General features: G+C 72.1%; 87 protein-coding genes, 1 tRNA gene and 2 pseudogenes (1 of these 90 cut by a window edge). 53 read left to right on the top strand and 37 right to left on the bottom strand.

Annotated elements, in window-relative coordinates:
* The 4 genes and pseudogenes from hpaD to ACIBP6_RS21370 all read left to right on the top strand — a co-directional run.
* On the top strand, window positions 1-569 hold the final stretch of the coding sequence (hpaD, locus tag ACIBP6_RS21355; protein WP_397054586.1) for a 3,4-dihydroxyphenylacetate 2,3-dioxygenase. It extends 592 nt beyond the left edge of the window; the window shows 569 of its 1,161 coding nt (coding positions 593-1,161); its start codon lies off the left edge, out of view; the stop codon is at window positions 567-569.
* A gap of 36 nt (window positions 570-605) precedes the next feature.
* Window positions 606-1,391, top strand: a complete 786-nt coding sequence (gene hpaH / locus ACIBP6_RS21360) for a 2-oxo-hept-4-ene-1,7-dioate hydratase (RefSeq protein WP_397054588.1) — start codon at window positions 606-608, stop codon at window positions 1,389-1,391.
* On the top strand, window positions 1,376-2,179 hold the full coding sequence (locus tag ACIBP6_RS21365) for an HpcH/HpaI aldolase/citrate lyase family protein (RefSeq protein WP_397054590.1): 804 nt from the start codon (window positions 1,376-1,378) through the stop codon (window positions 2,177-2,179). Before hpaH ends, ACIBP6_RS21365 begins: the two co-directional genes overlap by 16 nt.
* Window positions 2,180-2,674: 495 nt before the next feature.
* Window positions 2,675-2,937 (top strand): annotated as a pseudogene (locus ACIBP6_RS21370) (DUF4142 domain-containing protein); the annotation flags it as partial.
* On the opposite strand, the gene ACIBP6_RS21375 reads toward ACIBP6_RS21370, so the two are convergent.
* Window positions 2,876-3,367, bottom strand: coding sequence for a hypothetical protein (locus ACIBP6_RS21375; protein ID WP_397054592.1), 492 nt, complete (start codon window positions 3,365-3,367; stop codon window positions 2,876-2,878). The pseudogene ACIBP6_RS21370 and the gene ACIBP6_RS21375 sit on opposite strands and share 62 nt — an antisense overlap.
* Window positions 3,368-3,543: 176 nt before the next feature.
* On the opposite strand from ACIBP6_RS21375, the gene ACIBP6_RS21380 reads away from it, so the two are divergent.
* The 8 genes from ACIBP6_RS21380 (at window position 3,544) to ACIBP6_RS21415 (ending at window position 12,366) form a co-directional block, all read left to right on the top strand.
* Window positions 3,544-4,737 (top strand): ABC transporter substrate-binding protein, encoded by a 1,194-nt coding sequence (locus tag ACIBP6_RS21380; RefSeq protein ID WP_397054594.1) that lies wholly within the window; start codon window positions 3,544-3,546, stop codon window positions 4,735-4,737.
* A 3-nt stretch (window positions 4,738-4,740) separates the two neighbouring features.
* Window positions 4,741-5,496: an ABC transporter ATP-binding protein gene (locus ACIBP6_RS21385; protein WP_132608649.1), complete on the top strand. Its 756-nt coding sequence runs from the start codon at window positions 4,741-4,743 to the stop codon at window positions 5,494-5,496.
* Window positions 5,493-6,152 (top strand): ABC transporter ATP-binding protein, encoded by a 660-nt coding sequence (locus ACIBP6_RS21390; RefSeq protein WP_397054596.1) that lies wholly within the window; start codon window positions 5,493-5,495, stop codon window positions 6,150-6,152. The genes ACIBP6_RS21385 and ACIBP6_RS21390 overlap by 4 nt, the downstream gene beginning before the upstream one ends.
* Window positions 6,149-7,009: a branched-chain amino acid ABC transporter permease gene (locus ACIBP6_RS21395; protein WP_397054598.1), complete on the top strand. Its 861-nt coding sequence runs from the start codon at window positions 6,149-6,151 to the stop codon at window positions 7,007-7,009. Before ACIBP6_RS21390 ends, ACIBP6_RS21395 begins: the two co-directional genes overlap by 4 nt.
* Window positions 7,006-7,968 carry a branched-chain amino acid ABC transporter permease gene (locus ACIBP6_RS21400; RefSeq protein WP_397054600.1) on the top strand — a complete coding sequence of 321 codons (963 nt, stop codon included), beginning with the start codon at window positions 7,006-7,008 and terminating at the stop codon, window positions 7,966-7,968. The genes ACIBP6_RS21395 and ACIBP6_RS21400 overlap by 4 nt, the downstream gene beginning before the upstream one ends.
* 235 nt (window positions 7,969-8,203) lie before the next feature.
* On the top strand, window positions 8,204-8,551 hold the full coding sequence (locus ACIBP6_RS21405) for a hypothetical protein (protein ID WP_397054602.1): 348 nt from the start codon (window positions 8,204-8,206) through the stop codon (window positions 8,549-8,551).
* A 60-nt stretch (window positions 8,552-8,611) separates the two neighbouring features.
* Window positions 8,612-11,365: an ATP-binding protein gene (locus ACIBP6_RS21410; RefSeq protein ID WP_397054604.1), complete on the top strand. Its 2,754-nt coding sequence runs from the start codon at window positions 8,612-8,614 to the stop codon at window positions 11,363-11,365.
* Between the two features lie 50 nt (window positions 11,366-11,415).
* The gene (locus tag ACIBP6_RS21415) at window positions 11,416-12,366 is read left to right on the top strand and encodes an alpha/beta hydrolase family protein (RefSeq protein WP_397054606.1); all 951 of its coding nucleotides are present in this window, start codon (window positions 11,416-11,418) and stop codon (window positions 12,364-12,366) included.
* Window positions 12,367-12,427: 61 nt separating this feature from the next.
* On the opposite strand, the gene ACIBP6_RS21420 is transcribed toward ACIBP6_RS21415, so the two are convergent.
* Window positions 12,428-13,156, bottom strand: a complete 729-nt coding sequence (locus ACIBP6_RS21420; protein ID WP_397054608.1) for a class I SAM-dependent methyltransferase — start codon at window positions 13,154-13,156, stop codon at window positions 12,428-12,430.
* A gap of 200 nt (window positions 13,157-13,356) precedes the next feature.
* Between ACIBP6_RS21420 and ACIBP6_RS21425 the strand changes: the two genes are divergently transcribed.
* Entirely contained in the window at window positions 13,357-13,494 is a 138-nt protein-coding gene (locus tag ACIBP6_RS21425) for a hypothetical protein (protein ID WP_397054609.1), read from the top strand.
* 130 nt (window positions 13,495-13,624) lie between these two features.
* Complete coding sequence (locus ACIBP6_RS21430; protein ID WP_397054610.1) at window positions 13,625-14,767, top strand: hypothetical protein; 1,143 nt, start codon at window positions 13,625-13,627, stop codon at window positions 14,765-14,767.
* 4 nt (window positions 14,768-14,771) lie between these two features.
* Here ACIBP6_RS21430 and ACIBP6_RS21435 read toward each other — a convergent pair whose 3' ends face one another.
* Window positions 14,772-15,233, bottom strand: a complete 462-nt coding sequence (locus tag ACIBP6_RS21435; RefSeq protein WP_132608662.1) for an Lrp/AsnC family transcriptional regulator — start codon at window positions 15,231-15,233, stop codon at window positions 14,772-14,774.
* Between the two features lie 173 nt (window positions 15,234-15,406).
* On the opposite strand from ACIBP6_RS21435, the gene ACIBP6_RS21440 reads away from it, so the two are divergent.
* Window positions 15,407-18,784, top strand: coding sequence for an indolepyruvate ferredoxin oxidoreductase family protein (locus ACIBP6_RS21440; protein WP_397054611.1), 3,378 nt, complete (start codon window positions 15,407-15,409; stop codon window positions 18,782-18,784).
* Between the two features lie 10 nt (window positions 18,785-18,794).
* Window positions 18,795-19,934 carry an acyl-CoA dehydrogenase family protein gene (locus ACIBP6_RS21445; protein ID WP_397054613.1) on the top strand — a complete coding sequence of 380 codons (1,140 nt, stop codon included), beginning with the start codon at window positions 18,795-18,797 and terminating at the stop codon, window positions 19,932-19,934.
* A gap of 134 nt (window positions 19,935-20,068) precedes the next feature.
* Here ACIBP6_RS21445 and ACIBP6_RS21450 read toward each other — a convergent pair whose 3' ends face one another.
* Complete coding sequence (locus tag ACIBP6_RS21450) at window positions 20,069-21,391, bottom strand: alkaline phosphatase PhoX (RefSeq protein WP_397054615.1); 1,323 nt, start codon at window positions 21,389-21,391, stop codon at window positions 20,069-20,071.
* 374 nt (window positions 21,392-21,765) lie between these two features.
* Between ACIBP6_RS21450 and ACIBP6_RS21455 the strand changes: the two genes are divergently transcribed.
* Window positions 21,766-22,995 (top strand): GNAT family N-acetyltransferase, encoded by a 1,230-nt coding sequence (locus ACIBP6_RS21455; RefSeq protein WP_397054617.1) that lies wholly within the window; start codon window positions 21,766-21,768, stop codon window positions 22,993-22,995.
* Between the two features lie 110 nt (window positions 22,996-23,105).
* Window positions 23,106-23,310 (top strand): annotated as a pseudogene (locus tag ACIBP6_RS46835) (IS5/IS1182 family transposase); the annotation flags it as partial.
* A 118-nt stretch (window positions 23,311-23,428) separates the two neighbouring features.
* Here ACIBP6_RS46835 and ACIBP6_RS21465 read toward each other — a convergent pair.
* On the bottom strand, window positions 23,429-24,175 hold the full coding sequence (locus ACIBP6_RS21465) for a phosphotransferase family protein (protein WP_397054621.1): 747 nt from the start codon (window positions 24,173-24,175) through the stop codon (window positions 23,429-23,431).
* Window positions 24,176-25,082: 907 nt separating this feature from the next.
* On the opposite strand from ACIBP6_RS21465, the gene ACIBP6_RS21470 reads away from it, so the two are divergent.
* Window positions 25,083-25,541 (top strand): hypothetical protein, encoded by a 459-nt coding sequence (locus ACIBP6_RS21470; protein ID WP_397054623.1) that lies wholly within the window; start codon window positions 25,083-25,085, stop codon window positions 25,539-25,541.
* A 116-nt stretch (window positions 25,542-25,657) separates the two neighbouring features.
* Here ACIBP6_RS21470 and ACIBP6_RS21475 read toward each other — a convergent pair whose 3' ends face one another.
* The 3 genes from ACIBP6_RS21475 to ACIBP6_RS21485 all read right to left on the bottom strand — a co-directional run bounded on the left by ACIBP6_RS21475 (window position 25,658) and on the right by ACIBP6_RS21485 (window position 28,065).
* Window positions 25,658-26,494, bottom strand: a complete 837-nt coding sequence (locus tag ACIBP6_RS21475; protein WP_397054625.1) for an SAM-dependent methyltransferase — start codon at window positions 26,492-26,494, stop codon at window positions 25,658-25,660.
* A gap of 192 nt (window positions 26,495-26,686) precedes the next feature.
* Complete coding sequence (locus ACIBP6_RS21480; RefSeq protein WP_397054627.1) at window positions 26,687-27,505, bottom strand: MerR family transcriptional regulator; 819 nt, start codon at window positions 27,503-27,505, stop codon at window positions 26,687-26,689.
* A gap of 53 nt (window positions 27,506-27,558) precedes the next feature.
* On the bottom strand, window positions 27,559-28,065 hold the full coding sequence (locus tag ACIBP6_RS21485) for a VOC family protein (protein ID WP_397054629.1): 507 nt from the start codon (window positions 28,063-28,065) through the stop codon (window positions 27,559-27,561).
* A 151-nt stretch (window positions 28,066-28,216) separates the two neighbouring features.
* On the opposite strand from ACIBP6_RS21485, the gene ACIBP6_RS21490 reads away from it, so the two are divergent.
* The 5 genes from ACIBP6_RS21490 to ACIBP6_RS21510 all read left to right on the top strand — a co-directional run bounded on the left by ACIBP6_RS21490 (window position 28,217) and on the right by ACIBP6_RS21510 (window position 31,837).
* On the top strand, window positions 28,217-29,098 hold the full coding sequence (locus ACIBP6_RS21490; RefSeq protein WP_397054631.1) for a GNAT family N-acetyltransferase: 882 nt from the start codon (window positions 28,217-28,219) through the stop codon (window positions 29,096-29,098).
* A 172-nt stretch (window positions 29,099-29,270) separates the two neighbouring features.
* Window positions 29,271-29,834, top strand: coding sequence for a right-handed parallel beta-helix repeat-containing protein (locus ACIBP6_RS21495; RefSeq protein WP_397055379.1), 564 nt, complete (start codon window positions 29,271-29,273; stop codon window positions 29,832-29,834).
* The gene (locus ACIBP6_RS21500; protein ID WP_397054633.1) at window positions 29,831-30,502 is read left to right on the top strand and encodes a right-handed parallel beta-helix repeat-containing protein; all 672 of its coding nucleotides are present in this window, start codon (window positions 29,831-29,833) and stop codon (window positions 30,500-30,502) included. Before ACIBP6_RS21495 ends, ACIBP6_RS21500 begins: the two co-directional genes overlap by 4 nt.
* Before the next feature lie 90 nt (window positions 30,503-30,592).
* The gene (locus ACIBP6_RS21505) at window positions 30,593-30,994 is read left to right on the top strand and encodes a hypothetical protein (protein ID WP_397054635.1); all 402 of its coding nucleotides are present in this window, start codon (window positions 30,593-30,595) and stop codon (window positions 30,992-30,994) included.
* 72 nt (window positions 30,995-31,066) lie between these two features.
* The gene (locus ACIBP6_RS21510) at window positions 31,067-31,837 is read left to right on the top strand and encodes a polysaccharide lyase (protein WP_397054637.1); all 771 of its coding nucleotides are present in this window, start codon (window positions 31,067-31,069) and stop codon (window positions 31,835-31,837) included.
* Window positions 31,838-31,842: 5 nt separating this feature from the next.
* Here the strand turns inward: ACIBP6_RS21510 and ACIBP6_RS21515 are convergent, their stop codons facing one another.
* Together ACIBP6_RS21515 and ACIBP6_RS21520 are read right to left on the bottom strand one after the other, a co-directional pair.
* The gene (locus ACIBP6_RS21515; RefSeq protein ID WP_397054639.1) at window positions 31,843-33,564 is read right to left on the bottom strand and encodes an MFS transporter; all 1,722 of its coding nucleotides are present in this window, start codon (window positions 33,562-33,564) and stop codon (window positions 31,843-31,845) included.
* A gap of 34 nt (window positions 33,565-33,598) precedes the next feature.
* Window positions 33,599-34,060: a MarR family winged helix-turn-helix transcriptional regulator gene (locus tag ACIBP6_RS21520; RefSeq protein ID WP_397054641.1), complete on the bottom strand. Its 462-nt coding sequence runs from the start codon at window positions 34,058-34,060 to the stop codon at window positions 33,599-33,601.
* Window positions 34,061-34,163: 103 nt separating this feature from the next.
* On the opposite strand from ACIBP6_RS21520, the gene ACIBP6_RS21525 reads away from it, so the two are divergent.
* The 4 genes from ACIBP6_RS21525 to ACIBP6_RS21540 all read left to right on the top strand — a co-directional run bounded on the left by ACIBP6_RS21525 (window position 34,164) and on the right by ACIBP6_RS21540 (window position 41,509).
* Entirely contained in the window at window positions 34,164-34,811 is a 648-nt protein-coding gene (locus ACIBP6_RS21525; protein WP_397054643.1) for an HNH endonuclease family protein, read from the top strand.
* 213 nt (window positions 34,812-35,024) lie between these two features.
* Window positions 35,025-36,623: an alpha/beta fold hydrolase gene (locus ACIBP6_RS21530; protein WP_397054645.1), complete on the top strand. Its 1,599-nt coding sequence runs from the start codon at window positions 35,025-35,027 to the stop codon at window positions 36,621-36,623.
* Window positions 36,624-37,560: 937 nt separating this feature from the next.
* Window positions 37,561-38,250 carry a hypothetical protein gene (locus tag ACIBP6_RS21535; RefSeq protein ID WP_397054647.1) on the top strand — a complete coding sequence of 230 codons (690 nt, stop codon included), beginning with the start codon at window positions 37,561-37,563 and terminating at the stop codon, window positions 38,248-38,250.
* Entirely contained in the window at window positions 38,243-41,509 is a 3,267-nt protein-coding gene (locus tag ACIBP6_RS21540; RefSeq protein ID WP_397054649.1) for an ATP-binding protein, read from the top strand. The genes ACIBP6_RS21535 and ACIBP6_RS21540 overlap by 8 nt, the downstream gene beginning before the upstream one ends.
* Here ACIBP6_RS21540 and ACIBP6_RS21545 read toward each other — a convergent pair.
* From ACIBP6_RS21545 to ACIBP6_RS21555, 3 genes are all read right to left on the bottom strand, one after another.
* Complete coding sequence (locus tag ACIBP6_RS21545) at window positions 41,467-41,775, bottom strand: sulfatase-like hydrolase/transferase (RefSeq protein WP_397054651.1); 309 nt, start codon at window positions 41,773-41,775, stop codon at window positions 41,467-41,469. The two genes, ACIBP6_RS21540 and ACIBP6_RS21545, sit on opposite strands and share 43 nt — an antisense overlap.
* Complete coding sequence (locus tag ACIBP6_RS21550; protein ID WP_397054653.1) at window positions 41,772-43,388, bottom strand: alpha-amylase family glycosyl hydrolase; 1,617 nt, start codon at window positions 43,386-43,388, stop codon at window positions 41,772-41,774. Before ACIBP6_RS21550 ends, ACIBP6_RS21545 begins: the two co-directional genes overlap by 4 nt.
* Window positions 43,389-43,479: 91 nt before the next feature.
* Window positions 43,480-44,142 carry an adenylate kinase family protein gene (locus ACIBP6_RS21555; protein WP_397054655.1) on the bottom strand — a complete coding sequence of 221 codons (663 nt, stop codon included), beginning with the start codon at window positions 44,140-44,142 and terminating at the stop codon, window positions 43,480-43,482.
* A gap of 102 nt (window positions 44,143-44,244) precedes the next feature.
* Here ACIBP6_RS21555 and ACIBP6_RS21560 point away from each other — a divergent pair, with 102 nt between their 5' ends.
* The 4 genes from ACIBP6_RS21560 to ACIBP6_RS21575 all read left to right on the top strand — a co-directional run bounded on the left by ACIBP6_RS21560 (window position 44,245) and on the right by ACIBP6_RS21575 (window position 51,376).
* Entirely contained in the window at window positions 44,245-44,595 is a 351-nt protein-coding gene (locus ACIBP6_RS21560) for a PadR family transcriptional regulator (RefSeq protein ID WP_397054657.1), read from the top strand.
* A 14-nt stretch (window positions 44,596-44,609) separates the two neighbouring features.
* Entirely contained in the window at window positions 44,610-45,212 is a 603-nt protein-coding gene (locus ACIBP6_RS21565) for an HAAS signaling domain-containing protein (protein WP_397054659.1), read from the top strand.
* An 83-nt stretch (window positions 45,213-45,295) separates the two neighbouring features.
* The gene (locus ACIBP6_RS21570) at window positions 45,296-46,546 is read left to right on the top strand and encodes a peptidase C39 family protein (RefSeq protein ID WP_397054661.1); all 1,251 of its coding nucleotides are present in this window, start codon (window positions 45,296-45,298) and stop codon (window positions 46,544-46,546) included.
* 252 nt (window positions 46,547-46,798) lie between these two features.
* Entirely contained in the window at window positions 46,799-51,376 is a 4,578-nt protein-coding gene (locus tag ACIBP6_RS21575) for a caspase, EACC1-associated type (RefSeq protein ID WP_397054663.1), read from the top strand.
* 4 nt (window positions 51,377-51,380) lie between these two features.
* Here the strand turns inward: ACIBP6_RS21575 and ACIBP6_RS21580 are convergent, their stop codons facing one another.
* Both ACIBP6_RS21580 and ACIBP6_RS21585 read right to left on the bottom strand, forming a co-directional pair.
* Window positions 51,381-51,806 carry a hypothetical protein gene (locus tag ACIBP6_RS21580; protein ID WP_397054665.1) on the bottom strand — a complete coding sequence of 142 codons (426 nt, stop codon included), beginning with the start codon at window positions 51,804-51,806 and terminating at the stop codon, window positions 51,381-51,383.
* Between the two features lie 59 nt (window positions 51,807-51,865).
* Window positions 51,866-52,885: a hypothetical protein gene (locus ACIBP6_RS21585; protein WP_397054667.1), complete on the bottom strand. Its 1,020-nt coding sequence runs from the start codon at window positions 52,883-52,885 to the stop codon at window positions 51,866-51,868.
* Window positions 52,886-53,062: 177 nt separating this feature from the next.
* Between ACIBP6_RS21585 and ACIBP6_RS21590 the strand changes: the two genes are divergently transcribed.
* Both ACIBP6_RS21590 and ACIBP6_RS21595 read left to right on the top strand, forming a co-directional pair.
* Complete coding sequence (locus ACIBP6_RS21590; protein ID WP_397054669.1) at window positions 53,063-53,203, top strand: hypothetical protein; 141 nt, start codon at window positions 53,063-53,065, stop codon at window positions 53,201-53,203.
* A gap of 133 nt (window positions 53,204-53,336) precedes the next feature.
* A complete protein-coding gene (locus ACIBP6_RS21595; RefSeq protein WP_397054671.1) occupies window positions 53,337-54,062 on the top strand; it encodes an SDR family oxidoreductase in 726 nt (241 codons plus the stop codon).
* A gap of 2 nt (window positions 54,063-54,064) precedes the next feature.
* On the opposite strand, the gene ACIBP6_RS21600 is transcribed toward ACIBP6_RS21595, so the two are convergent.
* Entirely contained in the window at window positions 54,065-55,285 is a 1,221-nt protein-coding gene (locus ACIBP6_RS21600) for a cytochrome P450 (protein ID WP_397054673.1), read from the bottom strand.
* Between the two features lie 74 nt (window positions 55,286-55,359).
* Window positions 55,360-57,519, bottom strand: coding sequence for an ATP-binding protein (locus ACIBP6_RS21605; RefSeq protein WP_397054675.1), 2,160 nt, complete (start codon window positions 57,517-57,519; stop codon window positions 55,360-55,362).
* Between the two features lie 368 nt (window positions 57,520-57,887).
* Here ACIBP6_RS21605 and ACIBP6_RS21610 point away from each other — a divergent pair, with 368 nt between their 5' ends.
* On the top strand, window positions 57,888-58,679 hold the full coding sequence (locus ACIBP6_RS21610; protein WP_397054677.1) for an intradiol ring-cleavage dioxygenase: 792 nt from the start codon (window positions 57,888-57,890) through the stop codon (window positions 58,677-58,679).
* Between the two features lie 89 nt (window positions 58,680-58,768).
* Here the strand turns inward: ACIBP6_RS21610 and ACIBP6_RS21615 are convergent, their stop codons facing one another.
* From ACIBP6_RS21615 to ACIBP6_RS21630, 4 genes are all read right to left on the bottom strand, one after another.
* Window positions 58,769-58,903, bottom strand: a complete 135-nt coding sequence (locus ACIBP6_RS21615; RefSeq protein ID WP_397054679.1) for a hypothetical protein — start codon at window positions 58,901-58,903, stop codon at window positions 58,769-58,771.
* Window positions 58,904-58,959: 56 nt separating this feature from the next.
* Window positions 58,960-61,452: a PEP/pyruvate-binding domain-containing protein gene (locus ACIBP6_RS21620; protein WP_397054681.1), complete on the bottom strand. Its 2,493-nt coding sequence runs from the start codon at window positions 61,450-61,452 to the stop codon at window positions 58,960-58,962.
* Window positions 61,449-62,165, bottom strand: a complete 717-nt coding sequence (locus ACIBP6_RS21625) for a TetR/AcrR family transcriptional regulator (protein ID WP_397054683.1) — start codon at window positions 62,163-62,165, stop codon at window positions 61,449-61,451. The genes ACIBP6_RS21620 and ACIBP6_RS21625 overlap by 4 nt, the downstream gene beginning before the upstream one ends.
* A 68-nt stretch (window positions 62,166-62,233) precedes the next feature.
* Window positions 62,234-64,402 (bottom strand): tetratricopeptide repeat protein, encoded by a 2,169-nt coding sequence (locus tag ACIBP6_RS21630; RefSeq protein ID WP_397054685.1) that lies wholly within the window; start codon window positions 64,400-64,402, stop codon window positions 62,234-62,236.
* A 122-nt stretch (window positions 64,403-64,524) separates the two neighbouring features.
* Here ACIBP6_RS21630 and ACIBP6_RS21635 point away from each other — a divergent pair, with 122 nt between their 5' ends.
* The 3 genes from ACIBP6_RS21635 to ACIBP6_RS21645 all read left to right on the top strand — a co-directional run bounded on the left by ACIBP6_RS21635 (window position 64,525) and on the right by ACIBP6_RS21645 (window position 66,263).
* Window positions 64,525-65,070, top strand: a complete 546-nt coding sequence (locus tag ACIBP6_RS21635; protein ID WP_132608707.1) for a hypothetical protein — start codon at window positions 64,525-64,527, stop codon at window positions 65,068-65,070.
* Window positions 65,071-65,131: 61 nt separating this feature from the next.
* Window positions 65,132-65,512: a hypothetical protein gene (locus ACIBP6_RS21640; protein ID WP_397054687.1), complete on the top strand. Its 381-nt coding sequence runs from the start codon at window positions 65,132-65,134 to the stop codon at window positions 65,510-65,512.
* A 79-nt stretch (window positions 65,513-65,591) separates the two neighbouring features.
* A complete protein-coding gene (locus ACIBP6_RS21645) occupies window positions 65,592-66,263 on the top strand; it encodes a DUF6766 family protein (protein ID WP_397054689.1) in 672 nt (223 codons plus the stop codon).
* Here ACIBP6_RS21645 and ACIBP6_RS21650 read toward each other — a convergent pair.
* Window positions 66,197-67,036, bottom strand: coding sequence for a 1-aminocyclopropane-1-carboxylate deaminase/D-cysteine desulfhydrase (locus ACIBP6_RS21650; protein WP_397054691.1), 840 nt, complete (start codon window positions 67,034-67,036; stop codon window positions 66,197-66,199). The genes ACIBP6_RS21645 and ACIBP6_RS21650 overlap by 67 nt on opposite strands.
* Before the next feature lie 43 nt (window positions 67,037-67,079).
* Between ACIBP6_RS21650 and galK the strand changes: the two genes are divergently transcribed.
* Window positions 67,080-68,198, top strand: coding sequence for a galactokinase (gene galK, locus ACIBP6_RS21655; protein ID WP_397054693.1), 1,119 nt, complete (start codon window positions 67,080-67,082; stop codon window positions 68,196-68,198).
* Between the two features lie 5 nt (window positions 68,199-68,203).
* Here the strand turns inward: galK and ACIBP6_RS21660 are convergent, their stop codons facing one another.
* The 3 genes from ACIBP6_RS21660 to ACIBP6_RS21670 form a co-directional block, all read right to left on the bottom strand.
* Window positions 68,204-68,977, bottom strand: a complete 774-nt coding sequence (locus ACIBP6_RS21660; protein ID WP_397054695.1) for an enoyl-CoA hydratase-related protein — start codon at window positions 68,975-68,977, stop codon at window positions 68,204-68,206.
* 124 nt (window positions 68,978-69,101) lie between these two features.
* Window positions 69,102-70,232, bottom strand: a complete 1,131-nt coding sequence (locus ACIBP6_RS21665; protein WP_397054697.1) for a nitric oxide synthase oxygenase — start codon at window positions 70,230-70,232, stop codon at window positions 69,102-69,104.
* A gap of 396 nt (window positions 70,233-70,628) precedes the next feature.
* Window positions 70,629-70,700: transfer RNA gene (locus ACIBP6_RS21670), tRNA-Asn, on the bottom strand.
* Between the two features lie 126 nt (window positions 70,701-70,826).
* Here ACIBP6_RS21670 and ACIBP6_RS21675 point away from each other — a divergent pair.
* Window positions 70,827-71,138, top strand: a complete 312-nt coding sequence (locus ACIBP6_RS21675) for a YtxH domain-containing protein (protein WP_397054699.1) — start codon at window positions 70,827-70,829, stop codon at window positions 71,136-71,138.
* Between the two features lie 77 nt (window positions 71,139-71,215).
* Here the strand turns inward: ACIBP6_RS21675 and ACIBP6_RS21680 are convergent, their stop codons facing one another.
* From ACIBP6_RS21680 to ACIBP6_RS21690, 3 genes are read right to left on the bottom strand one after another with little or no spacing between them, the layout of a single operon-like run.
* Entirely contained in the window at window positions 71,216-71,689 is a 474-nt protein-coding gene (locus ACIBP6_RS21680; RefSeq protein ID WP_132608713.1) for a hypothetical protein, read from the bottom strand.
* Window positions 71,686-72,960, bottom strand: a complete 1,275-nt coding sequence (locus ACIBP6_RS21685; RefSeq protein ID WP_397054701.1) for an amylo-alpha-1,6-glucosidase — start codon at window positions 72,958-72,960, stop codon at window positions 71,686-71,688. The genes ACIBP6_RS21680 and ACIBP6_RS21685 overlap by 4 nt, the downstream gene beginning before the upstream one ends.
* Window positions 72,961-72,992: 32 nt before the next feature.
* Window positions 72,993-73,151 (bottom strand): hypothetical protein, encoded by a 159-nt coding sequence (locus tag ACIBP6_RS21690; RefSeq protein WP_165969542.1) that lies wholly within the window; start codon window positions 73,149-73,151, stop codon window positions 72,993-72,995.
* A gap of 133 nt (window positions 73,152-73,284) precedes the next feature.
* On the opposite strand from ACIBP6_RS21690, the gene ACIBP6_RS21695 reads away from it, so the two are divergent.
* From ACIBP6_RS21695 to ACIBP6_RS21725, 7 genes are read left to right on the top strand one after another with little or no spacing between them, the layout of a single operon-like run.
* Window positions 73,285-74,454, top strand: a complete 1,170-nt coding sequence (locus tag ACIBP6_RS21695; protein WP_397054703.1) for a hypothetical protein — start codon at window positions 73,285-73,287, stop codon at window positions 74,452-74,454.
* A complete protein-coding gene (locus ACIBP6_RS21700) occupies window positions 74,451-76,568 on the top strand; it encodes a serine/threonine-protein kinase (RefSeq protein ID WP_397054705.1) in 2,118 nt (705 codons plus the stop codon). Before ACIBP6_RS21695 ends, ACIBP6_RS21700 begins: the two co-directional genes overlap by 4 nt.
* The gene (locus ACIBP6_RS21705; RefSeq protein WP_397055380.1) at window positions 76,568-77,401 is read left to right on the top strand and encodes a PP2C family serine/threonine-protein phosphatase; all 834 of its coding nucleotides are present in this window, start codon (window positions 76,568-76,570) and stop codon (window positions 77,399-77,401) included. The genes ACIBP6_RS21700 and ACIBP6_RS21705 overlap by 1 nt, the downstream gene beginning before the upstream one ends.
* The gene (locus tag ACIBP6_RS21710; protein WP_397054707.1) at window positions 77,394-78,680 is read left to right on the top strand and encodes a vWA domain-containing protein; all 1,287 of its coding nucleotides are present in this window, start codon (window positions 77,394-77,396) and stop codon (window positions 78,678-78,680) included. The genes ACIBP6_RS21705 and ACIBP6_RS21710 overlap by 8 nt, the downstream gene beginning before the upstream one ends.
* 6 nt (window positions 78,681-78,686) lie before the next feature.
* Complete coding sequence (locus tag ACIBP6_RS21715; RefSeq protein WP_397054708.1) at window positions 78,687-79,319, top strand: FHA domain-containing protein; 633 nt, start codon at window positions 78,687-78,689, stop codon at window positions 79,317-79,319.
* Window positions 79,316-80,677, top strand: a complete 1,362-nt coding sequence (locus tag ACIBP6_RS21720) for a hypothetical protein (protein ID WP_397054710.1) — start codon at window positions 79,316-79,318, stop codon at window positions 80,675-80,677. Before ACIBP6_RS21715 ends, ACIBP6_RS21720 begins: the two co-directional genes overlap by 4 nt.
* The gene (locus ACIBP6_RS21725) at window positions 80,674-81,483 is read left to right on the top strand and encodes a transporter substrate-binding domain-containing protein (RefSeq protein ID WP_397054712.1); all 810 of its coding nucleotides are present in this window, start codon (window positions 80,674-80,676) and stop codon (window positions 81,481-81,483) included. Before ACIBP6_RS21720 ends, ACIBP6_RS21725 begins: the two co-directional genes overlap by 4 nt.
* A 4-nt stretch (window positions 81,484-81,487) precedes the next feature.
* On the opposite strand, the gene ACIBP6_RS21730 is transcribed toward ACIBP6_RS21725, so the two are convergent.
* The 3 genes from ACIBP6_RS21730 to ACIBP6_RS21740 are packed head-to-tail and all read right to left on the bottom strand — an operon-like array spanning window position 81,488 to window position 84,444.
* Window positions 81,488-82,264 carry an IclR family transcriptional regulator gene (locus tag ACIBP6_RS21730; protein WP_397054714.1) on the bottom strand — a complete coding sequence of 259 codons (777 nt, stop codon included), beginning with the start codon at window positions 82,262-82,264 and terminating at the stop codon, window positions 81,488-81,490.
* Between the two features lie 38 nt (window positions 82,265-82,302).
* Complete coding sequence (locus tag ACIBP6_RS21735; RefSeq protein WP_397054716.1) at window positions 82,303-83,235, bottom strand: hydroxymethylglutaryl-CoA lyase; 933 nt, start codon at window positions 83,233-83,235, stop codon at window positions 82,303-82,305.
* Window positions 83,236-84,444 (bottom strand): CaiB/BaiF CoA transferase family protein, encoded by a 1,209-nt coding sequence (locus tag ACIBP6_RS21740; protein ID WP_397054718.1) that lies wholly within the window; start codon window positions 84,442-84,444, stop codon window positions 83,236-83,238.
* A gap of 259 nt (window positions 84,445-84,703) precedes the next feature.
* Between ACIBP6_RS21740 and ACIBP6_RS21745 the strand changes: the two genes are divergently transcribed.
* The gene (locus ACIBP6_RS21745; protein ID WP_397054720.1) at window positions 84,704-86,167 is read left to right on the top strand and encodes a GntP family permease; all 1,464 of its coding nucleotides are present in this window, start codon (window positions 84,704-84,706) and stop codon (window positions 86,165-86,167) included.
* A gap of 65 nt (window positions 86,168-86,232) precedes the next feature.
* Here the strand turns inward: ACIBP6_RS21745 and rpoD are convergent, their stop codons facing one another.
* Both rpoD and dnaG read right to left on the bottom strand, forming a co-directional pair.
* On the bottom strand, window positions 86,233-87,336 hold the full coding sequence (rpoD, locus tag ACIBP6_RS21750; RefSeq protein ID WP_397054722.1) for an RNA polymerase sigma factor RpoD: 1,104 nt from the start codon (window positions 87,334-87,336) through the stop codon (window positions 86,233-86,235).
* Between the two features lie 718 nt (window positions 87,337-88,054).
* A complete protein-coding gene (gene dnaG / locus ACIBP6_RS21755) occupies window positions 88,055-89,899 on the bottom strand; it encodes a DNA primase (RefSeq protein WP_397054724.1) in 1,845 nt (614 codons plus the stop codon).
* 193 nt (window positions 89,900-90,092) lie between these two features.
* Between dnaG and ACIBP6_RS21760 the strand changes: the two genes are divergently transcribed.
* Complete coding sequence (locus ACIBP6_RS21760; protein WP_397054726.1) at window positions 90,093-90,977, top strand: M23 family metallopeptidase; 885 nt, start codon at window positions 90,093-90,095, stop codon at window positions 90,975-90,977.
* Here ACIBP6_RS21760 and ACIBP6_RS21765 read toward each other — a convergent pair.
* Together ACIBP6_RS21765 and ACIBP6_RS21770 are read right to left on the bottom strand one after the other, a co-directional pair.
* Window positions 90,940-92,103, bottom strand: coding sequence for an NAD(P)/FAD-dependent oxidoreductase (locus tag ACIBP6_RS21765; protein WP_397054727.1), 1,164 nt, complete (start codon window positions 92,101-92,103; stop codon window positions 90,940-90,942). The two genes, ACIBP6_RS21760 and ACIBP6_RS21765, sit on opposite strands and share 38 nt — an antisense overlap.
* Window positions 92,104-92,168: 65 nt before the next feature.
* The gene (locus ACIBP6_RS21770; RefSeq protein ID WP_397054729.1) at window positions 92,169-93,392 is read right to left on the bottom strand and encodes a deoxyguanosinetriphosphate triphosphohydrolase; all 1,224 of its coding nucleotides are present in this window, start codon (window positions 93,390-93,392) and stop codon (window positions 92,169-92,171) included.
* A gap of 81 nt (window positions 93,393-93,473) precedes the next feature.
* Here ACIBP6_RS21770 and ACIBP6_RS21775 point away from each other — a divergent pair, with 81 nt between their 5' ends.
* On the top strand, window positions 93,474-94,973 hold the full coding sequence (locus ACIBP6_RS21775; RefSeq protein ID WP_397054731.1) for a M48 family metallopeptidase: 1,500 nt from the start codon (window positions 93,474-93,476) through the stop codon (window positions 94,971-94,973).
* A 6-nt stretch (window positions 94,974-94,979) separates the two neighbouring features.
* Here the strand turns inward: ACIBP6_RS21775 and ACIBP6_RS21780 are convergent, their stop codons facing one another.
* Window positions 94,980-95,711 carry a phosphotransferase gene (locus ACIBP6_RS21780; RefSeq protein ID WP_397054733.1) on the bottom strand — a complete coding sequence of 244 codons (732 nt, stop codon included), beginning with the start codon at window positions 95,709-95,711 and terminating at the stop codon, window positions 94,980-94,982.
* A gap of 127 nt (window positions 95,712-95,838) precedes the next feature.
* On the opposite strand from ACIBP6_RS21780, the gene ACIBP6_RS21785 reads away from it, so the two are divergent.
* Entirely contained in the window at window positions 95,839-96,513 is a 675-nt protein-coding gene (locus ACIBP6_RS21785) for a protein-L-isoaspartate O-methyltransferase (RefSeq protein ID WP_397054735.1), read from the top strand.
* Between the two features lie 85 nt (window positions 96,514-96,598).
* Here ACIBP6_RS21785 and ACIBP6_RS21790 read toward each other — a convergent pair whose 3' ends face one another.
* The gene (locus ACIBP6_RS21790) at window positions 96,599-97,174 is read right to left on the bottom strand and encodes a hypothetical protein (RefSeq protein ID WP_397054737.1); all 576 of its coding nucleotides are present in this window, start codon (window positions 97,172-97,174) and stop codon (window positions 96,599-96,601) included.
* Window positions 97,175-97,413: 239 nt separating this feature from the next.
* Here ACIBP6_RS21790 and ACIBP6_RS21795 point away from each other — a divergent pair, with 239 nt between their 5' ends.
* Both ACIBP6_RS21795 and ACIBP6_RS21800 read left to right on the top strand, forming a co-directional pair.
* Entirely contained in the window at window positions 97,414-97,953 is a 540-nt protein-coding gene (locus ACIBP6_RS21795) for a GNAT family N-acetyltransferase (RefSeq protein ID WP_397054739.1), read from the top strand.
* Between the two features lie 165 nt (window positions 97,954-98,118).
* Window positions 98,119-98,319 carry a hypothetical protein gene (locus ACIBP6_RS21800; protein WP_397054741.1) on the top strand — a complete coding sequence of 67 codons (201 nt, stop codon included), beginning with the start codon at window positions 98,119-98,121 and terminating at the stop codon, window positions 98,317-98,319.
* The last annotated feature ends 295 nt before the right edge of the window (window positions 98,320-98,614 follow it).

A 98,614-nucleotide genomic window follows, 5' to 3' on the forward strand; every position in this document is an offset into this window, starting at 1 on the left:
GCGTCACGGAGGACATCCAGGACTCCGACGGCGTCGTCTACGCCGCGTGGATGCGCCGCAAGCCCACCGTCCACGACACCGCGGCCACGGGCGGCGACGGTCCCCGCATGCACCACGTCGCGTTCTCCACGCACGAGAAGCACAACATCCTCGCCATCTGCGACAAGCTCGGGGCGCTGCGCCGCTCCGACGCCATCGAGCGCGGCCCCGGCCGGCACGGCGTCTCGAACGCGTTCTACCTCTACCTGCGCGACCCCGACGGCCACCGCGTCGAGATCTACACTCAGGACTACTACACGGGCGACCCCGACAACCCCGTCATCACCTGGGACGTGCACGACAACCAGCGCCGCGACTGGTGGGGCAATCCCGTCGTGCCCAGCTGGTACACCGACGCCTCACTGGTGCTTGACCTCGACGGCAACCCACAGCCCGTCGTCGCCCGCACCGACGCGAGCGAGATGGCGGTCACGATCGGCGCCGACGGCTTCTCCTACACCCGCAAGGACGACGCCGAAGGGCTGCCCGAGTACAAGCAGGGCGAGTACAAGCTGGGCCACCAGCTCTAAGAGGTTCCCGCACCGACTTCTCACGGAAGAGTCATCATGCTTGCCAAAGACACCATCACGTCCCTCGCGGAGGAACTGGCGCAGGCGGAGCGGACGCAGGAGCTCATGCCCCGCATCACCGCGCGGTTCCCCGAGGCCACGGTCGAGGACTCCTATGCCATCCAGGCGGTGTGGAAAGAGAAGAGCCTCGCAGCCGGGCGTCGCCTCGTCGGCCGCAAGATCGGGCTCACCTCGCGTGCCATGCAGGCCGCGACCGGCATCACGGAGCCCGACTACGGCGTCATGTTCGACGACACCGTGTGGGAGAACGGCGCCCACATCCCGCATGACCGGTTCTCCAACGTGCGCATCGAGGTCGAGCTGGCCTTCGTCCTGAAGGAGCCGCTCGAGGGTCCGCACTGCACGCTGTTCGACGTCATGCGCGCCACGGAATACGTCACGCCCGCCCTCGAGGTGCTCAATTCCCGCATCGAGCTCGAAGGCCGCACGATCGTCGACACCATCTCCGACAACGCCGCCTACGGCGGGCTCGTGCTCGGAGGCAACCCGACGAGCCCCGACGCGATCGACCTGCGGTGGGTGTCGGCTCTCCTCTACCGCAACGAGACGATCGAGGAGACGGGCGTCGCCGCCGGAGTCCTGAACCACCCCGCGTCGGGAGTCGCGTGGCTGGCGAACAAGACGCACCGGCACGGCGATCGCCTGGAAGCCGGCGAGACCATCCTCGCCGGGTCGTTCACCCGTCCCGTGTGGATCGAGAAGGGCGACACCGTGCTGGCCGACTACGGATCGATGGGAACCATCTCATGCCGCTTCATCTGAACCCGACCCTCCGCGACCGGCTCGCCGCAGCCGAGCGTCCGCTGTTCGGCGGATGGGTGTGCTCCGGCTCCCCCGTCATGGCCGAGATCATGGCGGGCTCGGGCCTCGACTGGGTGCTCATCGACATGGAGCATGCCCCCAACGGCCTCGAGTCCACGCTCGCGCAGTTGTACGCCGTCTCGGCCTACCCGGTCACGCCGGTCGTCCGCGTCCCCGCCGCCGACCCCGTAACCATCAAGCGGGTCCTCGACCTCGGCGCCCAGACGATCCTCGTGCCGATGATCTCGACACCCGACGAGGCCCGAGCCGTCGCGGAGGCCGCGCTGTACCCGCCCGCGGGCCGTCGCGGCGTCGGGAGCGCCCTCGCCCGCTCCGCCCGCTGGAACCGCGTCGACGGCTACCTCCGCAACGCCGCCGACCACGTCTCCGTGTTCGTGCAGATCGAGACGGCCGAGGGGGCGGCATCCGCGGAGGCGATCGCGGCGACCCCCGGCATCGACGGCGTCTTCGTCGGTCCGAGCGACCTCGCCGCCTCCATGGGCGTCTTGGGAGAACAGACGCACCCCGACGTCGTCGCCGCCGTGCACCGCGCCTTCGACGGCGTCGCCGCCGCGGGCAAGCCCGTCGGCGTCAACGCCTTCGACCCGCGAGTGGCACGCGCCTACGCGGACGCCGGGGCCCGCTTCGTGCTCGTCGGCGCCGACGTCGCCTTGGTCGCACGCGCTTCCGAGACCCTCGCGGCGACCTTCATCCACGAGAAGGGCGACGCGGCACGCGCCTCGTACTGACCACAAGGACAGAGGTCGCACGGGGGTGACCCCGTCGGCGACACCGCGACCCCGCGGGTGGGAACGCGTCGGGCAAGACCGGCACGCGCTGGATGGGCCGTGGCGGCTCACGACTCACCACCCGCGGTCGTCGATTCTGTGGGCCGGCAACGCAGCGTGGCCTCGAACGGTCCCCGCCTTTCCCTCTTCACGCCTCGTCCGGGTGGCGTCGGCTCCAGCGGAGTGTTGGTTTTCGCGAACCGTCCGATACCCGCTCTCAAGACTCCGCCATGGAGGCGCCCAACTCGGCTTCACCCCACCAGCGCAGGGCATCTGACCTGGGCCCAGCGAACCGACTGGTGGAGGGCGTCGATGACCAGACGCATCATGATGGCGACCGCCGTCGCAGCGGTGGCGTCCTCTCCCGTGGCCGCGGGCGCGGTCACCGAACCCGAACTCAACGACTAGGACCGCTCCTTCTTCGTCCAGGCGCACCAGGCCACCCTGGCCGAGATCATGGCCGGAGAGGCCGCCGCCAAGAAGGTCCGCGAAGTCGGCTCCACTCTGGTCAAGGACCACACCGAGCTCGATCGCGACGTCAAGCGGGAGGCCGACCAGGCCGGCGTGGATCTGCCGGACGCGCCGAACCCCCGACAGCGGGCCGCACCCGCCCAGGTGAAGGCCAAGACTTCGATAAGGCGTGGGTGGCCCCTCAGATCACCGGCCACCGCCAGACGCCCACAGCCATCGACGAACAGCTGCGCGACGGAGCGAACCCGGACGTGAAGAAGGTCGCCTCCGACGCCCAGCCCGTCGTGCAGATGCACCTCGATACCCTGCGAACCCGGCCCAGACCAGCCGCGAGCGCAGCTCGTGCCGCTGGCGCTGCCAGGACTCGGGCAACGAGAAGCCGATGAGCGTCCAGCGGTCCTCGTCGGCGTCGTTGACCACGCCGCTGTGCCAGATGCGGCGCTCGCCGTCCCTGAGCACCTCGGTGCTGGCCGGGGTGAGGCCGAAGTGCATGCGGCGGCCGGCGCGCGTGCGGCGCAGCAGACCGCGCCGGACCATGCGGGTCAGCGCCGAGCGGGTGGCCTCCTCCGAGATCCCCACCCGGGCGAACGCGTCGATGAACGTGCGCGACGACACACAGATGTCGCGGCCGTACACGTGGTCGCCGAGGAAGGTCAGAATCACCGATGGGGGCCGCACGCGGCCCTCCTCCCCGAGGTGGGCAGAGTATTGACAGCCGTAATGTACCTGCCTACATTCGGGGGGCCACGCGAGGGAGCCGCCGCCGCCTGAGGAGCGAGCGACCGGAGTGACCAGGGAAGCGTCGGATCCTCAAGCGACCGAGCCGCATCACGCAGTGACTCCAGGAGGTCCTGATGCGCAGGCTTCTTCCGTCCCTCGCCGCTCTCCTGCTGGCGCTGACCGCGTGCGCCGGTGACGGCGGTGGTGGCGGATCCGGCGCGCAGGATCCGATCAGGGTGGGCCTCATCGTCTCGCTGACCGGCAACTACACACCGCTCGGCAGCGAGGACAAGAAGGCCGTCGAGCTGGCCGTCGAGCAGGTCAACGCGCAGGGCGGGCTGCTCGGCCGCAAGGTGGAGCTGGTCACGCGCGACGACAAGACGGCCCCCGACCAGGGCATCGTGGCCTACAACCAGATCAAGGGCGAGATCGACGCGCTGATCGGGCCGGTGTTCTCCAACGCGGCGCTGGCGGTCGAGCCGCTGGCGCAGCGGGACCGGATGCCGTACCTGTCGCTGGCCCCGGCGCAGGAGCAGGTCGAGCCGATCAAGTCGTACATCTTCGTCACGCCCGCCCTGTCCAGCATGTACGCCGAGCGCTACCTGCAGTACATCCAGGCCGAGGGCATCAAGACGATCGCGGTGGCGTGGGACTCCAAGAGCGCCTATTCGGTCTCCGGGCACGAGTCGATGGTCCAGCTCGCCGCCGAGTACGGCGTGACGATCGCCGTGGACGAGCCGTACGAGACGACCACCTCCGACTTCAGCGCGCTGTTCCAGCACGTGCGCGACTCCCAGGCCGAGGCGCTGGTGTTCTGGGGCTCGGGCGCGCCCGGCGTGACGGCGGCCAAGCAGTACGTGGCCGCCGGGCTGGAGACGCCGCTGTTCCTGACCGGCTCTCAGGCCAGCACGCTGTGGCTGGAGCCGATGGGCAAGGACGCCGAGGGCATGATCGTGCAGAGCGCGATCGGCGTGGTCGGCGAGCACCTGCCGGCGGGCCGGCAGAAGGAGGTCATCGAGCAGATGGCCGCGCCGTTCGAGCAGAAGCACGGCTACCCGCCGCCGCAGTTCGCCCAGGACGGCTACAGCGCGAGCCTGCTGCTGTTCGAGGCGATCAGGAAGGCCGGCAGCACCGACAAGACGAAGATCCAGCAGGCGTTGGAGACCATGGACCTGATCACGCCGAACGGCCGCTTCCGCTACTCTCCCACCGACCACTCCGGCCTGTCCCCCGAGTACATCTCGATCAACACTGTGCGGAACGGCGCGTTCGTGCCCACCGAGTGGGCCAAGGAGCAGCTGGCGAAGACCGTCGCCGAGGCAGGGTGAGGCGTGCTGACGGTCACCGGGGTCTCCCGTTCCTTCGGCGGCGTCTACGCCGTCCGTGACGTGTCGCTGTCGGTCGCGGACGGCGAGGTCTGCGGTGTCATCGGCCCGAACGGCGCAGGCAAGTCCACCCTGTTCAACCTCATCACCGGTCACCTGGCGGCCGACCGCGGCGAGATCTCCTTCCTCGGCCGGCGGGTCGACCGGCTCGCCCCCCACCGGCGGGCCAGGCTCGGCATGTCGATCGTCTTCCAGGCGGCCCGGGTGTTCCGCGGCATGACCGTCCGCGAGAACGTCATGGTCGGCATGCACGGGCGCACGAACGCCGGGTTCGTCTCGGCGGCGCTGCGGCTGCCGCGGCACCGGCGCGACGAACGCGAGATCGCCGCCGAGGCCGAGCGCGCCCTCGGCCGCGTCGGCCTGAGCGAGTGGGCCGACCGGCCCGCCGACCGGCTGCCGATCGGCCAGCAGCGGGCGTTGCAGCTGGCCCGCGCCCTGTGCGCGCGCCCCCGGCTGCTGCTGCTCGACGAGCCCGCCTCGGGGCTGCGGGGCGAGGAACGCGAACGGCTCGCGGCGCTGGTCGAGGAGCTGCGCGCCGGCGGGCTGACGATCCTGCTCATCGAGCACGACGTGGCCTTCGTGACCCGCCTGGCCGACCGCGTCGTGGTGCTCGACCTCGGCCAGGTCATCGCCGACGGCCCGCCCGCCGAGGTGCGCGCCGACCCGCTGGTGCTCGCCGCCTACCTCGGTCAGGCGTCATGATCGACGTCCAGGACCTGGTGGTCTCGTACGGCACCGCCACCGCGCTGGAGCACATCACGCTCGCGGTCGCCGAGGGCGAGATGGTCGCCCTGCTCGGCCCGAACGGAGCCGGCAAGTCCACGCTCGCGAACACCCTGGCCGGGCTGCTCAAGCCCGCGTCGGGCACAGTACGGATCGGCGGCCGGCTGGCGCTCATCCCCGAGGGCCGCCAGCTGTTCCCCGACCTGTCGGTGGCCGACAACCTGGCGCTCGGCGGCTGGCGCTCCGGCCGCCGCGACCCCTCGACCGTCTACGACCTGCTGCCCCGTCTGGCCGAGCTGGCCGGGCGCAAGGCGGGCGTGCTGTCGGGCGGCGAGCAGCAGATGGTGGCCTTCGGGCGGGCGATGATGTCCGAGCCCGACGCGCTCGTGGTCGACGAGCTCTCCCTCGGACTGGCCCCCACCGTGACCGCCGACCTGGCCGCCCACCTGGCCGGGCTGAACCGGTCACGCGGCCTGACCGTGCTGCTCATCGAGCAGAACGCGCGGCTGGCGTTCGACCTGTGCGACCGGGCGTACGTGCTGGAGTCCGGGCGGCTGGTGACCGAGGGGCCGTGCTCTGAGCTGGCCGGCGACCCCCGGGTGGCCAGCGCGTACCTGGGAGGCGCGATCTCGTGAGCGCGTTCCTGACGTATCTGCTCAACGGGCTGGCGGTGGGGTGCGCGATCGCGCTGATCGCCAGCGGCCTGGTCGTCATCCACCGCGTCACCGGCGTGGTCAACTTCGCCCAGGGCACCTTCGCCGTGGTCGCCGGGCTCTGCGTGTCGTCGCTGCTCGGGCTCGGGATCCCGCACGGCGTGAGCGAACTGGCCGCCGTCGCGGTGGCGGCGTTCGCGGGGCTGCTGGCCGGGGTGGCCGCCATCGGCAGACGCGACACCACGCCGCTGTCGTCGCTCATCGTGACCCTGGGCGTGGGCGTGCTCGCGTACGCCGTCGAGATCGTGCTGTGGGGCGACCAGCCGCGCTCGGCGCCCGGGCTCGCCGGCTCGGTGACGCTGGCGGGGGCGCGCGTCCAGACCCAGCACCTGCTGGTGATCGGGGTGACGGCGGCCACGTTCGTGCTGCTCGCGCTCTTCTTCGGGCGCACCTACCTGGGCAAGGCGCTGACGGCGTGCGCCTCCAACCCGTACGCCGCCCGCGTCGTCGGCATCGACGTGCGGCGGATGGGGCTGCTGGCGTTCGCGCTCGGCGGCCTGCTCGGCGGCCTGGCCGGGGTGCTGGTGACACCGCTGCGGCCCATCTCGTTCGACACCGACGTCACGCTCATCGTCAACGGCTTCGCCGCGGCGGTCTTCGGGGCGCTCACCCGGCCCGTGGTCACGCTCGCCGGCGCGCTGCTGCTGGGCGTGGCCGAGACCATGGCCGCGGGCTACGGCTACGGGTCCCATCAGCTGGAGGTGGCGCTCGGCCTCATGATCGTCGTCATGATCGTCCAGGCGAGCCGCCGCTCGACGCTCTCCCAGGAGGTCACGTGATCGGGCGGGTCGCGGTGCCGGTCGTTGCCGTCGTGACGCTCGCGCTGCCCGCGGTGCTCGACGACAGCGCGCTGGCCGTCTACATCCTGCTGGGCCTGGCCGCGATGGTCACCGTCGGGGTGTCGCTGCTCATGGGGTACGCGGGGCAGGTCTCCCTGGGGCAGGGCGCCTTCTACGGCATCGGCGCGTACACGGCCGCGCTGCTCACGCTCGGCGGGGTGCCGCCGCCGGCCGGGCTGGTCGCCGCGCCCGTGGTCGCCGCCGTGTCCGCGCTGGTCGTCGGTACGCCGCTGCTGCGGCTGCGCGGTCACCATCTGGCGTTCGCGACCCTGGCCATGCAGCTCATCCTGCTGTCGGTGGCGGGGCAGCTGGAGTTCACCGGCGGCGACATCGGGCTGCAGGGCATCCCGCAGTTCGGCGTCGGCTCGTGGGAGGCGGGCGGGGCGGCGGCGTACGCGTACCTGACGTGGGGCGGGCTCGCGCTGGTGATGCTGGTGACGCGGAACGTCATCACCTCCCGGCCCGGCCGGGCCCTGCGCGCGCTGGCCACCAGTGAGACCGCCGCCGCCTCCGCCGGCATCCCCGTGGGGCGCTACAAGCTGGTGGTGTTCGCGCTGTCGGCGGCGTTCGCCGGGCTGGCCGGCGGCATCTACTGCTACTACACCGGTTACGTCGCGCCCGGTTCCTTCCCCGTGCTCATCTCGATCCAGTACATCGTCATGGCGGTGGTGGGCGGGCTCGGCACGATCTGGGGCGCCGTCGTCGGGGCCACCGCCATCACGCTGCTGGTGCAGGGGCTGGACGGCCTGGCCACGCTGCCGGGCATGCCGTCGTACGCGCCGACCGTGCTGTCGTACGCCGTGTACGCGCTCGTGCTGATCGGGATGGTGCTCTTCATGCCGAGGGGCCTCGTGCCCGCCCTCAGCCGCAGACGGAAGAACCTGAGCGAACGCGTGTGACCGCCGGTCGTCACCCCGCCGGTTCCTCCTGTCCGGCCAGCGGTACTTCATCCGCGGCACCGCCACCAGCGCGCTGAAGGGGTGAGCCGGGTGAGGGTGCCGCGCCCGGCCCGGCAGGAGACGTACGAGCGGGTGTTCCGCACCGGCTACGTCGGCCTCATGACGAACGTGCCGCTCGCCGTCGCGTGCGCGCCGCTGCCGGCGGCGGCGATCGTGGGCGGCCGGCGTCGCGGCGGTGACCGTGCTGGTCCTGGACGTGGCTGTGCTGTGGCCGACGGTCTGGGGGCCGGCGCTGGTGCCGTTCTTCTGCGCGGCCGCCGGGCTGGTGATGGCGGTGGCGTTCGCGCTGCTCACGCTCGCCGCCGAGACGTCCGTACGCCTGCGCGCCCTGGTGCGGCCGTGCCCGTACCCGGTGGCCCGGCGGTGGTACCTGGCCGTGGCCGACGTCGTGGTGCTCGGGCTCGCGGTGGCCGCCGTCCTGACCCGGCCGGTGCTCGGCGTGCTCGTGCCCTGCTCGCCGCCGCTCTACGCCGCCTGGGCCACCACCCGGTACGTCGTCGCGCCGCTGCTCCGGAATCGGTGAAATCACCGGCTTCACAAGGGGCCCTTTCAGTCATGACATCGGCGGGTAACACTGGACGGCGTGTCCCCTGTCGATCGCGTACCCGTGCTGCGCGGCCGCGGCGAGGAGGAGCGCGCCCTGCGGCGCCTGCTCGACGGCGCCACGACCGGCTCCGGCGGGGCTCTGGTGCTGGCGGGCCCGCCCGGCATGGGGAAGACGGCCCTGCTCGACCTGGCCGCCGCCCACGCCTCACCCGGTTTCCGCGTCCTGCGGGTGTCGGGAGTGGAGCCGGAGTCGCGACTGCCGTACTCGGGGCTGCACGCCCTGCTGCACCCGATCGCGGCGGCCGCACGGCTGCCCGACGCGCAGGCCGGCGCCCTTGCCGCCGCGCTGGAGTCCGGCGCCGCCGGCGGTGGGCTGGCGCTGCCCGCCGCCGTGCTCGGCCTGTTGTCGGCGGTGGCCGCCGAACGGCCGGTCCTGGCCTGCGTCGACGACGCCGACCTGCTCGATCCGGCCAGCCGCGAGGTGTTGTCGTTCGCGGCCCGGCGGCTGTCGGGCGCGCCGGTGGTGCTGCTGTTCGCGGCCCGGTCGCCCGGCCGTGACCTGGCGGGGCTGCCGGTCCGCGTGCTGGAGGGGCTGGACGCGGCGGCCGTCCGTGAGGTGGCCGGCGACCTCGCGCCCGGCAAGGTCGCCGAGGACCTGCTGGCGGCGGTGGACCAGATCGCCCGCGGCAACCCGCTCGCGCTGGCCGAGCTGATCGGCGCGCTCACCCCTGACCAGCTGGCCGGTCTGGCCGCCCCGCCCGTCGCGCCGCCCAGGGACGGCCGGCTGTGGCGGGCGCACGCCGACCGCCTGGCCGCGTTACCCGCGCGGACCCGGCGGCTCCTGCTGCTCGTCGCCGCCGACCCCGGCGTGGAGGCCGAGACCCTGATCCGCGCGGCCCGCCCGGCCTGCGCCCTCACCGCCCTGGAGCCGGCCGAACACGCCGGCCTGCTGCGCTGCGCCGACGACCGCTACGACTTCCCCGACCCGGCCGTACGCGCCGTCGCCTACCACAGCGCCTCCCTCCTCCACCGCCGTCAGGCCCACCGCCTGCTCGCCCACCTCCTGGAGAGCCGAGGTCGCGACGGGCGAACAGGGCGGCGGTTGCGGTGGGCGTGGCATCGGGCCTGGGCGCTCGACGGAGACCCCGCGCGGCTGGCCGGCGAGCTGGCCGAGGCGGCGCTCGGGGCACGGCAGGCGGGTGGGCATCCGGAGCCGTACCTGGCGTTGGCGAAGGCCGCCGAGCTGACGCCGCACGACGACCCGGCCAAGGCCGAGCGGCTGGCCGCCGCCGCGCGGCACGCGTGGGTGGCGGGCCGGCCACAGGCGGCCCGTTCGCTGCTGGCCGGGCTGCGTTCGCTGACCACCGCGCCCGACGGGCTGCGCGGCCGGGTCCAGCTCCTGCACGGCAGCCTGGAACTGCTCGGCGGCGAGACCCGCAGCGCCCGCGAGGAGCTGCTGTCGGCCGCGGCCTGGCTGCTGGAGAGCCACCGCATGCTGGGCGTACGCGCGCTCGTCCGGGCCGCCGACGCCAGCTACCGCGCCGGCGACAACCGGGCGTTCCTCGCCATCGCCCGGCAGGCCGCCGCGCTGCGCCGCCCCGACGAGACGGTGGCGACGCAGCTGATGTTCGAGTACCTGGCCGGGATGGCCTTCACCTTCAGCGGCTCCCACCGGGAGGCGGCCGGCCCGCTGCGCCGGGTCGTCGAGCTGGCCGGCAGCGTACGCGACCCCGCCGTGCTGGTGTGGGCGTGCGTGGCCAGCATGCTGCTCGGCGAGGACGACACCGCCCACCGGCTGTCGGCCCGCGCCGTCGAGGCCGCCCGCCTGCGCGGCGCCGCCTCCGCCGTGCCGCAGCTGCTGGAGTACACGATCTACCCGGAGATCTGGATGGGCCGCTACCCGTCCGTGGCGGCGACCGCGGCCCAGGGCCTGAGCCTGGCCAGGGAGACCGGCCAGCTCAACACGGCGGCCCAGCACCTGGCCTGGCTGGCGATCACCGCGGCCGTCGAGGGCGACCAGGAGACGTGCCGCATCCGCGCCGACGCCGCCATCGACCTGGCCGAGGCCCACGGCCTCGGCGTCGCGGGAGCGGTCGCCACCTGGGCGCTGTCCTATCTCGACCTGGCCGCCGGACGTCCCGCCGACGCCGCCAACCGGTTGCGCGCCGAGCGGCGTACCAGCAGTCACGTGGTCATCCGGGTCATGTCGACGCCGCACTTCATCGAGGCGTGCGCGCGTACGGGCGACCGGGAGCGGGCGGCGTCGGCGCTCCGGGTGCTCGAACGCTGGGTGGGCAGCACCCGCAGCCCCGGCCTGCGCGCGCTGGTGGCCCGCTGCCGGGCGCTGCTGGCCCCGCCGGGGGAGGCGGAGGAGCTGTTCCAGGAGGCGCTCGACCTGCACGGGCAGGCCGCGTACGAGTTCGAGGCGGCCCGCACCCGCCTGCTCTACGGCAGTGCCCTGCGCCGCGAGCGCCGCCCCGGCGCGGCGAGGACTCACCTGCACGCCGCCCTGGAGACCTTCGAGCGGTACGGCGCCCGCCTGTGGACCGAGCAGGCCAGGGCCGAGCTGCGCGCCTCCGGCGAGCCGGTCCGCCCCGCGCCGGAAGCGGCCGCCGGGGAGCTCACGGCGCAGCAGCTGCAGATCGCCCGCATGGTCGCCGAGGGCGCCACCAACAAGGAGGTGGCCGAGCAGCTCTTCCTGAGCCGCCGCACGGTCGAGCACCACCTGAGGAACGTCTTCAGCCGCCTCGGCATCCGCTCCCGCGTCGAACTGGTACGCCTCATGTCCTGACCGCGAGACCGGTGATTTCGCCGATGCACGGCCGGCCGCGCCTTCCAACAATGGCGGCAGACAGCAGTCACCCCCCGACGAGCAGGGAGTATGACGACGTGCAGCTCACCCCCCGAACCGGCGCGCGAACGTTCACCAGGCTCCTGACCGGGCTCCTCACCGGTCTCGCCCTCACCGCAGGCGCCCTGGCCGCCCCCGCCTCCGCCCAGGCCCACGCCGCGAGCCCGTACGAGCGCGGCCCCGACCCCACCGACGCCCTCCTGGAGGCGAGCCGCGGCCCGTTCTCGGTCGCGACGCAGAGCGTCTCCTCGCTGGTGCTCGGCTTCGGCGGCGGCGAGATCTACTACCCGACCGACACCAGCCAGGGCACGTTCGGCGCCATCGCCATCTCGCCCGGGTACACGGCCAGGTGGTCCAGCCTCGACTGGCTCGGCCCGAGGATCGCCTCGCACGGCTTCGTCGTGATCGGCATCGAGACCAACACGCTCTACGACCAGCCCGCGAGCCGGGGCCGGCAGTTGCTCGCGGCTCTCGACTACCTGGTCGAGGACAGCTCGCTCACCATCCGCAGCCGCATCGACCCGGACCGGCTCGCGGTGGCCGGGCACTCGATGGGCGGCGGCGGCTCGCTGGAGGCGGCCGACGACCGGCCGTCGCTGCAGGCGGCCGTGCCGATCGCGCCCTGGAACTCCGACAAGTCGTGGCCGGCCGTCCAGGTGCCCACGATGATCATCGGTGGTGAGAGCGACAGCATCGCCCCGGTCTCCACCCACGCGCAGCTCTTCTACGAGAGCATCCCGTCGTCGGCCGAGAAGGCGTACCTGGAGCTGAACGGCGCCAGCCACTTCTTCCCGCAGACCACCAACACCACCATGGCCAAGTCGATGGTGGCCTGGCTCAAGCGGTTCGTGGACGACGACACCCGTTACGAGCAGTTCCTCTGCCCGCCGCCCGGCGGGCTCGCGATCGAGGAGTACCGCCACACCTGCCCCAGCTCCTGACCGTATCCATCGGCCCGGCCCCGCACGTCGCGGGGCCGGGCTCCGGCCGGGGCTCGCCGTCTCAGGGGGACGGCGGGTCGCCGGCCCGCACGCATCTCATGACGAGGAACACGGGGAAGCGGGCGGCCTCGGGTCGCCTGGCCGCCCAGTCGGGGGCCGGCTCCGGCTCGGCCAGCTCGTCCACCCACAGGCCGTGGCGGCGCAGCGTGTCGACATACGTGGCGAGCGTGCGGTGGTTGGCGCCCACGCGGCGGCGCAACGACGACTGCTCACCGTCCGCCCGCCACCAGCCCTCGTCGCGGTAGTCGCCCTCGGACGGCCACGAACCCGACACGCCCGGCCCGCCGGGGAAACACGGGTGCAGCAGCGAGCAGACGAACACCCCGCCGCGCCGCAGCGCCGCGGCGGCGTTCGCCACCGCCCCATCGAGGTCGTCGATGTCCGACAGCCCGAAACTGCACGCCACCGCGTCGAACAGCCCGAGGCCGGCCAGCGCGGCCGGACCTGTGACGTCGGTGTGGAGATAGCGGATGCCCAGGGGCGTCTCGCGTTCGGCGGCCTCCGCCTTGGCGATCAGGGCGGCCGCGAGGTCGGCGGCCACGACGTGGGCGCCCCGGCGGGCGAGCTCGCGGCTGATGCGGCCATGGCCACAGGCGAGCTCCAGCACCCGGCGGCCCGCCACCGGCCCGAGCAGGGCGAGCAGGCGGACGGAGGCCGGGTCGTCGATGGCGTCGCCCCACCCGGACGCGTAGAAGTCGGCGATCTCGTCGTAACGCGCTTCCCCGGCCATGCCCACGACCCTACGGCGCACACCGTCCGCGGACCCGGCCTGTTCGTCCACCGCTGAACAGCGACATGCCGGAAATTTCGCCACATCAGCGGCTCGATGTCGGATTCCCGCGACATCGGGGGCGTCGGTCGGCCCGGGCCCCGGGACGTCGCCGAACGTGACCGCGTCCCATCAGCGGCCGGACGAACCTCACCGTCTCGGTGCTCTGCCGCGCCACCGGCCACCTGTACGCCTACCTGAGCGAGGAGGTCGGCGCCCTGCCGGGCGTGCGGACGGTGAACACCGCCCTCGTCCCGCGCCGGGTCAAGACCCTCACCTACGAACGTCCGCCCCGGTGACGGCCGCGCGGCAAAGAGTGCGCCATGGGCGCGTCTGGTTGTGGTGGTGAGGGCGCCGCGGGGGCCGGTGCGCGGAGGAGGATCTCCCCGGGTCGAGCAGGCACGCGACGTTCAGGCGGGGGTTACGAACATGGGCAGGCCCGGGATCGCGGCGGTCGTCGCGCTCGCCGTACTGAGCGGGACGGGCGCGAGCGCGGCCGCACCCCCGGAGCTGCGGATCACCGCCTCCGTATCCCCCGAGCCGATGGTGGCCGGCGCGCAGGCCGTGTACGCGCTGACCGTCACCAACGCCGGGGGCCGGGACGCCGGCGAGGTCGCCGTCACCGCGACCCTCGACCGCAATGTCGTGCCCGGCCCCCTCCCCGCCGATTGCGGGCTCGCCGCCCGCACCGTCACCTGCGCGGGCCCGGCCGTCCCCGCGGGCCGCGCCGTCACCTACGAGATCCCGTTCACGACCGACCCGGGCCTGGCGGACGGCACGGTGGTCACCCACCAGGCGCAGGTCGCGGGCGGCGACGCCGTCCCGCTGTCCGCCCGGGTCCGCAGCGCGGCCGACGTCGGGATCGTCAAGACCGCCCGGCTCGCGGCGGGCGGGGACCGCGCCACGTACACGGTGACCGTGACCAACCGCGGGCCGTCGCGGGCGGTGGACGTCACCGTGCGGGACTCCGCCGGCGCCGAGCGGGCCACCGTCGTCGACCGCCCGGCCGAGTGCCCGGGCGCCGGGCCGGACCTGGACTGCCCGCTCGGCGCGCTGGTCCCGGAGGAGAGCCGTACGTTCCGCTACACCGTGGCGGCGAACTCCGCCGGCCCGGTGGGAAGCTGCGCCACCGTGCGGGCCGGCGGTCAGGACGACAACCCCGCGAACGACCGGTCCTGCGCGGAGACGATGATCGAGCCCGCCCGGTCGCCGAGCACCCTCCCCAGCCCGGCGGTAACCCCGACGCCGGACGCCCAGGCATCCGAGCCCGCCGAGCAGCCCGCACGCGGAGCCGGCGCGGGTCCCGGCGAACGGGACGGCCGGAAGGTGAAGAACGACCAGGCGCCGCCGGGGGAGGAGGTCACTGGGCGCGACCGTGCGGAGCCCGGCGTGTCCCGGCCCCGTGACGTCGCGAAGGGCGACGCGGTGCGCCCCGCCGACCACGGGCGGCAGGCGCTGCCGCTGACCGGCACGTCGCTGTGGATGCTCGGCCTCGGCGTCGGGGTGCTGCTGGCGATCGGCCTGCTGGTCTCCTGTCTCTCCCGCCGCGACGAGGCCGACCGGCCGCGCTGAGCCGTCAGCGCGGCAGCGGCGGGACGGGCGTCTCGCGGGTCCACGACCCGAGCACGAGGTGCGTCTTGGTGCCGGTCACGTCGCCGGCCCGGCGCAGCCGGTCGATCACCTGCTGGAGGTGGCCGAGGTCGCGCACCCGTACGTGGATGAGCGCGTCCGGGTCACCGGCGATCGTGAACACCGCCTGCACCTCGGGCACGTCGGTGGCAGTGCGGACGATCTCGCTGACCGGCGTCGTGCCGGGGTATCTGAGCTCGGTGAACGCCTCGATGCCCCACCCGAGCTTGGCGTAGTCGATCTGCACGCTGAAGCCGGTGATCACGCCGATCTCGCGCAGCCGGTCCACACGCCGCTTGACCGCCGCCACCGACAGCCCGATCTGCTCGGCCATCTCGGAGAACGTCCTGCGTCCGTCCTCGCGCAGCAGTCTTAACACCTTGTGATCGATCTCGTCCACGTCAGGCACGGAGAACGCCCCCTTCAGGCGCAAATAACATCAGCCACGGAGCCCGCGAACTCATATAGTTTGCGTCTTCCGCCTGCTTTCTCGTCTAATACTTGCGCATATCGTGCCCGCGTTGCTGTGCTGGGAATCTCACGTACGAGACCAAGCACGTACGAAGCCAGGAGGTCGTGAGCGTGAGCGAGACTCCCGCACCTGTGTCGCTCGACGACAAGTACACCGCGGCCGACGGCCGGGTGCTCATCTCCGGGATCCAGGCCCTGGTGCGCCTGACCCTGGAGCAGCGCCGCCTGGACGAGGAGCGCGGCCTCGACACGCGTGCCTTCGTCACCGGTTACCAGGGCTCGCCGCTGGGCGGGCTGGACCTGGAGATGGGCCGGGCCGGGCGGTTCCTTGACCAGGCCGGCGTGGTGTTCCAGCCGGGGCTGAACGAGGAGCTCGCCGCCACGGCGGTGGCCGGCACCCAGCTCCTGGAGCAGGTCCCCGGCCGGCGGCACGCCGGGGTGACCGGCTACTGGTACGGCAAGAACCCCGGCCTCGACCGGGCCGCCGACGCCATCAGGCACGCCAACGTCTCCGGCACCTCGGCGCTCGGCGGCGCGGTGGCCTGGATCGGTGACGACCCCGGCTGCAAGTCCTCGACCCTGCCGAGCTCGTGCGAGCCGATGTGCCAGAGCCTGTCGATGCCGCTGTTCGCGCCCAGCACGGTCGCCGAGATCATCGAGTACGGCCTGCACGCGGTGGCCATGTCGCGGGCGACCGGCCTGTGGGCGGCCATGAAGATCGTCGCGGACCTGGCCGACGCCTCGGCCACCGTGGACCTCGGCCCGCTGCGCGCGGACATCCCCGTCCCCGATGGCGTTTCGCGCGGCCCGGCGCCCGTCCTGCTCGGCGCCGCCGCCCTGGACGCCGAGTACGACATGCTGACCAACCGGCTGGAGGCGGCGCGCGCCTACGCCCGCGCCCACGGCCTGAACCGGATCGTCTCCGGGGCGCGCAACACCGCGCTCGGCATCATCGCCTCCGGCGTCACGTACGCGGTGGTCGAGCGGGCGCTGTCCGACCTCGGCCTGGACGAGGTGGCCAGGGACGAGCTGGGGCTGCGGCTGATCAAGATCGGCATGCCGTTCCCGCTCGCGTACGACGACCTGGCCGAGATGACCCGCGACCTGGAGCGGGTGCTGGTGGTCGAGGACAAGGTGCCGTTCCTGGAGGGCCACCTCAAGCAGGCGCTCTACGGCCGCGGCCGCGTGCCCGCGGTGGTGGGCCGGGAGCTGCTGACCGCCCGGGGCACGCTCAGCGCGGAGGACGTCGCCAAGGCCGTGGCCGCCTGCGTCGGCGAGGACCGGCTGCCCCGCCCGCTCGTCAGGGCCCGGCCCGCGCGCCGCATGCTGCCGCTAGTGGCCGCGCGCACGCCGTACTTCTGCTCGGGCTGTCCGCACAACACCTCGACCCGCGCCTCCGACGGCACGCTGGTCGGCGTGGGCATCGGCTGCCACGCGATGATCGCACTGGACGGGCACGGGCGCGGCACGCAGGTCGGCATCACCCAGATGGGCGGCGAGGGCGCCCAGTGGATCGGGCTCACGCCGTTCACCGACGACCGGCACTTCGTGCAGAACCTCGGCGACGGCACCTTCCACCACTCCGGCTCACTCGCGATCAGGGCGGCCGTGGCGGCCGGGGTGACGATGACGTACAAGCTGCTCTACAACGACGCCGTCGCCATGACCGGCGGGCAGCGCGCGGAGGGCCGGCTCGACGTGCCGGCGATCACCCACGAGCTGGCGGTCGAGGGCGTCAGGAAGATCGTGATCACCACGCCGGAGCCGGAGCGGTATCAGGGCGTGCGCCTGGCGCCGATCGCGTCCGTACGGCACCGCGACGACCTGCCCGAGGTCGAGAAGGAGCTGGCCGCGCTGGACGGCGTGACCGTGCTCGTGCACGACGACCGGTGCGCCGCGGAGGAACGGCGGCTGCGCAAGCGCGGCAAGCTGCCCGCGGCGGAGAAGAAGGTCCTGATCAACGAGCGGGTCTGCGAGGGCTGCGGCGACTGCGGCGAGGCCTCGACGTGCCTGTCCGTGCAGCCGGTCGAGACCGAGTACGGCCGCAAGACGCGCATCCATCAGGCCTCCTGCAACACCGACCTGAGCTGCCTGAAGGGCGACTGCCCGTCGTTCCTGCTGGTCGAGCCGGGCACCCGCGAGCCCAGGAAGGCCCCGCCGCCGCCGGCGAACCCGCCGCACCCCGACTCCAGGGTCGGCGACGAGGTGCTGATCAGGATGCCCGGCATCGGCGGCACCGGCGTGGTGACCGTCTCGCAGATCCTGCAGATGGCCGCCCACCTCGACGGCCTGCACGCCGCCGGGCTGGAGCAGACCGGGCTCGCGCAGAAGGGCGGGCCCGTGGTGAGCGACGTGCGGATCTCCAAGCGGCCGCCCGCGGGGTCGGTGCGCGCCTCGAACGGCGGCGCCGACGTGATCGTCGGGTTCGACGTGCTGGGCGCGGCGGCCGACACCACCCTGGCCGTGGCCTCGCCGGAGCGCACGGTGGCGGTGCTGAACACCGCCGTGGTGCCGACGGCCGCCATGGTGACCGGCCGCGCGCCGGTGCCGGGGCACGCGGACGCGGTCACCAGGGTCGAGTCGGTCACCCGCGAGCGGTTCTGCCTCGACGCGCACGCGCTGGCGGAGGCCCTGTTCGGCGACCACATGCCGGCCAACCTGCTGCTGCTCGGCGCCGCGTACCAGTACGGCTGCCTGCCTGTCGGTGCCGACGCGATCGAGCAGGCCATCCGGCTCAACCGGGCCGCCGTCGAACAGAACCTGGCCGCCTTCCGCTGGGGCCGCGCCGCCGTGGCCGACCCCGAGGCCGTGCGCAGGGCCGTGCTGCCCGCCGAGCCGCCCGAACCGTCCGGGCTGGAGGAGGTCGTGGCCGCCCGGGTCGCCGACCTGACCGGCTACCAGAACGCCGCCTACGCCCGTACGTACGCCGAGGACGTGCGGCGCGTGGCCGCACGCGCGACCGAGCGGGCGGGCGCGGAGGCCGGCACGGCGATCGCCCTCGCCTACGCCCGCGGCCTGCACAAAGTCATGGCCTACAAGGACGAATACGAGGTCGCCCGCCTGCACCTCGACCCCGTCGAGCGGGAGCGCCGGGAGCGGGAGTTCGGCCGCGACGCGCGGGTGTCGGTGCTGCTGCACCCGCCGGTGCTGCGCGCGATGGGCATGAAGCGCAAGATAGAGGTACGCCGCTCCGCCGGGGTGCTGTTCCGCGGCCTGCGGGCGGCGCGGGTATTGCGCGGCACGGCGCTCGACGTGTTCGGCCGGGCCGAGGTGCGCCGCGTCGAGCGCGCGCTCGTCGGCGAGTACCGCGCTCTCGTGCGCGCCGCGCTCGACCGGCTCACCCCGGACACCGCGACGACCGTCGAGGAGATCGCCGGCCTGCCCGACGTGATCCGTGGGTACGAGGACATCAAGCTCGCCCGGGTCGCCGAGTTCCGCGACCGCGCCAAGGCCGCCCTCGGCCGCCTGACCGAGTCCACCCCTCACTAGGAGTTCAACCGTGACCGTCGACCGTCTGCTGCCCGACCAGGACGCCAGGGACCTGATCGACCTGACCAGGGAGATCGCCGACAAGGAGCTGGCGCGCCGGGTGGACGAGCATGAGCGCGCGGAGACGTACCCGGAGGGGTTGTTCGCCACGCTGGGCGCCGCCGGGCTGCTCGGCCTGCCCTACCCCGAGGAGTACGGCGGCGGCGGACAGCCGTACGAGGTGTACCTGCAGGTGATCGAGGAGCTGGCGATGCGCTGGGCGGCCGTCGCGGTGGCCACCAGCGTGCACACGCTCTCGTGCTTCCCCGTGTTCGCGTACGGCACGCGGGAGCAGCGGGAGCGGTGGTTGCCCGACATGCTGGCCGGGCGCCTGATCGGCGGCTACAGCCTGTCCGAGCCGCAGGCCGGCTCCGACGCCGGCGCCCTGGCCTGCAAGGCGGAGCGGGTCGAGACCGGATACCGGATCACCGGCACCAAGGCGTGGATCACCCACGGCGGCCTCGCCGACTTCTACGCCCTGTTCGCCCGCACGGGCTCGGGCTCGCGGGGCGTGTCGTGCTTCCTCGCGCCCGGGTCGGCCGACGGGCTGACGTTCGGGCGGCCCGAGGAGAAGATGGGCCTGCACGCGGTGCCCACCACCACCGCCCACTGGGACGGCGCGGTCCTCACGGCCGACCGGCTGATCGGCGAGGAGGGGCAGGGGCTGCAGATCGCCTTCAGCGCCCTCGACTCCGGCCGCCTCGGCATCGCCGCCTGCGCCACCGGCCTGGCCCAGGCCGCGCTCGACGAGGCCGTGGCGTACGCGCGGCAGCGCGAGACGTTCGGCAAGAAGATCATCGACCACCAGGGGCTCGCGTTCCTGCTGGCCGACATGGCGGCGGGGGTGGACAGCGCGCGGGCGACGTACCTGGACGCGGCGCGGCGCAGGGACGCGGGGCTCGACTACAGCCGCCAGGCGAGCGTGGCCAAACTGGTCGCCACGGACACGGCGATGAAGGTGACGACGGACGCGGTGCAGGTGCTCGGCGGCTACGGGTACACCCGCGAGTTCCGCGTCGAACGCTTCATGCGCGAAGCCAAGATCATGCAGATCTTCGAGGGCACGAACCAGATCCAGCGCCTCGTCATCAGCCGCCATCTCGCCACGTAGCCCTGAACCGCGTGTGCTGGGAAGCGAGCACCTCCGGCCGCGCAGCGGTTCGAAGGCCCATTGCGATCGTCGCCATGGGCACGGAGATCGAGGGGGTCAGGCGGATTGCCTGACCCCGCGGTCGATCGCGCTGGTCAGCCGAGGTACTTCTCCCACGGGCCCGTGATGGCCAAGGTGAGGCCGGGGTCCTGCATGTTGACGAAGAGCACCTTGCCGTCGGCGGTGAAGGTCGGCCCGCAGAACTCCGAGTCGTTGAGCTGGTTGCGGGCGATCGCGTACGTCGGGCCGCCCGGGAACGAGCTGAGCACGTGGGAGGCGCCCGAGCCGTCCTCGGCGAGCACGAGGCTTCCCCATGGGGTGACGGTCACGTTGTCCGGACCGTCGAAGGTGAGGTCGTTGTACTTGACCGGCGTACCCTCCTCCGACGCTGTCTGGTGCGGGAAGTACGTCACCAGCTGGATGGTCTGGGCCCGGTAGTCGTAGAACCAGACCATGCCGTCGTGCGGAGCCGCGTCAGCCGGGAGCTCACCTTCGTCCCACGCGTAGGAGTTGACCACGTAGACGCCCTCGTCGGTGCCCCACACACCCTCGAACTTGCGTCCGCGAGTGACCTGGCCGTCGGCGAACTGCTCGCGCACGGCCTTGGTCTGCGCGTCGCGCTCGGGCACCTCGATCCACCGCACGGGGAAGGGGCGGCCCAGCTGCGCGGAGGTCAGGTAGGCGACGTCCGGCAGCACCGAGCCGTCGTCCATGATGATCTGCATCGCGGCGAGGACGCCGGCGTCCGGAGCGAGGCGGGTGAGCACACCGGGACCGAGCTTGACGCCGCGGGGGGCGGTCCAGCGGTAGAACAGGCCGTTGGGCCCGTCGGCGTCCTCGGAGAGGTAGACGTTGGTGCGGTCCTTGTCGATCGCCAGGGCCTCGTGGGAGTAGCGGCCCAGGCACTTGATCGGCCTCGGGTCCGCGCTGCCGTCGGCCCAGACCTCGAAGACGTAGCCGTGATCCTTCTGGAAGGCGCCAGACCGGCCGTTCTCCTCCCAGTCGTCCCCCGCCCGGTCCTCGGTCTCCTCGCAGGTCAGCCACGTCCCCCAAGGGGTAGGCCCGCCCGCGCAGTTGGAGACGGTGCCGGAGAGCGCGACGAACTCACCGTGGTTGCGGCCCGTGCGGTCGGTCCTGATCACGGTGCAACCGCCGGCGTCGACGGCGCCGGGATCGTAGACAGTGCCCTTGACGTGCGGCACGCCGAACTCGGCGCCCGGGTCGATCTCGTGGTTCTGGATCAGGGTGTAACGGTCGCGGCCGGCGTCGTAGACGGCCATGCCGTCATGGTCGGCCGGGGTCAGTCCTTGACCGCCGTCGAGCCGGGTGACGCCCGTCCGGGTGACCACGGTGTAGCGGAAGCCCTCAGGCAGGGCCAGGATGCCGTCGGGGTCGTCCACGAGCGCTGGGAAGGGCACATGATCGGCCCCAACCGGGCGGGGCCGGCCCGGGTGGGACTGGGCCAGCGACGGGATGCTCCCGGTGATGGCAAGGCCTACGCCGACGGCGCCGCCGGCGAGGAGGGTACGGCGAGAGGGGGACACGTAGGTGAGCTCCTGTTCAAGACGATTACGGCGGCTTTGCCAACCAACTCCTACAAACCGACACCTACGCGTCATTTATGTGATGGGTCGGCGATATTGGAACGAAGAATCAGGGTTACTCAGGCTCGCCGCTCGAAATCAGCGTCGGGTCCTCGGCGTGGGAACATCTCACCGCTGGGGGCTGCCCCTCGTTCCTCGACGCGCAAACCCGATGGACGAGACGGCTCAGGCGATGCGATAGTCCCGCCGTGAGCGCAACCACACCCGCACCCGTCTCGCTGGCCGACGGCCTCGTCCTGCGGCAGGCGCAGCCGGCGGACCTCGACCAGATCGGCACGCTGCTGGCCGATCGCCTTGACCCGGCCGACGTCCTCGACCACCGGTTGGTCGTCACAGATCCCGACGCCGGATGGCCCTCCTGCGCCGTGGTCGTCGACGGCGACCGGGTCGTCTCCACCGTGACGCTCCTGGACGAGGACGTACGCATCGGCGGCATCCACCTGCCTGCCGGCCAGGTCGAACTGGTGGCCACCGACCGCGCGTACGAAGGCCGCGGACTCGTACGGGCGCTCATGCGATGGGCCCACGACCGCTCCGCCGCCCGCGGCCACGTCGTTCAGGTGATGATCGGGATCCCGTACTTCTACCGGCTGTTCGGCTACGAGTACGCCATCGACATACCTCCGGCACTGACCGTCCACACCCCACCGCCCGGCGAGGCGACTTCCGGGCTCCGCGCCGCCCGGCCCGCCGACATCCCCGCCATGACAGCCCTGCAGGAGGCGACCCAGAACCGGTTCGACGTGGCCATGCCGCACTCGGCGGCGTGCTGGCGATGGTTGCTGGCCCACGAGGCGAGCACCCTGTGGATCCTGGAGCACGCCGGCACGGTCGTCGCCACCGGACGCACCACTCCCCCGGGCCCCGAGGTGCTCCTGGCCGAGGCCGCCGCACTGGACGAGGCGGCGGCGCGGGACCTGCTCCGCGGCGTCGCCGCCCTGGCATCCGAGGGCAAGGTGCGGGTCGTTCACCGGTCCGGCACCGTGACCGCCGCCGCCTGGCAGGAGTTCCTCGACCACGAACCGCGCAAGCAGGCGGAGCAGTACTACGTCCGGGTCCCGGACGTCGCGGTGCTGCTCGACCGGCTGCGGCCACTGCTCTGGCACCGCCTCACCACAGCCGGGATCGATCGCGCCGGCCGCGACATCGTCATCTCCACCTTCGGCGCCCACTACCGGATCCCGGTGCACACCGACGGCCTCGGCGAGGTCGTCACCGGCGGCGCGATGCAGGCGCCCGGAGCCCTGGGAGGCGCCGCGGCGGCGCCCGACCAGGTGCCGGCCCTGCTGTTCGGCCCGCACGGATTCGAGGGGCTGACCCGCGTCCGGCCCGACGTCTACGCCAGGGATGAGGAGCTGTTCCAGACACTCTTCCCGCCGCTCACCGCCGATGTGCTCAGCTACTACCTGCCGTACTGACGGGAACGCGTACCGACGGCTCCGAACAGCTGATCACCCTCACTGCGGGAGGCTGCGGCGATCGACCGAGTCACGGCCCCGGCCTGCCGTACGGCTGCCGCTGAGGCGGCCTGACCGGCGGCAACCGCGACGATGTCACCCAGCTCATGCCGCTGCTGCGGGCGATCCCGCCGATGCGTGGCCGGCGGGGTGGGCCCGCCGGCGACCGAAGGCGTCGTACGCCGATCAGGGCTATGACCATGACAAGTACCGTGGGTGACCGAGCAGGCGATAGCCCTGTTGCATGGGTTCCGCCGCCTGCGCATCCGCTGGGAGATCGCGACGACATCCGCGAAGCCTTCATTGACCCTCGCCGTCGCCATCATCTGCTGGCGACGCCTCATCCACTGATCGTTCCGACAGGACTGCTCATAGCAGCCGGGCCCGCGCAGCGTCACAGCCGGGATCTCAGCACGTCGACCTCACAGCCCGGCGCGAACGGGTCGAAGCCGTGCTCGACCAGCCAGCGAACCCCCAGCAGGCTTCGCAACGACCACCACGCGCGGATCACGTCGAGGTCGACGTCGGTGCCATAGCCGGCGACGACGTCGCCGAGGTGCTCCTCGTGTCCGAGCGTCAAGGTGGCGAGGTCGAACAGGGCATCGCCTTGGCCCGCCTCGGACCAGTCGATGATGCCCGTGATCCTGTCGCCGTCGACGAACACGTGAGCGATCTGCAGGTCGCCGTGCGTGAACACCGGAGCCCACGGCCGGAGCGCGGCCTCGGCGACCTGGCGGTTGCGGGTGACCAGGTCGGCGGGCAGGACGCCGTTCGTCACGAGCCACTCGCACTCGCCATCGAGATCCGCCGCCAACTCGTCAGGGCCCCGGCCGGCCCGGCCGGGCCTGGGCGGCAACGGCGCGTCGTGCAGCGTCCGGATGGCGGCGCCCGCCGCGGCCCACGCCGCCGGGGACGCGGTCGACGGCTCGCCGAGGCGGCCGAGCGCCCTCCCCGGGACTGCGGCGATCGCGAGCACCGGCGGCTTGTGCCACAGGACCTTCGGGGTCGGGACCGGCGCCAGGGCCATCGCCTCAACCTCGGCGTGGATGCGTGCCTGATCGGCGTCCACCTTCAGGAACACGTCGCCGACGCGCAGGGTCGCGCGCTCGGAATGGGCGACGACCATTTCGACCTCATCCATGGGCGACGAGTATCCCGGGGATGGTCGTCGACGTCACCGGGTTTATCGCGTGTGATCGCGCGGCTCACCGCGTCCCGCTACCAAGCGGCCTCGGTACGCGACACCGACCGCTGACCAGCCGTCCGACTCGCCGGCGCAGCGACATCCTTGAATTTCATCAGGAGCCAAAGTTCGACAGAAGTGGGATCAGCTTTCTCGGCTTCTGTTCGTTTGCCAGGATCGCGATCGTCTCGATAACGCTCCTACGTGATCCTTTCTGCGAACGGTCCTGCCCGGCGGGTATCCTCTTCGATCCACTGCCGCTACTGAAAAGCTTGAACCTGCTGCCCCGAACATACTGCAGAAGAATGCCGTCTACCGCAGCGATTCCGGTCTTGACAGCCGCAATGGGGGTCCACTCGTTGTGGGTGAACCTCGCGAGCACAAAGCCTCTGCGAGACGCGGCTCTTGTGGACCACCACCAAAACTGAGCGGGTCGCCAGGCACGCGCGGCTCCGTTGTGGGGGCCGAAATCGTCGGGCCGAAGCCGATGGTGAGAACACGGACGCAGCGAAGGACTGCTTGCTGGGCGGCGGTCTGGGTTGTCGTCGCCGACTGTGGATTTGATCTGTCCGGACAAGGTGACGCCGATGGCGTGTTCGATAGAGGATGCAGGGGACGCGCCACCGATCGAAGGCGGTAACTGGAAATGCCAGAATTCGAAAAGGAAGAGTCCAGTGCATCTCGTAAGAACGGTCTACGCGAGTCCGCTGATCGAGCAGGCCGGGACGACTGTGCGGCAGGAGAGGCTCCCGAGCCACCTCGCCCCGGTGGCGCCTCTGCCGGGCGTCGGCGGCGCACCTCCTGGCGCCTGTTCCTGGGCCGGAACGCGGGTGAACGTGCGGGGGTCATCGCCGCAATCACCGGCGTGCTGGCACTCGTGGTGGGCGTGTTGGCATGGCTGCTCCCCCAGAGTGGTGGCAAGAACAGCGATGTGCCGGAGGGATACCTCGGCACTTGGAGAGGTCAGGTGACGATGACCTTCCCCGGCCCATTGGGGGAGGGAAGAGGGACGGGGATTGACGAGATAACGATAGAGCAGGGCAGTATCGGCGACACCGTCGTAGCTCAACGTGCCGTTGACTGGGGTCAGAACAGTGGCTGCTCACGTAGCTGGCAGCTCGCCGAGGTCAAGAGCGACCGCATCATATTGAAGGCCGGCACCACCGACACCCCGGATGACTTGCCCTCGGGAAAGACGTGCCTCGCGGATCTGACCATGAGTGTCCGGCTGACCGACAAGGCGACAATGGTCATTCAGGCAAATTACGAAATCCTCGGGACGGCCACGGGAGCGTTCAGTGGATCTCTGGCACGACAGAGCTGAACGTAGCCGGTCAACCGTCAGGGATCCCTCTCCAAGCGGGTCTCGCCCACCCCTGCCGGTCCTCCTCGCGACCAGGGAGCTGGTCCAGGTTCCCTCGCTCGTGTCACGGGCGTTCGTCAGGGCTTTCGTCCGACGCCGACGTACAGGTCCATGTCCGGAGTCTCGTCTTCGAAGGGCGCATCGGCCGCGACGGGGTTCCATCTGGCCGCCGGCACCAGGCCGGGGTCGACCATTTCCATCCCCTCGAAGAACGCGGCAAGCCGTTCGGGCGTGGACAGGTAGATGGGCGGGTTGCCGAACGCCTCGTTGTACGCGGCCGCGGCGCGGTTCATGTTCTCGGGTTTCAGGACGTTCGTGTTGACGGAGATCACCAGATGGCTGCCCGGGACGAGGGCGTCCATGAGCGTCCTGACGATGGCCAGCGCTTCGGCGTCCTCGGCGATGTGATTGAGGACGCCGAGCAGCATCACCGCGACAGGTTCGCCGAACTCGAGCGTCTTCGCGGCGGCGGACAATATCTCGCGGGGTTCCCGCAGGTCGGCGTCGATGTAGTCGGTCGCGCCCTCGATGCTGCTGGTCAGCAGGGCCTTCGCGTGGGCGAGCACGACCGGGTCGTTGTCGACGTACACGATGCGGCTCTCGGGCGCGGCGCGCTGCGCCACCTCGTGGGTGTTGTCGGCCACCGGCAGGCCGGTGCCTATGTCGAGGAACTGGCGGATGCCGCGCTCGCGCACCAGATGGTCGACGGCGCGGCGCAGGAAGGCCCGGTTGTGCCGCATCATCGCGACCATCTCGGGTTCGGCCTGGACGACCTGCTCGCCGATCACTCGGTCGATGTCGAAGTGGTCCTTGCCACCGAGCCAGTAGTTGTAGATGCGGGCGGAGTGCGGCACGTCCGTGCGGATCAGTTTCTCGGGACCGTGCTCACCGGGGGGTCGCTCCTGCGTGGTCATGTCCCGGAGCGTACGTCGACCGGACTGACTCGGGAAGGTTCTTGATCGAAGACCGACGTACGGACATCGGCGGAAGCTCGCCGTCGTGTCTTCGGGGCTTGAACGATCACCTTGCCGTAGTCCGGCGGCCCCGGTCATCGGGAGCAGACGGAACAGCGGCGGTCGGGAGCGGGCGGCGCCCGTGGAACCGCGTCAGGTCCAGGTCGCGGTCTCGGGGTCGATGCCCCGATCGCGGGCGTTGGCGTCGATGATGTCGCGTAGCCACAAGGTGAGGCCGGGCTCCATGGCGTCGTAGTAGGCCGCGAAACCGGGGTCGGCGACGTACATCCGTCCCAGGCACACGTGCATGGAGTGGGTGCAGTGAAAATAGGCGTCGATCGATGCTCGGTGCCGCTCGGCGAGTGTGTTCCCCTCGGCACTTCCGGGCCTGACGCCCGTGCGTTTCGCGGCGGCCAGGTCATCGTGCAGAGCGGACGTGCTTTCCGCGAGCTGCCGCCAATCCTCGGCCGTCCTGCCCGCCGAACGTTCGGCGTACTGCGCCCACTGAGCCGTGTCACCCCAACGGTCGCGCGCCTCGGCGACCCATGACGGTTGCCACTGCTTGCCGAAGATCGCGACTTGTTCCTCGGCGGAGAGCAAGATACCGGCGCTCGCGGCCTCGATCATGCGGTCAACCGCATTGACCATCCCTTGCAGGCGGGAGATGCGTTCGACGAGCTGTGCGCGCTGTCGCCGCAGCGACACGGTCGCGTCGATCGCCGGGGCGTCGAGGAGCTCACCGATGTCGTCGAGGGGCAGGCCGAGCTCGCGGTAGATGAGCACTCTGTGGATGCGGGCGACGTCGCCCGCCGAGTAGAGCCGGTAGCCACCGATGGTGCGCCCGGACGGACGGACCAGCCCGATCGCATCCCAATGGTGGAGAGTTCGGACGGTCACGCCGACGAGGGATGCCGTGGCCCCGACGGTGAGACCGTCGGGTGCCACTGCGTCGTCGGCGGCACCGTTCGTCATGCCGTCCAGTCTGACAGCCGCGACGCGGGGTGACGCAGTCAGAGCCGTCGTTCTCACGCCCCCGGGATCTCGAAGCCCATGGCTTGGAGATTCCGCGCTTCGGCGCTGTGAGGGTCGAGGGGGCGAGCGGCCGTCAGGATGACCCGGACGTTCTCGGGCGTGACGACTTCCAGGTCCACCGTGTTCCACGGGGTCTGCCGCGGTCCCGTGGTGCAGCCGGGCAGCAGCTCCTCACAGGCCGCCGCCGCTTCGTCGATCTGGCTCAGCACGCACGAGAAGCTGACACTTATCGCGGGAACCTCGGAGGATCGGCCCGTCGGCACAAGGAGCACGTCCTGGAACGCCCACCGTCGAAGGTGTGTGACTGCGCCGGGGATGGTGAACAGATCGATGAAGCCGAGCCCGCGAAGCCAGAAGTCGGCGGAGGCGGCCAGGTCGGACGTCGGCACTGTGACGAACATCGGCATGCCGTAGATGCCCCGGTAGACCTCGGGCGGTTTCACGTCGAGCGCGGGAGTGGGAACAGGGCTGATGTCGAATGCGGGATAGTGGTCGGCCATGCACCCACCCTGGAGCCTTACGTAACGTCAGGGTCAAGCTCGATATTTCCGCACCTCGCGGACGGTCGCGGCATCCGCGTGTCGGCCCTGCTTCATGCCTCTGACCAACCATCCATTTCCCGCACCCGGGCGGCGCGCTATCGTGCGAACGGTGAGTGATGTGATCGATGGTCACCGCGAGCGGGTGCGGGCCGCCGACCCGCTGGTCGCCGTCACGGATCTCGGCGAAGACCTGATCGAGACCGTCAACGCCGTCGGCGCGCCGTCGGTGGCCACGGCCGGCCCCGACGCCCGGTCGGTGCCCTGGGGTCCCCTGACCACCCGCACGCTCCACGCCAGGGTCGCGGGTGACGACCCCGCGGACTCCCTCGGGCGTCTCCTCGACCGCTGGATCTCGGCTCTCGACGCCGAGCCTGATTCCGGGCTCGTGGTGAGCTGGCCGAGCCGGGACACCGCGCCTGTCGCAGCACTGGTCAGGCGGGGGTTCGCGCCGCGGTCCGTGCTCGCCGTCCGCGTCTGTCCCCCTTCGGCCGGTGGGCGGCCATCCGCTGGTGTACGGCGGGCCGTGGCGGATGATCTGGATGCCATGTGCCGGCTGTACCTGGAGCTGATCGCCTACGAGGCGCAGTTCGGCTGGGTTCCGGTGTTGCCGTGGACACCCGCCGCCGCCCGGGCCGAGCTCGAGGAGAAGCTCACGCGTGACGACGGCTGGTGCTGGCTGGCCGAGCAGGACGGTGAAGTCGTCGGCATGCTGTCGGTCCACCACCCCGATCACGCGGGGTGGATCGCGCCTGCCGTGGCGGCTTCGTCGCCCGTGGCGTACGTGGGTTCCCTGTACGCCCGCCCGGGCGGCAGGGGCCGCGGCATCGGCGCCGCACTGGCCGGCCACGCCCATGCCGAGGTGGCGTCGGCAGGCGTCGACACCGTGCTGGTGCACTACGCGGCTCCGAACCCGTTGTCCGTGCCCTTCTGGTCCCGCCAGGGCTACCGGCCGCTCGTCACGACGTGGGGACGGTGGTCCCAGCAGCCGTGACGCAGCAGCGCGCCGACGATCACGACGTGACAGGCCCGCCGTCGCCGCCGGGCGGCCGTACGTCAGGGCCGGTGACGGCGGGCGCCTCGACGTCAGGCGCAGCTCGCTCGGCCATCTCGGCGCCGCGGGCACCGGGCCGGGGCTCGCATGGGGCAAGGGCAGCACCGGCGGGATCAGCGACTCCTCCGTGGAGAGCAACCACGTCGGCCTGGCTCTCACCGGATCCGAGCGGGTCGTGATCGACCAGGTCGAGGTCACCGGGTCCGCGGAGGCCGGCGTGCTGCTGCACGGGGACACGCGCACCCGGATCACCGGGCTGGGCACCGACGCCAACGGCGGCGACGGGCTGCGGATCAGCGGCGGCGGGGACCGTACGGTGACGGAGGTCGTCGCGCGCCGGAACAAGGGCTTCGGCGTGAGCGCGGCCGGCTCGCCCGGGCTCGTGCCGAACGGGACGCAGACCGGTGCGAACGGCGAGGGCGGCGTCCACCTGTCCTCCTGCTCCCGGTGCCGGCTGGAGGACCCGGGCGCCGCCGACGAGCCGATCGCCGTCCAGATCACCGGATCGGGCAGCGCGTCGATCCGGGTGCTGGAGGCGCGCATCCGCGGCGGCACGACCGGCGTCCAGGCCACGCGCACGGCGTCCGGCACCCGGCTGACCGGCCTCGCCATCAGGTCGGCAGCCGTTTCCACCACAACTATTTCGGCGTCTACACCTACAACGCGCACGGCATGAACGTCATCGGCAACGAGTACGACCACAACATCTCGTACGGGCTCGACCCGCACGACGACTCCGACCACCTGACCATCACCGGGAACAGCTTCCACGACAACGGCAACCACGGCCTGATCTGCTCCAAGGGCTGCGACCACCTGCTGATCGCGGGCAATCACAGCTACCGCAACGGCATCCCGCCGTACATCCCGGAGGGCGACGAGGATCCGACGGACAACCAGGTCCACGGCATCATGCTGCACCGCGGCGTGACCGACACGATCGTGGAGGACAACGTCGTCGACGACCACCCGAACGGCGCCGGCATCGCGATCTTCGACAGTGTCGGGAACGTCGTCAGGAACAACGAGATCACCGGCGCGGAGTACGGGCTGCGGTACAGCGTCGGCACCAGGGACACCGCGACCACCGGCAACGTCGTCACGGACAGCGCCAAGTACGCCGTCTTCACCTACCAGGGCTCCGACCTGCCCGTCCACACCGGCACGTCGGGCCGCCCGGCGAACCTGCTGTTCAGCGGCAACACCTTCGACGGCGCCGACAGCAACATCGTGAAGGTCAACGACGCCGACGGCGTGCGCTTCACCGGGAACGTCTTCACCGGCTCGACGGGCGCGGTCCGGATGCAGAACAGCACGGACACGGCGTACGCCGGCAACTCCTAGCCGTCCTCGCTGACCCACGCCACCTTCGGTTCGCCGGCGACGGCCTCCTCGACGGTGTTCCAGCAGATCACCGCCCCCGTCAAGGTGAGCGTGGACGGCAACAGCTCCACGGCGTTCACCAACGGCGACGGGACGATCTACGGCGGGAGCGTCCCGACGACGCTCACGCCCTCCGGCGGCTCCCTGCTCCTGACCTCCGGGCTGATCGGCACCTCGCCGGTGACCGTGTCCCCCACGCGGGTGAAGGCGGTGCCGGCGGCGGGCGCGGTCGCCGCGCGGGTGAGCGGCTCGGGCGTGTACGTGACCGGCGCGGCGGGCGTCCCGGTGGGCTTCACGGTCGACGGGCTCGCGGCCGGCACGGCGTACCGGGTGACGCGCGGCGGCTCCACGGTGGCGACGGCGACGGCGGACGCGTCCGGGCTGATCACCTTCACCGACGCCCCGCCGGTCTCCACCGAGGTCGGCTACCAGATCTCCGCGGTCCTCCCGTGACCCGCCGGACTCGCCTGCGCCCTGCTCGCCTCCGGCGGGGCGGACGCGGGCCGAGCCGCGTCTTCCCCGCCGGTGGTGCTGCCCGGCGGCGGCGGGGAGACGTCCACGCCGTCCCCGGAGGGCGTCCCGCTGGCGCACGGGGCGGCCGGCTTCTTCGGCGACGCCCTCACCCCGTCGGACCACGGCGCCTTCGGGCTCGCCGACCGGGCCTGGGTGATCCCGTCGGACGATCCGCGTTTCTCCAGCGTCCTGCGCGTGCTGTTCCCGGCCGGATCGGCCAGCCGGACGTCCTCCAGGGCCGACGGCACGCCCGAGGGCGGCGCCCAGCTCTATCTGCTCCTCGACGACGGCCCCGTCGAGTCGGTACGGCTCTCCTACCACGTGCGTTTCCCCGCCGGCTTCGCCTTCGTCAAGGGCGGAAAGCTGCCCGGCATGTTCGGCGGCACCGAGATGAACGGCGGCCGGATCCCGGACGGCACCGACGGCCTGTCGACGCGGTTCATGTGGCGCAGGAACGGCGCCGGCGAGGTGTACGCGTACCTGCCGACGTCGCAGGAGCACGGGACCTCGCTGGGCCGCGGCTCCTGGACGTTCCCCGTCGGCCGGTGGGCGCGGCTGGAGCACGAGCTCCGGCTGAACACCCCGGGCCGCGCGGACGGGTCGATCACCGTGTGGCTCGACGGCCGGAAGGTGCTGAGCCAGGCGGATCTGGTCTTCCGGAGCACGGCCGAGCTGAAGATCGACGGAGTGTTCTTCTCGACCTTCTTCGGCGGGGACGACGCGAGCTGGTCGAGCCCGGCCGACCAGCACGTCGGCTTCGCCGGTTTCGAGCTGACCAGGTGATCGCGTCAGGCCCTGCGGTCGCGTAGCTCCGTCAGGGTGGCCGCCGTCAGGGGGCGGGGGGCGTCGTCGGGTTCGATGAGGATGACCGTGCAGGTCGCCGCGTGGGTGAGGGCGGTGGTGAAGCTGCCGTCGGCGAACTGGAGCAGCGGCCCGCGCGGGGAGCGGCCGACGGCGACCGTGCGGGCGCCCGTTTCGGCGGCGTGGCGGGCCAGGGCGCGGCCGGCGGCGGCGTGGTCGCCGACGCTGGTGAGGACGTGGCCGGTCGCGGCGACGCCGTGCGCGGCGAGCCGGTCCAGGTGGGCGGTGACGGCGGCGCGGGCCTGGTCGTGGGTCTCGGTCTCGATGACCTGTTCCTCGACGACGGCGGTCTCGGAGACGTGGACGACGTCCAGCACGCTGCCGCTCTCCCGGGCGTACCGCGCGGCCGTGTCGACGATCGAGGCGGCGTTGTCGTACCCGCCGACGGCCACGACGAGCAGCGGCCGGTCGGCGGGCACCGCGCGGCCGACCGGCGTGAGCGCCGGTTCGACGGGCTCGCCTTGGCCGAGTTGCCGCTCGGCCTGGCGAAGCAGCCGATGCCCGCTGGCGAGGACCGGGACGGCCAGCACGAACGTGGCGGCGCCGAGGTAGAAGGGCACGCTGAGGTCGGAGGCGTCGGCGAGCTTGCCGGCGACGAACGGGGCCAGCCCGCCGCCGATGAAGCGCAGGAAGCCGTAGGCGGAGGAGGCCACCGGGCGCTCGACCGGAGAGACGAGCATGACCGCCTGGGTGGTGAGGGTGTTGTTGATGCCGATGAAGGCGCCGCTGACGATGACGGCGACGATCACCACGGCGGGCGTCCGCACGCCGGCCGCGATGACGGCCATCACGATCGCGAGGCCGAGCAGGTTGGCGTACAGCACGGGCGCGGTGCCGAAGCGGGACTGCAGGCGCGGCGCGAAGAACACGCTGAAGGCGGCCACGAGCAGGCCCCAGCCGGTGAAGACCAGCCCGAGGTGATGGGCGTCGAGCTCCATCGGGTACGGGGCGTAGCCCAGCATGGTGAAGAAGCCCCAGTTGTACAGCAGGGCCATGATGCCCATGGTCAGCAGACCGCGGTGACGCAGCGCCTTGAGCGGGGCCGTCACCGAGGTGGGCCGGTCGGGCTTGGGCGTGGCGGGGACGAAGAGGAGGGTCGCGATCAGGGCGATGGCCATGAGGACGGCCACGCCGAAGAAGGGGCCGCGCCAGCTGATCCCGCCGAGCACGCCGCCGAGCAGGGGGCCGACGGCGATGCCGAGGCCGAGGGCGGTCTCGTACAGGATGATGGCGCCGGCGAAGCCGCCGCTGGCGGAGGCGACGATGACGGCCAGCGAGGTCGCGATGAACATCGCGTTGCCCAGGCCCCAGCCGGCGCGGAAGCCGACGATGCCGTTGATGGAGCCGGTGGCGCCCGCGAGGGCGGCGAAGACCACGATGACGGCCAGGCCGATGACCAGGGTCCGCTTGGCGCCGATCCGGCTGGAGATCCAGCCGACGATGAGCATCGCGACGGCGGTGACGATGAGGTAGCTGCTGAAGAGCAGGGAGACCTGGCTCGGGGTGGCGTTCAGGCTCTCGGCCAGGGCGGGCAGGATCGGATCGACCAGGCCGATGCCCATGAACGAGATGACGCAGGCGAACGCGACGGCCCAGACGGCCCTGGGCTGCTTGAAAGGGCTGGCGGTCTTTCCGTGGGGTGTGCTCATGTTCCGTTTCTCTTGGATGTCGTGAGGGGCGGGGTCAGGAACGCGGCGGCCGGCGCTCCTGGATCACCCCGGCCAGTGCGGGCAGGGCGACCGCGACGGCGTGCTGCTCCTGCTCGGTCAGCTCGTCGACCAGTTGCTGGAGCGCCAGGGCGCGTTCGGCGCGCCGTCGCAGGAACACCTCCACTCCGGTGTCGGTGACCTCGACCAGGACGCCGCGTCCGTCGCTGTGATCGGCGGTGCGCCGTACGAGGTCCCCGCGTTCCAGGCGGTTGACGAGCTGCGACATGTTCGGCTGGGAGACGCCTTCCGCGCGCGCGAGTTCGGTCAGCCGCTGCGGCCCTTCGCGGGCCAGGCGGCTCAGCACGAAGGAGGCGGCGCTGCTGAGCCCGCCCGTGGTCGCGCTCAGGCGGACGTGCCGCACCAGCTGTTCCACGGCGATCGTCAAAGCGTCGGCGGAACCCTGCGGGATCGCCACGTCCATAAGGGGCTTATGCATAGGTGCATTATGGACTTCCGCTTTTCCGGCAAACGACCCACCCCCGGCGAAGTCGGCGAATATCACTGCCATGGCCGGAGAAAGTGCGGGTATGGATCGCACCATGATCTTCTTGAGACGGGCAGCACATGTCGCCGTCCTCGCCCTGATGGTCATCCCGATCGCCGCCGTCCTCGCCGCCAAGCCGGCGGCGGCCGAACAACGCAAGCGGTCGCAGGCCGCCGCCCTCGCCCGCAGCATGCTGACCCAGCTCAAGATCGCCAGGCCGTTGTCCATCAGCGGCTACAGCCGCGCGAAGTTCCAGCCCAGCTGGCCGAACCGCAGGGGGAAATGCAGCACGCGGGAGATCGTGCTGGCCCGCGACGCACGGAGCATCCGCCGCGACTCCCGCTGCCATCCCGTCCGGGGCTCCTGGTTCAGCCCCTACGACGGCAAGCGGCTGAAGAGCGAGAAGAACGTGGACGTCGACCACCTGGTGCCGCTCTCCTACGCCTGGCGCTCGGGCGCCAAGCGGTGGAGCCCGGCCAAACGACGCGCCTTCGCCAACGACCTCACCCGCCCGGAGCTCATCACCGTCAGCCACTCCGCCAACATCGCCAAGGGCGGCAAGGGGCCGCAGAGCTGGCGTCCGCAACGCCGGGCTTACTGGTGCCGGTACGCGACCTCATGGATCACCGTCAAACACCACTACGGGCTCTTCGTGACGAGCAGGGAGCGGGTGGCTCTGCTCAACATGCTGCGCACCTGCTGAGGGACGCGCCTGGCGGACGTGGGTGTGCGGAGGAACGGCCGCGTCCGCCCGGTTTTCACGTTCATTGTCAGGATCTTCCGATTGTTGCTGTTGTATCGTCATCCCGCTGTTCGATTCGTCGCGGTCGACACGGGGGCCGCGTCTCGCCGCCCCCCCGCTTCGGGGCCATCACGGTATGAGCGGGCCGGTCGGCCGATCCACGATTGGAGCAATGTGCGAGGAAGATCCTCTCTGCTGGGTGCCGTCGTCGTGGCGATGGCGGCCCTGTTACCCGCACTGCCGGCTGTCGCGGCGACCCCAGAGCCATCGGCGACCCCGAAGCCCACGGCGACCGCAGAGCCTTCGGCGGCTCCCGCGAAGGGCCGCATCGCCTGGGCTCCCTGCGAGGAGGAGCCCAGCGCCGAGTGCGGCACACTGGCCGTCCCCATCGACTGGTCACGTCCGAGCGGGCCCACCATCGATCTGGCCGTCGCCCGCCGCAAGGCCACCGACCCCGCCTCCCGCGTCGGATCCCTGGTGATCAACCCCGGCGGCCCCGGCGGATCGGGGGTGGAGGCCGCGTACGGCGCTCCCGGTTTCTTCACCGAGGAGCTGCGGAAGCACTTCGACATCGTCGGCTTCGACCCCCGGGGCGTCGGCCGCAGTCACCCGGTGATCTGCTCGGCGTCGGTGTACAACCAGATGCCGTACGCCGTCATGAAGAGCCAGGCCGACTTCGTCAAGTGGAGCAGCTACGCCAAGAAGCTGCGCGCCGACTGCCGGGCCCGCACCGGCCCGCTCTACGACCACGTCGACTCGGTCGACGTCGCGCGCGACCTCGACGCCCTGCGCGCCGCGCTCGGCGAGGAGAAGCTCACCTTCTACGGGATCTCGTACGGCACGCTGATCGGCCAGATGTACGCCGAGCTGTTCCCGCACCGGATCCGGGCCATGGCCCTCGACAGCAACATGGACCACAGCCTCGGCGTCAAGGCGTTCCTCGACAGTGAGGCCGCCGCCGTCGAGGACGCCTTCGACCAGTTCGTCGGCTGGTGCGACCAGGAGCCGGCCTGCGCGCTGCACGGGCAGGACGTCCGCGCCGTGTGGGAGCGGATCCTCGCCAAGGCCCGCAGCGGCACGCTGTACTACCCGGGCGTCGAGGACCGGCCGATGACCGAGGTCCAGGTCCTGTGGCAGGGCGTGCTCGGCACCGAAGGTCCCGCCTGGCAGCTGCTCAGCGAGATGCTGCGCGCCCTGGACGGCGGGGAGCCGCCCGCGTGGATGCCGCCGCTGCCCGGCCGGCAGCCCGTGTCGGGTGAGGTCGCGCACCTGCCGACCGCGATCCTCTGCCAGGACTACCACCTGCCGGTGCGCAACTACAAGGAGTACGCCGCCCTGCTGCGCAGCTCCAACCGGCTGGCCCCCGACATGCGGCTCAACCCGATGCCGATCGAGGACCTGCCCGTCTGCCTGAAGCACCCCACCACCAACCCGCAGCACCGGCTGCGCTACACGGGCGACGCCCCGATCCTGCTGGGGAACTCGCTGCACGACCCCTCCACGCCGTACTCGTGGTCGGTCAATGTGGCCCGGCAGCTCGGCCCCAAGGCGCGCCTGCTGACGTACGAGGGCTGGGGTCACCGCATCTACGGCAAGGACGAGTGCAGCACGGTGCCGATCGACGACTACCTGATCTCGCTCACCGTGCCGCCGCCCGGGTTCCGCTGCCCCGTGGGCGGCAGGGTCGAGACCACGCTCAAGAAGCGGCAGCGCGAGCTGTGGCCGACGGACGGGCTGCCCTGGAGCGCCCCGTTCCCGACGCCGTCCTCCTGAGGCGCACTCCCCGGCCGCGCCGGTCGCGGCCGGGAGCCGTTCGCTCCCCGCCCGAAGAAGCCGCACGAGCGCCGCTCACTCGCCGGGCGGGAAGCCGGCCGAGCGGCTCACCGGCGCCCATCGCACCGCCTCGGCGGCCTGGTCACGGGACGCCCGCTCGGCGAGTTCGACAGCGTTCGCCCCAAGCAGTAGGCGCGGCGACGGCTCGAGATCCAGGATGTCCTGGACCATCTGCGCCGCCGCGCCGGGTCTCCCAGCGCCATCCGGTCGTACCTGCGCGCCGCCGGTTCATCGCGCCGTCGTCGTCCGGCCCGACGGGGCGATCCGCATGGAAGAGTCGGCCCAGTCGGCACGGAACGCTCCGGCTCCACGATGACAATCTTGGCGCCCAGCGGCTTCACCTCGCTGTTCAACACTTCGGAGAAGCCCTCGACGGCGAGCTTCACGACTGGTAGGGCGCCTCGACCTGCGCGGGCAAGTACTGTCCGCGTGGCGTAGGTGCGGTTGTCGCGAAAGCCGGAGGCGCCGCATACGAGCAATGAGCGTTCATACCCATCGGGACAGATACCCTCGACGCTGGGGCTCCGCTCCGACTGACCAGGCCGCAAACACTATTCGGGCGGCATTGCAACGTGCTGGAGGACAAGTCCAGCCCGGTCACGCGGGTAACCCTGTGACGGTACGAGCTCCCGCTATAACTCAGTTGGTCCTTGGCCTTGTTCCAAGGCCCGACCGGTAGAAGCCGCGTTCAACGATGACCGCGTTGTGGACGGGGAGGCGCGGCCGAAATTGCCCCAATCGCCTTGCACAAAAGGCGAGATTTGCATCGCCCGCATCGGCGCGGCATGGCGCGGTAAGGATTCGGGCGTAATCAAGTTTCTCGGTTACGATCCATGCTATTTTGAGCCCATTCTCCCCTCGACATGACGGTGGCTACATGGTGCCGGGCTCGGAAGATCGCAGTGCGTTGCTGGATAAGGTTGTCGACGCGGTCGGCGATGCCTATTACTCGGACCGGGTGCGTTCCGGCACCAGCGCTAGGACCAGGGCGCAGACGGCGCAGTCCACGATCACTCTCTTCGCTGGCGGTCTCGTCGCCGCACTAACCTTCACGGCGCTGGCCAGCCATCCGCTGCTCACCCGGATCATCGGTGTCACCGCTGTGGTGTTGTGGCTATGCGCCGCGATGATGTACGTGTGGGCCATTTCCCTGCCAGTCAACCAGCTTGTGAAGATTCGCGACGCAACGGATGTCGAAGATTTCGTAGCCAAAGTCCTACAGAAATCTGACATCGAAACAGAGGAGGTCGATAAACGGCAGAGATGGGCCACGAGAACGACCGCAGCCGCCCTAGCTCTCAGCGCCCTCACCTTTGGACTTGCCGTCCTTGTCGGACCAGCCGAGAAGGTCGTGTCAGGCGTCGTCATTGTGGAGCAGAAACAACTGGCGAGCGTGGCTGGCGCCTGCCGGTTCGTGCCGCAGAACGCGATCGAAGGGAGGATTAAGGAGGCCACCATCAACGCCGCGTTCGTGGAGATCGCTGTCAAGCGCGGCACCTGTGCGCCCGGCGTGACCGTCCTCCGCATCCCCCGGACGAGCATCAAGACAATCGGATTGCGTGAGTAGTGAGATGAACACCCACTTGAACCTTTTATGCCTTGGCCCGCAGGCGAGGGACGACGAGTCGATCCTCGACAGCGTCCGCGTGCTGCACAAGCAGGGCGAACGCCTCAACGTGATCGTAGCGTTCGGCAAGGGCGCGCTAGACGCCGTCTTGCTGGAGTGCTATGAGCACGAGTCGCAACCTCTCGTACTCCCGGTGCCGGGGGTCGATGATCTGCACAAAAACGTGGCCGGGCGGCTGGTCGAGCGGGCCCTGGTGAAAGACTGGCGGGACGTCGAAGCTGACCTATGGAGCGGCGAGTACACCGAGATCGTCGAGACCATGCGCGACCAGGTCTTCCGGGACTTTCTCGACTGGGCGCGCGGCTACACGGTCGAGGCCTGGCAGCTTGGGATGCTGCCAGGCGAGGGCAGCACCCGTATCACCATCGGAGACCGACAGATCGGCCTGATCGTGGCCAACACGGTGTTCCGCATGGTCGCCTCACCGCCCGACCACACGCTCGCGACCTGCACAATCGAGCAGCTTTCACACGCCGTCGGGGGCGACTACACAGCATGGAAGGCCAGGAACGACCTGACCATGGTCATCGCTGCGGAGCCGGCGGCATTGCCGCCCGGATTCCCGCTGGACGGCTCAACGTTGCTGCTGGCTGGACGGCATGGCGGGGACGACGCCTGGAGCGTCGGGGATCGGCCATACCGATCGATCCGCGCACAATTCGGACGCACCGGCCGACCTGAGGTGACGGACACCGTTGAGGGCAGGAGGATGACGCTGCTCCGCCGGGCGGCACGACAAGAGCCCGCTCCAGAACCGGTGATCGAGGAGCGGTACGACGAGGCGAAGCACCTGCACGAGTTCTACCGGCAGGCCGAATCCGGTCGGATGGTACTCGTGCTCGTCTCCGGTGCGGTGAAGGACATCATCGACCTCGACGAGTTGCGGGAGCAGATCTCCGTCAGGACGTACGGCAATCTGCCTTCCTCTCAACCACCGATGCGCAGCATCTGGCCCGACGCTGTCGGCGGCCTGGCCGCGCCGCAGCTCCAGAGCGTCCTACAGCAGTTGCGGATTGCGCCTGACGCCCAACCGCTGAGTGCGCGCAACCTGCTGCGCTCCCCGTGGTGGCGGATTTACGATTTCACCGGCTCAAACGCTTTGCAGGCCGCGGCCGGCGCCGACGACCAGATCAGCGCCAGGATTTTCAACGCCTGCCATGAGCGGCCGGAAGAGGATCCCACCGTCAACGTCGAGATCATCGCCATGAACGGCATGGTCAGTGACGATCTCGCCTCCGTCGACTTCGGTCCGGCCTCGACTCACGCGGACCCCCGGAGCCAGTGGTTTCGTCAATTTCAGACTGATGCGCTGCTCCACCCGATGGTGTGGATGGCGACCTCGCCGAGCAGCCAGGCTCTGTGGGAATGGATGGAGCCGATCGCGACCCCGGCTCACGAGAGCCTTCCGGCTCGCTTTGTCGTCACCGCGGAGGGAATTCCAGCCGACCGCGCCCGACTACGTCACAACGGCCTGATCCACATCAGGCAGGACCCAGCCGCTTTCGCCGTCACAAGCCTGCGTCCCGGCATTGAGCAGCTCCGCAGGGGCCGCGACCGCCGGGTGGCGCTGATCGACGAGACGCGCCTGGGCAAGGGCGTCTCGCTGGTGTCTTCCCTGATTAAGGACAGGCCGGCTGGGAGCAAGGACTACCTGAAGGGGCATGATCCTACCTGGGGCGACATCGTCGATGGCAAGGCGGCGAAGTTGTCAGTGGTCGAGGCCATCAGACGCGCGGCTGTACCCGACGCGAGCAAGATTCAGCCCATTGTGTTGGTAAAGGGCCGGGCGGGCTCAGGGAAGACCACTGCGCTCATGCATTTCGCCTACCACTTGTACCGCAAGGGAAAGACGGTTGGCTGGATCGACCGCGAGACCACACGCTCGCGCAGGGCCGTCGTCGACGAGGTGCTCAAGCTGAACCCAGACGCCATGTTCGTCGACGATGTGGCCATCTTCAGCAGCCATGCGGCCACGCTGCTGCGGCACCTGAACCGAAACGGCCAGACCCTTGTGGTGGCGAGCGTGCGGAGAACTCGCGAGGACGTCCTTGACGCAACCTTTCAGCCGCGCGTGGTAGCGGCTGACGACCCGCTGAGCGACGACGACCTCGAAAAGCTGGTGAAGATCCTCAAGAACAACGGGCTGCTCGGCATCCTCAAGGAGTACCGCTTCATGGGGCAGCGCGTGGAGAGGCTGCGCCAACTAAGCGGCCGGAGCCTGCTCGCCGCGATGATCGAGGTGGTCACGAGACAGCGGTTCGAGGACAAGGTACGCAGCGAATACGAACAGCTCTCCGACGAACGGAAGCTGATCTACGCAACCGTGAGCTTTCTCCAGTCCGAGCTGGTCAACAAGCAGCACGGCATCGACGAGGGCGACCTGATCCAGGTCGTGTCCCAGGGGGCACCCGGAATCGAAACGGTAAACGCGATCAACGTTTTGGTGGGGCAGCGGCTGCTGAACCGCACGCCGGAGGGCGCGTTACGATGCAGGCAAAAGACCTTTGCTGACACAGTCGTGGACTCGACCCTCAAAGAGCAGCCGGTGTTCCTAGCGGAGATCATCCGCTCGCTGCTCGTCTTCTACGCGGAACGGGGCGGCCATATTTCGCGGCATGATCACCCATACCGAATGGTCATGGTTCGCCTGCTGAACCACGACATGATGAAGAAGACGAAGATCCCCTACGGCGACGTGCGCTCGATCTATGACTCGGTTCACGATCTGCTGCATGAGGACTTCCACTACTGGCTGCAACGCGGCCAGTTCGAGCTGGAGCGAGGCGATCTTTCCATCGCAGCGAATCATCTCCACTCTGCGACCGGATGCGACGGTGGCGCGACCGACCACCTCGTCCAAACGACAAGTAGCTCCATCCGGCTTCGGCACGCAACGACGTACCCTCAGGACGCCGCCTCGTTCGCAGACGCTAAGACGGCTCTCGACGACCTGGAGCGGATCGCGAGACGCAAGGGCCCGGATTCCCCGCACACGTTCGCAGTGATGGTCCGGGACGGGTTCAACTGGATGAAGGCCTGCCAGTCAGTGGTGTCTAAGGATGAGTTCCTGGACCTCGGTAATCAGATCCTCGACATCTGCGAGCTTGGTAAGGAGGTCTGCGAGAACAACAACCAGTTCCTCGACGTGGCCGACCGCTATGAGGCGAAAATCCGGCGGCTGATGAGCGTGCCCATGTAGTCATAGCGGTCGGTGAGGCTGCCCGGACAGCCGCCGGGCATGTCGCTCCCGGCCAGGACGCCGATGCCGGTCTGGTGCGGGTGCAGCCCGGTCAGCAGGGACGCGCGTGACGGGCTGCACCGGGCCGTGTTGGAGAACTGCGTCAGCCGCACCCCGGAGCGGCCGAGCCGGTCGAGGTTCGGCGTACGGATCTCACCGCCGTAGCACCCGAGGTCCGAATAGCCCAGGTCGTCGGCGAGGATCAGCACGATGTCGGGCGATCTCATGTCGTACGCAGCCACGCGGTCGTGTCCGGCGGCAGCGGGGCGCCGCCGGCCTCGAGGGTGTCGCTGCGCAGCAGGACGACCGCGTCCGGGGGCAGCGGCTCCTCCCCGGGGCCGAGGTTGACGACGCACGCGAAGCCCGGTCCACGGCGGAAGCACAGGGCCGAGCCGGATCGGCCCGTCCACTCCAGCTCCTGCGGCACGTCCAGCTCGCGGCGGATCCGCAGCGCCCAGGCCACGAGGTGGTAGGTGGACGACGGGTCGGCCAGCTGGTTCTCGACCGAGAACCGCTCCCAGCCGGGCGGCTGCGGCAGCCACGGGTCCACGGAGCCGAACCCGGCGCCGTCCGGCTCCGCCGTCCAGGGCAGCGGCACCCGGCAGCCGTCGCGTCCCCGGCGCCGCCCGCCGGAACGGGTCCAGATCGGGTCCTGGATGCGGTCGTCGGGGATGTCCATGTGGTCGGGCAGCCCGAGCTCCTCGCCCTGGTAGAGGTAGGCGACGCCGGGCAGCGCGAGCATCAGCAGCAGCGCGGCCCTGGCGCGGCGGCGGCCGAGGTCCTCGTCCACCGGGCCCAGCTCGTGGCCCGACCTGCCCTGCTGCTTGCGGGTGTCGGCGCGGCCGTAGCGGGTGACCGTGCGTTCGACGTCGTGGTTGGACAGCACCCAGGTCGGTGGCGCGCCGACGAGGGACATCGTGCGGACCGTAGAGTCGATCACGGTGAACAGGTCGCCCGCGTCCCACGCGGACTGCAGGAACGGGAAGTTGAACGCGGTGTGCAGCTGGGCCGGCGCCACGTACCTGGCCAGCCGTTCGGGGTCGGCCACCCACGCCTCGGCCACGAACACGCGGGGCGGGTCGTACTCGTCGGCCACCCTGCGCCAGTCACGGTAGATCTCGTGCACCTCGTCGCGGTCGCGGTGCGGGTGGTCCGGCACGTCGGTCAGGACGAGCAGATCCTCCTCCCCGTAACCGAGATCGGGATATTCCGGGTGTTTGATCAGCCCGGTGGCGACGTCGATCCTGAACCCGTCCACCCCGCGGTCGAACCAGAACCGCAGGATGTCCAGGAACTCCGCGCGGACCTCGGGGTTCGACCAGTTGAGATCGGCCTGGCTGGGGTCGAACAGGTGCAGGTACCACTGCCCGTCGGGCACCCGCTGCCAGGCGCTGCCGCCGAACATGCTGCGCCAGTCGTTCGGCGGGACGTCCCCGCCGGGGCCGTCCAGGAAGTGGTACCTGGCGCGTTCCGGGGAGCCGGGCGGAGCGGCGAGCGCGGCCTGGAACCACGGGTGGTCGGTGGAGGTGTGGTTCGGCACGACGTCCAGCACGACCCGCAGGCCGTGCCGGTGCGCCTCCTCGATGAGGAGCTCGGCCTGGCGCACGTCGCCGTACTCGGGGGCGATGGCGCGGTAGTCGGAGACGTCGTAGCCGCCGTCGTTGTTCGGCGACGCGTACCACGGCGTGATCCAGACGGCGTCCACGCCGAGATCGGCCAGGTAGGCCAGGCGGCCGCGGATGCCCGCGATGTCGCCGATGCCGTCGCCGTCGCCGTCCGCGAACGACCGGATGTACAGCTCGTAGATGACGGCGGTCCGCCACCACTCGGCGTCACTCATCGGCGGCTCCGATCAGGTCGGGTTCGAACGCGTCCAGGGACGCGCAAAGGGCGGCCGTCTCGCCGTCGTCGAGCGGCGGCGGGGCGACCGTCTAACCGGCGTCCGGGAGAGGCGTGTAGGGCGGGAGGCCGAAGCGGGTCCTGATGGTCTGCTGGACGGACGCCTTGTCGGCGCGGGCGTCGATGGTCAGGACGTACTCCTTGCGGCGGAAGAGCTCCAGCACCGGATCCGTCTTCGTCCGGTAGTCGGCCAGGCGGCGGGCCAGCGCGTCGGGGGTGTCGTCGGCCCGGGTGACGAGCTCGCCGCCGCAGACGTCGCAGCGGCCGTCCACCTCGGGCCGGTGGGCGATGAGGTTGTAGTCCATGCCGCAGCGCGAGCACAGGCGCCGGGCCAGCACGCGGCGGCGCACCTCGTCGTCAGGCAGGTCGAGGTGGATCACGCCGTCGATGTCGTAACTCTCCAGGAAGAACTCCGTCTGGCGCCGGTTGCGCGGGAAACCGTCGACGACGAAGCCGTAGTTCCAGTCGTGCAGCTGGAGGCGGTCTCTGACGACGTCCTCCACCAGGTCGTCTCCCACCAGCTCGCCCGCGGCGACCAGGCGGCGGACCTGGGCGCCGAGCTTGGTGTGGCGCTTGACGTGCCAGCGGAAGATGTCGCCGACGCTGATGTGCACCAGGTCCAGGTCGGCGGCGAGCAACTTGCTCTGCGTGCCCTTGCCGCTCCCCTGCACGCCCATGATCACGTATTTCCGCATGACCCACTCCTGCCCGGAAAGCCGCGCGGTGTGATGACCGCCTCAGAATTATATGACGCCTACTACTTTGCGAGACCTACTAGTTGGCGTTACTGTCTTCCCATGGCGGATGTGACGACCAGACGGACACAGTGGTTGCGCGGCGTGCTCGACCTGTCCGTGCTGGCCCTGCTCGCCGACAGCGGCGAGAGCTACGGGTACGCGCTTCTCCAACGCCTGGAACAGGCGGGGCTGCCCGACATGAAGGCCGGCACCCTCTATCCGCTGCTCAACCGACTGGCCACCGACGGCCTGGTGCGGGCCGAGTGGCGAGCCGGCGAGGGCGGGCCGGGGCGGAAGTTCTTCGCCCTGACGGACGAGGGCCGCAAGGCGCTCGCGGAGATGGGGCCGGAGTGGGTGGCGTTCGCGACGACCGCGATCGCCGTGGTACGACGCGGAATGGACAAGGGGTGAGGACGAGCATGAGCATGCTGGACAAGAGGTACAGCGACGAACTGATGATCGCGCTGCGGCTCCACGAGATCTCCGGCGAGCGCGTCGGCGAGGTGCTGGCCGAGGTGGAGTCCCACGTCGCCGACACCGGAGAGGACCCGAGGGCGGCGTTCGGCAGCCCGAAGGAGTACGCGGCGAAGGTCGCGGCCCAGCTCGACGCGAGGTCGGGCAAACCGTCGCCGCTGTCCTACATGCTCGGCGCCGCGCTCACGGCCGCACTGGTCTTCGTCGGGGTCGGCTCGCTGCTGGCGGCGCTGAACAGATCCCCCATTGTTTTCACCTGGGTGGAGATCGTCACGGGGGCGCTCGTCCTGGGCTTCATCCTCTCCGCGGTCTTCACGGCGTTCGCGGGAGCCAGGGCCGTCACGGGCGGGAGGGCGTACAAGCTGGTGGCGCTCGGTCTCGCGGCCTGCACGCTCGCGACGATCTTCGTGGCGGACCGGCTCGGCGACGGCGGGAGCCCGGTCATCGAGGTGCCGCAGGCCGCCGCGATCGTCATCGGGGTGGCGGCGCTGGCGGCGGCGGTCGTCTCCCTGGCCCGCGCCGTCAAGAGAGGCCGGGTCGTCCGGCCCCGGTGACCCATACGTAGATCTCCCGATGCTTTGCCCGCGCGGCGCGCCTAGGGTCGGCCGGACCAGATGCCTTCGGAGAAGGTGGGTCCATGCGTGCGCTGACCGTCTTCCTGTCCACCCTGCTGCTGGTCACGACCGCCCCCGCGCCCGCGGGGGCGGCGAGCCGACCGGCCGCCGCCGTGCCGGACGTCGTCTACCACCGCGCCGGCTTCTCCTCCGGGACCGCCGAGGGCACGACGGCCGGTGACGGCCTGTCGTTCGGCTCGGCCGCCGGGACCGTCTCCCACACCGACGCCCTCGGCACCAAGACGTGGGAGTACGCCCGGTGGACCGCCCCTGAGCGGGACATCGGCTTCCCCGCCACCGAGCTGATCGCCTCCTGGACGGCCGACGTGCCGCCGGGGAGCTGGATGCAGGTCGAGCTCCGCGGCCGCAACGCCGAGGGCCTGACGACGTGGTATTCCCTGGGCCGCTGGGCGTACGCGGAAGGCGACATCCTGCGCACGTCGGTCCCCGGCCAGAGCGACGCCGACGCGGCGGTGAACGTCGACACGCTGGCCGCGGCGGCGGGCAAGCCGCTGAGCGCGTACCAGCTGCGCCTGACCCTCTACCGCACGCCGGGCTCGTCCGTGACGCCGCGGGTCAGGACCGCCGGGGTGATGGGCTCCCGCGTTCCCGAGCGCAAGAAGGTGCCGGTCAGCCCCGGCGGCGCCGCGTGGGGCGTCGAGCTGACCGTGCCGCGCCGCTCCCAGAACGTCCACACCGGCCACTACCCCGAGTGGGACGGCGGGGGCCAGGCGTGGTGCAGCCCGACCTCGACCACCATGGTGCTGGGCCACTGGGACCGGTGGCCCAGCGCGGAGGAGACCGCCTGGGTCGACCCGTCCGACCCGAACCCCGAGGTCGATCACGCCGCCCGTCACACCTACGACCACGCCTACGAGGGCGCCGGCAACTGGCCGTTCAACATCGCCTACGCCGGCCGGTACGGGATGGACGGGTTCGTCACCCGGCTGCGGTCGCTGACCGAGCTGGAGCTGCTCATCAAGGCCGGCATCCCGGTCATCACCTCGCAGTCGTTCAAGAAGGGCGAGCTGCCCGGCGCCGGATACGGCACCGACGGCCACCTGATGACGGTCGTCGGCTTCACCGCTGACGGCGACGTGATCGCCAACGACCCGGCGTCGCCCTCCAACGACGCGGTCCGCCGCGTCTACCCGCGGGCCGACTTCGAGAACGTCTGGCTGCGCAGCGCCGGCAGCGGCGGCGTGGTGTACGTCATCCACCCGCCCGGCCACGCGCTGCCCGCCACGACGCCGGGACTGCCCGCCAACTGGTGACCGCCAGGAGCCCCGGATCCACGGACCCGGGGCTCCCACCTTGGGGAACCTGGCGGAAACCTCGACGCCCGGCGCAGACCTGCGTACCCTGACAACCGGAAACCGCGGGACCACCCGTCGTTTCCGCCGTGATACGCGCCGATCGGGGGGTCGTCCGGAGCAGCCGGGTCCGTCTGCCGGGCCGGAGCTGCCGCCGCGCGCGATGTCCCCGACCGCTGTGGCCGACTGACCTTCCACGCCGTGGAGCGCCCGATGACCGAGGACGAATCTGCGACGCTCGAGAAGACCCGGCTGGTGCGGCCCCAGTGGAACGGTCCGCCCCTGCTGCTGGCCTCCGAGGGCGCGCGAGCCGTGGTGGCGGGCACGGGCACCCACCTGGCGGCCTCGCGCCTGCCCACGGCCGCCGCTGTCCCGGCCACCCTCGCCGACCTCGGCCGGTGCCTGGTCGAGCGGGCGGGCCTGGCCCCGTCCGGCCTGACCGTGCTGCTCGACCCGGCGACCCCCGCCCAGCTGGGCGAGGCGCTGGAACGGGCGGCCCGCGAGGCCACCAGCGTGCTGATGTTCCACTATGTCGGGCACGGCGTGTTCGGCCCGGACCACGAGCTGTACCTGGCGACGCAGGCCACGGCCGACCTCGGGCAGGGGGCGGCCGGCCACCAGGCGCTGCCGTACACCGCCGTCCGCCGGATCCTCGCCTCGTCCTCGGCCGAGTACGTCGTCATGGTGCTCGACTGCTGCTTCACCGGCGGCGGCCGGCCGGTGCCCGCCCGCGCGGTGGACCGGGCCTTCGACGCGGCCTGGCCGGGGGCGTACGTGCTGGCGTCGTCCAGCAGGGACGGCAACTCCTGGGCGCTGCCCGGCGTCCGGCACACCGCGCTGACCGGAGCGCTGCTGCGGCTGCTGACCGAGGGCGACCCGGCGGGGCCGGAGGCGCTCACGCTCGACCACGTCCACCACCACCTGGCCGGCGTGCTGCCCGGGGCCGGGTTCCCGCGCCCGCGCCGCCTGGCGGGCGACCTCGACGGGCTGCCGCCGCTCGCCGTCAACCCCGCCCACGCCGGGCCGCGCAAGCGGCAGAACCCGCCCATCGCCTCCCCCGGCGACCTGAACAGCCCCTACCGAGGGCTGGCGGCGTACGAGCCGGAGCACACCGGGCTGTTCTTCGGCCGGGAGGAGCCGGCCAGGGCGCTGGCCGCGCGGGTGCGGCAGGCGCTGCGCGACGCCGCTCCCCCGGTGGTCAGCGGGCCTGAGCAGAGCGGCGGCCCCATCCTCGTCACCGGCCCGTCGGGCTGCGGGAAGTCGTCCCTCCTGCGCGCCGGGCTGATCCCCGCGCTGCGCGACGGCCACGGGCAGGAGCCGCCGCGCGTCCTGTTCACACCCGGCGAGCGGCCGCTGACGTCACTGGCGCGGGCGCTCACGGCGTTCGGCGGCGGCGACCCCGAGCGGCTGCGGGCGATCATGGAGTCCGATCCCGGCTCGGCGCGGCGCTGGCTGCCGGGGCCGCTGCTGCTGGTGGTGGACCAGTTCGAGGAGGTCTTCACCGTCTGCGCCGAGGAAACCGAGCGGCGGCGCTTCGCCGAGACGCTCGCCCAGCTGTCGCGTTCGGCCGCCGTGGTGATGGCCGTGCGCGGCGACTTCTTCGGCCACTGCGCCGCCTACCCCGGCCTGCTGGAGGCGGCGCGCCGGCCCGAGGTCGTCGCGCCGATGACCGAGGCCGAGCTGCGCCGGGTGATCGAGGAGCCGGCCACCCGCTCGGGGCTGTCCGTGGAGCCGGGGCTCACCGACCTGATCCTGGAGGACCTGCGGGCCCTGCGCGGCGCGGACGACCTGCTCGCGCTGCTGTCCCACGCGCTGCTGGCCACCTGGCAGCGGCGTACCGGCGGCGTGCTCACCATGGCCGGCTACCGGTCTGCGGGCGGGGTCGCGCGGGCGGTCGCGATGAGCGGCGAGGAGGCGCTGCGGCGGCTGGGCGCGGAGTTCGAGCCGGCGGCGCGGGCACTGCTGGTCCGGCTGGTGCACGTCGACGCGCGCGGCAACGGCGCCCGGCGGCGGGTCCCGCTCGCCGAGCTGAGCCCCGGCAAGGACTCCATCGAGGGGCAGGTGCTGGCGGAGTTCGTCCGGGCACGGCTGGTCACCGTGGACGACGACGAGGCGCAGCTCGCCCACGAGGCGCTGGTGCGGGCCTGGCCGCGGCTCGGCAGCTGGGCCGAGACCGGCCGCGCGGCTCTGCTCGTGCGCCGCCGTCTCACCGAGGACGCGGAGATGTGGCGACGCGAGGGCCGCGACCCGGCGTACCTGTACACCGGCGACCGCCTGGCCACCGCCCAGGCCGTCATCGGGACGGGCGAGGGCACGGCGCGGGCCCGCGCGGGACGGCGGGCCGGCGCGGGCGACGACACGGCGCCCGCCCGCGTGGGACGGCGAGCCGGCGCGGGCGACGGCACGGCGCCCGCCCGCGCGGGGCGGCGCGGCGGCGGAGGCACGGCGTCGCCTCCGTCCGCGGGTGGCGGGGTCAGCGACGTCGAGCGGGAGTTCCTGGAGGCGTCGCGGCATCGGGGGCGCAGGCGTTCGCTGATCGCCAGGGGCGCGATCGCCTCGCTGACGGCGCTCGTGCTCGTCGTGGCGGCGGGCGGCATCGTGGCCCTGGTGCGGGGCGGTCAGGCGAGCGGCCGCGCGGCGGAGGCTGCCGCGCAGCGCGACCAGGCGCTCTCCCGCCAGGTCGCCACCGCGGCCAACACCGCGCGCGACACCTCGCTCGGGTCACAGCTGGCCCTGGCCGCCTACCGCCTGTCGGCCACGCCGGAGGCCAGGGGGGCGCTGCTCGGCTCGCTCTCCCGCCCGATCGGCGCCCGGATGATCGGCCACACCGCTCCCGTCCAGCAGGTGGCCTACCGCCGTGACGGCCGGGTCGCCGTCACCGCCTCCGTCGACTCCACCGCCCGGCTGTGGAACGTCGCCGACCCACTGCGCCCGGCGAGCCTGGGCGTGGTGAAGGGCCACACGGGCGGCGTGGTCGCGGCGGCGTTCAGCCCCGACGGCCGGGTGCTCGCGACCGGGTCGGCCGACGGCACGGCCCGTCTCTGGGACGTCTCCGACACCGCCGCGCCACGCGCCCTGGCCACGCTGAAGGGCCACGAGGACGAGGTCGGCTCGGTGGCGTTCAGCCCGAAGGGCGACGTGCTGGCCACCGCGTCCCTCGACGGCTCGATGCGACTGTGGGACGTCGCCGAACCGGCGCGCGCCCGCCAGGTCGCCGTCCGCGGCCAGCAGGCCGGTCTCGCCCGGGTGGCCTACAGCCCCGACGGCAGCATGGTCGCGCTCACCTCCGCCGGCACCGTCACGCTGCTCAACGTGCTGACCCCGGCCCAGCCGGCGAGCCTGGCCGTGCTGACGTCCGCGCAGGGCGGCGTGCGCGGCGTCGCGTTCGCGCCGAACGGCCTGCACCTGGCCACCTCCTCCGGCACCGGCGCGGTCGAGCTGTGGGACATCACCGCCGCCGAGCTGGTCGGCACGGCGCGCGGGCACGGCGACCCCGTGGACGACATCGCCTTCAGCCCCGACGGCACCGTGCTGGCCGGCGCCTCCGCCGACGCGACGGTCGGCCTGTGGAGCGTGGCCGACCCGGAGGATCCCGAGCTGGTCGCGTCGCTGGCGGGCTTCCCCGACGCGGTGACGGGGGTGGCGTTCAGCCCGAACGGCCGGCACCTGGCGACCTCCTCCGCCGACGGGATCGCCCGGCTGTGGAACGCCACCGACGCCGCCCGCGTCGCCCCGCGCGCCCGGCTGGCCCGCCACACCGGCGCGGTGGGCGCGCTGGCGATCGACAAGGCCGGCCGCGTCCTCGCCACCGCCTCCGACGACAGGACCGTACGGCTCTGGGACGTCTCGGACCCCGCGGTGAGCAGTCCACAGTCGATCCTGACCGGCCACACCGGCCAGGTCACGGCGGCCGCGTTCAGCCCCGACGGGCGCCGCCTCCTCACGGCCTCGCTCGACCGCACCGCCCGCATCTGGGACGTCGCCGACCCGGCGGCCCCGAAACAGCTCGGCACGCTGGCGGGGCACACCGACGGCGTGCGCACGGCCGCCTACAGCGCGGACGGCCGCATGGTGGTGACCACCGGCCGCGACGGCAGGACGCTGCTGTGGAACGTCGCCGACCCGGCCGCACCGCAGCGGGTCGCCGCGCTCGGTGCGAGCGACGCACGGGTGAGCGCGGCGGTGTTCCGGCCGGACGGCCGGGTTCTCGCCGTCGGCTCGGGCACTTCGTCCGTACGGCTCTGGGACGTCTCCACCCCGGCGGAGCCGCGTGACCTGGGCTCGTTCGCCGCCCACACCGGCGGCGTGCTCGACCTGGGCTTCACCCGCGACGGCAGGACGCTTGCCACGGCGTCGTCCGACGGCACCGCGCGGCTGTGGGACGTCAGCCGTCCGCAGAGCCCGAAGCGGCTGGCGGACCTGCCGGGCCACACCGCCGGCGTGTCCGCCGTCGCCTTCGGCCCGGACGACCGCACCCTCGCCACGGCCTCCCGCGACGCGACCCTGCGGATCTGGAACGTCGTCAGCCGGGCCCGCCCGGCGCTGTGGGCCGTGCTGTCCGGCCGCGACACGGGGCGCGACACTGTGCGCGACACGGTGCGCGACGTGGAGTTCGGCCCGGACGGCTCGCTGCTGGCCGGCGCGTCCGGCACGGCCGCGCAGTTGTGGGGGCTGAACGTGGAGCAGGCGAGCGCGAACGTCTGCGAGGCGTCCGGCACGTCGATCACCCGTGCCGAGTGGTCCCGGTACGTCCCCGGCCGTCCCTACACCCCGCCCTGCACCGCCGACTGAACGCTCAGCGGCCGGTGGGGCAGGGGTGGGCGGCGTGCCGGTTCGGGCAGCAGATCACGCCGATCGTGACGAACCGGCCGCCCCGCAGCCACTCGCCCCACTGGACGTCCACACCGCGCGGCAGAAGGTCACGGGCGTTCGCCAGCCGCTCGTCGAGGGGGACGCCCTCCGGGTGGAGCAGCACCCCGCGCACCTTGCCGTACTCGGCGGCCAGCCACGCCACCGCCTCATCGACGTCGTCGAAGCCGGCCGCGATCCGCGAGGCGGGCTTGGCCAGCCAGTCCCCCGTACGCATCGGCGGCAGCGCCGAGGCCCTGAACTCCGGCGAGGACGGCCTGCGCTCCTCCTCGTCGTCCCGGTCGGCACCCGCTCCCGCCCACCGGTACGCGTGCCAGTGCATGCTCTGCGCCTCCTCAGCCCAGAACGTCATGCCCTTCACTCGGCATCATCGAACCGCCCGCGGCCCGGGGCTCAGCCGGGACGGCGCTGTCAGCCCATGAGCCCGGCGACGGCGGCGTGCAAAGTGAGCAGGTCCGGGATCGACTCCGGCGGGCGGCGCCCGAAGCCGCACTCGGTGGCCACGCCGAACGCGCCGACGGCCGTCCGTGCGGCGTCGACCCGCCGTCGTGCGCCCTCCAGACCGTCGCCCGCGTGGATGAGGCCCAGGTAGAGCTCCGTGTCGGCGGGCAGCCGCAGGCCGCGCAGCGGGGCGAAGTACGCCGGATCCGTACGGTCGATGGGGACGGGCAGGTGGATCCACGCGAGCGGCCGGGCGAGCCGGTCGGTCAGCGCGTTGGCGACGGCCGCGAGCCGGCCGGTGTCCTTGGGCTGGACGAAGTGGCGGTGCCCGCTGTCGCCGTAACACAGGTGGTAGCCGAGCTCCGCGCCGGCGGGGACCGCGTCGCCCAGGCGGGTCAGCCGGTCGAGGATGCCCTGTTCGAGATCGGGGATCCAGCCGGGGAAGACGCCCTCCAGCATGCCGAACTCGACCGCCGTGTCCCACTGGATCGACAGCCGGTCGTGCGGGACGGCGTCGGCGATCAGCTCCAGCTCGCGGAGCATGGCGGCCTCGTACGCCGGCTCGACCGCGGCCTGCGACCCCGGGGCGCCGTACAGCCGTACGGGGGCCATCGGCGTCGGGAGGCTCACCTGGAAACGGATGTCGGGCAGCACGCCGTCGTCGCGCAGGCGCTCGAAGACCTGCCACGACGCGCGCGCCGCCGCCGCGTACCCGAGCTCGCCGAAGCTCAGCTGGGCGGGGTCGAACCCGTCACGCAGCCGGTACTTCGCGGTGCGACTGTACTCGCCGTTCTGGTTGCCGTCCGTGACGAGACCGGCGGTCCTGGCGAACACCGCGTCCTGCCAGAACGTCCAGTTGGCCCGCGCCCCGGTCTCCCCGTCGGTGACCCGCCGCAAGCGGTCTCCGAGCCGACCGGCCGCGGAACGGAAGACCTCCTCGGCATCGCCGAGCGGGACACTGCCGACGAGATGCACGTTATGAATAGACATTCGCCACAAATTAGTCGTTATCGGACAGACCATCCCGCCCTAACCTCGCCCTCCTGGACCCTGGCTCGCCCTTCCCCCGCCGTACGATCCACTCAGCCAGGGGAGTACGCGCGGGGCCGCCCTGGGTGGGAGTGCCACGGCCACCCTCGGCACGCGATTCCCGCCTAGCCTCGAACCATGGACACGGACAACCCGCTGGGCCGCTTCCCGAGGGCCCGCCGTGAGCCGGTCCGGCCCGAAGACGTGCCGGCCCCGCACGTGAACGGTGCGACCGGCCGGCAGCGCGTCGTCCGCCAGGCCGATCCGGGGAGCCCCTGACGGGCGGCCTCGCCTCCGGCCGCCCGAAGGCGTACTGACCACCCTGTCACCCACGTGGCCGGCGACCGCCGGCTCGCCATCCTTCCATGCCAAAACGCCGTCCCGGCGTGCCCGAAACCTTCGAGGAGAACGCATGACCAGCAAAGTCATCCTGATCACCGGCGCGAGCAGCGGCATCGGCGAGGCCACCGCGCGGCGGCTGGCCGCCGAAGGCCACCGCGTGGTGATGGGCGCCCGCCGCGAGGACCGGCTCGCCGCGACCGCCAAGGAGATCGAGGCGGCCGGCGGCTCGGCGGACGTCCACCGCCTGGACGTCACCGACCGGCGCGACGTCGCCGCGTTCGTGGACGCCGCCGCCGAGCGGCACGGCCGCGTGGACGTGATGATCGCCAACGCCGGCGTGATGCCGCTGTCCAGGCTTGACGCGCTGCTCGTCGACGAGTGGGACCGGATGATCGACGTCAACGTCCGGGGCCTGCTGCACGGCATCGCCGCCGCCCTGCCGCACTTCCAGCGCCAGGGCTCGGGCCACTTCGTCACCGTCGCGTCGATCGGCGCGCACGAGGTGTCGCCGACGGCCGCCGTCTACTGCGGCACGAAGTACGCCGCCTGGGCGATCACCGAGGGCCTGCGCCAGGAGCTCGACCCCGGCATCCGCGTCACCACCGTCTCCCCCGGCGTCGTGGAGTCGGAACTGGCCGAGTCGATCAGCGACCCGGTCGCGCGGGACACGATGCGGACATACCGGGCGAACTCCATCCCGCCGAGCGGCATCGCCGACGCCATCGCGTACGCGATCGGCCGGCCGCCGGCCGAGGACGTCAACGAGATCATCGTCCGTCCGGCCCGGCAGCGCTGAGGTCACCGCAGCAGTACCGGCAGCGCCGTCGGCCCCTCGATCGAGATCGACGAGGTGTGGTCGAGGTCGCCCGCGTCCACCGCCAGGCGCAGCCCCGGAAAGCGGGTGAACAGCATGGACAGGGCGATCCCGGCCTCCAGCCGGGCCAGCGGCGCGCCCAGGCAGGAGTGCTCCCCGCGGCCGAACCCGAGGTGCGCCTCGGGCGCCCGCGAGACGTCGAACCGCTCGGCGTCCTCGCCGAACCTGGCCGGGTCGGTCCCCGTCGCCCCGAACCCGATGACCAGGGCCTGCCCCGCCCGCACGGTCACCCCGCCGATCCGCACGTCACGCAGCGGATAGCGGCACAGGCCGTTGACCACCGAGCTGCGGCTGCGCAGCGCCTCCTCGACCACCTCGGCCCAGCCGTCGCCGGCGATGGCCGCGCCGAGCTGCTCCCGGTCGGAGCACAGCGCCACGACGGCGTTGGTGATCAGGTGAACCGTGGTCTCGTGACCGCTCATGATCATGACCCAGAGGACCCACACCAGTTCGTCGTCGATGAGCCCGTCGCCGTCCTCGTCCCGCGCGAGGCAGAGGGCGGTGGTGAGGTCGTCGCCGGGCTCGCGGCGGCGCCACCGGACGTGCGCGCTCAGGTACGCCCGTAGCTCCGCGCCCGTCTTCGCCAGCTCCGGCGGGGCGGCGCCGAACGAGACGAGCGTCCTGGTCCAGTCGCGGATGTGGTCGCGGTCCTGCGCCGGGACGCCGAACAGCTCGCAGATCACCGTGATCGGCAGCGGCTCGGTGTAGTGGCGGACGAGGTCGACCCCGTCGCCCTCGCCCGCCACCCGGTCGAGCAGCTCTCCGGCCAGCGTGCGGATGCGGGGTTCGAGCGCGTGCACGAGGGCCGGGGTGAAGGCCCGGCTGACCAGGCTGCGCAGCCGCCGGTGCTCGGTGCCGTCCTTCATCAGCAGATGATCGGCCTGGACCATGTACCGCAGGGGCCAGTCGGCCGGGATGGTGCCGTCGTGCAGCGCCGCGAAGTTGCGCGGGTCGTTGCTGTAGAGATCGCTGTCGTGGGCCAGGATCTCGTTGACCGCGTCGTAGCTGGTCACGAGCCAGGCCGCGACTCCACCCGGCAGCTCGACCGGCGTGACGGGCCCGGCCTCGTCGCGGAGCCGGCGCACGGTCTGTGACAACCGCTCGCCAGGCGCCGGTAAGGGGTGCATCTCCAAGAAGGTCTCCATGGTGAGGGGTTGCCATTGTCGCGTACCCGTCAAAGACGGCACGGGCGGCGGCGCCTGCCCCCTCCGCCACGTGTTCAGACCAGCGGGCCGCCGTCCGGCAGCAGGCCCTCGCCCTCCGGCTGGAGTGCGTACGCGATGCCGGCGTCGATGTCGCCGTCGAACCCGGTGCGGTACGCCACCCGGTAGGCGTCGTCGCCGAGCGCGTCGCGGGCCTGCCGCTCGCACGCCCTCCTGGCGGCCACCCATGCGGGCACGCCGGCCTGCGCCTGGCCGTGGGTGCTCCACAGCCGTTGCGCCAGCCCGAGCAGTCGGGCCACCCGCACCGCCTGTCCGGCCGCGCCCGCCGCGAGGGCGAGCAGGTCGACGGCCAGGCAGATGCCGAAGCTGTCGTGCAGCCGCCACTTCGTCCGCAGCGCCGCCTGCCCGTGGGCGGTGGCCGCGTCCGGGCGGCCCGAGCAGAGCTCGGCCTGCCCGCGCATGAGGTCGCCGTGGGAACGCATCGACTGCTCGCCCCGCGCGTCGCAGAGCACGCGCAGGTCTTCCAGTACGGCGATGGCCTCGCCGACGCGCCCGCCGACGGTGAGCGCGTGGGCGCGGCACAGCAGCGTCACCAGCTCGGCGATGGTGAGGTCGTTCGTGAGGCCGCCGGTGAGGCCGCCGGTGAGATCGCCGGTGAGATCGCCGTCGCGGCGGGCCTGGTAGGCGGCCTCGGACGCGGCCATGACCTGTGTCAGGTCGCCGCGGATCGCCCCGGCCAGGGCCCGCAGGGCGGTGACGCACGTCCGCGCGTACGCGTCGCCGCTGCCGGCCGCCGCCTCGCACTGGGCCGCCCTGGTCTCGGCGCCGTCGGCGTCGCCCTGCGTGGCCGCCAGCAGACCGTCGGCCCACAGCGCCTGCACGAGGGCCGGGCCGGGCGTCGCGTCGAGGGAGAGGGCCTGGCCCAGGTGGTGGCGGCCCTCCTTGACGTAGCCGCAGCCGTACCAGAAGAAGGCCAGGGTGCCGGCCAGCTCCAGCGCGGGGACGGGGTCCTTCGCGGCGAGGGCGTCCTCCAGGGCGGCACGCAGGTTGTCGTGCTCGCCGATCATGCGGTCGTACCAGGCGATCTGGTCGGGCCCGAGCCAGCCGTCGGCGCCGCGGCGGGCCAGCGCCAGGTAGTGGTCGCGGTGGCGGCGCCGGGCGAGCTCCTCCTCGCCGAGGTCGCGCAGCCAGCCGGCGCCGTATTCGCGTAACGTGTCGAGCATGCGGTAGCGCTCGCTCCCGCCGGTCGGCAGCCACGTCAGGATCGACTCCTCGGCCAGCGCGTCGAGCAGCAGCCCGACGCCGGCCTCGGGCAACCGCTCGTCGGCGCACACCGCGCGGGCGGCCTCGACGTCGAAGTCGCCGGAGAACACCGACAGCCGCGCCCACAGCAGCCGCTCGGCCGGCTCGCACAGCTCGTGACTCCACCCGACAGTGGTACGCAGCGCGCGGTGCCACGGCGGTTCGGCGGCGTGGGGCGCGTCAGGGTCGTCGCCGAGCGCGGCGAACCGGTCGTCGAGCCGGTCCACCAGGTGCCGGACCGGCAGCTCACGCAGCCGGGCCGCGGCCAGCTCGATGGCCAGCGGGATGCCCTCCAGCCTGCGGCACAGGCGGACGACGGCCTCCCGGTCGTCGGCCGGCTGGAAGCCGGGCACGGTGTCGGCGGCGCGCTCGGCCAGCAGCCGTACCGCGTCGCCGTCGAGCGCCGTGGCGCCCTCGGGCGGGACCGGCAGCGGCTCGATCGCCTGCACCACCTCGCCGGGCGCCTCCAGCGGGCGGCGGCTGGTCGCCAGCACGCGCAGGCCGGGCACGGCGTCGAGCAGCGCCGTCACCGTCCGGGAGCAGGCACGGGCCAGATGTTCGCAGGTGTCGAGGACGAGCAGCACGTCACGGTCGTACAGGTGGTCGGCCAGCACCTGGGTCATCGGCCGGGTGGTCTGGTCACTCAGCCCGAGCGCCTCGGCGATCCGGTGGGGCAGCAGCGCGCCGTCGTCGAGCGGCGCCAGCTCCACCAGCCACGCCCCGCCACCGAACGACGGGCGCAGGTCGGCGGCGGCCCGCAGCGCCAGGCGTGACTTGCCGACGCCGCCGACGCCGGTGAGCGTCACCAGCCGCGACCGCCCGCAGGCCCGGCGCACCTCGTCGAGCTCGGCACGGCGGCCGACCAGACTCGTCGGCTCCGAAGGGAGGTTTCCCGCGGGCCACTGCCTTGACATCGTGATCGCCACCCATCGGCTACCGGCGTGACAGCAGCTTGCCGGATTCCCCGGCGCCCGGTCACGAAAAAGGAGAAAGTCACGAGTCACGACCGGAAGATCGTTCACGTACGTGTTACGGCCGGTTCGCGGCGTCGCCGGGCCGGTATCCCTGTCGTCACCCTGTGTGACTTTACCCCTATGGCGCCAGTTGGCGGGGTTGAGAACCACGTGATCGCCGCTCCCCCGATTCCGGGCACTTTCCCGGCACGCCACGAACGTGCCATCACGCACAAAGATCCAGCCAAAGTCGCAGGTCACCCCGTAGTTCGCCCCGTGGTCTTCGTAGCATCGGCAACATCCCCGTGGATCCCCGGAGAAGGAGCGCTGTGGGACACGATCACGAAGGTCAGCGGGTCAGCAGGCGGCGGCTGATCACCGGCATCAGCTCGATCGGGCTCGGCGGCCTGCTGACCGCGTGCGCCAAGGCGGAGAGCACGACGTCGGTCGCCACGACCACACCGCGGGCGGCCACCGCCGGCGACGTGACCGCCCTGTTCGCCGAGGCCCGTACGTGCCGGATGACCACCGCCGTCACCCAGGGCCCGTTCTATTTCGACGCCGACCTCGTCCGCGGCGACATCCGCGAGGGCAAACCGGGCGTACGGCTGCGCGTGGCGATCAAGGTGCAGGACGGCAGGACGTGCCGGCCGCTGCCGAACGCGGTGGTGGAGATCTGGCACTGCGACGCGAACGGGCTCTACTCCGGTGCCGAGTCGTTGTCCGCCGCCGGCGCCCTGAGCGCGGGATTCCAGCCCTTGGCAAACGGCGAGTTCGCCGACATGAAGCCCGCCGACCGCAAGCGCTACCTGCGGGGCGCCCAGGTGGCGAACGCCGACGGCGTCGTGGAGTTCACCACCGTCTGGCCCGGCTGGTACCACGGCCGCACGATCCACATCCACGCCATGGTCCACATCGCCGACCAACGGGTGCTCACCACCCAGCTGATGTTCGACGAGACGCTCAACCGCACGGTCATGGCGACCCAGCCGTACGCACAGCGCACCGGCCGCACGGTGTTCAACGCCGCCGACGAGGACTTCGACGAGAGCATGCTCCTGATGACCGTCCCCGACGGCGACGGCTACCTCGCCGCCATCACCCTGTCCACCGAGACCTGACCCCACCCGAGCCCGGCACAGCCGAGCCGGCGGAACGCCCGACCGCGCAGGGGAGCCGGGTGCGTGTCCGGGCTCGCCCTCGTCCACGGTCAGGCCGCCGAATCCTCCTCCTCGGCTTCGTGCTCCTCCGCGGCGCCCCGGTCCAGCGCCAGCTTGGCGATCCTGAACCGGGCGCAGCGCGCCTCCAGCTCGCGTTCGTCCTCAGAAACCCACTGTTCGATCATGGGCACCAAAGTGATCACACGCGGGCCGCCGGAAGCGCGGACTTGGCGCAGACTTTTCATCCCAGCGACTCGACCGTGCCGCGCTCGCCGTCCACCCTGATCAGGTCGCCGTCGCGAACGCGCATGGTGGCGTTGCCGGTGCCGACCACGGCGGGGATGCCGAGCTCCCTGGCCACGATCGAGGCGTGCGACAGCGGCGCGCCCAGATCGGTCACGACGGCGGCGGCCCGCGGGAACAGCGGCGTCCACCCGACGTTCGTCAGCGTGGTCACCAGGATCTCGCCGGGCTTGAGTCGTTCGCCCTCCTCCGGGCCGGAGATCACCCGGGCGACGCCCTCCACCACGCCGGGCGCCCCCGGGAAGCCGGTCACGGTGTCGCTCACCGGCACGCGGGAGCCGCGCGCGTCGTAGAGGTCGGGGCGCCGGTCGGGGTCGGCCGCCCAGCGCACCGGGTCGAACCGGCCGACGATCAGCGTCGGGTACGGCGGCAGGGCGGCGTACCGCTCGTACGCCGCCCGCCGGGCCGGCACCTTCTCCAGCACGCCCGCGTCGCCGCGCAGCAGCGCGAGCAGCTCCTCCACGTACAGGTGGAAGACGTCGTCGCCGCGGCTGGTCAGCTCCCCCGCCCGCACGGCGAACGCCCGCAGCGCCCAGAACGCCCGGACGACCTCGGAGCGCGCCTGCTCCCGGTCGCGCACCACCGCGTTCCAGCGCCGGACGCGGGCGCGCATCCTCGCCTCCTTGCGGGGGTGACGCCGGGCGAAGCGGGCCCACGCCTCCTCGCGGGCCCGGCGCTGGCGTTCGAGCAGCGCCTCGGTGCCGGCCGTGATGTCGCGCAGGCCCGCGAGCTGGGCGTCGATCCATGCCGGGTCCTCGGCGGGCCGCGGGATCGACACCTCGAACTCGTGCGGGCCGCGGTGACCGTACGCGCGGGCGAACTCGTCCCTGGTGATCTCGCCGCGGGACAGCCGGGCCAGACCCATCACCGGCCCCAGGCTGGCCAGCTCGCCGTCGCCGTTGACGCCGGTCAGCATCGCCTCGGCGTCGATGTCGCCCACCAGCCGGCGAAGCCGGTCGCGGGTGAGGACCAGGGTGGAGCCGCCCTGGCGCCCCGCGGCCTCCAGCATGCGGCTCGCGGTGACCAGGTATGGCAGCAGCTCCCGTTCGCACAATTCGGCCAGTTCGGGGGCGGAGCCGGCGACCGCGACGTGCCCGCGCACGTCCTCGAAGGTCTGCCGGGCGGTGGCCAGGAAGGCGTGCAGGCCCTTGGCGTGGCGTCGGACGCGGCGCAGCATGCGAACGGCCACGGGCGTCACGCGCCTGATGACCTGCAGACGGGTCAGGTCCACCAGCGGCACGTCGAGGCCGGGCGGCAGCTTGCCGAAGACCTGCTCGATCGCGCCGATCCTGCTACGCATGCCGGCCGCGCCGGCGATGGTGTAGACGGCGCTGAGGTTCATGTAGAAGCGGCCGCCGATGTTGCCGACCAGGTCGACGCCGGGCAGCGTCGAGGAGGACATGGCCTCGCCGATGAAGACGCGCACGAACGACCACGTGAGCGGCGTCATCACGCCGGGGATGGCCTCGCCGAGGTTGCCGGCGCTCCACAGGTGGTCGCCCTTGAGGCTGTCGTTCCACTCCTCGGCCGGCGGTTCGAGGGCGGTGACGGGCCGGGCCTGGACGAGCGCAAAGGCGCCGTCGCGGCAGGTCCACTCGATGTCCATCGGCGTGCCGTACAGCTCCTGGACGCGTGCGCCGACGCGGGCCAGCTCGACGGCCTGGGCGTCGTCGAGCACCGGCGCGCCGCGCAGGCCGGCGGGGACGGGCCGCTCCTCGGTGCCGCCGGCGGTCCGCACGGTCATGACCGTCTTGTCGCCGGTACGCGCCTCGACGACCGCGCCGCCCGACACCACGACCGTGTCGGGGGTGACGTGGCCGCCGACGACCGACTCGCCGAGCCCCCACGACGCGTTGATCACGATCCTGTCGCGGGCGCCGCTGACCGGGTCGGCGGTGAACATGACGCCGGCCGCGTCGGCGTCCACCAGCTCCTGGACGACCACGGCCAGCGCCACGTCGTCGTGCGGCACGCCGTTGCGGTCGCGGTAGGCGATGGCGCGGGCGTTCCACAGTGAGGCCCAGCAGCGCCGCACCGCGTCGAGCAGGCCGTCTCCTCTGACGTTGAGGTAGGTGTCCTGCTGCCCGGCGAAGGACATGCCGGGCAGGTCCTCGGCCGTGGCGGACGAGCGCACCGCCACGGGCACGTCCGGGCCGAGCGCGGCGTACGCGGCCTGGATCTCGGCGGCGAGGCCGGCGGGCAGGTCGTGCGCGGCGAACAGCCCGGGAATGCGCTCAGGAAGACCGGAGGCGGCGGCGCGCAGGATCTCGTCGCGGAACCCGGCCACGAACGAACGGTAGGCGTCCGTCGTGACGTGGAAGCCGCGCGGAACCGGCAGCCCGGCCCTGGTCAGCCGGGCCAGTGAGGCTCCTTTGCCACCGACGGTCGCGAGGTCGGCCGCGGCGTCGTCCAGCGGGAGCACGGCCTTCATCGCACGGCCTCCTTGGCGCCGAGGGAGGCGGCCAGCTTGTCGTGGGCGGTCTCCTCCATGGCGTCGAGGAAGCCGAGGGTGGCGCGGGCGACGGCGTCCCGGGCGTCGCGGGAGAGGGGCCGGCCCGTGGTCAGCGCCCGCTCGATGGTGTCGGCCACCAGCTCCGCCAGCCGGTCGCCGGACGGCCTGGCTTCTTCCGGCATGCCGTCGGGCAGGAAGAGGAACCCGTGGACGATCGAGGTGACGACCACCACGTGGTCGCCCGGGTCCTCGCGCACCGCGCCGTGCTCGACCAGCTCGGCCAGGTACGCGGCGAACGCCCCGCCGAGCGGCAGCCCGCCGCGCCACTTGCGCCGGGTCAGCTTGCCGAGCACCTCCGAGTCGCCCGACAACACCGCCTGGAGCAGCGGCCGGCGCAGCAGCGCCCGGGCGAACTCGCCGAACAGCTCGCCCAGCGTGGCGGGCGCCTTCTCGCGCACCTCGGCCAGCATGAGCAGCCGCTCACGGCGCAGCAGCGCGGCGAAGATGTCGTCGCGGGTCCTCCAGTGCAGGTAGATGGTGCCCTTGGCGACACCGGCGCGCTTGGCCACGTCGTCGATCGTGGTCTTGTCGTAGCCCCAGCGCAGCACCAGCTCGCCCACGGCGTCGAGGATGCGGTGCGCGCGTTCGCGGTGGCGCGCCGGATCCTGCGGCGGACGTCCGGCCCTGACCATACGTCTCACCTCTCATTTGTTTGACTAGATGAGACTATTTGGTCATTTAATTCTCGGCAACCCTCCGTTCAGCGGATTCTGGCCAGCAGGGCTCTGGCCTCGTGGGCGTACACCGGGTGGCCGGTCGCGACCGCCTGTTCCAGCAGCCGCCTGGCCGGCTCCAGGTCGCCGCGTTCGTACCGGATCTCGCCCAGGCGGCAGGCGGCCTCGGCCACCAGGTCCTCCTGCTCGGTGAGCCCGAGCGCCAGCGCGTAGAAGCGCAGTGCGCCGTCCCGGTCCCCCAGCCGGTGGCACAACGCGCCGAGGTGTGCCGCCGCCGGCCCCGCGTGCTCGCCGCCCGCGTCGATGACCCGCTGGTACCAGGTCAGGGCCTCGGGGAAGTCACCGTTGCCCGCGGCCAGCCCGCCCAGGTGCATCGCGAGCAGCGTGGCGGGCGCCTCGCCGGCGGACCACCGCCCGCCCTCCGGGCGCCGCGTCCCCGGCACGGCGACGCCGTCGAGGCAGGCCACCCAGTGCGCCAGCGCCGGATGCCCGCTCGTCCTGGCCCGCCGCAACAGCCTGGCCCCCTCGCCGGGCACGCGCCTGCAGACCACCGCCGTGTACGACAGCGCCAGCGGGTCCCCGCCGGCCGCCGCGGACCGGAGCATCGCGACCGCCACCGGCAGGTCGGACCCGGCCGCGGCCAGCGCGTGCCCGTACACGGCGGCCCCGATCGCGGAGACCGCCGCGTCGTGGTGCTCCGCGACCGCCCGCAGCCGGGCCAGCCCCTCCTCTCGGCCCAGCCGCCGGCGGCCGAGCAGCGCCTCCAGCACGGGGTGCGGCTCGCGCAGCAGGTGCAGCAGGAAGGCCGCGTGGAAGCCCCGCACCGGGTCGTCACCCTCGGCCACGTACGTCAGCAGTTCGTCGGCCTGCTCCCGGTCCCCCACGCCGAGCTCCAGCTCGGCCAGCGCCACCATGGCCCGCGGCGACTGGACGGCCGCGCCGGCGTCTGCGGCCCGGCGCAGCAACCGCCTGGCCTGCGCCACGTCACCGGCCCTGAGCCGGTGGAGGCCGGCGTCGATGTCGCGCAGCGCCCGCTCCTCGACCGGCCCGTCGGGCGGCGGATGGAGGGCGTCGTGCTCCAGCAGCAGCGCGCCCTGGAACGCGGCGTCGCGGTCGGGGTGCCGGGAGGCGAGCACGGCCAGCTCCGCGATCTCGTCGCGGGCGTCCGGGTCCCGGTCCAGCAGCTGTCCGAGCAGGCCGACGCAGGCCGGCGCCCACGTGTGCTCGCCCTCCTCCAGCACCGCCCAGACCGAGGCCAGCGCGGCGTCCGTCTCACCGGCCTCGGCGTGCGTCCTGGCCAGGCAGGCCCAGGCGTGCACGGCGTGCGCCGGGTGGCCGCTGGCGACCACCCGGCGCAGCAGGGCCTTCGCCTCGGCGTCCTCGCCCAGCCGCGCGGACACCTCGGCCAGCCCGATGAGCGCGGGCAGCCGGATCTCCGGCCTCGGGTCCTCGGCGGCCACCCGGTAGGCGGCGGCCGACTCGGCGTGCTCGCCGAGCTCGTCCAGCACCGCGCCGAGCAGCCGGTAGGCCATGGCCCGGTGATCGGGGTGGCCGACGGCGACGGCGTGCTCGCACACCTCGCGGGCCGCGGCGAAGCGGGCCTGCTCGGCGTACACGCCGTGGAGCCGGAGGGCGGCCAGCGAGACCACCTCGGGGTCGCCGCACGTCAGCAGGGCGCGCAGGTCGTCCTCGTCCTCGGCGGTGTCGTACAGGTGGCGGGCCGGGACCGGGTCGTCGGGGAAGCGGGGCACCTCCAGCCGTGCGGCCAGCTCCGCCACGGAAGGGCTGTGGCACCTGCGGGCCCGCTCCAGCGCCGCCTGCGCGCCCGGCGGGTCGCCCAGCTGGGTGCAGACCAGCACCAGCGCCGTGTCGGCCAGCGCGGCCACCTCGAAGTCGGCGCCGTCAGAGGCGATCGAGAGCACCCGGTGCGCGGCGGCCCACTCCTTGGCCTGGATGAACAGCATCCCCATGGCCATGGCGGAACGCTGCCCGAACACCGGGTCGCCCGACTGGATCACCGAGCGGTGCGCCGCCTCGGCGCCGTCCAGGTCCCCGCTCTCCTGCAGCAGCCCGGCCAGCAGGTGGGACGCTTCCGGGTCGCCGGTGGCCGCGATCTGCCGGAACAGCGCGGCGGCCGCGTCGAGCTCTCCGGCCTTCCAGTGGTCCATGGCCGCGTCGAGCTGTTCTGACGCCATTCCTCACCCCAAAGTCATAGATCAATGTGAAGAAGCTACATATATGAGACGCCTGTCACAGGGCATTCTGAGATCTCCGGACCTGCCCCGGCCAGGGGCGAGAGCGCCGTAGCGTAGGGGGCATGGGCAAGGCGTTCTGGATCGACCAGGAGTTCGACAGGGATCGTGACGGGCGCTACGCCGTACACGTACGCAAGAAGCTCGACGAGTTCGAGTGGGGCGACATCGCGCCGGTGCGGTTCGCCTGCGCGGCCTGGCGGCTGGCCACGCCGCCGTCGCTGGACCCGGGCCTGATCCGGTGGGACCGCCGCGTCCTGGAGGCGACCTGCCACCGCAACACCTGGGACGGCACGCTCTACGCCCGCGTCCGCATCGTCTCGCCGCTGCCCGACGAGCTGCGCCGCTCGCGCACCTGGTGGCGCGACCGCGGCTGGCTGGGCTGGCAGGAGACCTTCGGCCAGTACGTCGAACCCACCCAGCAGGACCTCGCGCGCAGCCCGTTCCTGCGCGCGTCGCTGCTGGTCGAGGCGCCGCTGCCGCTCGACGACCTGCCGCCGGAGCCGGAGGGCCCGCACGAGGAGGTCGAGCAGAGCGCCCACCGCGCGGTCACGGTGCTGGTCCGCGAGCTGAACGCGCTGGTGTCTCCCGTGCTCGACCAACTCGGCTGAGGGTCCCGCCGCCCGTACCGCGGCGCGGCATGCATGGGGGGCAAGTGGGTAGCACGCCCCCATGAGGTTGCCGCTCATCGTGCTGGCGTCGGCACTCGCCGTCACCGGCTGCGCCCCCGACACCGGCTCCCCCGCGCGGGCCGCCGAACGTTTCCACGCGGCACTCTCCGCGGGCCAGACCCAGGCCGCGTGCGCGATGCTCGCGCCCGAGTCCGCGGAGAAACTCCCCGACCCCGGCCAGAGCTGCGCCGACGCGCTGCGCGAGTTGCGCTTCGGCCCCGGCGGCCGGGTCACCGAGGTGAGCGTGTGGGGCGAGGACGCGCAGGTGCGGCTGGCCGGCGACACGCTCTTCCTGCACCGCTTCGGCGACGGCTGGCGGATCAGGGCGGCGGGCTGCACGCCGGTGCGCGACCTCCCTTACGACTGCGAGGTGGAGGACTGATGCGGGTGATGTTCACGCTGACCCTGCTGGTGATCGTGGCGGGGCTGGCGTGCTTCTTCGCGATGGGATGGTCGAGGCTGTGAGATGGCTCAGGGAGAACTCCCTGTCGGTGGCGTTCCTGGCGCTGTTCCTGGTGACCGTGGGCGGCCAGGCGGTGGCGGGCCTGCACGAGTACAACGACCAGCAGCTGGCGCAGGGGCTGACGCCGATCTCGTTCCTCGCGTACGTGGCCTCGTCGTCGTACGCGGTCGACGTGGCGGAGAACTGGCAGTCGGAGTACCTGCAGTTCTTCCTGTTCATCATGCTCACCGTCTGGCTGGTGCAGAAGGGCTCGCCGGAGTCGAAGGAGCCGCACGCCGCGGGGGCCGAGTCCGACGAACGCCAGCAGATCGGGCGTTACGCCGACGACGACTCCCCGAAGTGGGCGCGGGTCAAGGGGCCGCGGCTGTGGTTGTTCAGCAACTCGCTGGGGCTCGTGATGGGGACGATCTTCCTGCTGTCGTGGCTGGCGCAGTCGGTCGCGGGACAGGCGGCGTACAACTCGGAGCGGCTGATCGACCTGCGCGACCCGGTCTCGTGGGGGACGTACGTGACCTCCGCGGAGTTCTGGAACCGCAGCCTGCAGAACTGGCAGTCGGAGATGCTGGCCGTGCTGTCGATGGTGGTGCTGTCGATCTACCTGCGTCAGCGGGGCTCGCCGGAGTCGAAGCCGGTGGGCGCGGCGCACACGTCGACCGGGGTCGAGGGCTGACCGGTGACCACGGCGACGACGCGTGTGCCGGGAGCGAAGGCGCCGCGGCGGGCGAGGTCGACGATGCCGTAGAGCATTTTCGCCACATACACCCCTTCCACACGATATTTCGCGATAAATGCGTCCAAAGCCGGTGTCGACTTGGCGTAGCCGCCGAAGTGGTAGTCCAGGTTGACCGCCCAGTTCGGCCACGTACGCCCGTACGCCTCCCGCTGCAGCCTGGCGACCTCGCCCTCCAGAAACCCGGCTCCCTTCAGCACCGCGAAGCCGAGGGCCCGTCTGCCCTCCGGCAGCCCGGCCGCGATGCCGGCCAGCGTCCCGCCGGTGCCGACCGGGCAGCAGACGACGTCGTACCCGATCGGGATCTCCCCCGGCAGTTCGGCGCAGCCGCGCACGGCGGCGGCGTTGCTCCCGCCTTCGGGCAGGATCGCGATGTCGGCGCCCCAGCGGGCGCGCAGCGCGGCCCGCACCTCCTCGGTGTGCTTGCGGCGGTAGGCGGCCCGGTCGAGGTAGGTCAGCGTCATGCCGCAGGCCGCCGCGCGGGCGAGCACCGGGTTGAGCGGCAGGTGCTCCTCGCCGCGGATGACGCCGACGGTCTCGATGCCGTGGCGCGCTCCTGCCTCGGCGACGGCCCTGATGTGGTTGGAGTACGCCCCGCCGAACGTCAGCAGCCGGCGATGCCCCAGGTTGTACTTGAGCTTGCGCGGCTTGTTGTCGTCGTGCATCAGGAACACCCGGACCCGCCCGAGCCCTGGATCCAGGAGCTCCTCCATGGCGCTAGTCTACGGACGGGTCCCTGTTGAGGAGTGTTGGGTTATGCGCGTTGTTGAAGCTTTTCGTGAAGCCTACGCCGGGTCGCCCCAGACCGTCTGGCACGCACCCGGCAGGGTCAACCTCATCGGCGAGCACACCGACTACAACGACGGCTTCGTGCTGCCGTTCGCGGTGCCGTGGGGCGTCACGGCGGCCGTCACCCCGCGCAGCGACGGCGTCATCCGGGTCCTGTCCCTGCAGTCCCCCGGCGAGCCGGCCACCTTCACCAGCCACGACCAGTCGACCGGCTGGACGCGTTACGTCGTCGGCGTGCTCGACATGATGGGTGACGACGTCGCGGGCGCCGACATCGCCGTCGACGGCGACGTGCCGCAGGGCGCCGGCCTCAGCTCCAGCGCCGCCCTCGAAGTGGCCGTCGCCTCGGCGCTCAACGACGCGCTCGACCTCGGCAGGACGCCCATGGAGCTCGCCCTGCTCAGCCAGAAGGCCGAGAACGACTTCGTCGGCATGCCCTGCGGCATCATGGACCAGGCCGCCTCGGCGCTGTGCGAGGAGGGCCACGCGCTCTTCCTCGACTGCCGCTCGCTCGCCTCCCGTACGATCTCGCTCGACCTGGCCGCCCACGGCCTGAGCATGCTGATCATCGACACGCAGGTGCACCACGAGCACGCGGGCGGCGAGTACGCCAAGCGCCGCGCCGAGTGCGAGTCGGCCGCCCGCAAGCTCGGCGTCGCCGCCCTGCGCGACGTCACCGACCTGGCGGGGGCACTGGACCGGCTCCAGGGCGACGAGCGCAAGCGCGTCATGCACGTCGTCACCGAGAACCACCGCGTCGAGGCCCTCATCGGCCTGCTGCGGGCGGGCGCCGTCACCGAGATCGGCGCCCTGCTCAACGCCTCCCACCTGTCGCTGCGCGACCAGTACGAGGTCTCCGCCCCCGAGCTCGACGTGGCAGTGGAGGCGGCGATCAGGGGCGGGGCGCGGGGCGCGCGGATGACCGGCGGCGGCTTCGGCGGCTCGGCCATCGCGCTGGTGCCGGTCGACCGCCTCGACGGCGTCAAGGAGTCGGTGTCGAAGGCGTACGAGGAACGGGGCTTCCGCGCCCCGCGCTTCCTGCCCGCCACCCCGGCGGCGGGCGCCCGCCGCGTCGAGGTGGTCTGACCCGGCTACCGGGGCGGGAAGTTCGGCGGGCGGCGCTCCAGGAAGCTGGCGACGCCCTCCTGGAAGTCCGGCCGCTTGAACGACGCGGCCATCTCCTGGGTGGCCGCCTTGGCCGACTCTTCGAGGGTGACGTCCCAGTCGTGCCAGACCTGCCGCTTGATCACCGCCATCGACGCCGGGGAGCTGTGCACGGCCAGCTCCCTGGCGTACTCCTGCGCCCGCGCGAGCAGCGACTCCCCCGGCACGGCCCGGTTGGCAAGACCCATCTCGTACGCCTCCCGCCCGGTGAACGTCCGGCCCGACAGCAGCACGTCCATGGCCCGCTGCGGGCCCACGAGGCGGGGCAGCACCCAGGACAGCCCGTACTCGGCGATCAGGCCCCGGCGTGCGAAGGCCGTCGTCCACTTGGCCTCCTCGGCCGTGAAGACGAGGTCGCACATGAGGGCGTGCACCAGGCCCAGGCCGGCGCAGGCGCCGTTGACGGCGGCGATGATCGGCTTGCCGATGGTCGTGGGGAACGTGTTCGGCCGCGGGTCGGGGACCTCCTCGTACGAGCCGGACTGGATGGCGGCGAGGGTCTTGAAGTCGGCGCCGGAGCAGAACCCCTTGCCCGCGCCGGTCACCACCACCGCCCGCACCGCGGGGTCGCCCTCGGCCTCGGCCAGGAGGTCGAAGTAGCGCCGCCCCATCGCGCCGGTCCAGGCGTTGAGGGTCTCGGGACGGTTGAAGGTCAGCGTGAGCACGCCCTGGTCGAGCGTCGAAAGCACGAGTTCCGCCATACCGTCAACCGAATCATGTTCTAGCCCGGGAAGGCAAGGACACGGTGACCCCTTGGCCCGGGATCCGGCGTGGGACGGCTGCCGCGACGCCCGCGACCTGGGCGGGCCGCCCCCGCGCGAGCGGCTAATGGCGGTGGACGAAGTTGGGGCTCAGTACGCGGGTGTCGTAGTAGCGGTGGAAGACGGGCGTGGCGCCGCCCGACAGGGGTGGCACGATCCACGACCAGTCCGCCGGGCACACCCGCCCGGCCTTCTCCTCCTTCGACAGGTGGGCGAGGAAGCGGCGCGACTCGGTGTGGTGGTCGGTGATCGTGACCCCCGCCCGCTCGAACGAGTGCAGCACGGCCACGTTCAGCTCGACCAGGGCGTGGTCGCGCCAGAGCGTGCGCTCGGTGGAGGTGTCCAGGCCGAGCCGCCGCGCCACCGTTCTGAGCTGGTCGTAACGGTCCGCGTCGGCGAGGTTGCGGGCGCCGATCTCGGTGCCCATGTACCAGCCGTTGAAGGGGGCGCAGGGGTAGCAGATGCCGCCGATCTCCAGGCACATATCCGAAATAGCCGGAACGGCGTGCCAGCGCAGCCCTAGCTCCTCGAACCACGCGTACTCCGGGTGTGTCAGCGGCACCTCCAGCACGGCGTCGCCCGGCAGGTGGCACAGCAGCGGCTCACCGAGGGCCGGCTGGATGATGACGGGCAGCACGTCGAACCGGCCGCCCCTGCCGCGCCACCCCATCGCCCGGGCGGTCTCGGTGAGCTCGACGTTGCGCGGGTCGCCCACGACGCCGTCCTCGGTGCGGTATCCGGCGTAGCGGATGAGCTGGTCGTTCAGGATGCGCGGGGCGGGCAGGGACGGGGCGTCCGGCGCCATGACGGTGATGGTCGGCCGGATCTTGCCCGTTCCGGTGGCCTCGCGCAGGTGGGCCACGCATTCCAGGGCCACGCCCTCGGCCGCGCTCACCTGCCGCCGGTCGCGGACCCGCAGCGAACGCCAGTACAGCCGGCCGATGCACCGGCTGCTGTTGCGCCAGGCCACGCGGGCGCCGAACTCGAGCTCCTCGTAGGTGTGGGTGTAGGTCCCGTAGCGGGCGATGTCCCTGGCGATGTCGCGCAGGCGGGCGTGCAGTCCTCCAGCGGAGGGGTTCTCGGCGTGGAAGAGCCTGATGAAGCGCTCCGCCTCGCGGAGGTCGGTGGTGCGCTCGGCCACCGCGTGGGCGGTGGGCATCTCGAAGGGACGCAGGGACCTGATCCAGGTAGGCACGCGGCAACCAGCACTTCTCCGTCATCGGATCGCCCCGCCGATTCCGGGTCGGCGACACGTCCTGGCTGGCGGCGCCCTCTCCTCGCCACCATCACGACATTCCCGCGGCTCCGGCCCACGAAGAACCGGCGCCCTCATCTTTCCCTGCCACACCCTGCGTTGTCCCGGAAATCCCGAAATCATGTGATGAGCACACTACATAGCGTGAAATCCGGACAGACCCGCCGCCCTTGACCGCGACGTTGCCCGTCGTTCCACGACCCCGACCATGACGGAGAACAGGCCGGTCATCGTTCATGGAGCTGAGCGACGGAGACGAACCCGGGGAGTGGCTCCCGGAACGACTCAGGCCCCTCGTCCTTGATCCAGGACAGGGGCCCGAGCTGTGATCTTGAGCTCCCGCGATAGGACTCGAACCTATAACCTGCCGGTTAACAGCCGGCTGCTCTGCCGTTGAGCTACGCGGGATCGATCGTTTGCGCACTTCGCCGGGGCCTTGTGGCCCCTGCGTGGCGCGCAGGAATAGATTAGCGCACTCCTGGAGTGCGTGTCGCATCGTGAGCGGGGTAGGCCCGGAGACAGCGGAGGTGCAATATGCGTTATCGAATGACATTCGCTGTTGGTATGGCGGTCGGCTATGTGCTCGGCAGCCGCGCCGGACGCGAACGGTACGAGCAGATCAGGCGGTCGGCCCGGCGCGTCGCCGACAACCCGCGGGTGCAGGAGATGGCCGGGGTGATGGGCGCGCAGGCGTCGAAGCTGGCGGGGATGGCCCGCACGAAGATGGGTGACACGCTGCAGCAGCGCATCCCGTTCCTCGGATCTCATGAGCACGACACCGGCACCGGCTGGCCTGACGAGGACCTCGCGGACAAGAAGGCCCGCGAGAGCGGCATCCCGTACTGACGGCGAACGAGGCATGGGGCCGCGCGCCCCATGCCTCGCCGCGCCCGCTGTCGCGACGCACCACCGCTGAGCCCGACTCAGACGCCCATGCTGCGGCGTACGCCCTCCAGGACCTGTTCGGCCTGGGCGCGCAGGCCGGGGTCGTCGGGGTCGAGGCCGTCGTCGAAGACGAATGTCCAGCCGAGCACCTCGCCGCCGGGCGGCCGCCGCGCCACCAGCCGCACGCCGCCCCTGCCGGGCAGGCTCACGTGCTTGTTCACCACGATCGTGGCGTTGACCCGCTCGCGTACGGTCTCCGGCAGCATGCGCGGCTCGGCGATCCGTTCGACGTGCCAGAGGCCGTCGGTGGTGAGGACGCGTACGCCGTCCTCGTCCCACGACGCCTTGTCGATCTCCTCGTACGGCACCCGCGTGCCGTCGGACAGGTGGAGGGCCAGGTTCGTGGCCACCACGTGGCCGTTCTCGGCGCCGGCGAACGTCAGCACCCGCTCCCCGCGTTCGGTCTTCAGCGATTTGCGCACCTCAGCGGGCAGGCGGCGGAAAAGACTCATTCCACCACGGTATCGGCGAGCAGATCGAGGGTGAGAGCCGCGCTCCATGAGAAGTCGCGGCAGCCGCGTCCGCTGCCGTCGAAGGGGTCGAAACACTCCCGGAAACCGGCCTGCCGGACCAGTCGCAGGGTGCCGTTGGTGAGCTGGCGGGCGAGCTGGTCGAGAGAGTGCACGGCGGCGGCCCGGCGCAGCAGCCAGTTGGTGTTCACCCAGGAGGGGCCGCGCCAGTAGCGGGTACGGTCGAACTGGGGAGCACGGATCTCGCAGCTCGGCACCGGGTAGCCGGTCGCCCCCATGAACCTGGCCGACTCCAGGATCTCCACGGCGGCGCGTACGTGCTCGTGCGGCAGCCCGGGGTCGAGCAGGGGGCCGAACGAGCCGACGGTGCCCACCCTGATGAGCCGGTCGGCGCGCAGGTCCCTGGCGTAGAAGCAGCCGTCCCACAGGCGCTCGACCAGCGCCCGCCGGATGCGCTCGGCCCGTTCGGCGTGCGGGGCGGGGTCGGCGCCGGCCAGCGGGGCCAGCTCGGCCATGGCCTGGCAGGAGGCCAGCCAGATCCCGTTGAACAGCGGGTCCTCGATCGCGAACGGGTGCTCGTCGCGCAGGTATTCGGGGCTGTATCCGGCGTCCCGGTAGCGCAGGGCGAGCCAGACGTAGCGGTCGTGGTCGCTGGCGGGGTGGCGTTCGGCCATCTCGACGCCGCGCTGGCCGTACCCGACGGCGGGGAGCGCGGCGAGGGCGTCGTCCCAGGCGGGGCTGTCGTCCATGCCGGACTCCCACGGGTGGACGATCGCGGCCAGTCCGGCGCCGCCGAGGTCGCGCGTGGCGGCGAGGTAGTCGTGCTGGGCGGCCAGCGCCGGGTACGCCCGCCGGACGAACGCCGCGTCGCCGGTGTAACGGTAGAGCCACCACAGCGCGAGGCCGTGCAGCGGCGGCGCGGTGAGCCCGGAGGTGAGCACCCGCGGCGCGGCGTCGTGCTCCTGCGAGCGCCACACGGAGGGCCCGGGGAAGTACGCCTCGCGGGTGTGGAAGACGATGTGCGGCACCATCCCGGTCGCCCACTGCCCGCGCAGCAGGCTGAGCAGCTCGTCCTGGGCCCGGTCGGGGCGATGGCGGGCCAGGCCGATGACGACGAACGCCGAATCCCAGCTCCATTGGTGCGGGTAGAGCCCTGGCGCGGGCACGGTGCCAGAGCCCGTCCAGTTCGCCTCGAGCACGGCCATCGCCTCGCGCCCGAGCGCGGCATCGTCGACCGCGGGCCGCGACTCCATCACCCAACTATGACTGGCGTTGCCTCATGACGCTATGTCCGCGTGGCCCACTTCGACACGAACACGACGCCGAGCGCCACGAGACCGATGATGAGCCCCCACTTGAGCAGCGTGAGCATGAAGCCCACGAGGGGCCCGACGAGTGCGAGCGCGGCCACGACGGCCACGATGATCAGAAGAATGCGTCCCATACCTCTGAACGCTATGAGATCTTTTAAGCGGATTGCAGGCGGGCCGGGGTTGAATCAGGGACAAGTCAGGGTTCCCCCGCCGACCGGTCAGGGGGCCCGCTCGCACGGGAGCGTGATCAGCCTGGGACCGCCGATGAGCAGGGAGGCCGCGGAGCATGCGCTGCGCGCCCGCGCCGACGAGCGCGACCGCATCTCCGACGACCTGCTCGACCTGGAATCCCATACGACGTACCGGCTGTTGAAGGGAGCCGCCCTGCGGGGGGCGACCGAACGGCGGTGGGCCGGGGCGCAGCAGTCGCTGGCCGTGCTGTGGTCGCTGCACGACGCCTATCGCGGCGTGCTGCGGGAGGCGGAGCGGGTGCGGGGCGAGCGCGGCAGGATGGGCGCCGAGCGGCTCGCGCGCCTGACGGAGCTGCTGTCCGGCCCGTCGGTGGTGCTGCGGGCGGCCACGCAGCCGGTCGAGCGGCGTTCGCTGCTGCCGCAGGCGGACGAGCGGCTGACCCTCGACGCGGCCGTGAGCCGGATGGACGCCGCGTTCCAGGAGGTCACCTCCGCGCTCAACGACATCGACGCGGTGTGGAACGCCGTGCTCCCCCGCCTCGACGCCGCCGAGGCCGACCTGCGCCGGATCCGCGAGCTGGAGGGCGAGCTGGGCGAGCAGGCCGGCGTGGACGCGCGGGAGCCGGCCCGGCTGCGCACGGCGGTGGTGCGGGATCCCCTCGGCGCGGCCGTCGCGCAGGACCTCGACCGGCTGGCGAAGCTGCTGGCCGGCACGCGGGCGGAGCTGGAGCTGGCGGTCACGGTCAGGGCCGAGTACGCCCGGCGGCGGGAGAACCTGACGGCCGCGCTCGACGACGTGCGCTCTGCCGAGAGCGAGGCCCGGCTGGCCCACGGCGCGGTCGTCGTCAAGATCGCCCTGCCGCCGCAGGCCCTGCCGCGTGGCCGCGTCGACGCGCTGGCCGCCGGTCTGCGAACCCTGGACGTCTCGGCCGAGCCGTGGGTGCGGCGGGCCAGGCGGCTGTCGGCGCTGGAGGACGAGATCCGCACGGCCGCCGAGCGGGCGCGGACCACCGCCAAGGCGCTGTACGGGCTGGTCGGCCGGCGCGACGAGTTACGCGGCCGGCTCGGCGCCTTCCAGATGACGGCGGCGCGCAAGGGCCTGGCCGAGGACCCGGACGCCGTCCGGCTGTACGAGCGGGCGCGCACGCTGCTGTGGACCGCCCCCTGCGACCTGACGAGGGCGGCCGCGGCCGTCGAGGACTACCGGCGCGCGTTACACGGAGACACACGGAGGCCAGGATGACCCGCTGCGCGCAGCCCGGCTGCACCGGGACGATCGAGGAGGGCTACTGCGACCTGTGCGGCCTGGCGGCGAGCGCGCCGCCGTTGCCGGCGCCGGAGCCGGCCCCCGTCGAGACGCGGCCGGTGAGCAGGCCGCCGAGCTCGCCGTCGGGCAGCGGGCGGTCGCGGGCAGGCGTGCCGGCCACCGTCGCGGACCTGCCGTCGGTGCCGGAGCGCGACCCGGCCGGTGCGGTGCTGCCCGACCCGGAGGTGCCGGAGTCCAAGCGGTTCTGCGCGAACCCCGACTGCGGGCAGCCGGTGGGGCGCTCCCGCGACGGGCGTCCCGGGCTGACGGAGGGGTTCTGCCCGCACTGCCGGACGCGTTTCTCCTTCACCCCGAAGCTGAAGAAGGGCGACCTGGTGGGCGGCCAGTACCGCGTGCTGGGCTGTCTGGCGCACGGTGGGCTGGGCTGGGTCTACCTCGCCGCCGACGAGAACCTCGACGGCCGCTGGGTCGTGCTCAAGGGCCTGCTCAACACGATGGACGCCGAGGCGCTGGCGGCGGCGGAGGCCGAGCGGAAGTTCCTGACGGCGGTCGACCACCCCAACATCGTCAAGATCTTCAACTTCGAGCGCTCGGCCGGGCTCGGCTACATCGTCATGGAGTACGTCGGCGGCCAGTCCCTGCACGACCTGCGCCGCCAGGGCCCGCTCCCGCTGCGCGAGACCCTCGTGTACGGCCGGGAGATCCTCCAGGCCTTCGCCTACCTGCACGAACACGGCCTGGTCTACTGCGACCTCAAACCGGCCAACGTGATCAGGGTCGGCAGGCGGCTCCGGCTCATCGACATGGGCGCCGTGCAGCCGATCGGCTCGCCGGTGGGGTCGTCGTGGGTCACGCCCGGCTACCACGCCCCCGAGCTGGGCAGCCGGCCCTCGTCGGTCGCGTCCGACCTCTACACCGTGGCCAGGACGCTCGCGGTGCTGGCGATCCCCGGGTTCAGCCCGCTGCAGGGCGGCGTGGCGGCGCCGCTGCCGGTCGACTGCGGCCATCCGTCGTTCACCCGGCTGCTGCGCAAGGCGACCGCGCCGGCCCCGGCCGACCGGTTCCAGAGCGCGTGGGAGATGGAGGAGCAGCTCGTCGGGGTGCTGCGGGAGGTGAGCGCGCTCGAGGACGGCGTGCCGTACCCGGCGTCCTCGGGGCTGTTCGGGCCGGAGCGCACGGCGGTGGGCACGGCGCTGTCGGAGGACGAACGCGCCGTGTTCGGGCCGCTCGACCCGGTGGTGGCGGCCGCCGCGCTGCCGGCGCCGCTGGTGGATCCGTCGGACGTGGCGGCGGGTGCGCTCGCCGGTCTGGCGGGCCGCGACGGCAGGAAGCTGATCGAGCAGCTCGGGGCGCTGCCGCAGACCCCTGAGACGAAGCTGACGCGGGCCCGGCTGCTGGCCGAGGAGGGCGCGCCGGAGGCGTCCGGCGTGCTGGACGCGCTGGAGGCGGAGCTGCCCGGTGACTGGCGCGTCACCTGGTTCCGCGCGGTGCAGGCGCTGGCCGCGCGCCGGCACGACGACGCGGTGTCGCTGTTCGACGCCTGCGTGTCGGAGCTGCCCGGCGAGCTGGCGCCCAAGCTGGCTCTCGCGCTGGCGCTGGAGTGCGCGGGCAAGCCGGCCGCCTTCTGGCACGACCTCGTCTGGCGTACCGACCGTGCCTACGTGAGCGCGGCGTTCGGGCTGGCCAGGGCGGGGCGGATGAACGTGCTGGACGCGGTGCCCGCCACGTCGGTCTACCGGGTGGCGGCGCAGGTGGCGCTGGCGGTCTCGGTGGTGCGGCGGCCCGACGTGAGCGGGCTGCGCCCGGAGGAGCTGGTGGAGGCCGCCGAACGGGTGGCCGCCCAGAGCGACCTGGACGAGCGCCGCCGCGACCAGCTCGTCGCCGAGGTGCTGCGCGGCGCGCTGACCTGGCTGGAGTCGAACCCGCCGCCGAAGGGCGTGCTGCTGGGCGGGGCGCCGTTCACCGAGGCGGGGCTGCGCCGGCGGCTGGAGGGCATCTACCGCAGGCTGGCGGGGGCCGCCGGCTCGCGCCAGGAACGCCACGCGTTCATCGACCAGGCCAACGCCGTACGGCCGAGGACGTGGCTGTGATGGCGGGCTGTCCGGTCTGCGAGGCGCCGGTGCGGGCGGGCGAGTCGTACTGCGAGGCGTGCGGTCACGCCCTCGGGGCGCCGGCCTGCGTCTCCTGCGGCGCGGCGGCCGTGGACGCGGAGGGCTACTGCGAGCGGTGCGGGCTGCGCCAGCCGACGGGCCGCGACCACGCCGAGACGGTGCTCGGCGGCGGCGCGGCGGCGGTGACCGACCGCGGCCTGCGCCGTCCGCGCAACGAGGACGCGGTGGCGCTGCTGGAGGCGGGCGGGGCCGTGGTGGCGGTGGTGTGCGACGGTGTGGGCAGCTCGCCGCGGGCCGACGAGGCGTCCGCGGCGGCAGCCGGGACCGCCTCGGCCGCGCTGGCCAGAGGGGCGTCGCAGGCGGAGGCGTTCGAGCTGGCCGCCCGGGCGGTGGCCAAGCTGGCGACCTCGGTGGACGACGCCCCGGCCTGCACGTACGTGGCCGCCGTGGCGGAGGGTGGGACGGTCACGGTGAGCTGGGCGGGCGACACGCGCGCGTACTGGCTGCCCCGGAGTTCCCCGGCGGCCACGCCGCTGACGGCGGACGACGTGGTGGAGACCGGCGAGCTGACCGCCTGGCTGGGCGCCGACGCCGGCGAGGTCCGCCCCCACGTGCGGACGCTGGCCCCGCGCGAGCCCGGCCTGCTGCTCGTCTGCAGCGACGGCCTGTGGCGCTACCTGGACGGCTACGCCTTCCCGGTCTCCGGGACCCCCAGCGAGATGGCCCGTGAGCTGCTCCGGCACGCGCTGGACGCGGGAGGCCAGGACAACGTGACGATCGCCTTGATCCCCTTAGGAGAAGTGCATGGCTGAGCAGCCCGCTTTCACGCTGACCATCGACCAGAACAAGTACCTGCCGCTCGACGGCCGCGAGGTGCACGCCGTTCTCACCATCGGCTCGACCGGCACGGCGACCACGCAGGCCGCGCCCGCCGAGGCGGCCGAGGTGATCATCATTGACACGTCGGGCTCGATGAGCGGCGCCAAGATCCGCGAGGCCAGGGAGGCGGCGGTGACGGCCGTGCGGACCCTGCGCGACGGCGTGCACTTCGCCGTGGTGGCCGGTACGGGGCAGGCCAGGGTGGTTTTCCCCGGCGGCGACACCGGCCTGGTCCCGGCGAGCCCGGCCACCAGGGCCGAGGCCGAGCGGGCCGTCAACCAGTTGCTCGCGCACGGTGGCACCGCCATCGGCGAGTGGCTGAAGCTGGCCGGGCACCTGCTGACCAGCCGCCCGTCGGCGATCCGGCACGCGCTGCTGATGACCGACGGCCAGAACAACGAGCGCGCCGGGGAGTTCGACGCGGTGCTGCGGGAGTGGAGCGGCACGTTCGTGTGCGACTCGCTGGGCATCGGCGCGGACTGGGTGCCTGCCGAGCTGCGCAAGGTGGCCGACGCGATGCTCGGCACGTTCGACTACGTCCGCGACCAGGGGGACCTGCCGGAGTACTTCCGGCGGCTCACGCAGGCGTCGATGAGCAAGACCGTGGCCGAGCTGTCGCTGCGGGTGTGGGTGCCGCAGGCCGCTCGGCTGATGTTCGTCAAGCAGGTCTCCCCCACGCTGCTCGACCTGACCGGCAAGCGCACCGACGTCAACCCGCTCACCGGCGACTACCCCACCGGCTCCTGGGGCGCGGAGGATCGCGAGTACCACATCTGCGTCGAGGTGCCGCCGGGCCAGATCGGCCAGGAGATCAGGGCGGGCTGGGTCAAGCTCGTACGCCCCGACACCCAGGAGGTCGTGGCCAGCGGCAACGTGCTGGCCCAGTGGACCGACGACCTGGCGCAGTCCACGCAGATCAACGGGAAGGTCGCCCACTACACCGGCCAGGTCGAGCTGCACGAGCTCATCCAGGAAGGGCTCGGCGCGCGCGCCATGGGCGACGTCGACACCGCCACCGCCCGCCTGGCCAAGGCCCGCGAACTCGCCGCCGAGTCCGGCCGGGAGGACACCGCCCGCCTGCTGGAGAAGGTGGTCGAGGTCGACCCGGTCACGGGGACGGCCCGGCTGCGCAACAAGGTCGACAAGACCGACGTGCTGGAGCTCGACACCGGCTCGGTGCGGACCAGCCGGCTGCGCAAGGAAGGAAGCTGACCGGTGATGGCCACCTGTCCGCAGGGGCACGCGTCGGGCGCGGACGACTACTGCGACGTCTGCGGCACGCAGCTGGCCCCCACTTCCCCGCCGAGGAGTGAGCCCGCACCACAGTCGGCGCCCGCGAGCTGCCCCGTCTGCCGGACGCCGCGCGCCGGGCACTTCTGCGAGGTGTGCGGCCACGACTACACCGGCACCGGCGCCCCGGCCCCGATCCCGGCCCACGTGACGGGGGTCCGGTGGGAGGCCGTCACCGCGGCCGACCGGGCGTACTACGAGAAGGTCATCGCCGAGGGCGGACCGGACGCCGGATCGGTGGCGTTCCCGCCGTACTGCCCCCAGCGGTCGTTCGCGCTGTCCGGCGAGCAGGTGCGCATCGGGCGGCGCAGCCGGGCCAGGAACCTCGCGCCCGAGATCGACCTGACCGGGCCGCCGGAGGATCCCGGCGTCTCCCATCTGCACGCCGTGCTGCTGGCCCAGCCGGACGGCTCGTGGCTGCTGGTGGATCCGGGCTCGTCCAACGGCACCCAGCTGAACGGCAGGCCGCTCACGGTGAACGTGCCGGTCCGGGTGGGCGCCGGCGACCGGATCCACGTCGGCGCCTGGACGGTCATCACCCTGAGGGAGGGAGCACCGTGACGATCGTGCAGACGCGGCCCGCGCCGGCGCCGGCGCGGCGCGGCGTCCCAGGACGGATCCGCGTCATCTCCGGCGTGACGGCCGCCGCGCTCGCCCTGCTGTTCGCGGCGCTCGCGGCGGGCGCCTGGACCGTCGGCGACGGGCTGCGGGTGATCGGCCGCGACGCCGGCCCGCAGGTCGTCGCCACCGCCGGGCTCTACCTGGCGCTCAGCGACATGGACGCCCAGGTGGCCGACGCCCTCGTCATGGGCGAGGCGTACGACCGGGAGCGGCAGCAGTCCGTGGATCGGTACGAGCGGCGCCGGTCGGAGGCCAATCAGGCGCTGCTGAAGGCGTTCGAGCTGTCGGGCGACAACGAGGCCGAACGGCGCACCGTGCAGTCGGTGCTGGACGGGCTCGGCCGGTACGAGCGGCTGGCCGCGCAGGCGCTGCTGCTGGACCAGCGGTCACCGCACCCGCCGGGCCCGCCGGCGGACGACGTCGTCCTGCTCCACCGGCAGGCGACCGACCTGATGCGGCTGGTGCTGCTGCCGCAGGCGTACAACCTGACGCTGGAGAACGGCACGATCGTGCGGCGTACGTACGACGACAAGGCGCTGACGGTGCCGCTGCTGCGCGGCGCGGTCGTGCTGGCCGGGCTGCTCGCCCTCGGGTGCCTGCTGGTGCTGCAGGTCTACCTGGCCAGGCGGTTCCGCCGGGTGTTCGGGCCGGCGCTGCTGGCCGCCACGGTGGCGACCGCGGTCGCGCTGCTCTTCGGGTCGAACGTGCTGGCGCAGGACGAGCAGGCGCTGCGGGAGGCCAAGACCGCCGGGTTCGACTCGATGCTGACGCTGGCCAGGGCCCGCGCGATCAGCAACAGCATGCAGGGCGACCAGAGCCGCTACCTGCTGGACAAGGCCCGCGCCGACACCTACGAGCACATGTATCTGGACAAGTCGCTGTCGGTGCTCTACGTCGAGGCGGGCAACCTGGAGACCTACCACGCCAAGGTGACCGGGCGTTCCGGCGAAGGGTTCCGCGGCCTGCTCGGCCCCGAGCTGGTCGGCAGGAGCGGCGAGGCGGCCATGGACGCCTACCGGCGGTTCCAGGCCGCGGACATGGACTTCCGCGCGCGGGCGGCCGACGGCCGGGTGCGCGAGGCGGTCGAGGCGCGGCTCGGCCCGGTCGGCGAGGCGTTCGACGCCTACGACCGTTCGCTGGTGGCGCTGTCCGAGCAGCATGAGAGCGCGTTCGAGCGGGCGATCGGCCGCGGCGAGAACACGCTGGACGGCCTGTGGCGGCTGCTGCCGTTCGCGATCGGCGTGATCGGCCTGCTGGTGGTCGCCGGGGTGTGGCCTCGACTGAAGGAGTACCGATGAAGCGGGTGCTTGCGGCCGTCGCCGCCCTCATGGCCGCGGCGGTGGTCGCCGGATGCGGGACCGGCGCCGCAGAGTCGATCGTGGACCAGGACGAGCTGGTCATCGCGGTGCGCCCCGACCTGCCCTCGGTCGGCTTCCGCAAGGCGGACGGCTCCTTCGAGGGCTTCGACGTGGACGTGGCCCGCTACGTCGCCGGGAAGCTCGGCAAGCCGTTCACGTTCGTGCCGGTGCTGGCGGCCGACCGGGACAAGGTGCTGGTGGACGGGCGGGCCGACATGGTCGTGGCGACGTACACGATCAGCATGGACCGCAAGGCCACGGTGTTGTTCGCGGGGCCGTACCACATCTCCTACCAGGACATCCTGACGCGGCCGGACGACAGGATCGCGAACGTGCGCGATCTGGAGGGCCGGCGGATCTGCGAGGTCCAGGGCTCGAACGCGGCCCAGCGCGTCCTCGAGGAGCGGAAGGTGCCGGCGCGGGTCGTGCCGTTCGCCGACTACAAGGCGTGCCTGGCCGCGCTGAAGAGCGAGCAGGTGGACGCGGTCACCACCAACGACGTCATCCTGGCGGGCCTGGCCATGCAGGACGGGTCGGGGCTGCGGCTGAACAACGCGCAGTTCAACGAGCAGCGCAGCGGGATCGGGCTGCCGAAGGGCGACGTGCCGGGCTGCGAGGCGGTCAACCGGGCGATCACCGACATGTACCAGGACGGGACCACGGCGAAGCTGCTGCACCGGTGGTTCGGCACGTCCGGGCTGGACCTCAGCACGATCGCGGTGCCGCAGTTCGAGGGCTGCGCGTAGCGCGTCAGGCGGGCAGGCGGTGGCCGAGGCGCCGGGAGGCGTCCTCCGCCGCCGCCACGACCCGCGGCGCGAGGTCGCCCACGTCGGCGGGGGTCAGCCGCTGCGTCGGAGCGATCATGCCGAGGACCGCGACGAGGTCGCCGGTGTGGCCGAAGACGGGCGCGCTGATGGAGGCCGCGCCGACGTCGCGCTCCTCGAACGTCGCCGAGTAGCCGCGCCTGCGCACCTCGGCGAGCTGCTCGTCCAGCACGTCGATGTCGACGACGGTGCGCGGGGTGTGGCGGGTCAGGCCGTGGCCGACAGCCGCGCGGCGGGCCGCGGGGTCGAAGGCCATGAAGACCTTGCCGGCCGAGCCCGCGTGCAGCGGCATCACCATGCCGACCGTGAAGATGCGCATCACCGAGTAGCGGGTCTCGGCCAGGCTCACCACCGTGCGGTAGGGCCCGTCGCGCACGTACAGGGCGGTCGACTCGCCGGTCTGGTCGCGCAGCCGGCGCAGCACCGGACGGGTGAGCTGCACGATGTCGAGGCCGAGGGTGCCGGGGGCGGCCCAGCGCACCAGGTCGAGGCCGATGCGGTAGACGTCGTCGTTGCGGTCGAGGAAGCCCTCGCGCAGCAGGCTGTTCACCAGCCGCTGGCAGGTGCTGGCGGGCAGCCCAGTGATCTTGGTGATCTGCTGGAGGGTCAGCTCGGGCTGTTCGACGGTGAAGCACTCGAGGATCTGGCGGATCTTCCGCAGGACCAGCACCTGCGAGGTGCCCGATTCTTCGCTCTTGCCCATCAGTGCCTTCCCGACGCGACTTCGGAAGATACCGTACGTCAGGGCGCGGCGGCCGTCCCGCGCACGGCCACCGGCTCGGCCGGCACGGCCGACAGCGCGGAGTCGAGCCGGTGGCCCAGCAGCGCCCCCACCTCTTCGCGGACGGCGACGAGCCTGCCGGGGTCGATCCCGGTGGCGAAGCCGGCGTGATGGCAGAGGTTGACCAGGTCGTCGGTGCCGATGTTGCCCGCGGCGCCGGGCGCGAACGGGCAGCCGCCGACCCCGCCCAGCGAGGCGTCGAAGCGCCGGATTCCCAGCTGGAGCGCCTCCCAGGCGTTCGCCGAGGCCATGCCGTAGGTGTTGTGCAGGTGCAGCCCGAGCGGAAGGTCCGGGAACGCCGCCCGCACGGCGGTGACCGTGCGCCGGACGTGCCACGGACTGGCCGCCCCGATCGTGTCGGCCAGGTGCAGCACCTTGATGCCGAACGCGCTCAGCGACCCGGCCACGTCCACGACCCGCTCCGGGGCGGTCTCGCCGTCGAAGGGGCAGACGAACGCCGTGGCGATGGTCGCCTCGATCCGCACCCCGGCCCCCGTCAGCAGCTCGGCGGCCGGGCGCAGGCGGGCGAGGGCGTCCTGGGTGGGCACTCCGGCGTTGGCCTTGCTGTGGCCGTCGCTGGCCGAGACGACGAACCGCACGTGCCGGGCCCCGGCCTCGATCGCCCGGCGCGCTCCCCGCTCGTTGAAGACCAGGGTGTGCAGGGCCACCGACTCCGCGGGGCGCAGCTCGCGCACCAGCCGGTCGGTGTCGGCCATCTGCGGCACCTTCTCCGGGTGGACGAACGAGCCGACCTCCAGCGAGGTGAGCCCGGCGGCCATCAGCCCGTACGCCAGCCGGATCTTGTCGGCGGTCGGGACGACCACCGGCTCGATCTGCAGGCCGTCCCGCAGGAGGACCTCCGTGATGAGGACCTCGTCGGTCGTGCCGGTCATTCAGATCACCCCCAGGTCGCGCAGCTCTGCGCGCCGCGCGTCGTCGATGCCGAGTTCGGCCAGTACGGCGTCGGTGTGCTCGCCCAGCTCCGGGCCGAGCCACCGGGTGCGGCCGGGCTGCTCGGCGAGCTTCGGCACGACGCCGGGGAAGGCCACCTCGCGCTCGTGGCCCGGGGCGACGGCCACGCGGTGCCGCTCCAGCATGCCGCGGGCCGCGTAGTGCGGGTCCTTGGCGATGTCGGCCGCCGTGTAGATGGGCGACGACGGGATCTGCCCCGCGTCCAGCTGTCTGAGCGCCTCCTCGTGCGGCAGCCGCGCGGTCCAGTCCGCGATGGCGGCGTCGAGGCTCCCGGCGCGCCGCACCCGCCCGGCGTTGTCGGCCAGTGCCGGGTCGTCGGCCAGGTCAGGGCGGCCGATCACCCGCATGAGCCGCTTGAAGATCGAGTCGCCGTTGCCGCTGATCACGACGTACTTGCCGTCGCCACACAGGTAGGTGCCGGACGGCGCGATGCCCGGCAGTGAGGCGCCGGTCCGCTCGGGCTCGACGGCGAAGGCGTCGTAGTCGGGGGTCAGGGACTCCATCAGGGAGTAGACCGCCTCGTACAGGGCCACGTCCACGATGTCTCCCCGTCCGGTGACCGATCGGCGGCGCAGGGCGGTCAGGGCGCCGATGACGGCGTACAGGCCGGCGACCGAGTCGGCGAGGCTGATGCCGACGCGGGTGGGGGGACGGTCGGGGTAGCCGGTGAGGTTCCTGAGCCCGCCGACGGCCTCGGCGACGCCGCCGAAGCCCGGGCGGTCGCGGTAGGGGCCGCTCTGCCCGTACCCGGAGATGCGCACGACGATGACGCCCGGGTTCGCCTCGCGCATGCGCTCGACGTCCAGGCCCCAGCGTTCCAGGGTGCCGGGGCGGAAGTTCTCCAGCACCACGTCGGAGCGGCGGATGAGGTCGAGGGCGACGGTACGGCCCTCCGGGTGCCTCAGGTCGAGCGTCACGGAGCGCTTGTTCCGGTTCATCGCGCGGAACAGCAGCGAGGTCTCGCCCTCGTGGAGCCGCCATCGGCGCAGCTCGTCGCCGCCGCGGGGGCGTTCGACCTTGACGACGTCCGCCCCGAAGTCGGCCATGAGGCGGCCGGCCGAGGGGGCGGCGATGAAGTTGCCCAGTTCGAGCACCCGCACACCGTCCAGGGCTCCGCTCAGATCGGCCATGTCCCCCACCCTCCAGCTCGTTATCCCGCAATGTGGGTCTACATCCCAGAATGCGAGTTTCCCCCCGGAGTGGTCAATCCCCACCAGTAGTAAAAAAAGGGATTAAATGCACCAAAAACCCCGTTACTGGGCTCTTGACCGGGCTGCCGAGCGGGCTCATGATGAGTTGCCATCCCAGCGTGAACGGGCTGGGTCCCCGCCGTGACGACCCCGTTACGAGCCGCCGCCGCCCCCCTGCCTCCATGCGAAGGAGCAGTGGATGTCCGACATCGCAGTCCTCGCCAGTACGGCGGTGGCGATCGTCGCCACCGTGGTGCTCATCGTCCGCTTCCACGTGAACCCGGTGATCTCGCTGGTTCTCGGATCGCTGGGCCTCGGGCTCATGACCCGCCTGGGCTTCGGCAAGACGGTGGAGACCATCACCAAGGGCTTCGGCGACATCATGGCCGATGTCGGGCTGCTCATCGCGTTCGGCGTGCTGACGGGGTCGATGCTCAAGGAGATGGGCGCCATCGAGCGGCTGGTCGACCGCCTGCTACGGGTGTTCGGCCCGGAGCGGCTGCCGTACTCGATGGCGCTGACCATCGGCACCCTGCTCCAGTCGATCTACCTCGACGTGCTGCTGGTGATCTCGGCGCCGCTGGCCCGCACCGCCTCGCGGCAGATCGGCCCGCTGGGCACGCCGCGCATGGCCGCCGCCATGGCGATCGGGCTCGAGTGCGGCATCGTGCTGATGGTGCCGGGGGTGGGCACCCTCGCCCTGGCGGCGCTGCTGCACGTACCGCTCGGCACGATGCTGCTCTGGGGGCTGCTGCTGATCATCCCGACGATCGTCTTCTCCGTGGCGATCATGACATTCCTGTTCCGCCGGGGCTTCTGGAACACCGCGGCCGACGAGATCGTCGCCGTGGAGGAGGCCGGCGCCCCCGTCGCGGAAGTGGTGGAGAAGGAGCAGGCGGCAGCGGTGGGCGTGCGGGCCGCACAGGCTCCCGCCCCGGCACGGCCCGTCACCCCGGGGGCGGGCGGCACGCCCGTGGACGGCGCGAGACCGGCCGCCGGGCCGCGCGGCGCCGAGAGCGGTCCGCGCCTGCTGGTCAGTTTCGGACCGCTCATCCTCGCCCTGCTGATGATCGCCGCCGGCGCCGTCGCCCAGGCCGCGGACGTGGAGAACGACGTGATGGCGTTCTTCTCGAACCCGGTCGTCGCCCTGCTGGTCGGCCTCATCGGCACCCTGGTCGTCACCCGCCGCCTCACCGGCAGGAGCGGCGTGGAGAAGGCGATCGCCAACGGCTTCAGGGAGAGCGGTCAGATTCTCATCCTCACGGCGGTCGGCGGCTCGCTCGCCGCCGTCGTGGCGGCCGGCGGCCTCGGCGACATCCTGCGCGGGTACTTCACCGCCGGGACGTTCCTGCCGCTGGTGGTGGTGTGGCTGGTCGCCGCGGCCCTGCACGTCGCGGTCGGCTCCGTCACCATCTCGGCCATCACCGCGGCCGGCATCCTCGCCCCCGTCGCGCCCGCCCTCGGCATCGATCCCGTGCTGATCGCGCTGGCCGCGGGGTCCGGGTCGCTGTTCTGCGTGCACGTCACCAGCAACACGTTCTGGCTGCTGCAGTCGCTGCTCGGCCAGACCACCCGGGGCGCGCTCAAGACCACCACGGTCGCGGTCTCCGTCGCCTCGGTCGTGGCCATCCTCCTGCTGGTGCCGATCAGCCTGCTCTTCTGAACGGGCTCCGACCGACGGGCTCCAGCGGACGGGCCGGTGGCCCGGGGGCCACCGGCCGTGCTTCGTCAGTCGAGATAGTCCCGCAGCATCTGCGCGCGCGTCGGGTGGCGGAGCTTGGCCAGGGTCTTCGACTCGATCTGGCGGATGCGCTCCCGCGTCACGCCGAACTCCCTGCCCACCTCCTCCAGCGTGCGCGGATGCCCGTCGGCCAGGCCGAACCGGAGCTGGATGATGCGCTGCTCCCGGTCGGAGAGCGTGGCCAAGATGTCGTCGAGCTGGTCCTGCAACATGATGAAGGCCGCGGCCTCCATCGGCACGACCGCGTCGGCGTCCTCGATGAAGTCTCCGAGGTCGGAGTCCTCCTCGCCGATCGGCGACTGCAACGACACGGGCTCCTGGGCGATGCGCTGGATCTCCACCACGCGATCGACCGGGAGGTCCATCTCCTGGGCGATCTCCTCGGGGATCGGCTCGCGGCCGAGATCCTGGTGGAGCTGACGCTGCACCCTGACGAGCTTGTTGATGGTCTCCACCATGTGGACCGGGATGCGGATCGTCCGCGCCTGGTCGGCGATGGCCCTGGTGATCGCCTGCCGGATCCACCAGGTGGCGTAGGTGGAGAACTTGTAACCCTTGGTGTAGTCGAACTTCTCGACGGCCCTGATGAGCCCGAGGTTGCCCTCCTGGATGAGATCCAGGAACAGCATGCCGCGGCCGACGTACCGCTTGGCGATCGACACCACGAGCCTCAGGTTGGCCTCGATGAGCCGCTGTTTGGCTCTGGTGCCCTGCCAGACGAGCTCCCGCAGCTCCGGGAAGGCCAGGCGGGAGACCCCGTTGGCCAGTTTGTCCTCGGCGAACAGGCCGGCTTCGATCGACTTGGCGAGCTCCACCTCCTCCTCGGCGGTCAGCAAAGGCACGCGGCCGATCTCGCGCAGATAGATGCGGACGAGATCGCTGGTTGGCGCCCGCTTGCCTACGTCCTCCTCATCGGCGCGGGGGGACTCCTCGTCGCCCTGGGGCTCGAGGACCTCCACACCGTTCTCGGCGAGCATGCGCACGACGCGCTCCAGCGCGTCGGACGGCAGCTCGGATCGGTCAAGCGCGGCTGCGACGTCATCGACGGTTACGCTTCCGCGCTCCCTTCCCTTTGCGACGAGGTCCGCCACTTGATCTACCGATGGCGGTCCGCTTGACAGCACCGATGCACCCACGGGACACAGTCTGCAGTATTGGTTCCAGCAAATGGCAGACCCATTTTTGTCACAGAAGGTAAGACGATCGTCCTTACCGAATTGAGATCGCCATAAGGTTTAGCCCAAGTTTGATCAGGAAAGTAAAGTCAATTACGCGATCAGGATTCACGCGCCCGGCGGGCGGCCAGAGCCGGACGCAACATTTTCCCTGCCCGGATACCCCGCACCCCTTGCCACAGCGGCTGTTGGACCGTGCCAAGTTCCCGGCTGAACCGCCCTGGTATACCGCTAGTAACGCTTCCGAACTGTTACAAACCCCCACCCCCACTCCCCCTTGGAGCCCCCGTCTGATGCACGCAGCGACGGCCGCGGGGCGCTGACAGGAAATACGGATGCCCCGATGGGAGCCGCCCCGGCATACGAGCCCTTCTTTCCCATCCCGCCCGGACGAGCGCACGTCGCGACGACGTGCGGTGACGTGCTGAACAAGACCCTCAGGGGCGAGATGGGCGGCATGGAGGGTCGGCGCGGGCGTCGCGTGCCGCCGGCCGACCGGAACGGACGCCGGCGGCGCGCACTCCACCATGGCGCGCGGGCGCGGAAGCCGCAGGGCAGCGGCGAGCCGGCGCGGGAGCCCAGGGCCGACGCATTGGGCGGGCCGGTGGGGGGTCGTACGGGGCGGGCCGGAGGGTTACTGCATGCCGGTCGCGCGTTCGATGAGGACCTTGCGTTGTTTTTCCAGGGCGAGGAGCTCGCCGAAGAGGCGGCGGTGCTCCTGGGCTTCGTCCACCGGGTTGATGCGCTGGAGTCGCGACTTGACCTGGGCGATGGCGCGGTCGACCGCCATCGTCTCCACGCGCGCGAGGATCCCTGTCGCGTAGCGCTGCTCGACCTCGGCGTCCGCCTGGAACGGCTCCACCGCGAAGCGCGTCACCAGCGCCCGCGCCCCGTCTTCGTAGGCGTGCTCCAGCAGCCGGTCGACCCACTCCCGCCCGCCGTGCGCGGCCGCCGCGAGGCCGCCCGCGGTGGTGATCACCTTGTGCAGGGCCGTGTGCTCGGGCGTGGTGAACGCCTGCGGGTCGAGGGCGTCGAACTGCGGACCGAGCAGCGCGGGACGCTGGACGGCCAGCTTGAGCAGCTCCCGCTCGACACGCACGCTGGGGTCGACCGGCGCCGCATGGGGAACGCGCCGGCGGGGGCCCTGCTGGGCGCCCGACACCTCGCCGATGCGCTGCATGACGAACCGCTCGTCCATGAAGCCGAGCCACCGGTCGAGGTCGATGGCGTAACGCTTACGCAGGCCGACGTCCTTGATCGCGGCCACGATGGGCGCGGCGGCGTCGAGGGCGGCGATCTTGCCTTCGTTGCTGCGCAGGTCGTAGCGGGAGATCGTGCTCCGGATCGCGAACTGGAACAGCGGCTCGCGGCTGGCGATCAGGTCGCGCACGGCCGCGTCGCCCTGCTTGACGCGCAGGTCGCACGGGTCGAGCCCGTCGCCCTGCACCGCGACGTACGTCTGCGTGACGAACTTCTGCTCGTCGGCGAACGCGCGCAGCGCCGCCTTCTGCCCGGCCGCGTCGCCGTCGAAGGTGAAGATGACCTCGCCGCGGAACTCGGCCTGGTCGAACAGGAAACGGCGCAGGATCTTGATGTGCTCCTCGCCGAACGACGTGCCGCACGTCGCCACGGCGGTGGGCACGCCGGCCAGATGGCAGGCCATCACGTCGGTGTATCCCTCGACGATCACGGCCTGCGCGCGCTTGGAGATCTCGCGTTTTGCTAGATCAATTCCATAAAGGACCTGGCTCTTCTTGTAAAGCGGCGAGTCAGGAGTATTCAAGTATTTCGGGCCGTCGTCGGAATCGAGCAACTTCCGCGCCCCGAATCCGATCACATCGCCCGTGGCGTCCCGGATCGGCCAGATGAGCCGCCCGCGGAACCGGTCGATCGGCCCTCGCCGGCCCTCCTTGGCCAGCCCGCCCTTGACGAGCTCGTCGGAGGTGAACCCGCGCGCCAGCAGGTGACGGGTGAGCGCCTCCCACTCGGCGGGCGCGTAGCCGACCCCGAACATCTCGGCGTCGGCCCGCTCGAAGCCCCGCTCCGACAGGAAGCGCCGCCCTGGACCCGCCTCGGGGCTCATCAGCTTGTCGGCGTAGAACTCGGCCGCCGCCCGATGGGCCTCGATCAGCCTGGCCCGCTCGCCGTGGTCACGCTTGGGGACATAGCCGCCCTGCTCGTACTGGAGCTGGACGCCGGCCCGCTGGGCCAGCCGCTCGACGGCCTCGCTGAACGACAGGTGCTCGATCTTCTCGACGAACGTGATCACATCGCCGCCCTCGGAGCATCCGAAGCAGTAGTACATCCCCCGCTCGGGGGTCACGTTGAACGAGGGGCTCTTCTCGTCGTGGAAGGGGCACAGCCCCTTGAGGTTGCCGCCTCCGGCGTTGCGCAACTGGATGTGCTCGCCGATGACCTCGGCGATGGGGGAGCGCTCGCGCACGAGGGCGATGTCGTCATCACGGATCCGGCCGGCCACGTCGGTGAGTCTATTCCGCCCCGCCGACGGTTCCCGACGTCCCGGGTGTTCCGGGCATGAGGCTTCGGAGGACAGGCGACGGTTACCCGCGGGCTGCTAAAGCCGGAAAGCGGCTATGCGGGGGTCCCCGGTGGGCTACAAAGGTAAAAGTTGTCGGGTGGAACCGGCGGAAACAGTGACACAGGTGGAGACCATGCATTCGGGGCGTATCGGACGATTGGCGGCCGTCACGGGCGCCGTGCTGCTGACCGGTGCCTGCACCCAGGTCACCGGGGTGGCGGGTGTCGGCGCGGTCTCCCCCGCCACGCCCCCGGCGACGGCCACCGCCGCCACCCCCAAGCCGACCGCGGAGCACCAGGCCGCCGCCGAGCAGCCCCCCGCGGCCGCGGCCCCGGTCAACGTGCCGCCGCCGACGCTGTCGAAGCACACCTACACGTTCCCGGTGGAGGACTGCAAGACCACGTACCAGCGCAAGCTGCTCGTGCTGCCCAAGACCACGATCTGGGCGCAGGAGGGGTGCGCGTTCGTGGCGCCCGTCGGCGGGGTGGTCGACGAGGTCAACACCCAGGACAGATGGAGCCCGGGCACCGACGCCGGGCCCGACCGCGAGGGCAGGTTCGTCACGATCATCGGCGACGACGGCGTGCGCTACCTCGGCGGCCACCTCGAGTCGGTCGCCGAGGGCATCAAGCCGGGCGCCCGCGTCAAGGCCGGCCGGCTGCTCGGCCGGGTGGGCCGGTCGGGCAACGCCCGTGACACCGGCTCCAACCTCTACTTCGCGATCTCGTGGAAGACCGGCCCGGCCTACTGGTGGGTCCGCAGGGGCATGGTCGAGCCGTGGGACTACCTCGACGCCTGGCAGAGCGGCAACCGTACGTTCTCCCCTCGTGAGGAGACGCTGAAGCTGCGCAAGAAGCTCGGCGAGACGCCGCCGTGCACCGTCCAGTGCGCCTCGAAGCAGCCGCCGGCGGAGCCGTCCAAGACCCCGAAGCCGCGCCCCACCCGGGGGAACGACGACAACCGGGGCAGCGACGACGTCGTCACGATCGAACCCGAGATAGCTCCGTTCGGTCAATGACGACGCCCGACCTGATCAGCTCCTGGATCTCGTCGACGACGTCCCAGACGTTGACGTTCATGCCGGCGATCACCCGGCCGCCGCGCAGCCAGTACGCGATGAACTCCAGGCTCTCGGGGTCGCCGCGGTAGACGATCTCGTCGTGGCCCTCGATGTCGCCGGAGAACTCCATGCCCAGCTCGTACTGGTCGGTGTAGAAGTACGGGAGCCGGTCGTGGACGACCTCCCGGCCGAGCATCGACCGGGCCGCGGCCGGGCCTCCGTGCAGGGCGTTCGCCCAGTGCTCGACGCGGATGCGCCGCCCGTACACCGGGTGGAAGAACTCCGCGACGTCGCCCGCGGCGAACACGTCGGGATGCGAGGTGCGCAGCGCGGCGTCCGTGAGGATGCCCTGCCCGACGTCGAGCCCCGCGTCGCGGGCGAGCCCGACCTCGGGGGCCGCGCCGATGCCGGCCACGACGAGGTCGGCGCTGAGCCGCTCCCCCGAGCTGAGCCGCACGCCGGTCTGGGTGATCTCCGCGGCGGCGGTGCCGAAGCGCAGGTCGACGCCCTTGCTCGCGTGCAGGCGGGCGAACAGCGCGCCCAGCTCGGGGCCGAGGGCCTTGTTGAGCGCGGTCGGCTCGGGCTCGACCACGGTGACCTCGCAGCCCGCCGTGCGCGCCGCCGCCGCGGTCTCCAGCCCGATCCAGGACGCCCCCACGACCAGCACGCTCACGCCCTTGGCGAAGCGTTCCTTGAGCGCCTCGCTGTCCTCGACGGTGCGCAGGTAGTACGCGGGCCCGGGCAGCCGCCGCGGCGCCGCGCCCGTCGTGATGAGCAGCTTGTCGTACGGCTGCCGCGACCCGTCGCCCAGCCTGACCAGGTGGCGGTCCGGCTCGATACGGGTCACGCGCGTGCCGAGCCGCAGGTCGACCGCGTGGTCGGCGTACCACTCCGGCGGGTGCACGTAGATCGTGTCGCGCTCGGTCCTGCCCTGCAGGAACTCCTTGGAGAGAGGCGGTCTTTCGTAGGGCCGTTCGCTCTCCGCGCCGATCAGCACGATCTCGCCGTCGAAGCCCTCCTCGCGCAGCGTCTCTGCTGCCTTCGCCCCGGCGAGCCCGGCGCCGACGATCACATAGGTGGCCATGGGCGCAGTATCCGCCCGGCGTGGCCCTCGGGAAAGCCGGTTGTGCCAGATCAGACGAAGCTTTGTCAGCGGGTGAGCCGGCGGTGCCAGGCCACCGCGGAGGTGTCGGTGAGTGAGGCGATCTGGTCGATGACCACGCGGACGCGGGCCGCGTCGTCAGGGGCCTTGTCGAACGCGGGCCGGAAGGCCGGCTCCAGCGTACCGGGCGCGCCGAGGGTGATCAGCGAGGCCAGCTCGGTGATGAGCTCGCGCTGCCTGGCCTGGTTGGCGTGGTGGCCCTCGGTGGTCATCACGTAGTGCGCGGTGACCCCCTTGAGCAGCGCGCACTCCAGCTTCGTGGTGCGCGGTACGACGAGGTCGGCGCGGTGGCGGGCGCCGTGCACCTCCTTCGTGGCGGCCTGGGCGGAGGTGCAGAAACGGCCGATGAGCCCGCTGGTGAGCGCCTTCAGCCCGGCCAGGTCGGCGAGCGTGGCCTCGAAGTGACGCGGCCACAGCGGGTGTGTGATGAGCCGGGCGAAGACCTCCTCCAGCTCGCCGAGGTCGGCGCCGGGGGCGTACCAGGTGCGGGTGGTCCGGCACACCTCGCGGCGCTCGGCGGGTGACAGCAGCGCCTCCGGGACGACGTGGCCGGAGTGCAGGGCGTCCTCCAGGTCGTGGACGGAGTAGGCGACGTCGTCGGCCCAGTCCATGATCTGCGCCTCGAAGCTCACCCGGCCCTCCCGGGCGCCCTCCTGGACCCACCGGAACACCGGCAGGTCGTCGTCGTACACGCCGTACTTGGGCGAGCCGTCGCCGCGCGTCCACGGGTACTTGATCGAGGCGTCCAGGACGGCGCGGGTGAGGTTGAGCCCGGCGCTGCGGCCGTCCTCGGTGAGGACCTTGGCCTCCAGCCTGGTCAGCAGGCGCAGGCTCTGGGCGTTGCCCTCGAACCCGCCGCACGGAGCCGCCAGCGCGTCCAGCGCCACCTCCCCGTTGTGCCCGAACGGCGGATGCCCCAGGTCGTGCGCCAGGCAGGCGGTCTCCACCAGGTCGGGGTCGACGCCCAGGGTGGCGCCCATCTCCCGGCCCACCTGGGCGCATTCGAGCGAGTGGGTCAGCCGGGTGCGTGGGATGTGCTGGCCACCGCCGAACGTCTCTCCTGGGCCTACGACCTGGGTCTTCGCGGCGAGTCTGCGCAGCGCGGCGCTGTGCAGCACCCTGGCCCTGTCGCGCTCGAACGCCGAGCGCCGGGGATTGCCGGGAGGTTCCGGAACCCAACGTTCCTGGTCGTGCTCATCGTAAGTGGGCATTGGTCCAGTGATTTTATCCAGTTTGCGGTGTTCCGCTAAGGTCAGCCTCGCGAGAACCCCTTCCCCGGGAGCGACTCCCCCATGACGACAGCGTTACGAGCGGTGCTGGCGTTCGCCTTGCTCGCCGGCTTCTACGTGCTGGTCGGCCTGGTCCTGGCGGCCGCGATCTTCTTGGACGTCATGCTCTTCGTCGAGTTCCGTCCGCGGCTGATCGAGTACGCCGTCGTGCTCACCCTGGCCGCGGCGACGCTCGTCCGTACGCTGATCATGGTCAGCCGCGGCGGGAGCGGCGAGCAGCCCGGCGTGGCGGTGGGACGCGAGCACGAGCCCGCGCTGTGGCAGACCGTCGAGGACCTCGCCCGTGCGGTGCGCACCGCGCCGCCCGACGAGATCCGCCTGGTCCCCGACGTGAACGCCGCCGTGGCGGAGGACACCCGCTTCCTGGGGCTGCGGGCGACGCGGCGGCGGATGTACATCGGCCTGCCGCTGCTGCAGACGCTCACGGTGGACGAGATGCGCGCGGTGCTCGGGCACGAGCTCGGCCACTACAGCGGTGCGCACACGCGCCTCGGCGCGCCCGTCTACCGGGGCCGGGTCTCGCTGATCGCGACCGTGCGCAGCCTCGGCAAACACCCGCTCATCCAGCGCGTGTTCACCCTGTACGCCCGCCTCTACCTGCGCGTCTCGCAGGCCGTCTCGCGACGGCAGGAGCTGGAGGCCGACGAGTTCGCCGTCATGATCGGCGGCCGCCAGGCCATGGCGAACGCGCTGCGCAAGATCCACACCACCGCGCTGGCCTGGGACGTCTACGCCTCCGGCTACCTCTCGCTCACCGGCGCGGGCGGGGCGCGGCCCTCGACGGTGTTCGGCGGGTTCCACCAGCTGATGAGCGACCCCGTCCGGCAGGCCCAGCTCGCCGAGCTCGGCGAGCAGCCCGACGAGGTCTCCCCCTACGACTCGCATCCCAGCCTGGCCGAACGGCTGGCCGCGATCGAACGCCTGCCCGAGCCGCCGCACACGCCCGACCCGCGCTCGGCCCTGACGCTGCTGGTGGACGCCAACGTGGCGGTGCGTGCCGTGGAGCAGACCATGTGGACGCCCGAGGCCCTGGAGGGGCTGCGCCCGGTGCCGTGGGAGGAGCTGGTGGCCCACGGCATGTACGCCGGCCGCAACGCCGAGGCGCTGCACGACCTGGCGGTGGCCGGCCAGCGGGTCATGGGCTCCACGCGCCCGTACCTGGACGCCGCGTTCGAGGCGATCGCCCGGGGGCGGCAGGGTGAGCTGGAGGGCCGGCTGCGCGAGCTGGGCTGGAGCCCGTCCGAGACGTTGCTGGCCGGGGTGCTGGGGCAGGCGCTGGAGGCGGTGCTGATCCAGCTCGGCCAGGCCCGGTGGACGCTGTCGTGGTCGGGGCCCGCGCGGCTGCTGTTCGACGACGGCGAGGAGGTCTCGCTGTCGGAGTACGCCGCGCAGGTGGCGGCCGACCCGGCGGCCGTGGCCGGGCTGCGGAAATGGCTCGGCGACCACGGGATGCGCCACGACTACGTGCCCGCCGAGGAGCCCGCTCCCTCCATCGCCCGGTAGACCGGCTCAGCGCAGCGCCCGCTCCAGCTCGGCGCGGTGCTCGGCGACCCAGTCGCGGGCGGCGCGGACCTGCTCGACCACTCCGGCGGCGCGCAGCCTGACGGCGTGCGGCATGCCGGCCTCGGCGTCCGCCTCGATGCCGTGCCGGCAGCGGTCCTGCCACCACAGGACGGCCTCCACGACCTCGCCGCGCTCCCGCAGCCCATACGCGTCGCAGATCAGCCGGACCTTCGCGGCCGCGTCAGGGCCCGCCCCGGGACCCAGGCCGGCGTACTGCCAGCAGACGTGCGCCACGTCGTGGATCCGCCGCCCCGGGCCCGCGATGTCCCAGTCGATGAAGGCGACCGGCCGCAGCCCGGCTCCTTCGTCGCGGTAGACGGTGTTCTTCGGGGAGAGATCGTTGTGGCAGACGACCTCGCCGTCGCCGGCCGGCGGGGTGCCGGCGGTCAGGTCGTGGAACTCGCGCACCAGCTCGGCCACCCGCGCGAGGCTCTCACCGGACGCGACCTCGCCGGTCTGCCCGTCCTGCCAGGCCACGTGGCCTGGCACGTAGCCGAGGATCTCGCGCCCGCTCTCGTCGAGCCCGAGGAACCGGGGCGCGCCCGCCCACCCGCACCGCTCGAACAGGGCCAGCAGCTCGTGCACGTAAGCGGCGCGGGGACCGCGCGGACGGCGCACGGTGTCGCCCACGCGGACGACGGCGTTGACGAACCCGCCGGGCAGCTGTGTCTCCGACATGTTCTCCAGCATGCCCGCCGGGACAGGAGAATCGGCGGCGGCAACCGGTTTCCCCCGAGCGCCTTGCACACCGCGATGCGTGGCCATACGGTCACCCTTAGCATTCGCTTGGTTCAGAGGAGGCGCTGTGAACAGGCATGACGGCGGAACCCGGCGGGGCCCGGCGATGCTGCCGCACATCGCTTGGCGGCTCGAAGCGATGATCGCGGCCGTCGCCGAGCGCCGGGCTCCCGCCACCGGCGCGATCGCGCAGGCGCTGCGGAAGGTCCCCCGCCACTGGTTCGTCCCCTCCGTGGGCCTCGCGCTCGACGACGGCGGCGGCGCCGTGCCGATCGACCGCGACACCGATCCCCCGGCCTGGTGGGACGCCGTCTACTCGGGCAAGCCGATCGCCACCTGCCGGGGCGGGTCGGCGTACACGTGCGTCAATCCCGCGCCGAGCGCCGTCGTCGACCTGCTGGAGTGGCTCGACCTGCGACCCGGGCTACGCGTGCTGGAGGTCGGCACGGGCAGCGGCTGGGTCACCGCGCTGCTCTGCCGGCTGGTGGGCGAGTCGGGCAACGTGACGTCGGTCGAGGCCGACCCCGAGGTCGCGCAGGCGGCGGCGCGCAATCTGGCCGCCGCCGGGATTCGCCCGCACCTGGTGGTGGGCGACGGCTGCCCGGAGCGGGGGCCGTACGACCGGGTGCTGGCGCTCTCGACGATGCCGGACGTGTGGATCGAGCAGGCCCGGCCGGGCGCAGTGATCATCGGAGGCGACGACAAGGCCGCACGGCTCGTGGTGCCGGAGACCGCGTCCTGACCCCGTGACGACCGCAGGGCACCGGGACGCCCTGCGCGGCGGCATCCCGGCGCCCTGATCAGTGGTGCGTCAGGCGTCGAGGCGTCTAGGCGTCGTCGTCGGAGACCGAGGCCGAGCGGTTGCAGCGCGCGTTCGCGTTACCGGAGTTGAACACGACGTTGCCGCACATGCTCAGCGGCGCGGAGACCGGCTCGACGATCTCGTCGTTGAAGACCGTGAGCAGGCTCGGGGGCGCGGCGGGCTCGACCGGCTCCGCCGGCTCGACGGGCTCAGCGGGCTCCGCGGGCTCGACGGGCTCGGCCGGCTCGACGGGCTCGGCCGGCGCGACCGCGGCGGGCTGAGCCGGCGCCACGGCGGCGGGCTGCGGGGCGTGCGCGGCGACGCCGGGGGCCGGAGCGGCGGGCACGGCGCCGGGCCGGGGGGCCAGGGCGACGGCGCCGGGCCGCGGCGCGGGAGCGACGGCGTTGAACGCCTGCGCGGGGGCCACGGCGTTGAAGGCCGGCGCCGGGGCGGCGGCGGCCAGGCCCGGGGCCACGGGCTGCGGCGCGACGGCGACCGCTCCGGGGGGAGGCGCGGGGACGACCAGCGCCGCGTGCGCGGCGATGGCACCCCACCCGAGGGATGCTGCGATCCCGACGACCAGGACGGCTCTTTTGAGCATGGGGGCTCCTTGCTTGTGCGCCCGGCCTCCAGGGCAGGGCGCTGCTGTAGGCATCCGTGGGATGACGGACCCGCCCGTGACGAAAGGGGAACGGGCCGGGAGCGACTTCCCTGCGGTGAGTGACGTTAGCGCAAAGTGATGACAGAGCGTGGCAATGATGTGACTCTCGGTGTCGAGAGAAGGGAGATCCTCGGCCGCATAATCGTTTGACGCCACGCCCGGACGGCCGGGAGGATCGCGTGGTGCAGATCGAGTACCGCAGATTCTCCCCCGCCGACGTCGAGGACCTGGTCGGATTCCTGACCGGCGAGGAGTGGCCGTTCCACGCCGGCGTTCAGGAGGCGGCCGCGATCAGGCGCCGGGTGGCCGCGGGTTTCTACGACGACGCGGAGAACAGGACGTTCTGGGTGCTGGCCGACGGCGAGCGCGCCGGCCTGGTGCGGCTGTACGACCTCGGCGACGACACTCCGATGTTCGACCTGCGCGTACGCCGTGCGTGGCGCGGGCGCGGCCTCGGCACGGCGGCGCTCTCCTGGCTCACCGGCCATCTGTTCACCGAGCTCCCCGGCGTCACGCGCATCGAGGGCACGACGCGGGCCGACAACCGGGCGATGCGGGCGGCGTTCCGCAAGAACGGCTACGCCAAGGAGGCGCACTACCGGGAGTCGTGGCCCGCGCCCGACGGCACCTGTCACGACGCGGTCGGCTACGCGATCCTCCGGCGCGACTGGGCCTGCGGCTCCACCACGCTGCCCGACTGGCACGACGAGCCCTCCTGAGCCGCCGCCCCGCCATTCGGTGAGTCAACCGAGCGTGAGCAGGTTCTAATGAATCCGCCATGTACAAAGCGTTGTCACGTGACTACGGTTTGTAGCGAAGACTGGTTGTTCACGCCCAAGGAGGTTCCCGTGCGTACGTCCCCCCGTAATATCGCCGCCGCCGTGGTGATCGCCGCCGCAGGCCTGGCCCTGCCGGCTCAGGCGGCCCACGCCGTCGTCGATCCCTCGAAGATCGCGGTCCTCGAGTCGCTGCAGAAGACGGACCCCATCCTCATGGCCAACTGCACCACCGGCACGGTCGCCGACCCCGCGGGCGCCGTCGTCGTCCCGCCGGAGGTGCCGCTCGTGGGCTGCCTCACCCTCTGACGTCCCCTCTCCCGCGGCACTGGGCGGCACGGAGACCCCTGAGGCATGACCGGCCTGCCCGTGGTGGGCGGCGGGCATCCCCCCGGCCTCGTGGGCGCGTAGCGCCGCCCAGGCCGCGCGCGCCCGTCCGCCGGACGCCGTGCCTTCACGCCGTGCCTTCGCGCGTGCCTTCACGCCGTGCCTTCACGCCGGGCCTACACGCCGGGCCTACACGCCGGGCCTACACGCCGGGCCTACACGCCGGGCCTACACGCCGGGCCTACACGCCGGGCCTACACGCCGGGCCTACACGCCG

Source organism: Nonomuraea terrae (assembly GCF_044465245.1).
In the GTDB taxonomy this organism is placed as follows: domain Bacteria; phylum Actinomycetota; class Actinomycetes; order Streptosporangiales; family Streptosporangiaceae; genus Nonomuraea; species Nonomuraea terrae.

Bases quoted from the DNA above. Each gene is read 5' to 3' on its own strand.
- ACIBP6_RS21415 (WP_397054606.1), top strand. From the start codon at position 11,416: ATGGCGGCAGACAGCAGTCACCCCCCGACGAGCAGGGAGTATGACGAC.
- ACIBP6_RS21525 (WP_397054643.1), top strand. From the start codon at position 34,164: ATGATCTTCTTGAGACGGGCAGCACATGTCGCCGTCCTCGCCCTGATG.
- ACIBP6_RS21725 (WP_397054712.1), top strand. From the start codon at position 80,674: ATGAAGCGGGTGCTTGCGGCCGTCGCCGCCCTCATGGCCGCGGCGGTG.
- ACIBP6_RS21600 (WP_397054673.1), bottom strand. From the start codon at position 55,285: ATGGAGACCTTCTTGGAGATGCACCCCTTACCGGCGCCTGGCGAGCGG.
- ACIBP6_RS21635 (WP_132608707.1), top strand. From the start codon at position 64,525: ATGGGCAAGGCGTTCTGGATCGACCAGGAGTTCGACAGGGATCGTGAC.
- ACIBP6_RS21790 (WP_397054737.1), bottom strand. From the start codon at position 97,174: ATGCTCAAAAGAGCCGTCCTGGTCGTCGGGATCGCAGCATCCCTCGGG.
- ACIBP6_RS21390 (WP_397054596.1), top strand. From the start codon at position 5,493: ATGATCGACGTCCAGGACCTGGTGGTCTCGTACGGCACCGCCACCGCG.
- ACIBP6_RS21640 (WP_397054687.1), top strand. From the start codon at position 65,132: ATGAGGTTGCCGCTCATCGTGCTGGCGTCGGCACTCGCCGTCACCGGC.
- ACIBP6_RS21555 (WP_397054655.1), bottom strand. From the start codon at position 44,142: ATGCGGAAATACGTGATCATGGGCGTGCAGGGGAGCGGCAAGGGCACG.
- ACIBP6_RS21535 (WP_397054647.1), top strand. From the start codon at position 37,561: ATGGTGCCGGGCTCGGAAGATCGCAGTGCGTTGCTGGATAAGGTTGTC.
- ACIBP6_RS21545 (WP_397054651.1), bottom strand. From the start codon at position 41,775: ATGAGATCGCCCGACATCGTGCTGATCCTCGCCGACGACCTGGGCTAT.
- ACIBP6_RS21565 (WP_397054659.1), top strand. From the start codon at position 44,610: ATGCTGGACAAGAGGTACAGCGACGAACTGATGATCGCGCTGCGGCTC.
- ACIBP6_RS21685 (WP_397054701.1), bottom strand. From the start codon at position 72,960: ATGGAGTCGCGGCCCGCGGTCGACGATGCCGCGCTCGGGCGCGAGGCG.
- ACIBP6_RS21700 (WP_397054705.1), top strand. From the start codon at position 74,451: ATGACCCGCTGCGCGCAGCCCGGCTGCACCGGGACGATCGAGGAGGGC.
- ACIBP6_RS21580 (WP_397054665.1), bottom strand. From the start codon at position 51,806: ATGACGTTCTGGGCTGAGGAGGCGCAGAGCATGCACTGGCACGCGTAC.
- ACIBP6_RS21630 (WP_397054685.1), bottom strand. From the start codon at position 64,402: ATGGCGTCAGAACAGCTCGACGCGGCCATGGACCACTGGAAGGCCGGA.
- ACIBP6_RS21660 (WP_397054695.1), bottom strand. From the start codon at position 68,977: ATGGCGGAACTCGTGCTTTCGACGCTCGACCAGGGCGTGCTCACGCTG.
- ACIBP6_RS21740 (WP_397054718.1), bottom strand. From the start codon at position 84,444: ATGGCCGATCTGAGCGGAGCCCTGGACGGTGTGCGGGTGCTCGAACTG.
- ACIBP6_RS21775 (WP_397054731.1), top strand. From the start codon at position 93,474: ATGACGACAGCGTTACGAGCGGTGCTGGCGTTCGCCTTGCTCGCCGGC.
- ACIBP6_RS21550 (WP_397054653.1), bottom strand. From the start codon at position 43,388: ATGAGTGACGCCGAGTGGTGGCGGACCGCCGTCATCTACGAGCTGTAC.
- ACIBP6_RS21650 (WP_397054691.1), bottom strand. From the start codon at position 67,036: ATGGAGGAGCTCCTGGATCCAGGGCTCGGGCGGGTCCGGGTGTTCCTG.
- ACIBP6_RS21570 (WP_397054661.1), top strand. From the start codon at position 45,296: ATGCGTGCGCTGACCGTCTTCCTGTCCACCCTGCTGCTGGTCACGACC.
- ACIBP6_RS21520 (WP_397054641.1), bottom strand. From the start codon at position 34,060: ATGCATAAGCCCCTTATGGACGTGGCGATCCCGCAGGGTTCCGCCGAC.
- ACIBP6_RS21780 (WP_397054733.1), bottom strand. From the start codon at position 95,711: ATGTCGGAGACACAGCTGCCCGGCGGGTTCGTCAACGCCGTCGTCCGC.
- ACIBP6_RS21380 (WP_397054594.1), top strand. From the start codon at position 3,544: ATGCGCAGGCTTCTTCCGTCCCTCGCCGCTCTCCTGCTGGCGCTGACC.
- ACIBP6_RS21730 (WP_397054714.1), bottom strand. From the start codon at position 82,264: ATGGGCAAGAGCGAAGAATCGGGCACCTCGCAGGTGCTGGTCCTGCGG.
- ACIBP6_RS21760 (WP_397054726.1), top strand. From the start codon at position 90,093: ATGCATTCGGGGCGTATCGGACGATTGGCGGCCGTCACGGGCGCCGTG.
- ACIBP6_RS21690 (WP_165969542.1), bottom strand. From the start codon at position 73,151: ATGGGACGCATTCTTCTGATCATCGTGGCCGTCGTGGCCGCGCTCGCA.
- ACIBP6_RS21515 (WP_397054639.1), bottom strand. From the start codon at position 33,564: ATGAGCACACCCCACGGAAAGACCGCCAGCCCTTTCAAGCAGCCCAGG.
- ACIBP6_RS21575 (WP_397054663.1), top strand. From the start codon at position 46,799: ATGACCGAGGACGAATCTGCGACGCTCGAGAAGACCCGGCTGGTGCGG.
- ACIBP6_RS21420 (WP_397054608.1), bottom strand. From the start codon at position 13,156: ATGGCCGGGGAAGCGCGTTACGACGAGATCGCCGACTTCTACGCGTCC.
- ACIBP6_RS21475 (WP_397054625.1), bottom strand. From the start codon at position 26,494: ATGACCACGCAGGAGCGACCCCCCGGTGAGCACGGTCCCGAGAAACTG.
- ACIBP6_RS21365 (WP_397054590.1), top strand. From the start codon at position 1,376: ATGCCGCTTCATCTGAACCCGACCCTCCGCGACCGGCTCGCCGCAGCC.
- ACIBP6_RS21615 (WP_397054679.1), bottom strand. From the start codon at position 58,903: ATGATCGAACAGTGGGTTTCTGAGGACGAACGCGAGCTGGAGGCGCGC.
- galK (WP_397054693.1), top strand. From the start codon at position 67,080: ATGCGCGTTGTTGAAGCTTTTCGTGAAGCCTACGCCGGGTCGCCCCAG.
- ACIBP6_RS21485 (WP_397054629.1), bottom strand. From the start codon at position 28,065: ATGGCCGACCACTATCCCGCATTCGACATCAGCCCTGTTCCCACTCCC.
- ACIBP6_RS21620 (WP_397054681.1), bottom strand. From the start codon at position 61,452: ATGAAGGCCGTGCTCCCGCTGGACGACGCCGCGGCCGACCTCGCGACC.
- ACIBP6_RS21595 (WP_397054671.1), top strand. From the start codon at position 53,337: ATGACCAGCAAAGTCATCCTGATCACCGGCGCGAGCAGCGGCATCGGC.
- ACIBP6_RS21675 (WP_397054699.1), top strand. From the start codon at position 70,827: ATGCGTTATCGAATGACATTCGCTGTTGGTATGGCGGTCGGCTATGTG.
- ACIBP6_RS21735 (WP_397054716.1), bottom strand. From the start codon at position 83,235: ATGACCGGCACGACCGACGAGGTCCTCATCACGGAGGTCCTCCTGCGG.
- ACIBP6_RS21715 (WP_397054708.1), top strand. From the start codon at position 78,687: ATGGCCACCTGTCCGCAGGGGCACGCGTCGGGCGCGGACGACTACTGC.
- ACIBP6_RS21745 (WP_397054720.1), top strand. From the start codon at position 84,704: ATGTCCGACATCGCAGTCCTCGCCAGTACGGCGGTGGCGATCGTCGCC.
- ACIBP6_RS21500 (WP_397054633.1), top strand. From the start codon at position 29,831: ATGAACGTCATCGGCAACGAGTACGACCACAACATCTCGTACGGGCTC.
- ACIBP6_RS21695 (WP_397054703.1), top strand. From the start codon at position 73,285: ATGAGCAGGGAGGCCGCGGAGCATGCGCTGCGCGCCCGCGCCGACGAG.
- ACIBP6_RS21590 (WP_397054669.1), top strand. From the start codon at position 53,063: ATGGACACGGACAACCCGCTGGGCCGCTTCCCGAGGGCCCGCCGTGAG.
- ACIBP6_RS21625 (WP_397054683.1), bottom strand. From the start codon at position 62,165: ATGGTCAGGGCCGGACGTCCGCCGCAGGATCCGGCGCGCCACCGCGAA.
- ACIBP6_RS21430 (WP_397054610.1), top strand. From the start codon at position 13,625: ATGGGCAGGCCCGGGATCGCGGCGGTCGTCGCGCTCGCCGTACTGAGC.
- ACIBP6_RS21585 (WP_397054667.1), bottom strand. From the start codon at position 52,885: ATGTCTATTCATAACGTGCATCTCGTCGGCAGTGTCCCGCTCGGCGAT.
- ACIBP6_RS21765 (WP_397054727.1), bottom strand. From the start codon at position 92,103: ATGGCCACCTATGTGATCGTCGGCGCCGGGCTCGCCGGGGCGAAGGCA.
- ACIBP6_RS21705 (WP_397055380.1), top strand. From the start codon at position 76,568: ATGGCGGGCTGTCCGGTCTGCGAGGCGCCGGTGCGGGCGGGCGAGTCG.
- ACIBP6_RS21480 (WP_397054627.1), bottom strand. From the start codon at position 27,505: ATGACGAACGGTGCCGCCGACGACGCAGTGGCACCCGACGGTCTCACC.
- ACIBP6_RS21680 (WP_132608713.1), bottom strand. From the start codon at position 71,689: ATGAGTCTTTTCCGCCGCCTGCCCGCTGAGGTGCGCAAATCGCTGAAG.
- ACIBP6_RS21465 (WP_397054621.1), bottom strand. From the start codon at position 24,175: ATGGATGAGGTCGAAATGGTCGTCGCCCATTCCGAGCGCGCGACCCTG.
- hpaH (WP_397054588.1), top strand. From the start codon at position 606: ATGCTTGCCAAAGACACCATCACGTCCCTCGCGGAGGAACTGGCGCAG.
- ACIBP6_RS21710 (WP_397054707.1), top strand. From the start codon at position 77,394: ATGGCTGAGCAGCCCGCTTTCACGCTGACCATCGACCAGAACAAGTAC.
- ACIBP6_RS21605 (WP_397054675.1), bottom strand. From the start codon at position 57,519: ATGTCAAGGCAGTGGCCCGCGGGAAACCTCCCTTCGGAGCCGACGAGT.
- ACIBP6_RS21770 (WP_397054729.1), bottom strand. From the start codon at position 93,392: ATGCCCACTTACGATGAGCACGACCAGGAACGTTGGGTTCCGGAACCT.
- ACIBP6_RS21560 (WP_397054657.1), top strand. From the start codon at position 44,245: ATGGCGGATGTGACGACCAGACGGACACAGTGGTTGCGCGGCGTGCTC.